This window comes from Chitinophaga sancti (assembly GCF_034087045.1).
Lineage (GTDB): Bacteria > Bacteroidota > Bacteroidia > Chitinophagales > Chitinophagaceae > Chitinophaga > Chitinophaga sancti_B.
This window is the reverse complement of record NZ_CP139247.1, coordinates 5,987,856-6,103,198: the sequence shown is the minus strand read 5'-3', so window position 1 is coordinate 6,103,198 and position 115,343 is coordinate 5,987,856. Positions and strand designations below refer to the sequence as shown.

The 115,343-nt window shown below is 44.3% G+C and carries 93 protein-coding genes (2 of these 93 cut by a window edge); 48 read left to right on the top strand and 45 right to left on the bottom strand.

Features of this window, described 5'->3' with window-relative positions:
• A protein-coding gene (locus tag SIO70_RS24700; RefSeq protein ID WP_320575266.1) for a TonB-dependent receptor crosses the window boundary here: on the bottom strand, positions 1-160 show its beginning. The gene continues 2,696 nt to the left of window position 1, outside the view; the window shows 160 of its 2,856 coding nt (coding positions 1-160); the start codon lies at positions 158-160; its stop codon lies beyond the left edge, outside the window.
• 286 nt (positions 161-446) lie between these two features.
• Between SIO70_RS24700 and SIO70_RS24695 the strand changes: the two genes are divergently transcribed.
• Both SIO70_RS24695 and SIO70_RS24690 read left to right on the top strand, forming a co-directional pair.
• The gene (locus SIO70_RS24695) at positions 447-1,598 is read left to right on the top strand and encodes a helix-turn-helix domain-containing protein (RefSeq protein WP_320575264.1); all 1,152 of its coding nucleotides are present in this window, start codon (positions 447-449) and stop codon (positions 1,596-1,598) included.
• Positions 1,599-1,607: 9 nt separating this feature from the next.
• Positions 1,608-2,189 (top strand): Crp/Fnr family transcriptional regulator, encoded by a 582-nt coding sequence (locus tag SIO70_RS24690; protein WP_320575262.1) that lies wholly within the window; start codon positions 1,608-1,610, stop codon positions 2,187-2,189.
• Between the two features lie 65 nt (positions 2,190-2,254).
• On the opposite strand, the gene SIO70_RS24685 is transcribed toward SIO70_RS24690, so the two are convergent.
• From SIO70_RS24685 to SIO70_RS24655, 7 genes are all read right to left on the bottom strand, one after another.
• Positions 2,255-2,875 carry an alpha/beta hydrolase gene (locus SIO70_RS24685; protein ID WP_320575260.1) on the bottom strand — a complete coding sequence of 207 codons (621 nt, stop codon included), beginning with the start codon at positions 2,873-2,875 and terminating at the stop codon, positions 2,255-2,257.
• A 50-nt stretch (positions 2,876-2,925) separates the two neighbouring features.
• On the bottom strand, positions 2,926-3,219 hold the full coding sequence (locus tag SIO70_RS24680; protein WP_320575258.1) for a GNAT family N-acetyltransferase: 294 nt from the start codon (positions 3,217-3,219) through the stop codon (positions 2,926-2,928).
• Between the two features lie 96 nt (positions 3,220-3,315).
• Positions 3,316-4,251 (bottom strand): ring-cleaving dioxygenase, encoded by a 936-nt coding sequence (locus SIO70_RS24675; RefSeq protein WP_320575256.1) that lies wholly within the window; start codon positions 4,249-4,251, stop codon positions 3,316-3,318.
• A gap of 56 nt (positions 4,252-4,307) precedes the next feature.
• Positions 4,308-5,156, bottom strand: coding sequence for a pirin family protein (locus SIO70_RS24670; RefSeq protein WP_320575254.1), 849 nt, complete (start codon positions 5,154-5,156; stop codon positions 4,308-4,310).
• A gap of 125 nt (positions 5,157-5,281) precedes the next feature.
• Complete coding sequence (locus tag SIO70_RS24665; RefSeq protein WP_320575252.1) at positions 5,282-5,593, bottom strand: hypothetical protein; 312 nt, start codon at positions 5,591-5,593, stop codon at positions 5,282-5,284.
• A gap of 11 nt (positions 5,594-5,604) precedes the next feature.
• Positions 5,605-6,183 carry a nitroreductase family protein gene (locus tag SIO70_RS24660; protein ID WP_320575250.1) on the bottom strand — a complete coding sequence of 193 codons (579 nt, stop codon included), beginning with the start codon at positions 6,181-6,183 and terminating at the stop codon, positions 5,605-5,607.
• A 63-nt stretch (positions 6,184-6,246) separates the two neighbouring features.
• Positions 6,247-6,963 (bottom strand): pirin family protein, encoded by a 717-nt coding sequence (locus tag SIO70_RS24655; protein WP_320575248.1) that lies wholly within the window; start codon positions 6,961-6,963, stop codon positions 6,247-6,249.
• 444 nt (positions 6,964-7,407) lie between these two features.
• Between SIO70_RS24655 and SIO70_RS24650 the strand changes: the two genes are divergently transcribed.
• Entirely contained in the window at positions 7,408-8,010 is a 603-nt protein-coding gene (locus tag SIO70_RS24650) for a hypothetical protein (protein ID WP_320575246.1), read from the top strand.
• A 44-nt stretch (positions 8,011-8,054) separates the two neighbouring features.
• Here SIO70_RS24650 and SIO70_RS24645 read toward each other — a convergent pair whose 3' ends face one another.
• A complete protein-coding gene (locus tag SIO70_RS24645; protein ID WP_116856480.1) occupies positions 8,055-8,219 on the bottom strand; it encodes a DUF1328 family protein in 165 nt (54 codons plus the stop codon).
• Positions 8,220-8,711: 492 nt separating this feature from the next.
• Here SIO70_RS24645 and SIO70_RS24640 point away from each other — a divergent pair, with 492 nt between their 5' ends.
• Both SIO70_RS24640 and SIO70_RS24635 read left to right on the top strand, forming a co-directional pair.
• Positions 8,712-9,857 carry a PAS domain-containing sensor histidine kinase gene (locus SIO70_RS24640; protein ID WP_320575240.1) on the top strand — a complete coding sequence of 382 codons (1,146 nt, stop codon included), beginning with the start codon at positions 8,712-8,714 and terminating at the stop codon, positions 9,855-9,857.
• 328 nt (positions 9,858-10,185) lie between these two features.
• Complete coding sequence (locus tag SIO70_RS24635; protein ID WP_320575238.1) at positions 10,186-10,545, top strand: hypothetical protein; 360 nt, start codon at positions 10,186-10,188, stop codon at positions 10,543-10,545.
• Between the two features lie 362 nt (positions 10,546-10,907).
• Here the strand turns inward: SIO70_RS24635 and SIO70_RS24630 are convergent, their stop codons facing one another.
• From SIO70_RS24630 to SIO70_RS24585, 10 genes are all read right to left on the bottom strand, one after another.
• Entirely contained in the window at positions 10,908-11,519 is a 612-nt protein-coding gene (locus tag SIO70_RS24630; protein WP_320575236.1) for a hypothetical protein, read from the bottom strand.
• Between the two features lie 254 nt (positions 11,520-11,773).
• Positions 11,774-12,874: a TlpA disulfide reductase family protein gene (locus SIO70_RS24625; RefSeq protein ID WP_320575233.1), complete on the bottom strand. Its 1,101-nt coding sequence runs from the start codon at positions 12,872-12,874 to the stop codon at positions 11,774-11,776.
• Positions 12,875-12,889: 15 nt separating this feature from the next.
• Entirely contained in the window at positions 12,890-14,245 is a 1,356-nt protein-coding gene (locus SIO70_RS24620) for a RagB/SusD family nutrient uptake outer membrane protein (RefSeq protein ID WP_320575231.1), read from the bottom strand.
• Positions 14,246-14,315: 70 nt separating this feature from the next.
• Positions 14,316-17,657: a SusC/RagA family TonB-linked outer membrane protein gene (locus SIO70_RS24615; protein ID WP_320575229.1), complete on the bottom strand. Its 3,342-nt coding sequence runs from the start codon at positions 17,655-17,657 to the stop codon at positions 14,316-14,318.
• Between the two features lie 407 nt (positions 17,658-18,064).
• Positions 18,065-19,201, bottom strand: a complete 1,137-nt coding sequence (locus tag SIO70_RS24610) for a FecR family protein (RefSeq protein WP_320575227.1) — start codon at positions 19,199-19,201, stop codon at positions 18,065-18,067.
• A gap of 80 nt (positions 19,202-19,281) precedes the next feature.
• A complete protein-coding gene (locus tag SIO70_RS24605; RefSeq protein ID WP_320575225.1) occupies positions 19,282-19,863 on the bottom strand; it encodes an RNA polymerase sigma factor in 582 nt (193 codons plus the stop codon).
• A gap of 19 nt (positions 19,864-19,882) precedes the next feature.
• Complete coding sequence (locus SIO70_RS24600) at positions 19,883-20,524, bottom strand: class I SAM-dependent methyltransferase (RefSeq protein WP_320575223.1); 642 nt, start codon at positions 20,522-20,524, stop codon at positions 19,883-19,885.
• 28 nt (positions 20,525-20,552) lie between these two features.
• On the bottom strand, positions 20,553-22,097 hold the full coding sequence (locus tag SIO70_RS24595; RefSeq protein WP_320575221.1) for a DHA2 family efflux MFS transporter permease subunit: 1,545 nt from the start codon (positions 22,095-22,097) through the stop codon (positions 20,553-20,555).
• Between the two features lie 28 nt (positions 22,098-22,125).
• Positions 22,126-22,869, bottom strand: coding sequence for an SDR family oxidoreductase (locus SIO70_RS24590; protein ID WP_320575220.1), 744 nt, complete (start codon positions 22,867-22,869; stop codon positions 22,126-22,128).
• 51 nt (positions 22,870-22,920) lie between these two features.
• Positions 22,921-23,505 (bottom strand): TetR/AcrR family transcriptional regulator, encoded by a 585-nt coding sequence (locus tag SIO70_RS24585; RefSeq protein ID WP_320575218.1) that lies wholly within the window; start codon positions 23,503-23,505, stop codon positions 22,921-22,923.
• 270 nt (positions 23,506-23,775) lie between these two features.
• Between SIO70_RS24585 and SIO70_RS24580 the strand changes: the two genes are divergently transcribed.
• The 6 genes from SIO70_RS24580 to SIO70_RS24555 all read left to right on the top strand — a co-directional run bounded on the left by SIO70_RS24580 (position 23,776) and on the right by SIO70_RS24555 (position 30,679).
• A complete protein-coding gene (locus SIO70_RS24580) occupies positions 23,776-24,543 on the top strand; it encodes a hypothetical protein (protein ID WP_320575216.1) in 768 nt (255 codons plus the stop codon).
• Between the two features lie 49 nt (positions 24,544-24,592).
• On the top strand, positions 24,593-26,500 hold the full coding sequence (locus SIO70_RS24575) for a heavy metal translocating P-type ATPase (protein ID WP_320575214.1): 1,908 nt from the start codon (positions 24,593-24,595) through the stop codon (positions 26,498-26,500).
• 173 nt (positions 26,501-26,673) lie between these two features.
• Complete coding sequence (locus SIO70_RS24570; RefSeq protein WP_320575212.1) at positions 26,674-27,120, top strand: hypothetical protein; 447 nt, start codon at positions 26,674-26,676, stop codon at positions 27,118-27,120.
• A 148-nt stretch (positions 27,121-27,268) separates the two neighbouring features.
• Entirely contained in the window at positions 27,269-27,754 is a 486-nt protein-coding gene (locus SIO70_RS24565; protein WP_320575210.1) for a hypothetical protein, read from the top strand.
• 85 nt (positions 27,755-27,839) lie between these two features.
• Complete coding sequence (locus tag SIO70_RS24560; RefSeq protein ID WP_320575208.1) at positions 27,840-30,065, top strand: hypothetical protein; 2,226 nt, start codon at positions 27,840-27,842, stop codon at positions 30,063-30,065.
• Positions 30,066-30,097: 32 nt separating this feature from the next.
• Positions 30,098-30,679 (top strand): hypothetical protein, encoded by a 582-nt coding sequence (locus SIO70_RS24555; protein ID WP_320575206.1) that lies wholly within the window; start codon positions 30,098-30,100, stop codon positions 30,677-30,679.
• A gap of 45 nt (positions 30,680-30,724) precedes the next feature.
• On the opposite strand, the gene SIO70_RS24550 is transcribed toward SIO70_RS24555, so the two are convergent.
• Complete coding sequence (locus SIO70_RS24550; RefSeq protein WP_320575204.1) at positions 30,725-31,762, bottom strand: winged helix DNA-binding domain-containing protein; 1,038 nt, start codon at positions 31,760-31,762, stop codon at positions 30,725-30,727.
• A gap of 172 nt (positions 31,763-31,934) precedes the next feature.
• Between SIO70_RS24550 and SIO70_RS24545 the strand changes: the two genes are divergently transcribed.
• The 3 genes from SIO70_RS24545 (at position 31,935) to SIO70_RS24535 (ending at position 34,017) form a co-directional block, all read left to right on the top strand.
• On the top strand, positions 31,935-32,192 hold the full coding sequence (locus tag SIO70_RS24545; RefSeq protein WP_320575202.1) for a hypothetical protein: 258 nt from the start codon (positions 31,935-31,937) through the stop codon (positions 32,190-32,192).
• A 142-nt stretch (positions 32,193-32,334) separates the two neighbouring features.
• Entirely contained in the window at positions 32,335-33,426 is a 1,092-nt protein-coding gene (locus SIO70_RS24540; protein ID WP_320575200.1) for a TlpA disulfide reductase family protein, read from the top strand.
• Positions 33,427-33,648: 222 nt separating this feature from the next.
• On the top strand, positions 33,649-34,017 hold the full coding sequence (locus SIO70_RS24535) for a winged helix-turn-helix transcriptional regulator (protein ID WP_083723920.1): 369 nt from the start codon (positions 33,649-33,651) through the stop codon (positions 34,015-34,017).
• Positions 34,018-34,300: 283 nt separating this feature from the next.
• On the opposite strand, the gene SIO70_RS24530 is transcribed toward SIO70_RS24535, so the two are convergent.
• From SIO70_RS24530 to SIO70_RS24500, 7 genes are all read right to left on the bottom strand, one after another.
• Positions 34,301-35,590: an acetyl-CoA hydrolase/transferase family protein gene (locus SIO70_RS24530; RefSeq protein WP_320575197.1), complete on the bottom strand. Its 1,290-nt coding sequence runs from the start codon at positions 35,588-35,590 to the stop codon at positions 34,301-34,303.
• A gap of 367 nt (positions 35,591-35,957) precedes the next feature.
• Positions 35,958-36,770 (bottom strand): MBL fold metallo-hydrolase, encoded by an 813-nt coding sequence (locus tag SIO70_RS24525; protein ID WP_320575195.1) that lies wholly within the window; start codon positions 36,768-36,770, stop codon positions 35,958-35,960.
• A gap of 213 nt (positions 36,771-36,983) precedes the next feature.
• Positions 36,984-39,107, bottom strand: a complete 2,124-nt coding sequence (locus tag SIO70_RS24520) for a hypothetical protein (protein ID WP_320575193.1) — start codon at positions 39,105-39,107, stop codon at positions 36,984-36,986.
• A gap of 211 nt (positions 39,108-39,318) precedes the next feature.
• Positions 39,319-40,062, bottom strand: coding sequence for a DUF3823 domain-containing protein (locus tag SIO70_RS24515; RefSeq protein WP_320575191.1), 744 nt, complete (start codon positions 40,060-40,062; stop codon positions 39,319-39,321).
• A 21-nt stretch (positions 40,063-40,083) separates the two neighbouring features.
• Entirely contained in the window at positions 40,084-42,024 is a 1,941-nt protein-coding gene (locus tag SIO70_RS24510) for a RagB/SusD family nutrient uptake outer membrane protein (RefSeq protein ID WP_320575189.1), read from the bottom strand.
• 11 nt (positions 42,025-42,035) lie between these two features.
• Positions 42,036-45,365, bottom strand: coding sequence for a TonB-dependent receptor (locus SIO70_RS24505; RefSeq protein WP_320575188.1), 3,330 nt, complete (start codon positions 45,363-45,365; stop codon positions 42,036-42,038).
• A gap of 187 nt (positions 45,366-45,552) precedes the next feature.
• A complete protein-coding gene (locus SIO70_RS24500; protein ID WP_320575187.1) occupies positions 45,553-46,689 on the bottom strand; it encodes a FecR family protein in 1,137 nt (378 codons plus the stop codon).
• Positions 46,690-46,849: 160 nt separating this feature from the next.
• Here SIO70_RS24500 and SIO70_RS24495 point away from each other — a divergent pair, with 160 nt between their 5' ends.
• On the top strand, positions 46,850-47,416 hold the full coding sequence (locus SIO70_RS24495; protein ID WP_320575185.1) for an RNA polymerase sigma factor: 567 nt from the start codon (positions 46,850-46,852) through the stop codon (positions 47,414-47,416).
• Positions 47,417-47,618: 202 nt separating this feature from the next.
• Here the strand turns inward: SIO70_RS24495 and SIO70_RS24490 are convergent, their stop codons facing one another.
• The gene (locus SIO70_RS24490) at positions 47,619-50,021 is read right to left on the bottom strand and encodes a glycoside hydrolase family 127 protein (RefSeq protein ID WP_320575183.1); all 2,403 of its coding nucleotides are present in this window, start codon (positions 50,019-50,021) and stop codon (positions 47,619-47,621) included.
• A 78-nt stretch (positions 50,022-50,099) separates the two neighbouring features.
• Between SIO70_RS24490 and SIO70_RS24485 the strand changes: the two genes are divergently transcribed.
• The 7 genes from SIO70_RS24485 to SIO70_RS24455 all read left to right on the top strand — a co-directional run bounded on the left by SIO70_RS24485 (position 50,100) and on the right by SIO70_RS24455 (position 55,408).
• Positions 50,100-50,699: a pseudouridine synthase gene (locus tag SIO70_RS24485; protein ID WP_320575181.1), complete on the top strand. Its 600-nt coding sequence runs from the start codon at positions 50,100-50,102 to the stop codon at positions 50,697-50,699.
• Between the two features lie 106 nt (positions 50,700-50,805).
• Positions 50,806-53,109, top strand: a complete 2,304-nt coding sequence (locus tag SIO70_RS24480; protein ID WP_320575180.1) for a family 20 glycosylhydrolase — start codon at positions 50,806-50,808, stop codon at positions 53,107-53,109.
• Between the two features lie 78 nt (positions 53,110-53,187).
• Positions 53,188-53,565, top strand: a complete 378-nt coding sequence (locus SIO70_RS24475) for an SRPBCC domain-containing protein (RefSeq protein ID WP_083723892.1) — start codon at positions 53,188-53,190, stop codon at positions 53,563-53,565.
• Positions 53,562-54,032, top strand: coding sequence for a hypothetical protein (locus tag SIO70_RS24470; RefSeq protein ID WP_320575179.1), 471 nt, complete (start codon positions 53,562-53,564; stop codon positions 54,030-54,032). The genes SIO70_RS24475 and SIO70_RS24470 overlap by 4 nt, the downstream gene beginning before the upstream one ends.
• Before the next feature lie 100 nt (positions 54,033-54,132).
• Positions 54,133-54,477 carry a hypothetical protein gene (locus SIO70_RS24465; protein WP_320575178.1) on the top strand — a complete coding sequence of 115 codons (345 nt, stop codon included), beginning with the start codon at positions 54,133-54,135 and terminating at the stop codon, positions 54,475-54,477.
• 11 nt (positions 54,478-54,488) lie between these two features.
• The gene (locus SIO70_RS24460; protein ID WP_320575176.1) at positions 54,489-54,854 is read left to right on the top strand and encodes a hypothetical protein; all 366 of its coding nucleotides are present in this window, start codon (positions 54,489-54,491) and stop codon (positions 54,852-54,854) included.
• 95 nt (positions 54,855-54,949) lie between these two features.
• Positions 54,950-55,408 (top strand): hypothetical protein, encoded by a 459-nt coding sequence (locus SIO70_RS24455; protein ID WP_320575175.1) that lies wholly within the window; start codon positions 54,950-54,952, stop codon positions 55,406-55,408.
• Positions 55,409-55,524: 116 nt separating this feature from the next.
• On the opposite strand, the gene SIO70_RS24450 is transcribed toward SIO70_RS24455, so the two are convergent.
• A complete protein-coding gene (locus tag SIO70_RS24450; RefSeq protein WP_320575174.1) occupies positions 55,525-56,481 on the bottom strand; it encodes a DUF4421 family protein in 957 nt (318 codons plus the stop codon).
• Between the two features lie 80 nt (positions 56,482-56,561).
• Between SIO70_RS24450 and SIO70_RS24445 the strand changes: the two genes are divergently transcribed.
• Entirely contained in the window at positions 56,562-57,119 is a 558-nt protein-coding gene (locus SIO70_RS24445) for a hypothetical protein (protein WP_320575173.1), read from the top strand.
• A gap of 209 nt (positions 57,120-57,328) precedes the next feature.
• On the opposite strand, the gene SIO70_RS24440 is transcribed toward SIO70_RS24445, so the two are convergent.
• Positions 57,329-58,543 (bottom strand): NAD(P)/FAD-dependent oxidoreductase, encoded by a 1,215-nt coding sequence (locus tag SIO70_RS24440; protein WP_320575172.1) that lies wholly within the window; start codon positions 58,541-58,543, stop codon positions 57,329-57,331.
• 193 nt (positions 58,544-58,736) lie between these two features.
• Complete coding sequence (locus SIO70_RS24435) at positions 58,737-58,982, bottom strand: hypothetical protein (RefSeq protein WP_320575170.1); 246 nt, start codon at positions 58,980-58,982, stop codon at positions 58,737-58,739.
• Positions 58,983-59,275: 293 nt separating this feature from the next.
• Between SIO70_RS24435 and SIO70_RS24430 the strand changes: the two genes are divergently transcribed.
• The gene (locus tag SIO70_RS24430; RefSeq protein ID WP_320575169.1) at positions 59,276-59,725 is read left to right on the top strand and encodes a hypothetical protein; all 450 of its coding nucleotides are present in this window, start codon (positions 59,276-59,278) and stop codon (positions 59,723-59,725) included.
• Here the strand turns inward: SIO70_RS24430 and SIO70_RS24425 are convergent.
• Complete coding sequence (locus SIO70_RS24425; RefSeq protein WP_320575167.1) at positions 59,711-60,184, bottom strand: macro domain-containing protein; 474 nt, start codon at positions 60,182-60,184, stop codon at positions 59,711-59,713. The two genes, SIO70_RS24430 and SIO70_RS24425, sit on opposite strands and share 15 nt — an antisense overlap.
• Before the next feature lie 156 nt (positions 60,185-60,340).
• Between SIO70_RS24425 and SIO70_RS24420 the strand changes: the two genes are divergently transcribed.
• Both SIO70_RS24420 and SIO70_RS24415 read left to right on the top strand, forming a co-directional pair.
• Entirely contained in the window at positions 60,341-60,940 is a 600-nt protein-coding gene (locus SIO70_RS24420; protein WP_320575166.1) for a hypothetical protein, read from the top strand.
• Between the two features lie 176 nt (positions 60,941-61,116).
• Positions 61,117-61,863, top strand: a complete 747-nt coding sequence (locus SIO70_RS24415) for an SGNH/GDSL hydrolase family protein (RefSeq protein WP_320575165.1) — start codon at positions 61,117-61,119, stop codon at positions 61,861-61,863.
• Positions 61,864-61,881: 18 nt separating this feature from the next.
• On the opposite strand, the gene SIO70_RS24410 is transcribed toward SIO70_RS24415, so the two are convergent.
• The gene (locus SIO70_RS24410; RefSeq protein WP_320575164.1) at positions 61,882-62,322 is read right to left on the bottom strand and encodes a YqgE/AlgH family protein; all 441 of its coding nucleotides are present in this window, start codon (positions 62,320-62,322) and stop codon (positions 61,882-61,884) included.
• Positions 62,323-62,416: 94 nt separating this feature from the next.
• Between SIO70_RS24410 and SIO70_RS24405 the strand changes: the two genes are divergently transcribed.
• From SIO70_RS24405 to SIO70_RS24385, 5 genes are all read left to right on the top strand, one after another.
• A complete protein-coding gene (locus tag SIO70_RS24405; protein WP_320575163.1) occupies positions 62,417-63,271 on the top strand; it encodes an NAD(P)H-binding protein in 855 nt (284 codons plus the stop codon).
• An 8-nt stretch (positions 63,272-63,279) separates the two neighbouring features.
• Positions 63,280-64,203, top strand: coding sequence for a helix-turn-helix transcriptional regulator (locus tag SIO70_RS24400; protein WP_320575162.1), 924 nt, complete (start codon positions 63,280-63,282; stop codon positions 64,201-64,203).
• A gap of 294 nt (positions 64,204-64,497) precedes the next feature.
• Complete coding sequence (locus SIO70_RS24395; protein WP_320575161.1) at positions 64,498-66,579, top strand: GxGYxYP domain-containing protein; 2,082 nt, start codon at positions 64,498-64,500, stop codon at positions 66,577-66,579.
• A 129-nt stretch (positions 66,580-66,708) separates the two neighbouring features.
• Positions 66,709-67,014 carry a hypothetical protein gene (locus SIO70_RS24390; RefSeq protein WP_320575160.1) on the top strand — a complete coding sequence of 102 codons (306 nt, stop codon included), beginning with the start codon at positions 66,709-66,711 and terminating at the stop codon, positions 67,012-67,014.
• 141 nt (positions 67,015-67,155) lie between these two features.
• Positions 67,156-67,596, top strand: a complete 441-nt coding sequence (locus SIO70_RS24385; protein WP_320575159.1) for a hypothetical protein — start codon at positions 67,156-67,158, stop codon at positions 67,594-67,596.
• Positions 67,597-67,750: 154 nt separating this feature from the next.
• Here SIO70_RS24385 and SIO70_RS24380 read toward each other — a convergent pair whose 3' ends face one another.
• Positions 67,751-68,449 (bottom strand): RibD family protein, encoded by a 699-nt coding sequence (locus SIO70_RS24380; RefSeq protein WP_320575158.1) that lies wholly within the window; start codon positions 68,447-68,449, stop codon positions 67,751-67,753.
• A 91-nt stretch (positions 68,450-68,540) separates the two neighbouring features.
• Between SIO70_RS24380 and SIO70_RS24375 the strand changes: the two genes are divergently transcribed.
• Positions 68,541-69,002 carry a sigma-70 family RNA polymerase sigma factor gene (locus SIO70_RS24375; RefSeq protein WP_320575157.1) on the top strand — a complete coding sequence of 154 codons (462 nt, stop codon included), beginning with the start codon at positions 68,541-68,543 and terminating at the stop codon, positions 69,000-69,002.
• 334 nt (positions 69,003-69,336) lie between these two features.
• Entirely contained in the window at positions 69,337-69,858 is a 522-nt protein-coding gene (locus SIO70_RS24370; RefSeq protein ID WP_320575155.1) for a hypothetical protein, read from the top strand.
• A gap of 148 nt (positions 69,859-70,006) precedes the next feature.
• On the opposite strand, the gene SIO70_RS24365 is transcribed toward SIO70_RS24370, so the two are convergent.
• Complete coding sequence (locus tag SIO70_RS24365) at positions 70,007-70,444, bottom strand: GNAT family N-acetyltransferase (protein WP_320575154.1); 438 nt, start codon at positions 70,442-70,444, stop codon at positions 70,007-70,009.
• A 304-nt stretch (positions 70,445-70,748) separates the two neighbouring features.
• On the opposite strand from SIO70_RS24365, the gene SIO70_RS24360 reads away from it, so the two are divergent.
• Positions 70,749-71,954: a hypothetical protein gene (locus tag SIO70_RS24360; protein ID WP_320575153.1), complete on the top strand. Its 1,206-nt coding sequence runs from the start codon at positions 70,749-70,751 to the stop codon at positions 71,952-71,954.
• Between the two features lie 78 nt (positions 71,955-72,032).
• Positions 72,033-72,707, top strand: coding sequence for an HAD family hydrolase (locus SIO70_RS24355; protein WP_320575151.1), 675 nt, complete (start codon positions 72,033-72,035; stop codon positions 72,705-72,707).
• A gap of 277 nt (positions 72,708-72,984) precedes the next feature.
• Here the strand turns inward: SIO70_RS24355 and SIO70_RS24350 are convergent, their stop codons facing one another.
• The 4 genes from SIO70_RS24350 to SIO70_RS24335 are packed head-to-tail and all read right to left on the bottom strand — an operon-like array spanning position 72,985 to position 80,804.
• Entirely contained in the window at positions 72,985-74,160 is a 1,176-nt protein-coding gene (locus SIO70_RS24350) for a DUF4998 domain-containing protein (protein WP_320575149.1), read from the bottom strand.
• 46 nt (positions 74,161-74,206) lie between these two features.
• Entirely contained in the window at positions 74,207-75,400 is a 1,194-nt protein-coding gene (locus tag SIO70_RS24345) for a DUF5000 domain-containing lipoprotein (RefSeq protein WP_320575148.1), read from the bottom strand.
• A gap of 13 nt (positions 75,401-75,413) precedes the next feature.
• Positions 75,414-77,324, bottom strand: a complete 1,911-nt coding sequence (locus tag SIO70_RS24340; RefSeq protein ID WP_320575146.1) for a RagB/SusD family nutrient uptake outer membrane protein — start codon at positions 77,322-77,324, stop codon at positions 75,414-75,416.
• A gap of 24 nt (positions 77,325-77,348) precedes the next feature.
• Positions 77,349-80,804 (bottom strand): TonB-dependent receptor, encoded by a 3,456-nt coding sequence (locus tag SIO70_RS24335; RefSeq protein WP_320575144.1) that lies wholly within the window; start codon positions 80,802-80,804, stop codon positions 77,349-77,351.
• Between the two features lie 192 nt (positions 80,805-80,996).
• Between SIO70_RS24335 and SIO70_RS24330 the strand changes: the two genes are divergently transcribed.
• The 8 genes from SIO70_RS24330 to SIO70_RS24295 all read left to right on the top strand — a co-directional run bounded on the left by SIO70_RS24330 (position 80,997) and on the right by SIO70_RS24295 (position 92,042).
• On the top strand, positions 80,997-81,557 hold the full coding sequence (locus SIO70_RS24330; RefSeq protein ID WP_320575143.1) for an RNA polymerase sigma factor: 561 nt from the start codon (positions 80,997-80,999) through the stop codon (positions 81,555-81,557).
• 17 nt (positions 81,558-81,574) lie between these two features.
• Positions 81,575-82,675, top strand: a complete 1,101-nt coding sequence (locus SIO70_RS24325) for a FecR family protein (protein WP_320575142.1) — start codon at positions 81,575-81,577, stop codon at positions 82,673-82,675.
• Between the two features lie 138 nt (positions 82,676-82,813).
• Positions 82,814-83,728, top strand: a complete 915-nt coding sequence (locus SIO70_RS24320; RefSeq protein ID WP_320575140.1) for a hypothetical protein — start codon at positions 82,814-82,816, stop codon at positions 83,726-83,728.
• Positions 83,729-83,738: 10 nt separating this feature from the next.
• A complete protein-coding gene (locus tag SIO70_RS24315) occupies positions 83,739-84,044 on the top strand; it encodes an SHOCT domain-containing protein (protein ID WP_320575138.1) in 306 nt (101 codons plus the stop codon).
• 90 nt (positions 84,045-84,134) lie between these two features.
• Positions 84,135-85,757, top strand: coding sequence for an NAD(P)-binding protein (locus tag SIO70_RS24310; RefSeq protein ID WP_320575137.1), 1,623 nt, complete (start codon positions 84,135-84,137; stop codon positions 85,755-85,757).
• Positions 85,758-85,769: 12 nt separating this feature from the next.
• Positions 85,770-89,351: a pyruvate:ferredoxin (flavodoxin) oxidoreductase gene (gene nifJ / locus SIO70_RS24305; RefSeq protein ID WP_320575136.1), complete on the top strand. Its 3,582-nt coding sequence runs from the start codon at positions 85,770-85,772 to the stop codon at positions 89,349-89,351.
• 256 nt (positions 89,352-89,607) lie between these two features.
• Positions 89,608-90,987 carry a hypothetical protein gene (locus SIO70_RS24300; protein WP_320575134.1) on the top strand — a complete coding sequence of 460 codons (1,380 nt, stop codon included), beginning with the start codon at positions 89,608-89,610 and terminating at the stop codon, positions 90,985-90,987.
• Positions 90,988-91,145: 158 nt separating this feature from the next.
• Entirely contained in the window at positions 91,146-92,042 is an 897-nt protein-coding gene (locus tag SIO70_RS24295) for a hypothetical protein (protein WP_320575132.1), read from the top strand.
• Positions 92,043-92,080: 38 nt separating this feature from the next.
• On the opposite strand, the gene SIO70_RS24290 is transcribed toward SIO70_RS24295, so the two are convergent.
• The 6 genes from SIO70_RS24290 to SIO70_RS24265 all read right to left on the bottom strand — a co-directional run bounded on the left by SIO70_RS24290 (position 92,081) and on the right by SIO70_RS24265 (position 101,098).
• On the bottom strand, positions 92,081-93,199 hold the full coding sequence (locus tag SIO70_RS24290; protein WP_320575131.1) for an AhpC/TSA family protein: 1,119 nt from the start codon (positions 93,197-93,199) through the stop codon (positions 92,081-92,083).
• 13 nt (positions 93,200-93,212) lie between these two features.
• The gene (locus tag SIO70_RS24285; RefSeq protein ID WP_320575130.1) at positions 93,213-94,136 is read right to left on the bottom strand and encodes a discoidin domain-containing protein; all 924 of its coding nucleotides are present in this window, start codon (positions 94,134-94,136) and stop codon (positions 93,213-93,215) included.
• A gap of 2 nt (positions 94,137-94,138) precedes the next feature.
• Positions 94,139-95,500 (bottom strand): RagB/SusD family nutrient uptake outer membrane protein, encoded by a 1,362-nt coding sequence (locus tag SIO70_RS24280; protein ID WP_320575129.1) that lies wholly within the window; start codon positions 95,498-95,500, stop codon positions 94,139-94,141.
• Positions 95,501-95,511: 11 nt separating this feature from the next.
• Complete coding sequence (locus SIO70_RS24275) at positions 95,512-99,147, bottom strand: SusC/RagA family TonB-linked outer membrane protein (RefSeq protein ID WP_320575127.1); 3,636 nt, start codon at positions 99,145-99,147, stop codon at positions 95,512-95,514.
• A gap of 152 nt (positions 99,148-99,299) precedes the next feature.
• Positions 99,300-100,445 (bottom strand): FecR family protein, encoded by a 1,146-nt coding sequence (locus SIO70_RS24270; RefSeq protein WP_320575125.1) that lies wholly within the window; start codon positions 100,443-100,445, stop codon positions 99,300-99,302.
• Positions 100,446-100,516: 71 nt separating this feature from the next.
• Positions 100,517-101,098, bottom strand: a complete 582-nt coding sequence (locus tag SIO70_RS24265) for an RNA polymerase sigma-70 factor (RefSeq protein ID WP_320575123.1) — start codon at positions 101,096-101,098, stop codon at positions 100,517-100,519.
• Between the two features lie 160 nt (positions 101,099-101,258).
• On the opposite strand from SIO70_RS24265, the gene SIO70_RS24260 reads away from it, so the two are divergent.
• From SIO70_RS24260 to SIO70_RS24240, 5 genes are all read left to right on the top strand, one after another.
• The gene (locus tag SIO70_RS24260) at positions 101,259-102,557 is read left to right on the top strand and encodes a hypothetical protein (protein ID WP_320575121.1); all 1,299 of its coding nucleotides are present in this window, start codon (positions 101,259-101,261) and stop codon (positions 102,555-102,557) included.
• A 459-nt stretch (positions 102,558-103,016) separates the two neighbouring features.
• Complete coding sequence (locus SIO70_RS24255) at positions 103,017-103,277, top strand: hypothetical protein (protein WP_320575119.1); 261 nt, start codon at positions 103,017-103,019, stop codon at positions 103,275-103,277.
• 7 nt (positions 103,278-103,284) lie between these two features.
• The gene (locus tag SIO70_RS24250) at positions 103,285-111,042 is read left to right on the top strand and encodes a DUF5977 domain-containing protein (protein WP_320575117.1); all 7,758 of its coding nucleotides are present in this window, start codon (positions 103,285-103,287) and stop codon (positions 111,040-111,042) included.
• 8 nt (positions 111,043-111,050) lie between these two features.
• On the top strand, positions 111,051-113,309 hold the full coding sequence (locus tag SIO70_RS24245) for a hypothetical protein (RefSeq protein WP_320575115.1): 2,259 nt from the start codon (positions 111,051-111,053) through the stop codon (positions 113,307-113,309).
• Positions 113,310-113,412: 103 nt separating this feature from the next.
• Positions 113,413-115,343, top strand: the 5' end (the start) of a protein-coding gene (locus SIO70_RS24240; protein ID WP_320575114.1) for a hypothetical protein. Its footprint extends 6,556 nt past the window's final position; the window shows 1,931 of its 8,487 coding nt (coding positions 1-1,931); its start codon is at positions 113,413-113,415; its stop codon lies off the right edge, out of view.

Genomic DNA, 115,343 nt, shown 5'->3' with positions numbered 1-115,343 from the left:
CAGTTCCCTGCTTTGTACCGGGTGCCTGTATGGAGGCGCCGGGGAGTTGGCCGTCCTTTCCTGTGACGGTGCCTTTGAGTGTTTGTGCATGAGAAAGGGCTGCCGGGAGAAGCATACCCGAAAAAATCAGTAGCCTGCACTGCTTGAAAAGGAAATGCATAAATCGGTAATTTTCCTCAAAGGTCTATGCTGGAAATTTCTCCCTCGACCGGCTCGAACTAATAGTACTGCGGGTCGTGTTTTTTAGTCTAAACGAACGTACAAATATTGAAATTCAAATGGTTAAGTTGGGTTAAGGAATTGTTACCAGTTGTATAACAGTTAGCTGATCAAAGTGAGCCCCCTGCCGGAGCAGGCATTTTTAATAGCAGGTGAAAGTTTGTTTTCGCTGGATGTAAGCATGCAATTAACATGACGGTAACATTGGATTTTTACATTTGTCCGGCATGATCTACGTTATCGCTATAGGCACTTTTCAGGCAATTACAGCCTCGTTGTTACTGCTCACGAATAAGTTGAGGAGTAAGGCGGATGGGCTATTGATACTGTTGTTGTTTTGTATTGCGGCGCATCTGGCGACGAAGTTTTATATTTTCAACTTTGTGAATGATGGGCATGTGCGGTACCAGATGAATACGTTTATCGGGTTTTGCTATGCGCCGTTGTTATATTTATATGCGATGAAGGTGAAGAATGAGGCGTTTATTCCGGCTACGAGGTGGTATGTGTTTTTGCCGTTTATATTGGGGGCTGTGGGGTACCTGACGGTGATTTGTGTATTGTCTTTTAGTCAGGAGGCGGGGTATGCTGCGTTGAATATATATAATAATGCGACCACGTGGACGACGGTAACGTTTTCAGCGTATTGTACTTTGCTGGCTTATAATATTGCGCGGAAGCATCTGCAAAACAGGCCGCAGGAGCGGAGGTTGATAGAGTGGGTGGCGTACCTTTTTTGGGCTATCTATCTGGTAGCCTTGGTGTTTTTATTTAAAAGGGCGCAGCCGGGTGATATGATCCTTTGCAGGGCGCTGGTGTATACTTGTTTGTTGATTGTTTCGGTTATTATTATAAGGTATAAGTATGCAGGGTTGCAAACGCAGATTCAGATTCCTGCAATAAAAATGGAAGGAGAACCGGTAGGCTCCGTTGAATCAGTCAATTTCCTGGCACTAACTGAACCAATTACTTCTTTGACCTCCGTTGTTCCCATTCCCCGCAAAACCTCTCTTTCTGCCGCCGATCACCAGGAGATCCTATCCAAACTAGACCAGTACCTCCGACAAACCCGCCTGTACACCGACGCCGATCTCAACCTCGACAAACTCGCTGCCAGCGTAGGCATCAGCAAATACCACATCTCCGAAGCACTCAATGCCTTTGCCGAAAAATCCTTCTATCAGTTTATAAATGAATGGCGCATCAGCCATGCTATTGAGAAACTACAGTTCATGACCAGCCGAAACCTCCCTGTTAATGTGCTGACCATCGCCTTCGACTGTGGCTTCAAAGCCAAATCCAGCTTCAACCAGTACTTTAAAAAGATTACCGGGCAAACTCCCACTGAATATATGCGAAATCTGGCCGGGGTGGTTTAAATTTGCCCCATGTTTGAAGCACTTGACCAGTTTGTCTCGAAATATATAAAACTCACTTCTGAGGAAACGGAAATCTTTCATTCCCTTTTAACATTCAAAAAGGTAAAGAAAAAACAATTCCTGCTTAGAGAAGGGGAGATCTGTCAGTTTGAAGCATTCATCCTGAAAGGATGTATCCGTACCTATTATGTAGATAAAAGCGGTACAGAGACGATATTGAACTTTGCTGTAGAAGGGTGGTGGGTCAGTGACCTCAGCTCTTTTTCGGAACAACAACCTTCCACACAGAATATAGAAACGCTGGAAGATAGTGAGCTGCTCATCATTAATTATGAAAATAAGAAGATCCTTTTTGATGTGATCCCTGCCTTCGAAAAGGTGTTTCGTATGTTGGTACAGCGCTCACTGGGCGTAATGCAACAACGATTTTATGCAACGCTTACCCAGACGGCTGAAGAGCGCTATCTGGCTTTTATTGACAAGTACCCTCAAATCGTACAGCGGGTACCTCAACACCAGATAGCGCGATATATTGGTGTATCACCAGAGTTTCTCAGTAAGGTAAGGAGCACGATGTTTAAAAAGCCATAAAGAGTTTGTGTATAGCTTGTACCTTACTTAATACCAGAAGATACCTATACAAGTGGCTCCCGGGCTTATTTAAATACCAATGCATTCGCGGTTTCCACCTCATCCTGGCTCACGGTGTGGCCCATACCCGGATATACTTTTACAGTTATATCCGCGCCCATTGTTTTCATGATCGTTTCACTTTCACGAACCCTTGTCACCGGTACATGCATATCCGGATCGCTGCTGCCGATGAACACAGGTGTGCCGGCAAAGTCTCCCTTATAATTAGACATCTCTAAAGAAGCGCCAATCAAACCCCCGGTGAACGCCACTACGCCACCATACTGCTGTGCATGACGGGTTACGTATTCCAACGTAAGACAGGCCCCTTGTGAAAAGCCCAGGAAGTAGATGTTGGATGCCGGAATGCCTGCGGCAATCACATCGGCTACAATAGATTCCAATATACTAATAGCACTGCTCAATCCCGGTTCATTCTGCGCTACCGGCGCCATAAATGAATAAGGATACCAGGTATGCCCACTTGCCTGTGGGGCAAGCAATGCATAATCACCTACATTCAGATAAGTAGCCAGAGAAATGATGTCCTGTGCACCCGCCCCACGTCCATGTATCATGATCAGGGCCTTCTTTGCCTGTGAGAGCGGCACTCCTGCCGTCACTATATTTTTCTGATGTGTCATTATTGTCTCCTTTTTTGCTGAAAAAGGTTGCCCTTTTTCATAACTGTTCTTTATTGCTGCAACCAGATATCTGCATATTCTTCCGGATGTCTTTTAAACTGTGCCAGTACATACATACACAAAGGTCTTACCTTCAGTTTATGCTCCCTGGCATAAGCTACCATCGCATCCAGCAGGTGTTTGGCCAGTCCTTTACCTTCCTGTGTATGATGTATTTCAGTGTGAAAGGCAGTAAGCACTTCTCCATCTATCCCAATCATCATTTCACCTACCTGTTCGTTATCCAGCATCAGGTAAAAAGCACCATGATTTTTCTGGTTAAGCCTGATTACAACTTCTTCCATAACAATTGTTTTAAAAGAGGGCGTGTTTGCTAACCAGGTAGTACCTTCCAATAGCAAAGTATTACCTGGTCAACAACTATTCCCTGCCCATATTATTTATTTCAAAACAGGTAATACTTTCTCAATTTCATCTCTCATGGCCCTGTACTGGGCAGGCAGCTTCAAATCCTGTCCCAGTTCTGCCAGCGGCTCATCCACAGTAAAACCTGGATTATCTGTCGCCAATTCAAACAACACACCACCTGGTTCTCTGAAGTAAAGAGAGAAGAAATAATCCCTGTCAATCTTCGGCGTAATGTTCAATCCCTTCTTCATTACTTTCTCACGGAATTTCATCAGGATCTCATCATTCTCCACACGGAAAGCCACGTGGTGATTGGTACCGGCTGCATTTCTACCTGCCGCTTCTTTTGGAGATTCAATAAGATCTACAATATTCGCATTACCAATTGCATCCGTTACAAAACGATGCCTGTTGCCTTCCACACCCTGTGGCTGATAACCTAAAATCTCAGTCAACACAGTTGCTGTGGGGCCAATGCTACGTAAATTTAAAGTTACATTGTGAAAACCTTTTGTTGCATGTGCCGCCTTTACATCCGCAGTTTCCCATGCTTTACGATCGTCCACATTCTTAGGTACGATCAGGTTCAGTTTCAGTCCATCCGGATCTTCCAGTGGAAGGTACAATTCTCCAAATCGTTCTGCTATTTCACCATGCTTCACACCTTTTTCTTTAAAGCGTGCCGCCCAGAATTCAAGACTGCCTTCAGGTACTGTATACCCGATTTCGGTAGCCATACCGGTGCCGGTAGTACCTTTGCCAATGCCTTCCCATGGGAAGAAAGTAAGAATAGTGCCGGGTGTACCTGTTTCATTACCAAAATAGAAATGGTAAGTACCCGGATCGTCGAAGTTCACGGTCTTCTTTACAAACCGAACTCCCAGTATATTGGTATAAAAGTCAAGATTCCGCTTAGCGTTGTCCGCGATTGCAGTAATGTGGTGCAATCCTAAGATTCTATCTTCCATAAATGTTGATTTTTTAAAAGTTGAATATGTTGTAACCTTCGGCCAATAAGGTAGGGCTAGTAGTTCAGGGTGCCGAATAAACCATTCTTATAATCTTCAATGGCCTGGTCTACATCTGCCATTGTGTTCATTACAAAGTTATCTTTTGCTGCTACCGGCTCGTCAATGACTTGACCGGAAAGGAAGAGCAGTTGCGTATCTTCCGTAGTGGTGATGGTAAATTCATCACCTGTTTTATCGAATACAATTAAATGATGTTCTGCTACTTCAGTCACCTCGTTCACTTTCACACTACCATGGGCGATATATACCAGCGTCCAGTAATTTGCGACTACATTAAATGTTAAAGTCTTTCCAGCTGGAACCTCACCCACAGCGGATATCACAGGTGTATAAGAAATGTTTACCGGACCGGTCTGACCATCAAAACTACCACTCACCAATCTCAGATAATCCAATACAACTGGCATTGCTGATTTAGGGGCAAACTGGTATTTAGGATCATCCCACTTATTTGCTGCAGGCACATTCACCCATAACTGCAAAATTTCCTCCACACCACCATTGCGGTGTTCCTGTTCTGAAGGGCCTTCGCTATGGAGAATCCCTTTCCCCGCAAACATCCACTGGGCATCTCCTGCATTCAGCAACTGATCATTGCCAAAATTATCTTTATGGTGGGCCTGTCCCTGTAGCTGAAAAGTAACAGGTGAAAAACCTCTGTGTGGATGCGGATGAATACGGCTGTCAGATCCTTTTGGAATCACATCAGGACCGCCATGGTGCAATACGATAAAGGGGCTTGCAAACCGGAAATCCGCATGTGGCAGGGGTTGTAACACCGTCTGCGTAGCAGTGATGTTTTTGCTCCTGCCAGCCAGGATATGGGTAATGTCCTTTTTCATAATTTATTATTTATCTAGCAGCAATTAAATTTCGTTCTTCAGCAAGTGCCTGTCATTATCCAATTGATCTCAGATCTAACAGCAATTAAATTTCGTTTCTTATCAACTGACAGTCACCATCCCATTTATCTCTGATCCAAAAGATATAAAATTTCGTTCCTCAGCAACCCGCTGCCACCACCATAATGTCTGGTGATGATGGCAGCAGGAGCAAGGGCTGACAACCGTTCCCTCAGCGCTGTCTCCTCTTCATGAGAAATTCCTGCACACAATAAAATGATGTCGTATGGTGTGTTTTGTAAGGCTTCGTACGCTGCTTCATCTGTTGTCACGGCCTGTCCGGACCAGTCTTCAGGAGCATTCAGCAATCGCTGCATCACTATCATGATCTCTTCATTGCGTCCGATTGCCAGTATGTTAGTATGCCCGGTTGTCATAGTGCAATGTTTTAAACCAGTTTGGTAAATTCAGACAGTGGCTTACGTGTTCTTGGTGCCAGCTCTCTTGATTTGTAAGGTTCTTCCAGTTTCTCCGCATCGTCTCTGCGACCCAGGCTGATGATCACCAGTGGTTCTTCAGTCGCCGGCAGTTCCAGTGATTCAGCAATTTGCTGTTTGTGGAAACCTGCCATCACGTGACCATTGATGCCCATGCTATCTGCCTGTAACAGCAGGAACGCGTTGCTCATACCTGTATCGTGTGCATAGTAGTGATTCTTCTGTTCCAGGTCAGGCAGTTCCTTGATACCTATACTCAGTACCAGTGCAGCTGCATTCTTTGCCCATGGCTGGTTGCCTGGCATCAGTGCAGAATACAGTTTGTCAAAACCCGGAGTACCTGCTAATGCGTATACGTAGCGCCATGGTTGTGAATTGTTCGCACTTGGCGCCCAGCTGGCACCTTCCAGGATCGTCAGTATTTCTTCTTCTGTCACTGGCGTACCAGAGTAGGAGCGGGGGCTCCAGCGTTCTTTGATTAAATCCAATACCTTGTGTGATGTCTGTGCGATCTTAACTGATGATGGCATAAAAGAGAATTTTGCAAAGTTATAGCCCACATTATTAGCGGGGCTGATTAGTATTTGTATAATTTACGGTTTTAAAGGTACATCCATCAGCAATATTTCCGCATCACTTTCTAAAGCTGTCAACGAAAAACTGTCTGTATCCCATATACCAAAGCCATCTCTCGCATCCAGTTCCTGTCCGTTTATGTTGAAGCGGCCTTTAATCACAAATGCATATACGCCATTGCCTGGTTGCTGAATATGATAGTTGGTAGAAAAGTCCTTATCGAAGCGACCTATGTTGAACCATGCAGCCTGGTAAATCCAGGTACCTGCATCGTCAGGATCAGGGCTCAGGATCTGGTGCAACTGGTTCTTTTGTGTCAGGTCGGGTGTGATCTGGTCATACCTTGGTGTCACATTCAGCTGGTTTGGAAATACCCAGATCTGAAGAAACTTGGCCGGCCGGTCGGCGTTAGCGTTGTATTCACTGTGGAATACCCCGGTGCCGGTGCTCATGACCTGTATGTCACCCTGTTTGATGATGATTTTGTTACCCAGGTTATCCTTGTGCTCCAGATCGCCTTCGAGGGGAATGCTGATGATTTCCATATTGTCGTGTGGGTGGGTGTCAAAACCACGCCCACCGGCTACGATATCGTCGTTCAATACCCTAAGGGCGCCGAACCGCATTCTGTCAGGATTGTAATAACCTGCAAAACTAAATGTATGATGACTATCGAGCCAGCCATGTGCGGCATGTCCTCTGGTAGTTGCTGTATGAAGAATTGTTTTTGCCATTGTTTATTTCATTTGTTGGAACAAATATCGAACTATTTACTTGAGTAAACCATTAATCTGGATTAAGAAAATTGATATCTTTAGGCCCGTTTTACCCTAACACCTATATATGAAAGCTACATTGCTATTATTTGCCTTAGGCAAATTGTTTATGCAACCCATTGTGGGCCAACAGTTTAAGTTTTGGGTAGACGTTTGTTTCGCGAATGAAAGTGAGCCCATCGGGTCTAACCGTTTTAATTTGGGGAGTTTCACCGGGCGTGCCATTTCACAGAGCCGTCCAAAATATTACATATCAAAGCACAGGTGTCGTCGTAAATGCAGGAGCCAGGTTTATAACGTGGAACTCCGGCCATATTATGCAAAGGCATGATCCATAAACAGCCGGATGTGCGCGGCGGGACAATTTCGTACTTATTATAAATCAATACTCTACACCCAAAAATGAAAAAAGTTTTACTGCTGGCTACCGTAGCCTTATCGTGCATGCAATCGTCTTTTGCCCAACATTTTAAGAATGGCTTTGGTGCGGGTATCTCAGTAGAAGATGCCCAGTACATGGATACCAAAGTCAATTTTACCTTTACCTATTCACCGGCTTTGTTTTTTGCTGAGCAGGAGAATACCTCTTTTTCTGTCGGTATTCCTATTAGCTTTGGCGTGAACGGGGGGTATTCGTCAGATGCCTATGATGGTTATTATTATAATAGTACGAGCAGCATTGGATTCATGCTGGATATTCCTGTGATCCTGAACTTCAACTATGGAGCGGGTGCCGTGAAAGGTGGCCATAAGAAATGGGGATTCTTTGCAGGTGCGGGTTATGGATACCACCTGTCTACCGATGAATACAGTAATTATTATGATGACAATGGAAATTACAAAACTTCAGATAACAGTACATTGGGTGTGACTGGTAATGCGGGTTTCCGAATAGGCATGGGGCATCGCCGCAGGCATAACCTGGAAATCAAGTTCACCTATATGAAGGGGCTAACCAGTTACAGGCCAAACGTATATGGCGTGAACTGTATATTCAATTTATAAAAGTAAAACGCTTCTACTGTTGAAGAGCAGAAGCGTTTTTACTTTTATATGCGGCTTCTTCTGCCCATAACCAGAGAAATAACCAGCAGGATCAGGAAGATGAAGAAGATGATCTTTGCAATGCCTGCTGCACTGGCTGCGATACCACCAAAACCAAACAAAGCAGCGACTAAAGCGATAATTAAGAATGTGACTGTCCAGCGTAACATAACTTTAAGATTTTATAATGAGGAAATGTATTGTCATGGTATATAAATCTAAAATAATGCCGGAGAGGAAAAGCAGGTCTGGAGGGTGATTTGGAAGAGAATGTGTGACCTAACTTCCACAAAGTATGTATCGGGACCCCATCAGTACGGTGAAACTACCCTTTTTTTAAAGAAAATATGGCTTATTCCTTATAGCAGGGGCTGCCTTATTCAACAATTTAGGGGGAAGTCTCCATGAATTGTATATTTTACAGCAGTCAGTGCTTATAAATTGTATGTTGCTGTCAGGGAGTTCAATACTCAGATGGCCCGGTAAGTGTGAATCGTAGATACCTGAACGATAGGTAGCATGGTCGATAAGCGGATATATTGGTTAGTGAAGGATTTCCTTTTATGCAGGTGCCTGATTCCAATATTAAGGGGATGTTTGGTATTGGCAACTAATTTTATCATTTTTTTAGTAAGTGTCTTTTATTAATTTTACTCCCAGCAATGATTAGTAAAATAGGCTTCGACGTATTATTCAATAATGCCACCATTGGTATTATTGTAACAGATGAAAAGGGTAGGATTATACTTGCAAATCCTTTCCTGCTCAACCAATTTGGCTATAAAGAAGATGAGGTGCTGGGCCAGCTCATAGAGCTTCTTGTGCCTACCCGTTTTCAGCACAAACATGTTCAGCACAGGGATGGTTTCAATAAGCATCCCCGGAATCGTCCGATGGGTGTTGGTCTGGAACTTTTTGCCCGCCGTAAGGATGGGAATGAGTTTCCAGTGGAAGTGAGTCTTGGTAACTATGTTACCGATGGCGGCCACTTTGTGGTCGCTTTTGTAAGTGATATTTCTGCCCGCAAGGCTTCAGAGCAGGCACTCATTAACCTCAATTCAGAGTTGGAGGCCAAGGTAGATGAACGTACCAAGGCGCTTAGTGAGATGTTGGAAAAGGAGAAGGGGCTGAATGAATTGAAGTCGCGGTTCGTAACAATGGCGTCGCATGAATTCAGAACACCGCTGAGTACGATCCTGTCATCGATCTTCCTGATAGCCAAGTATGAAACCACGGAGGAACAGCCCAAGCGGTATAAGCACATAGAGCGGATCAAATCGGCCGTGAATATGTTGACGGATATTCTGAACGATTTCCTCTCGGTTGGGAAGATAGAAGAAGGAGCGATTCAGGTACGGTATTCGGAATTTGATATCAGGGCGCACATAGAGAATATTATCAGCGAACTCTTTGGACTGCTTAGACCAGGGCAGGAAATAGAATATGATCATATAGGGAAGACGATACTGACGCTTGACCCGGTTTTAATTAAGCATATTATTATCAATTTATTGTCTAATGCTATAAAGTTCTCGCCAACCGGGAAGCCGGTGGAGTTGAGGACTACGTATGTGGGGGATGAATTGGAGCTGTCTGTGAAAGATCATGGGGTGGGGATTTCGAAGGAGGATCAGCAACATTTATTTGAAAGGTTTTTTAGAGGGGAGAATGTGTCGAATATACAGGGGACTGGGTTGGGATTACATATAGTGGCGAAGTATACAGAGTTGATGAATGGGAAGATTGAGTGTATTAGTGAGTTGGATCAAGGGACGGAGTTCCGGATTACGTTGAGGCCCCATAATTAATTGATATTTATTTAGATATAGCCGGTAAGCCACCTTTTCGCCAGCCGGTCGTTGGTTATATAAGTAGGGTTGTTAACTTATTTCGAATTATCCCTGTTTTACATGTACGCTGGTATATAGCCCGATTCCCTCCAATCGCCCCATTTCACCTGCTTACTGATTTTAAGCACCCCTTACGCTGATCACTGTCATTGCTGACCAATGACAGCCGTCCTAAATTTATCTCCTAAAGACGATTAACCAGCCCTTTACGACCGACGCTAATTACGAAAATTACGAACTCACTAAAGCGACTAATATGCTTTTATCACAGTTAAATACGTGCACCATGGAAATTTATATCAGCGAAGAAGACATGCTGCAAAATATCCAGGACAAGTTTCAGGAAGCATATCCTCATCTAAGACTGGAATTTTATAAGCACCCTCATGAAGCAGGGGAAGGATGCCCCCGCAATGAGAAGTGGCCATTGAATACCCCCATCGAAGATATTCGTATGATACACAGCTTCGGCTGGATCGATATTAGTGAAGATAGAACTGTAGCTGAAGTGGAAAAGGATTTTTACAGACAAATAGGCCTGTCTGTGCAGGTGCTGCGCAAGAGCGGTCTTAACTGGCTGCTCACCACACGTACCGATCACCTGACACTTAAAATACAGGATGAAATGGGAGCTGGGGTGCTATAAGGATCTTTTGGTCTGAAACCAGGTACCAGCATGCCTTTACCACAAAAATGTTAAAATCCTGAAATATAAGAACTTGAAAACTGAAGAATAGACTTCTATATTCAGAAAAAGATCAAATACCAATCAACTCATAAAATCGCTGTATCACAGAATGGGCAGCCCCCCTGCAGCCATGGTAAGGGCTGAACAGTAAGTACAAACCACTCAGCTCCTTTTCAGTAAAAAGAAAGGGGCTGATCTTTTTTAGAGATCAGCCCTGCATCGGGATTGCACCTTGTTACGATGGATTATGGGTTAACATTGCTCGTCGTCGTCGTTGTTAAGATTTAGTCATAGGTATAGTGTAATAGGTAATGTATGTGTTAGTTGTTGCAGACAAACAATGCCTGGCTGGACATCCGCTGAGATGGCAACTCATTGTTCACTACAATAAATGCCCTTTCCTTACATCCCAGGTATTCTCTCAACTCGGGCAGTGTATGATGTGTAAAGGTCACATCCCTGTAATGGCTGGTAAACCATTTTCCCAGTTCTTCCTCATGGTCAGTTAAGCACACTACGTTTACCGGCAGATCTTTCAGATCAGGGAACAGGTAAGTAAATTGTTTGATAGCGTTAATACTGGCAGCTTCACCGTCGTAGATGAATACCAGCTGGTCTAATCCTTCAAAATGTGAGGGCATTACCACAACAGGACATGCTGCACCATGCAGCGCTATACCATCGGGTTGTAGCAGCACCAGGTCTGCAAAACGGCTTTCTGCAACCACACCGGCACTTGTAATCACGGTATCAGGGTGCAGCACGCCTACTATACTCCTCGCATCACACGCCTTTTTAAAACCGCCGGCAGCACTGTTCTCCAGGAAAATACCTGTCAGTTTTGATTTAGATAACTGACAGATAAAACCGGCAAAATCCATTGCTTTGTTGCTTAGTTGCTGTGCGTCGGTTACAAAGAGAATCTTTTCCATAGTATAACTGGTTTTAACAAAGGTATTACCGACGTGAGCGTTTTTACATGATAGCGGTCAAGAGTGACGGTGATGTTCGTAAGGGGATTTTTCTACTTCAGAGGGCGATTTGTCTGATTCAGGGAATTTCGTTTGTAGGTTCAGTTAGGATTAGGCAATTTTATGCTGCTTTAAAAAGTGTAATAACAAGCGTATATAACAGTTGTAGGTTTACGAAGTAAGCCGGGATATTCTTATCCCGGCTATTTTCAATTTTATTTTAACAACTCCGCCAGCTTCTCTGCCAGTTTGGCTCCTCTCAACCCTCTCGCTATCACCTTTCCATGGCTATCCAGCAACAAATTATCCGGTACGGCATGAATATCATACAACACTGCTACTGGCTCTTCCCAGCCTTTCAAACTACTTACATGATACCATGGCATACCATCTTTTTCTATCGCGGCCTCCCACTTTTCATGGTTGCTATCCAGCGATACACTCAGGATATTAAACCCTTTTTCATGATATGCCTGATACGCCTTCACCACATTCGGATTCTCTGCTCTGCAAGGCCCACACCAACTCGCCCAGAAATCTACCAACGTCACCTTCCCCTGTTTTAACACGGTATACAGCGCCAGACTATCCCCTTTTAAATCCATAGAAGTAAACGCCGGTGCTTTGGCGCCAGGAGCCAGGTTACGGGCAATGGTGAGTCTTTCGCCGAAGGTAATACCTAAAGGTGTTTTACGCAACCACTCATCAATGCCTTCAAATAACGGATGGTATTTGTTGTAATCTACTGCGGGACCAGCCATGTCACTGATCGTTTGCAATGCAATAAATGAATGTGGATGTGCTTTTACAAAATTCAATAAATAATTTGCGATAGAATCCTGCGTAGCCACAAAATCACCCGTTACTGTTTTTGCAAATGAATCACGCTGTGGTCCTTTCGGATATTTTTCAATCGCTGCGCGTACCTCCATTAAATGCTTGTTCAAGGGAATGATCACATTAGACCGCTCTTCATACACCGTATTCACTGGTCCACCTTTTATCTTTGCATACTTTAATGAATCAGTACCAGTGATCCTGACCGTACCTTTCTCTGCATATATTTTGATAACATCCGGTGTTTGTTTTTCATTTGTGAAATCGAGTTTCCGGATGTACATCAATGCTGGCTGTTCCAGTTTGAATCTGAGGGAGAATTTACCATCGTGCACCACAATGGTATCCCGCTTGCTGTCAACAGAATAGGCGAGGGAATCAGTTCCTTTCCAGTTAGACATTTTACCTTCTACTTTGTAATCGCCTTTTTGCGCAAATACAAATGCAGGCAGGAGTAATAATGTGAATAATAATCGCATGGGAGTAGCTTTTGTTTAATTATAACCTTCGTTTTGAGTTAAATTCGGATCACGTTGTATGTCAGTCATTGGAAGAGGAAATAAAATATCAGTCGATGTCCAGCCTGATTTCACGGCACCGAATATGGCATCTGCTTTTCCGCTTCTTTTTACATCCAGCCATCTGTGGCCCAGTTCAGAGAATAATTCAATCCTTCTTTCGTGCAGAATAGTGTCTAATAATGCCTGTTGGGTAATGCTTTCCGTCATGAGCGGCAGGCCAGCCCTGTTCCTGATCGAATCCAAATCAGCCCTGGCAGATGCGATATCTCCTGCATTGGCATAAGCTTCGGCACGGATCAGGTATTGTTCACCTAATCTTAATAGCGTGGTATTCTCTGTTTTTGCAGTACCGGTACCAACAGATACTTTGTACTTATAAGGTGCGTAGTAGGTGGTATTACTAATCGTCACTTTCGTGAGCCAGCTTGTTTTCCTGTTATCACCTTCTTCGAAACTATTCAGGAGCAGGTTAGAGGCGAGATGTGCTTTCAGGTTCACAAATACATAAGCATCCCATGTATACAGGTTGGTACCCGGGGAGACGAGTTGTAAAATATTCTCCTTGCCAGCATTGAGAAATACATTGTTCAGTGGCTCTAATGCATAATACCCGGAGTTGATCACGGCAGTAGATTGTTCAATCGCTGCCTGCCATTGCTGGCGGTACAAATAAACTCTTGCCAGTAATGCAGTGGCCGCCCATTTATTCGGTCTTACTCTATTGCCAGGGGCAGTGTAGTTATTATCCAGATTACTTTGTGCTGTTTGTAAATCGGAAATGATTAAATTATAAACAGAATCTATAGAAGTGCGGGGCAGGTAAGTATTCGTGGTATAATCAGTGGTCAGTGGCATGGGCACAGGTCCATACAGATTCACTAAATAGAAATAATACAATGCACGGCAAAAGTGTGCTTCGCCGCCAATCCATAACTTCGCTGCAGGGGTTACATTGGGAGAATTCTCCAATCCCTGCAGAACGGCATTTGCCTGGTAAATGGTGGTGTATAAATTCCCCCACAGGCCGGAACCGCTTTTAGCATTGGAAGTGCTGATGGCATTATTCTGGAAGTCTGTAAAATCTACCAGGGTCGACGTGGTAATGAGTTCGTCAGAGGCAAGGCCCGCGCATACGCTCAGGCTCCCGCCAAATGGAGCATATAAGGCGGAAATCATTACACTGTATAAGCCTCTTACCGCAGCGGCAGCTTTGGTGTCGTCGTCAAATACGACATTGGATGGGATCTGGTCTATTGGCTCCGCTACTTCTACGAATTTGGTACAACCTGCGAGTGTAAGGGTGATTAAAAATATATATCGACGGAACATGTAATTTAGTTTTAAAGACTAGAAAATTGTCAATGGTGGCATGTAATTTATCTTATCAAATTTTCACAGATCAGAGATTCAATTGAATTCCTCCCACAATCGTTCTCAGTGGTGGCATATACAAATAATTCTGTGTTTCCGGATCGCCTCCCTGGTAACCAGTCATCGTCAGCAGATTCTGCGCCTGCACATATACCCTGCAGGAAACCATACGTAGCCTTTTGAGCACCTCCTGCGGAATGGTATATGCCAGCGACACATTCTTCAACCGGATATAAGAAGCGTCACTATACCTGTAATCAGAGAACATCATTGCATAATAGCCACTCGTTCCCGTAATTGATCCTGCTGATAAGGTATATTTCTGATTCGCACTCTGATCGCCGGGTTTCTGCCAGCGATCCAGCAATAACTTAGGCTGGTTGTACATCGTACCGGGAGGATTATACAATCCATTCGACCTGAAATTCATGCCTGTCTGTTTTACAAACTGAAACAGGAAATCCAGCTGAAATCCTTTGTACGAAACCGTATTAGACAAGCCACCATACAACCGTTGATCCGTTTTTCCATGTACTGCATAATCACTGGCATTTCCCAATCCATCTTTATTTACATCTTTGATGCTATACAAACCATTGGAATCAAGACCCTTATAAACACTGCCATAAATCAGATTCAATGACTCGCCCAGCTTATACTGATTTGCATAAGTAGAGGTAGCCAGATTCGGATATTTAACAAGCCGGTTCTGTGGAATCGTCACATTCAGATAACTACTCCAGCTAAATGTTTTTGTTTGAACATTCGTAGTATTGATAGAGATCTCAATGCCTCTGTTTTCAATCAATACTCCATTCAGGTTTGCCGTAATGGAGGAGAACCCTGTTGCATACGGTAAGGGATACCCCACCAGCGGATCGGAAGATATATTGCGGTACAGCGCCACTGTAGTGAGCAGCTTATCCTTCAGGAAACCCAGTTCCATCGCCACTTCTGTCTTGATATTCTTTTCCCAGTGGAGATTGGGATTATACAGGATAGTAGGGTAGAGGGATGCCGAATCAGTATAGTTATAGCTCGTTGCTTTCCAGCTATCCAGGTATTTATAATCACCAATTTTATCATTGCCCGTCAATCCATAACTAGCCCTGATCTTACCATAACTCAGCACTTCCTGTTTAGAAAGAAATTGTTCATTGGTAAATAACCACGCACCTGCCAATGATCCAAAATTCGAAAAGCGATATTGTGGACCAAAACGGCTGGAACCATCTCTTCTACCTGTAATGTTGACCAGGTACCTGTTGCCATAATTGTAATTGGCCCTGGCAAAGAAGGCCTGGTAGCGATAGTCGTTATTACTATTGGTAGTGGAAATGCTGTTGGTACCTGCTGCTGCCAGTGTGCCTAATAACTCATCGCTGGTATAGCCAGTCGCAATAATCATTAAACTATTATTCCTGATCGCATTGAAGGTGGCGCCGCCCAATAAAGTAAGTTTCCCTTTGGAGATATGCGTGTTGTATTCAATCTGTGGTTCTACAATCCAGCTCTTAAACTGATTATTGCCTAACTGTAATGAGCCGGTAGCCGAACCTTTGGATGGGTTCTGTGCAGCACGCGGCATTTTCTTTTGCTCATCGGCAATGGTGCTGTTATAACCCAGGCTGGTACGGAGTTCTAAGTTAGGCAGGATTCTATAGCCTAACAATAAATTCCCTTGCAGGTTGCTGGTCGTGATGCGGTAATTTTGGTTCAGGTACAAAGCCAGCGGATTATCTTTTGCAGTGATCCCTCCTTCATTCCATGCATAATTTCCCAGTGAATCATAGATCTGGAAGTTGGGCGGTAACTGCATTACAGAAGAGATATCAGTGGCAGGAATATTATTCTGGTCTACAGAGTAACCGCCACTAAAGTTCAGGTTGAACCGTTTATCATCAGATTTGCTGGTAATGCCAATGTGCATAGAACCTCTTTGTTCATGGCTGTCGCCGGGGTATACGGTCGTCTGGTAATGATACCCGGTGCCAAGTATGTATTGTGTATTGACGGTACCACCCGTTATAGAAGCCTGTGCATCTGTTGTAGTAGCGGTATTGCCAATGAAGAGTTTAGTCAGGTCAGTATATCGGGTGGTATCATAAGCGAGCAGGTCATAGGCATTGGCAGCCGTCATAGTGGTGTTGGAGTTGGTGAATGCCTCACGACGCATTTGCAGGTACTCCTGTGTATTCATCATGGGTACAGTGCGGGTTACTTTACTGATGCCATGACTCAGACTTACGTTCAGTCTGGTTTTGCCCGGTTTTCCTCTTTTGGTGGTGATCAATATTACGCCATTCGCACCACGACTACCATAAATAGCGGTCGCATCAGCATCTTTCAGTACTTCAATGCTGGCGATATCGTTCATATTGATACTGTTGAAAGGGCTGATACCAGAGTTCAGCAGTACACCTGCAGCAGAAGTGAGTTTATTGATCTTGCTATTATTGGCCGCCATGGGTACGCCATCCACAATAAAGAGGGGTTGGTCGTCAGAGAGGTTTTTGTCAAATGCCATGCGACCCCTGATTTCCACTTTGAAAGTAGAACCAGGTATACCGGAACTTTGTGTGACGATCATACCGGGTACCCTGCCTTCCAATGCTGCCAGCGGGTTTTCGACGGGCTGCAGCATGAGTTCTTCGGCGGAGACCTTGTCGATATTGCCCGTGTTGTAGCGTTTGGAAGTAGCGCCATATGCCTGCACGACCGTCTCATCCAGTTTGTTCAACGCGCGGGTGAGACTGATGGAGATAATACGTTTTCCTCTTACCGGAATTTCCTGCGTTGTGTAACCGATGAAGGTAAAAACAAGTAGTGCATTTTCATCCACATTTTCCAGGGAGTATACACCATGAGCATCTGTCACAGTGCCGTCTTTGCTGTTTTTAACTCTTACTGATACACCGGGGAGGGCCACGCCTTTATCATCTGTGATGATACCCGTGACCTTGATGGTGAGGGGTTGTGCATCCATGACAGGGAGGACGTAGGGAAGGGTGGTTTTCTTCCTGATGATGATCGTTTTGCTTTCAATCGTATATTCCAGTGGTTGGTCATGGAGCACCAGGTCCAGGAATACGGAAAGGTCGAGATGTGTAGCATCTACATTCACTGGTTTTGCGTGGGCGAGTACACTGCCGTTAGAGAAACAGACGTACCCGGTTTGCTTTTCGATAGCGTCCAGTACAGTTTTCATAGGCACATTGCGGCCGGAGAAGGTGATGGACTGAGAAACGCTTTTGGCGCTGACATGCAGGCAGCATACGAACATTAAGTAGGCGATGAATCGCATGGTGCGAAAGATTTTGGTCCAGGGCCCTGGTTCACACAGGGCTTCGTAATAAGCAACGAATTGCATAAATTTGAAGAGGTTTGGTTGATTAATGAAATGTTTCTTTTAGTCGGGATACATTCAGTTTTAAAAGGCCATACTGATTTATGCCGCTACGGATTGCAGTCTGTAGCGGTTTTTTGTGTGGCAGCGTGTATAAGTCTATGCTGATTTATTCGGCTACGAATTGCAGTTCGTAGTCGTTGGTCCAGGCATAGTATGCGTTTGGAAATAAAAGCCTTAATGATTTATTCGGTTAAGAATTGCAGTCCGTAGTCGTTGCTCCAGGCATAGTATGCGTTTGGAAATAAAAGCCTTAATGATTTATTCGGCTACGAATTGCAGTCCGTAACTTTTCTTCAGGCACAGGTATTCCACCCTGAAGCTTTCGTCAGCCGCTTCAGGCAAATAATGAAATGAAATTTCTGATAAAATTATGGCAGTACTACCAGGCGCTTATTCCCTTCCAGCCTACAGTTCAACTTCATGTAAGAAAAGATTTTGATAATTTGAGATAATTGTAAATGTCTATCCATCTTCCCATCAAACGTGATGGCTGGTATATTTCCTTCATATACGACGTCAATATCATACCACCTGGTCAATTGTCTCATTACCTCCGGCAGCGTGGCATTATGGAAATCAAAGAGTCCGTTTTTCCAGGCCAGTACCTGTGCTGTATCTATATTTTGAATCGTTTCAATAGTTGTGTGCCCCGTGCGCGCCTGTTGCCCGGGATGTAGCGTAACCTGAGTATTCCCGTGGTTCATACGAACAGCGCCGGTAAACAGTGTAGTGGCAATGCCACCTTCATTGGCATAGGCATTTATGTTAAAACTTGTTCCGAGTACGACAATCGTGGTTTGATCATTGACCTTTACCTTAAAAGGTTGTTGTGCGTTTTGTGCGATTTCAAAATAGGCTTCGCCCTGAACTTCTACGAGTCGTTCAGAGGAGCTTTTGAAAGAAGTAGGATAACGCAGCGAAGAAGCAGCATTGAGCCATACATTACTGCCATCTGGCAGGGTCACCCTGAAAGTACCTCCGCGGGGGGTAGTCAGGGTATTATAGCTTACCGCATTTTCAGAGGCAGCCCCTGAATAGGCCAGCAACCCACCAGATTGATGCACACTGGTATTGCCCTGCACCCATGAGCCTACGCCCGCACTATCCAGTGGCACCGTTTGCCCATTTGCCAATGTAAGCACTGCTTTTGTAGTACCCGGTGCCACATCAGCAACAGCCAGTTTAGCCGGTGCAGGCACAGGTTTACGCAACCACAAAGTGCCCACCCCCAACAGGAGCAGGAAGACCGCCGCAGCGGCCCACCAGCCGTACCTGTGCAAAGTTGATATAGGATATGGATAAACAGGTGATTTGGACATCATTTGCTGAAAGATGGCATCACGGTCAGCTACAGGCGCATCATCGTAACGTTGCTCTGCCAGGATCTTTTCAATGTACGCAGCCCACTCTTCACGCAGGTCTTCGCGGGCAAGTAAAGCCCGGAATTCCTCCTGCTCTTCTTTGGTCATGCTGTCGGACAAGAATTTTTCCAATAACTCCTTCATATGTATAAAGACGGAAAAAATGGACGGGGTAATCCGTCGGTGAGGAAAATTTTTTCAGAAAAGATGTAACTGGCTATATATTAGTGTCTTATCATTAAGAGTAAAAGCAGTCCCAGTTCAATTTGCTTGCCAGCAAGGTATTTTTTGATAGCCACCAGGGATCGTGCTATGTAATTCCGGGAGGTTACTTTGGATATATTCATCCTTTGTGCAATCTGGTCGTGTGTAAGGCCCTCAAACCTGCTCAGTTTAAAAGCAATCTGCATTTGCGCAGGTAATTGATCAATAGCTGCATGTAGTTGTTTTTCAATGTCTTTGGTCGTTGCAGGTTGGTGTGCATCCTGGTCGCCAGCCAGGAAATAGGCGTCTATAAACTCAGCATAATCCGGACTTTGTTGTAACCGGCGCAGCTCATCCAGGATCATATTTTTCGCTACCTTGTACAGCCAGGCATCGAATCGCTCAATTCCGGGGAGCTTATCCCGCATGATCCACACCTTCGTAAATATCTCCTGTGTAAGGTCCTGGGCTAATTCAGGCGATTTTGTAAAATGCAACGCATTGGCATACATGCCATCCCAATATTGGTCAAAAAGCATACGAAAAGCCTTTTGGTCACCATTGGCTACACGGAGTAAGAGAGAATTTTCAGCTGCGTACATCAGGGGACTAAAATAGTAATTATACCGGTTTTCTATAAGCAATTGACTGAATGAAGCCAAAATAGAAGAAACGCTTATGTATTACCTCGTATTTTCCCTGTTCAAAGCAGGTCGCCATGTTAAAGAGGGCGTTTGCTTCTATATTACAGAACAACCTGAAGAAGGAATACATAATTTTTAGCAGCAATTTTTGCCACCAACGGCTTTTTTCTTTGTCATAATAGAAATCTGCGAATAACCACAAACCGCCTTTTTTCAAAGAATAATGTAACTGCCAGAAGATAGGTTGCGCCCGCTCAGGGACGAAATTGTCAAATAAGAAAGGGGTGATGATGACATCGTAATCATGGTCGGGGATATAATCTTCGATAGGAAGGTTCACAAAATCAACTGTATTTTCTTTATAGTCGCGCTTTTGTGAAAGGGTGATCATATTCCCCGAGAGCTCCACATAGGTGATGCGTAAACCATCGTGGTGTAATTGCGCCAGTCTTTCTAAAATCCAGCCGGTACCCCCACCTACGATGAGGACCTGGCTACCGGCTGGTATATATTGCAATAAACTCACCTGTGCATTTTCAAGCGAGTGGTAAAATACCACCTTGCTCAGCCAGTCATATTGGGAGGCGAGATTGTCGTAATTGTTTTTAGTCTGTTGCATGGTGCAACCTAAATGTAACACATATTCATCAATGATCAGACAACACCACCTTCACCTGCATCCCCGCCTTCCTCTTCCTGGCCAGTAACAACAACGGCAATGCAAACAAAAACACCATCCCCACCATCAGGTATGCATCATCATAACTCATCAGATTCGACTGTTTCGTAATCACAACATCCACCACCTTTAGTGCTTTCTGCTTTGCCTCTAAAACCCCAAACCCATGCTGCATAAAATACCCCGTATAATCTGAAATTCTCTTTACAGCCTCCGGATTATCAGCGGTAAAATTGCTAACAAGATCCGTTCTATGTACTGCATTCCTATTCGTCAGGTATGTATTCACCATCGCTAACCCAAAGCTACCCCCCAGTTGCCGCATCATATTATTCAAAGCTGCTCCCTGGGGAATATCCTGCGGTGCCAACGATGACACTGCCAAGGTGGTCAATGGCACCGTTACTACTGCCAGTCCAACGGCACGCCAAATCAAACTGGTCGTGATCAGGTTTGCACTTGCATCCAGACTTAAATGCGACATCTGCCAGCTGAAGAGTACAAAGAGCAACATCCCGATCGTAATCATCACAATAGGAGAAACGCCTTTTTGTAATAGGGTAGCCGAGATCATCAATCCGCCGATGGCTAATAAGGCACCTGGTAACAACAACAGTCCTGTTTGCGTAGGCGTGAACCCTAATAGTCGTTGCGCAAAAACAGGTGTCAGAAATACGGAACTGAATAGTCCGACCCCTGAAATGAAAGTAAGCACAGCCGCTAAGGTAAGGTTCTTACTCCTCAATACTTTCAGGTTCACCACCGGGTTGTCGGTTTTGAGTTCCCACCAGATAAAAAGTAATAACCCAAAGAAGGCGGTCACACTCAACAGGATGATATAATTCGCTTCGAACCAATCGTCCGTTTCACCTCTTTCCAATACAGTCTGCAAAGATCCTACGCCAATTGCTAAGAAGAAGATTCCCAGCCAGTCTACTTTTCCGGCTTCCTGTTTAATAGGTGGTTCTTTTAATAGCATATAACATATAACCGAAACAGTTATACCGATCGGTACGTTGATGTAAAAGATCCATGGCCAGTCGTAGAACTCGGTGATATATCCTCCTAAAGTCGGTCCGATTGTAGGGCCTACAAACACGCCTATTCCAAAGAGCGCACTGGCCACATTCCGTTTTTCTTTTGGAAAGATCTCGAACACGATGGCTTGTGATACGGAGAGCAATGCCCCGCCACCTATACCCTGCAGGAAACGGAAAGCCACGAGTGTCCAGATATTGGATGCCTGTCCGCACATAAAAGAGAAGAAGGTAAAGGCAATGACAGAGCCGATATAATAATTCCTTCTGCCCAATCTTAAGACTAAAAAACTGGTAATTGGAATGATGATCACATTCGCAATAGCATACGCCGTAATGACCCACGAAGTATCTTCCAGCGTAGCGCCCAGGTTTCCGCTCATATGTGAGAGCGCGACATTGACGATGGAGGTATCGATTAGTTCCATCACAGCCGCAGCAATGACGGTAACCACCAGGATGGTTTCTTTCTTCATACCGATCGGTATATTTTAAAGCAAAGAATTAATTGCCGGCGTTGAGTGCCTGCAGTGCGTTTTCAGGAGAGGAGAGGTAGAGTTGGTAGATGCCGGCAGTATCCCCTACATGTATTTCATATAAGTCATTTTGAAGACCTTCTATTAATTCCGCAGCCACTCGAGCAGGTGGAATACCTTTTTCCCCGCCTATTTCTTTAGAAAATTCTGTATTAACTAATGGGGGCATAAGTTCGAAAACACGTACAGGCGTATCTTTCAAAGTAAGGCGTAAAACCCTGCTATAAGCATGCAAAGCAGCCTTGCTAACACTATAGCCAGGAATATTGATACTTGGCGCAAATGATACAATACTGGATACATTCACGATGGCAGAATAAGGTTGTTTACTTAACAAAGGCAGGAACTTATCATTCAAGCGAAGTACGGAGAGATAATTGGTTTGCATTTCGGCGCTGGCCTTTTCAAATGCATTGGCCCCCGGGAGAAATCTGTAAGGAGAGGACGCGGCCCCGGCGTTATTGATCACGATATTTAAAAAAGGAAATTGTTCATTCAGCTGGGCCACGAGGTGGTTCACATCGTCTTCGCTGGTGACATCAGACACTATCGCAGTCGTATTTTTTAATTGCGCGGCTGCTGCTTTCAATCTTTCAGGGTTACGACCTGTGATGATAACCTGGTTACCCTGTGCACTTAATTGCTGTGCGATTTCGAAACCGATACCGGCACTTCCGCCGGTGATAAGTACGGTATTGTTACTTGTGTTCATCTTGTTTGTTTTTAAATATACCGATCGGTATATTTTTGTGCAAATAAATATTTAGAGTGCGTTAATCATGTTTTCGATGGAGTTCAGGATAGCAGAGCGGTAATTGAGTTTACCAGTTGCTTTAGTGATCATGATAGCTCCTTCTATGGTAGCGATGAGTGTGAGTGCGGTTTGCTCTATATTCAGTCCGGGCTTGAATTCTCCCACTGCAATGCCTTTATTGATAATGTCAGAGAGTTTGTCTTTCCAGTTCCCGATGGCAGCGGCAGATTTCGCCCTCAGTTCCGGGTGAGTATCATCTGATTCCACGGCGGTGTTCAGCACAGGGCATCCGCCGGTTGGAAAAGGTAAGTTTAGAAAATTGTCATAGATCTTAGTATAGACCAGGAGTTTGCCCCTGTAGGTCTTTTCTTTTTCTATGGCGCTGTCGATGATGCCGACTACTTTTTTGAAATTGAAGTCAAAGCAGGCGAGGGCTACTTCATCTTTGTTGGCAAAGTTGCCATAGATGGAGCCCTTGGTCAGTCCGGTCGCCTCGGTCATATCAGTGAGAGAGGTGCCGGCAAAACCCTTGGTATTAAAGATAGGAGCGGTTTTCTCCACTATATACTGCCTGGTTTTTTCTGCTTTGCTCATATCAAAACGATTAAGACGATGTAAAAATATACCGATTGGTATAATTCTCCAAATTTATTTTACTGCGGACTCATGTACAGGGAATATCAATACCTTTATGATAATAGAGGTAACCCGCCCATAAGCCGCCTATATCCCGCCTATAACCTGCCCATAAGCCGCATCTATATAGATACGGGATATCTACGGGTTATATACCTGTTACATACGGCATAGGTACATTATAGGGTTATCGGTTTCCATTAATTGTTAACAGCAGAACCATATCTTATGGCTATTATTAAATCAATTTTAAAGTTTGAAGGGAAACTGGAAGGAATGAATGCTTACCTGCCTAAAAACAGGGATGAATCCGAAGGATACATCCTCCGAACGAATGGAGGTCCTACCAGCAAACAAATTGAAAAACTACCTTCCTGCGAGTTGGTACGGCAAAACAATCATGAATTTGGAACCAGTTCTGCAGCTGCGAAGGCTGTCCGGATGGCGATCAGACCTGTCAGCCATTTGGCTGATATAAATCTGGCCTCCCGGTTTACATCTTTGTGCAGGCATATGCTAAAGCAGGATAAGAAGAATAAGCGGGGTGAACGAATGGTGTTTTTTTCAGAATTTGGGTACCTGATGAGTGGGGTCAACCTGAATAAAAATCATTTGTTTGATAGCGTGGTCCGGAACCCGGTATCCGCCACTCTGGATCATGCTACAGCAACTGCGGTGATATGCTTTCCTGCATTACAGCCTGGTGTGAACCTGGTACTTCCCTGGCAGCGACCCTTGTTTCGGTTTATCATTAGTTTTGGGGTAGCCGGAAATTATCGTTCTCAACAGCCACCGGTTTTTTTAAATACTGAGTGGTATTCCTCTCAGCAGGCCGTGGAGGCACAGACGGTTACTTTGCAATTAAGTAATTATAAATTCAGCGAGTATCAGTGTATGGTTGTAGCTGTAGGAGTGGAGATGGGTATGGTGGTGAGTGATGCCTTGGTGGAAAGTGTGAAGCATATAGGGTGTGGGAAGGTATTGATAGCTGGATAGGAAGTAGAATGCAGGTGTAATTTCCCATTGGTTTCGTATCTTCAAACACATGAACGAGCATGAACACCATCACGAACATGATCATGATCACGGACATGGTTGGATGAAATATATAGAGATCATCTGCAGCCTTACCTGTGGCACAGCACTGGCGATTGGCTTTGGTTTATCTTTTGTCAAAGGTATTCCTCCCGTACTTCCTTTATCGTTATATATTCTGGCATATATTGCAGGTGGGTTTTTTACCGTAAAAGAAGCCATCGAAAATATCAGAGCTGGTTCTTTCGATATCGATTCTCTCATGATCGTTGCTGCTGCCGGTGCCGCTATTTTAGGCGACTGGGCCGAAGGCGCACTATTGCTTTTCCTCTTTAGTCTGGGTCATTCATTAGAGCATTATGCTATGAACAAAGCGAAGAACTCTATTAGTGCGCTGGCTAAGCTTGCGCCTAAAACAGCGTGGCTGAAAAAAGATAATGACCTGCAGGAAGTAAATATCGAAACCTTACAAATAAACGATATTGTCGTAGTAAAACCTGATGCCACTATTCCGGCTGATGGTGTAATCATAAAAGGGAACAGTGCAGTTAACCAAGCAGCTGTTACCGGCGAAAGTATGCCGGTTGATAAGCTGGTTGACAGCAATGTATATGCGGGTACTTTGAATGGCAGTGGTGCATTGGAAGTAAAAGTGACCAAACCATCCAAAGACTCTACTTTATCAAAACTGATTCAACTCGTGAACGAGGCGCAGTCACAGCAATCACCTACACAGCGTTTTACTGACAGGTTGCAGAAGTTTTACGTACCCGCTGTTATCATCTTTGTAGGGTTGCTATGTCTTGCATTTCTGGTGATTGACGAACCGTTCAGCGCCAGCTTTTATCGTGCTATGGGGGTGTTGGTGGCAGCTAGTCCATGTGCGTTGGCGATCGCTATTCCCAGTGCCGTGTTGAGTGGGGTAGCCCGTGCTGCGCGAGCGGGTATCCTTATCAAAGGCGGGCGGCCACTGGAAGACCTTGGTACACTCAAAGCGATTGCTTTTGATAAGACAGGCACTCTCACTGCCGGCAAGCCAACACTTACCGACATAATTCCTGCTGCTGGTATCACTAAAGAGGAGCTACTTGAAATGGTCGTAGCTGTGGAATCACTCAGCGATCATCCATTGGCAAAAGCCATTGTGGCCGATGCGCAGCTAAAAAATATCACCCCTGCAGAGAACCTTTCATCTGTTACCGGTAAAGGTATTAAAGCGCAATGGCAGGGGCACGACATTATTATTGGTAATAAGGCTTTGGTCACCGGTGCTTCGGAAGAGGTGCTGGCGCTGTTGGATGAAAAATCTGCCGCCGGGCATACGGCTATGCTAGTGCTAAAAGACAACCAGTATGCGGGCATGATCACCGTTATGGATACACCCCGGCCCGAAGCAAAACAGGCACTGGATGCGCTCAAAGCAGCGGGGATTAAAAAGATGGTCATGCTCTCCGGCGATAACCAGTTGGTAGCGGATGCGATTGCAAAGGCGATTGGTCTCACTGATGCATGGGGGAACCTGTTGCCTGAACGAAAAGTCGAAGCGATCAATCAACTTAAGGCTACGGAACATAAAGTGGCGATGGTGGGTGATGGTGTCAACGATGCACCTGCTATGGCCAATAGTACGGTTGGTATCGCGATGGGTGCTGCGGGGTCTGATGTAGCGCTGGAAACGGCTGATATTGCGCTGATGGGAGATCAGTTGATGCACCTGCCGTTTGCGATTGCGTTAAGTCAGCAGGCGAATCGTATTATCAAACAAAACCTGGTGATCAGTTTGGGTATGGTGGCGGTGCTGATTCCCTTAACTTTATTGGGTATTGCGAGTATGGGGCCGGCGGTGATTGGTCATGAAGGTTCTACATTAGTAGTGGTGTTGAATGCGTTGCGGTTATTGGTGTATAAAAAGAAGTAGGGGACGATTACCTGATACCTTGTTATTACAATTGTTTTTCAACACAGATAGGGGGATGGTTCTTTATTTTCCCGGCTGTGGTGAAATTAGCAGTATCTTTGGTATGTATATTATTTCAAACTGTGAGAACCACATTCGTATTCCTATAATGCTACTCAATAAAAATCAATAACATGTGGCGGTATTTGTTTGTTTTAACGGGACTCGCCAGTTGTACGACGATCAGGTATTCAGAGACAGCTGTTTTAAAAAGTGAGAAGAGGGGATACCAGGTAGTGTACAATGGACACCCTGTAGCTTTTAAAAATATCATTTTAAATAAGGACAGTATCACACGGGTGAAAAAGAATTATGTGAAGAAGAGGATCACTATTTATCCTACATCTGTAAATGCGAAATTTAAGACGGGGGAAGAGCTGGTGAATGAGATTCGGGTAGCGACAGGGAAAGAGTTTGATATCATTGTCATTAATGGGGTACCTTATTTTAAAGCGGAGGAGCTGAAGGTACTGCAAGTCCAGCAGTCGCCGGGGGTTGAATATATTATTTTAGACCCTGACAAATTTCCAATTAGTTGTAATAGAATGGATAATCCATTATTGCTGATTGTAGCTAGATAGAACTTACATTTGAATAGGATGATTCCCTTACTGAAGAAAATAATATCCCCTGGTTTCCTTTTTTTTACGCCTATATTTTGGGCAGTAGGCAATGCTTATGCCCCTGGCAATTCCTGCAAACTACAATTTCATTATTAGAACCATAGATATGATCCCGATTACCAACGGTACAAAGGAAGCAAGGTATTTTACCTTTATTTTATATTGCTGGCCCTTATTATTTGTACTGGTAAATATTTGTTCCAGGCACTTTGGTGTAACATCCATCCTTGTGGATGTCATCGTTTTTTCTTTAACAATTTGGATCGCATATGCGGTATCTTTTAATGATTATGAGATCTGGTTGTCTCAGGAAAATAACAGCATAATAATAAAGAGAAGAGAACTGGAAGTCAAATATGAGGTAGATGAGTTTTTGAAATTCCGGTTGGGATATTATCCATTTCGAATGTCTTCTGCAGGTAGGTATTACGAACTGAAAATTAATCGACAGTCTTATCGGATCAGGATCCTGATCACAAAAAGTAATAGGGCGGAATTTTCTGAAAGCCTTGACCCTGAGAGGTATTTGAGGAAATTAGAAGAAGAAATGAAAGATAAGATCAGGATGAACATGAGTGGATGGAAGAGGTAATTTTGATGTGTGGAATTGTCCAGAATCCCGGAAATTTGTATATTACTATATAATTCCGCCACCCCATTTCAATTCCCTCAATATCATGCTTCAGCACAATAAAAATATTTCTGTCATTCAACCTTCCAGCCGCGCTGCTGCAAACCGTACCGCATATACAGGTATTTCTCAGCCAGCGGTAGTGCAGAAAACAGGTGTCATACAGCGACAAGCATTGACAAAAATTGTAGGAGAATGGAATAGCGATAACTACGACATATACGATGTGATCATTGGCGGCCGCACCCTCTCCCCATTTAGCAATACGATGGGTGCCCATTCTACTGCCTGGGTAGCACATATCGACGCCATCAGAAGGCACCTGGTAGGTACTACTTTGAGTGTTGGGATCGACTGGTTTTTAGACACCATCAATGAGGATCTGGACTCCCCATTGCGCAAGCTGGATGGCTATATCGGCAAAGAGCAATGGGCAAAACTCGACTTTGCGACCTATCAGCTAAAAGTATCCCGCGATAATCTCGGGAGCGTAGCAACAAAAATCACTGCGCAAAATTATCATAACGTGCTACAGTTGTTACGCATTGCCATCAACGCGTACCTGACCTACATCAACCTCCTCCCAACCTCTACAGTAGCCGGTGGAGACCCTTCCGGCCATGGAGAAGGCGTAGCAAGGGGAGAAATTAACTATTTCGAATTCGCCGCTTCGCAGAAATTTAAGAAAGAGGAGCAAACGCCTTCTAATACCGGCCTTCTGGAAACCTATACCCCGCTGGATGAAAAAGACCTGAATACTACAGCCTTCACCGGCATGGATACCGAATTGCGAAAGCTATTAAAAGGAGACTTAAAAGAGGGGGAGCTGGCATTGTATAAAAAGTCCATCCGGGCTACACTCTGGACAATGTTCGCCGCAGAAACGCCGGAGGTATTTGCACTAGGTCACGAAAACACACAAAGGAAGGAAGTAAAAGAAGAAATATGGGCCCTGACACTACAGAATTTCCTGCGTACCATCAGGGTCGCTTATCCTTTTGCATACGATTTCTGTAAAATGAATGATACGGCATTACTGACCTCCGATATAACGGCCAAAATACCCACGTTGAATGTAGCGCATATCGTGAAACTGGTGAATGGGGAAGAGACATTTATCAATATTGCGGGGAGCTATAATTTTAAAGATGAGGATGACAGGGATAAAGTAAAGTCTAAGCTCAGTGGATCGCATCAATTGAATGAATCAGAGGTACGGGGATCTGCTTATGGTTATTCAGATATTGTAGGTGGCGGATCAGGTTTCCAGGTAACAGTATTATTGAATGACCTGGACAATATTGGTGATATTATTACGACTGGTCGTACCAAAAGTCCTTTTAGCGGCACGATGGGTGCTCATACCACTGCCTGGGCCGTTCACCAGGATGCTGTAATTAATACCCTCACAGGACTGCCGCTTTCAAGTGCCATCCTCCAACTGTCATTAATGACACAGGAGGCGATGAAAAGCCCACAGCTGGAATTTGCCGGAGTGATAGATGAAAAGCACCAGATCTTCCTGGTAGCGGCCTTTAATGAGGCCAGGAAGTTTGTAGGCAAGGTGGGAGAGAATTTTAAGCAGAATGTAGGCGTAAAAACTGCTTTCCTGGAAAACTTCATTGCCACTTATCTCAATTTGCTGAATGTGACCCCTCTTGCCACTATTGCTAAAGGAGGTGTGCCGGGAGGTCGCAGCGAAGGACAGCACCGGCAGTTCCTGAAAAGGTACGAGACGGATGGAGATGCGGTTTTCAGTACAGACGAACTGGGTAATAAAACAAAAATTATCACAGATCACCTGTTAGGGATGTTTGATACAAGCGGACTCAATTACTTCCCTCCATCGTTGGTGAGGAGGGAGGCTACAAATATCAGTGAGTATGTCACGGATGGTTTTGATAATACGCATGCGTTATGGGATTTTGTACAGGATAAGGGAACGGAAAAGGCGAATCAGAAAAAGAAAAAGTATGCGTTGGATCAATTTCTGCATACAGTGGCAGAGGCCTACCCCCGATCACTTAGGAATAGCAACCTGGTAGCGACGCTGGCAGAAAAACACTCTATTGATCTGGCGCCACCGAAAAGTCCATCGAATGTGATGGGGCACAATGTAGTGGTAGTGGGTAATAAGCAGGATCCAAATGCGCAATTGAATAAAGGTTACAGAGGTGAGATAAGAGGTATTAACCTATATGGGATCACAGTATTGCTGCATGCTACTTTTAAAACAGTTGTATTGCAGCCTGATTCTATAAAATTCATTTGAAATTGAATTACATTCGGCTAAAATCGATCGATATGGCTATGCAGGCAGATTTAAAGACGTATAAGGATAAAATTTACCCGAGAGTTTTTTTGATAGATGAATTAAAGTTGGTTTTGGAGGATGAGGCAGATTTTCCTATTCACCGGTTATGGCTCAAGGACCTTGCTTTGGGATATGTGATTGATAGAGGTGATAAATTTACGTTTATTAGTAAATGCCATTTGGGCGATGAAATGACAGCAGAGGAGATGATGGAGTTGGCTATGAATAATTTCGTAAGAGATTTTGAGTTTAAAATAGTGCAGACCATTTTTGGTTGTTATGAATTGGAAGGGGAGCCGGATCATTGTGCAACGGCTATATTTGTAGCGCCGATATGGGAGAAGGTGGCGGCGCATTTTGGGAAGGACCTGGTGGTGGCGTTTCCAAGTTATGACCTGGTGTTTATGACGGCGGCGGATGATGCAGAGGGGATTAGTAATTTGAAGATGGAGTTATATAAGATACAGGGGATGGGCATAGAGAAGCGGTTGAGGGAATATTTGTTTTTGTTTAAGAGTGAGGAGAAGGCGTGGAGTTTTTTGGAGGATATGGAGGAGGAAGAGTTATTCTAAAACCACCCCCTTTTTCACGAGCTCATTTAGTTAGTATTCTTTTTTCTATTTCGGACATGTGAAATTGATATATTCTTTTTCTGCTTTTTTTAATTTTGTTTCCTGCGCGGTGGTTAACTTTTCAAATGGCTGTAAGCTAACTTTTACATCATCTTTTTTTATTTCCCGTTTCCATGTACCTGCTACCTGGCCGTCAATGATGATGGTATTGTCAAAGAACGGTGCAGAGCGCTGCATTTTGTGTGCGTGTTTTTCATGTGCAAGTGCTGTTCTGTCTGCATAGGAAACAAGGTATTCATCGTAGTTAGGCAGGAGATAAATTTTATTGGTAGCCTTTCCTGTAAATGATTTAAAGTAATAATCGCCTTCGTTGTCGAGTTCTTTTTTTACCGCTTCCAAACCTTGTTTTGCTATTGTAACGGGTAATCCTGACCACCATGAAAAATCTTTCAGCGTAGCTGGTCCATGGCTGGTGAAATACCGTAATGCCAGTGCTGCGAGGGCTTCTTCTTTGGAGAGTGATGTCGTTTTTGGAATGCGTTCATCTAATAGTGCATACGTTGTTTGCTTCCCTTTTCTTGCACCACTACAAATCAAACCATCCAGCTCGGGACGGATCATAATATGTACCAAACGGTGAGAATCACTTTCGATGCCTGCTTTATCCAGTACCGCTTTCAGCTCTGTCCGGGTCAGGTGTTTTCCTTCCAGTGCTTTACAAATAAGCTTGTTGCTTTTTTTGAAAAAGGCATCATCCAGCTCTAATTTTTTATCATAATGTGCGATTCCTTTTTTTACATGGGGAGCAGTGAGTTCCTGCATCCAGCGGAGGTCAGCAGGATTGACCAGATGCCAGGTAGGGCGAAGTACATGTGTGCGGATAATATGACCATCATTGATAGCAGCTTCCACTTCGGATGAATGACATGTGGTAACACGCTGCCCCACTGCCCATTTGGCCATGTCATAATCCTGTGCCTGTATAGCACCCATATGTTTTACTACAGCTGAGGGCGTATTAAATTGTGGTGCCGCCAGTTGTTGTAAAAATAATCTTTGCTGTAGCAGAAATTTTGTGGTCATTTTATAAAGTTATGATATTGAGGCGAGCCGGCAACTTCCAAAGTAGCATTTGTAGTGAGTGCGTGGATCGTAAAAAAATAAGCGATTAAATGAGAAGATTGTAGCATTGCCGGGTGCAGGAAATGAGTGGTATGAGTTGTTTGATGTGAAGTATGCTTCCATAAATTTTGACATGATTTTGCTGAATGTAATGACTGGTTCAAAAGAGTCTACATTGATCTATACAGGTTACCTGGAAAATTATTACTTTCAGACTAAGTCGACAGAGCAGGATTACATTGTCTTAACGCAGGTGACCCGCAGGAATTTGAGGAAACAGGCGCTCACGGAGCAGCCTTTGGGAGAGGGAGGGACGACGAGTGCTTATTCGAATGAGCCTGGGATTCCGGTTTATTTGCCAGAAGATGTGATCGTGATACCGGCCAGGTAGATTCTGAATATTAATATTACTTATTTGCAATTGGAAGTCGATAATGAAATGAGAGAGGAGTTGGAAGCATAGTTTGGCCTTTAACCCTAAAAAAATTACATTTACCCAATAGTTTAACCCAACATTCCTTTAAAACCCCGTTATGCCAACGCGTTATTTACCCCTCGCTATCCTCGCCGCAGGCTTGTTTTTCGCACCCGGCTGTAAGCAGGATACCCCACATGCCAGCATCACTGGTACCATCGATGGATTGTACGATCCCGCTATTTTCCTGAACATCCCTACGGGCGATACTTATAATACAGAACCAATTCCTGTAAAAGACGGTGCATTCAGCTGGTCAGGAGATATCCCGGAAGTTCAGCGACTGATGTTGCGGATAGGCGACAAAACCATTCCATTGTATATGGATAATTCAGCGGTGGAGATTCATGGTCATATTGATTCACTCGATCAGTTACGGATTACAGGATCTGCGCCACAGGCGGACTTTGATGAATATCAACGATCACTGGCGGATATTAGAAAAGAAGGACAGGCATTAACTGACCAGTGGGTAAAGGCGAAGGAGAATGATAGTATGAAGGAGTTGATCAGGACGAAATTTGATTCTTTGAATGAGGTCAAAGATGAAAGAACGAATAAATTCATCGCTACCCATCCCGGGAGTGTGGTGAGCGTATCCCTGCTGAGTGATATGGCGCTGGTGGGAGATCCGACCTTACTGGATAGCCTGTTCCGGAAATTATCTCCGGCCATGGTAGGCACGACTCCCGGGAAGGCATTGCAGGAAAGAATAGCAGTTTTGAAGAAGAGTGCTGTCGGACAGACATTGATGGACTTTAAACAGACGGATGTGAAGGGGGATACGTTTAAATTGGCGGATCTGAAGGGGAAGTATGTATTGATAGATTTCTGGGCGAGTTGGTGTAAGCCCTGCCGGGCGGAGAATCCAAATTTGTTGAAAGCGTATAATCAGTTTAAGCATAAGAATTTTACAGTGTTAGGGGTATCGCTGGATGAAAAGAAAGAGAGTTGGCAACAGGCGATTGCGGAGGATAAAATGCCATGGGTGCAGGTGTCTGATTTACAGGGGTTTCAGGGGAAGTTGGCGCAGGAGTATGGGATTAAGGCGATTCCTTGTAACTTTTTGATTGATCCTAAAGGGGTTATTATTGCAAGGTACCTGAGAGGGGAGGCGTTGGAAGAGAAGTTGGTGGAGGTGCTGCGTTAGGGAGGAATTATTCTGACCTTTTGATAGTTTCTGAAGGAAAATTACCATGCCTGAAAACAGGCGTTTGGAGGAGAAGTTGTTAGTGGAACTGGTGCTGCGTTAGGTCACTCGGGGTACCTGGAAGCAAAAATGATGGGAAAAGCTGTCGGAAACACGCCCCCAGGGTGGTTTTTTTGAAATTATTCCTACATCCTGTACTTTTGACAGTACTGTAAAGCTGTTATGAGTAAGAAAATTCATTCGCAGGAAAGGTCGGAAGAATGTCAGGGACATTTACGGGCCATACATGATACCCTGGATGTGTTGAATGGGAAATGGAAGATTTCCATTATTGGTTCGCTGAGTTTTGGAAAGCGACGATTTATGGAATTGCAAAGAGAAGTGGAAGGAATAGGGTCTAAGATGCTGTCAAAAGAGTTGCGAGAGTTGGAAATGAATGAACTGGTGAAGCGCACTGTGCATGATACAAAGCCGGTAACGGTGGAGTATGAGCTGACTGACTATGGCGGAACATTGCAGAGTATTATTTCGGAAATGGCGAAGTGGGGAGTGCAACATAGGAAGCGGATCATGCAGCAGGTGATTGTGTAAGAAGGTTGCCAGCGGCGGAAATCTGGAAAATAAACTAATTGAAGGCAATGCCTATTGAATTTGTATTCCCATTAAAGCCACCTAACCTTTATAAATCAAAAAAGCAAAACCTTGCCTCACAGCCAGGTTCTGCTATTATTTGAATGAAAGCAACCAAAATAAAAACTTACCAGCAAAATAAAAAGAAAGGAAGGTCAGAAGAAGGGCATTCCGGGATGTCAGAATGCCCGTTGCAAATCGCGCACAATGGACCTTCCTTGTAACCAGTGTTATCTTTAATATCTTATATTACCGCTGATTTTTTAGCATATCTTTCGAAGAAAGCTCTCTCTAATGCTTCCCTATGATCAGGGTGGGCAATCTCGATCAGCGCTTTACCTCTTTGTTTCAGGCCCTTACCGAACAGGTTCGTAATACCATATTCAGTCACCACCCAATGTATATGTCCTCTTGTAGTCACCACACCAGCACCTTGTTTCAGGTAAGGGGTGATGCGGGAGATACCTTTGTTTGTCACGGAAGGCAGCGCAATGATTGGCTTACCACCGTCTGACAATGAAGCACCTCTCATAAAATCCATCTGACCACCGATACCGGAGTACTGGTAAGTACCGATACTATCTGCACACACCTGACCAGTGAGGTCCACTTCGATGGCACTGTTGATAGCGGTAGCTTTTGGATTCTGACGGATCACAGCTGTATCATTTACATAGTCGATAGCCAGTACCCTTACGGTTGGGTTATCGTTTACAAAATCATACAGTTTGCGGGTACCTGCCATGAAAGCAGTCACATTTCTGCCTACATTCACTTTCTTCAGGCTATTGTTGATCACACCACTTTCGATCAATGGAATGACGCCGTCAGACATCATTTCTGTGTGCAGGCCCAGGTTTTTGTGGTTGGTCAGGTTTTTTAACACATAATCAGGGATGCTGCCGATGCCTAACTGCAGGGTGGCGCCGTCTTCTACCAGGGTAGCGATATTGCGGCCAATCTGAGCAGTGACTGGGGTAGCATCTGAAGAGTAGTCCAGTACCGGCAGATCTTCTTCGTGCCATACGGCAGCGTGGAAGCGGGATACGTGGATAAAACCTTCCCCATGGGTACGTGGCATTTTAGGATTTACCTGTGCCACGATATATTTTGCTACTTCCGTTGCAGCGCGGGCAATGTCTACTGAGGTACCCAGAGAGCAATAGCCGTGTTGGTCCGGAGGTGATACTGAAATAAATGCAACGTCCGGAGGCAGAATGTTCTTTTTGAACAGTTGAGGTATCTGGCTCAGGAAAATGGGAACGTAGTCACCATCCTCACTATTCACTACTTTACGGTTGGCAGCGGATGTGAAAAGGCAATTAATAAAAAAGCTTTTTCTGTATGCAGGATTGTCGAAGTCTACCTTACCTAAGGTTGTAATGCTTGTTAATTCAACATTCTCCAATTCTGCGTGCCTATCTTGAAGGGCTTTTAAAAGGTGCATTGGCGTTGCGGCGGATCCATGGATAAAAACACGGTTACCTGAAGTCACACACTTTACAGCTTCTGATGCCGGGATATACTTAAACATATCGTTTCATTGACTTTGATGCCTCAAAATTACCAGCAGATGGGTTGTTAAATGCTGATGAAAGTCAGGGAAGAAAGTATTTGTTGTCAGGAGAATGGGGGATTTTGGGAGGGAATGGGCTGCAGGGGGAAGAACAGGGGGATGTTGAAAGTGGAATAGGGGGGATTTTTTTGAAGGAGAAATGCGGATGATAGGTGTGAAATTGGCCTGCGGCAGCAAGGAAAAGGCTTACAATTGGGTTAGCGCCCGGACGGGGGGAATAATTGCCGGGAGATAGAAAACGGGCTGTAGGGGAGAAGAACAGGGCTGTGGCGGGAAAATCAGGGTCTTTTTGGGTTGAAGTTCCTTAAATGAACTTCCCTCATAACTAAAACATACTCAACTGCGTATACCTAACCGGTGCCGTCTTGCCATTATCAGATATATTATAAACCGGCGTCTCCTGGTACCTGGATGCCACCGCTATATGCGTATCCCCGGCATGCTGCTGAAATAACTCCAATACCACATCCGGATCATTATTATCCTTCGATAAGTGAGCAAGAAACAAATGCGTCATAAATGGTGGCCTATGCTGCTTAAATATCTCTAACGCCTGCTTATTGGACAAATGCCCATGCCCACCCCGTATCCTCTTCTTTAAATGATAAGGATACCGGCCATTCTCCAGCATTACCTCATCATAATTCGCCTCCAGAAAAGCCGCATGACAAAGCTGGAAGTGTTTAATTAAGTGCTCGCAGGGGGCACCAATGTCAGTGAAGACACCTATATTAATATCATTACCGGATACTATAAAAGAATGTGGCTCTACCGCATCGTGGAATTTCGGAAAAGCTGTGATGCGCAGTCCGCCTATCTGAACCGGCGTGTAAGGGAGAAAAGAAATAGCTTGCTCTTCCTGTAACAGGAGATTGCCGCTACGTTGGGTAGCAGGGGTAATATAAACAGGGAGGTTGTACTTTTTAGAAAGAATAGTGATTCCTTTTATATGATCTGTGTGCTCGTGTGAGATAAAGAGCGCCTTTACCTTCGTCATACTTAATCCCAGGCGGTGCATGCGGCGCTCGGTTTCCTTGCAGGAAAGCCCGGCGTCTACCATGATGGCTTCGTGGTCGTTGCCTACGTAATAGCAATTACCATTGCTACCGGAATTAAGTGATGTGATGTAAAGTGACATGCAGCTGCAAAGTAAATAATAAATTGCTAAGAAAGTTAGTTTTTGTTGAGAGGGTGATACATCCTTTATGGTAAAAGGAAGATTTGAGCTGGAGCATTCCACCAAAAATAAAGGGTGCCTCAAAAAGAGACACCCTTCGTGGAGCGGGTATTTGGCCGCCTGCTCATCTATCATTTTGCTGGCAGCCTGGATACAATCTGGCCGCCTGCTCATCTACCATTTAATATTCACCTTCACCCCATCCGGACTATTATCAAATCCAAGATAAAGGGTATGGGAGCTTTCATCCCATGACTTCACCACCTCCTTATTACCTGTCACTACCTCTTTCGGCTCCGCAGGCAATAACACGCGCATTGCATTAATTGTGTTCACAGGACTCTTTGCTGTGAAACTATAGCTGTTCGCTGTCACCACCTCATCATATATTCTTGCCGCGGTAGCTAATACCTTTGGCTTAGACTTATCGGCCACTCTATTAATATTATAGAGGAAAGCCTGGGTGCCAGGTTCTACTGTTTTCTCAGCCAATACAGGCAATTTAGGATCAAACAGGTCCACCACAGGGCCTTTTATCACATAAGGGGTTTTATCCGCCACCTCATCCATCACTGCTACGATATCATAAGGCCCCCTTTCTAAATAAAGATTGTTTTTGGTCTGTAAATTCCCACCATAGGCTTCTTTTATCGTAGCCACGTAATTATCTGCCCCATTCACCTGCATCACAAAGTTCTTCGGATCTTCTTTTATGATATACACCTTTCCTTTTCCAACATTATACTTCCCTCCATCCGGAGCAATCCCTAACAAACCGAACAAATGTGCGGAAGGCGTTTTATAATGATTTCCCTTCGTATTCCACCACTCCATCACTGACTGGTATGGATCGTCGTCTTTTGAACAATACACCAGTATACCCCCTTTCTTTACCCATTCAGCTATATATTTATGTACATCCGCACTCATTGGCTTCATATTGGAATAACTCATCACCAACACCCTGATATCTTTCAGACTGGCAGCAAAAGACAGGTTTTCCATATGCACCGTCTGAACAGGGATTCCTAATTTCAACAGCGGCAATGTCTGGCCATAAAAGTTAGAGAACTGGGGATCTTCAAAACCATTATGCGTTGGGAAACGCTGGAACATCAGGGAATTTCCCATCAACACACCAATCCCGTTTACCCCCGTCACCCGATTCGCAGAGCGCGGCATATCATTCAGCGCATTTACCATCACCTGCATTTGTGTAGAATAGTATTTAGGTATCAATACCATGCTATCACTATTCGCCACCTTGTAAGGCCTGGTATATATACGCTCCGGCCATGGCATAACTTCGTAATCAGCTACCATCGGGTAAAGGATCTTGGCGGTGAATGTCGCCTGGTAATTACGTTTGTAATCACTCCAGTCACGCGGCCAGTCTTCGATAGGATCGGTCAGTAAAAATACCTTCCTGTTCGTAGGTGCGGTCATTGAAATAACAGCGCCATATTCTAAGAACGCATTTTCAAACACACGTTCTTTCTCTAACCCATTGAAGAATGTAGGTTCACGGCTAGTGCCTGTCCATACCTGTGCAATGTACCCGTCAATACTGGGTAATGATGCCAGGCTTGCTTCGGGACTCACGATCTTCCAGGAAGAGTAGTTGACCAGTGAGTGCGTAGGTATGTACACCTTTACATCCAGTCCTTTGGTTTTCCCATAGGCCTTCGCATAAGTGGAGACTTCCTTAATCGCATTATAATATAAATGGTACTTGAGTTTGCTTGACAAATAAGTATTTTCCGGCGACTCATGCTGTGGGCGCCATGGGAACCCGTAATAGCGTTGCCATTCGTTTTTGAAGGTCTGGCCATAACCCGCACGTGCCCAGAATTCAGGTTCTTCGAGGTAAATGGCGGTGATGCCTGCATCGATCACTTTTTTGACGACCCCTTTTTTCATGTATTCGATAAAGGTGCTTTCCGGAACGACATAAGGAATGTTGTGACCATGCCAGATGGTATCGCCATTTTGCATGACCTGCCCAATACCAAGATGGTTTTTTCCATCCCATTTACCAAGGAAATAATCATCATAAGAGCCCCAGGCAATGCCTGTCATGAATTGAACGGTATAGCCATGGTCGCGCCATGATTTTACTCTTTGTTCGAAGGTCATGTTATGACGATCACCTGCGCCATATACGATGGCAATGTCCGATCTTACGTCTATTTCAGGCCGCCACGGACTGCTGGTCTGAAAGGCTGTTTTTTCTCCTTTCTGCGCAGTTGCCAATAAGGACAGGCAAAAGCAGGAGAGTAGAAGCAATGGTTTCTTCATAATAGAAAGTTGAGACCTGTAATTAAAACTTTGCAATAACTCACTCCTACATAAGAGAAGTGAGTTATATTGATAGAAACTAAACACAATTTACTGAGTAAATTTGTAACAAGCCCTTCCGCCGAAGGCGGAAGGAACTTGTCAGGATGGCCTGTGGCCTTGTAGACAGCAAACACAGATGCCATAAAAAGTGGAATTCGCACAAAGGGCCTTACGGAACTTTCACCGCTATCGGTTCATTATAATTATACCTGTTCACACCTTCTACACTATAATTGATTCGCCCACCAGCACGCAGGTAATAAGTCGCATTTGTATATGGTAATACAGGAGTCGTTACCGTAATCGTCTGTCCCAACTGTGTAGTCGGATTGCTCACCGCCACTGTGTAACGTGAATCATAATTATTATCACCCACATTATAGCTGCTTGAGTTCACGAACAGATAAATATTCCCCAGGTCCTGCTGATACGCTGGCAATGTTGTACCTCTGGATACCCTGAACTGCACTGTAATCGTATTATCCGCATTCACCACCGGATCCCCAATCCACTCCACTTCAAGGAAAGGCACTACTGTAAAATTCTGTGTCACCGTTCCATTGATATCAATCGTCACACTCGCATTTTTCGTCGTATCTCCATTGGCATCCAGTTGTACAAGCGGCACGAATGGCCCAAGTGGTGTCACATTATACTTCCCCGCAGGAATAACGGAACACTCAAATGTACCATCCTGATTGGTTGTAAAATAAAATGGGGTAGGACTCGCTGAATAATTCAGGTCCAGCAATTTGAACCTTACACCATTATCACCCACCTGCGTCTGCAATCCCTGACCAGTGATCGAGTCTGTGATCAAACCTTTCAATACCATGGAAGGCTTATCCTTATTATCATATTTCGTGCAGGAACAAAATAGCCCCAGCGCCAAAACTATATATTGAATTTTCATCGTCTTCAAAGTTTTAATAGATTAATAGCCTGAATTCTGCACCACCTTAGTACTGGTTGTAATCGCTGTACCCGGCAGTTCCTGGTAGTACCAGCGGGTATCAAATGTGAACGTACTCCCTCTTTCATCATAGCGCGCATCGAAAAACCATTTGCCGGCATTATCAGCATAGAACGGCATCAGCACACGCCAGCGTGTATTGGACTGTTCTGCTGCAATCACTCTCCAACGTTTTAAATCCCACCATACTTTGTTTTCGAAGGCCAGTTCTTTACGGCGTTCTTTGCGTACTGCACTGATGAATGCATCTGGAGATGCTTTTTCTATACCTGATAACAGTTCTGCACCCGCACGGGTTCTGATCTTGTCTATGCTGGTATAGGCATCATTCAGGTAATCGGCTGTACCCAGCGTAGCCAGTTCTGCTGCAGCTTCTGCACGGATCAGTAATACCTCTGCATAGCGCATTTCAATCCATGGTTGTACGGATCTGTTTTCCAGTACTTCTTCCTGGGCCATACTTTCATTCAGCCATTTACGGATCGTGAAGCCGGACATAGCGCAGGTGTTATCTCCATAAAACACACCCGCTGCTCCTGCAGGATTCATTTTCGTACCATCGTGCAATGTATAGGCCGTTTGACTACCACTGGAAGATGTGACTAACTGGGAAGCGCTGGATGAATTTTCATATTTAGTTGTGCTGCCTTCAGGAATTAAGCGGGCAATAGATGAAGTGGACGCACCGGTATAAATACCTCTCCATATCTGACAGGCAGTGCCTTTGAACTGATCGTTCGGTAAGATAACGGTCGCTCTAAGACGAGGCTCTGCATCCGCAAAAAACTGCATGGTGCTGTCATAGAGTTTGTAAGTACCATTGCTGTTGTATACATCTACATGCCCGTTTGCATCTTTAGGAATGCCATCGAACATTTCTACGAAATTCAGGGTTGGATTGGTCTCGGAAGAATAACCGTTTGCACCTTTATATTGAGCTGGTACATTGTACGCATCATACCCATGTACACTTTCAGGATAGCTATATTGTTTTACAAAGATAGCTTCTGAACTGCTGGCTTTGGAGAAGATATTTTTATAGTTGGTGTACTGCGCGGTTTTATCGCCTGAAGCCCATTCATTCATATACAGGGAGTAACCACCTGCATCTACCGCCAGTGCTGCATTGTAAGCCTGTGTATAGAAATCTTTCGCCAGGTCTGCACTCAAACCACAAAGGCGGATACCACCTACAATGTATGAGTTCGTATTGTATTTTGCTATAGAACCCGCATGTACCATGGCTCTTGCCTTCATCGCATACGCCGCATATTTGTTAGCCCGACCTACCTGGTTGGTAGCAGGCAATAAAGCAATCGCACTATCATAATCAGCACCCACCAGTTTCCAGGTATCTTCTTCTGAAGAGCGTGCGATGTCTACATCTGAGATGGATTCTGATGGATAATTCAGTACACGTGTTACCAAGGGAACTCCACCATAGCGTTTTACCAGTGCATAATAAGTGAAGGCACGAATAAAGTAAGCTTCCCCTTTGAACTGGGCCACCTTGGCAGCTGAATAACTGCTTTGGTAGTTTTTGATGTTTTCCAGGAAGTAATTACATTCCCTGATCACGGTGTAAAGATCGCTCCATGTATCGCCATAATCTGTAGATGTAGACTCGTTCTTAGCACCACCTACTTCGCGGCACAACGCTTCGCCTGACATTGTACCGGGTACCTGCAATACCCAGAAGTGATTGAACAGGTAGTTCGGACTATAACGGAAATCTTCTATTGGCATTTCGCTGTAGATCCTTGCCATGTAGGAGTTGATACCTGCTTCAGAACCGAAGATATCACCGTCCTGGATGATATTGGTCGGAGAGATATCCAGTTTGGTACAGGAAAAGAGCGAAAAACCCAGTATGAATGGTAGTATATATTTAAACTTTTTCATAATCACAAGAATTAAAGATTGATGGTGAAGCCCATGTTGTAGGTACGGTTCAGCGGATATACGTTACCATAGCTGTCAGCAGGATGTTCCGGATCAATGAATTTCATGCTTGACCAGGTATGGGCATTGTAGATGTTGCAATACACTCTCGCACCTTTGATACCTGCACGTTTCAGCAGGGATACGGGTAAGGTGTAGCCTAACTCAATCGTTTTCAGGCGGAGGTAGCTGGCATTGAAATAAGAGAATGTAGAGTTACCTCTTGCCACGGTGCCTGTGTAAGCATATTTCCCCTTCACCCATTTAGTATTAGGATCGTAAGGGTTGGCAGTTGGATCCTGAGGGTGCCATCTGTCCATAAACATTTCCAGAGCGTTGGAATAATTGGATCCCCAGATAGGCTCGGCTAAAATCTCCACATAGTTTACATATACTTTGGCAGCACCCTGGAACAACATCGCCAGATCAAATCCTTTCCAGCTCGCATCCAGTGTCAGACCGTAGGTGAACATCGGTCTGCCGCTATAGCTGATTGGCTGTAAGTCCAGGTCAGAGATGATGCCGTCACCATTGGTGTCTTCGTACTTGTAGTCGCCGGGCAGTGTACCCTGGTCGTATTTCACTTTGCTATTGGCTATTTCTTCGTAGCTCTGGAACTGGCCGATGCCTTTGAAACCCCATACCATATCAGAATAGCGGTTGTTGTTATTACTTCTCCATTCGTTGTAATTGTTACCATATTTACCTACTTCCTGGTAAGTATATTGTGTGCGGGTGAAACCGAAAGTACCTCTTACATTGTAGCTCACTTCACCAATTTTGTAGTGGTGTGTGACTTCGATATCGATACCGCGGGTCATATCGCCATTCAGGTTTTCCTGTGGCAGTGCAGCGCCTACTACTGAAGGCAGACTTACACTGCGGGTGGCCAGCAAGCCACTACGCTTACGTTGGAAGTAGTCTACGATCAAACCGAACATACCGTTTTTGGTATTGAGGTCCAGGCCTACGTCAAATGTTTTCGCAGTATACCATGTAATATTTTTATTCGCGATACCTGTGCTTACAGAGCTGTTCACATAAGTACCATCGAATACAGAACCACCTGGCAGGTTGTTGTTGTCACCACCGGCAGGATAGGTGTAGCCATTCAGGTATTGATAGGTAGAAGCGTTGTCATCACCCAGCACACCATATGATGCACGGAACTTGGCATTGTCAATGAATTTTACATCCAGGTTTTTCCAGAAGTTTTCATCTGTAAAGCGCCAACCCACGGAACCAGAAGGGAAGAAGCCCCAGCGGTGTGCGGCATCAAACCGGGAGGAACCATCATAACGGAAACCGAACTCTGCGAGGTACTTACCTTTGTAGTTATAGTTGGCCTTACCTACATAACCAATGTTTGCATAGTCATACAGGTCAGCGCTGTTGGTAGACATGCTACCCTGCTGGTTATCACTGTTACCTGCGGAGAGCTGATCCAGTGCCAGGGAAAGATCACGGGCTGCAAATATGTTATCTCCCTGACGGTGCTGACCTTCGACCAAAGCCAGGACGCTCACATTATGTACTTCGTTGAAGGTACGCATGTAGTTCAGTGAGAACTGTGTAAGGATGGATTGCTTGGTATAGAATTCCCTGCGGATGTTGCTGGGACTCTGGTTGGTAGTTGCGTTATAAGATTCGGTTGCGTCGTCGTAGTTGTAGAGGTTGTATTGTTTTTTGTAGATCTTGTTGTCGAGCAACTGGTAGTCGTAACCGAACATACCTTTTGCACGCAGACCTGTGATGCCGGGTACATCGTATTCCAGGCTCACGTTGGACTGGAACCATTTGTTGCCATATTTTCTGTAACCAGACTGGTTAGCGTCTGCCATGGCTACGGGGTTGGAACCGTCTACGGAACCTACCTGCAGGTAGTCGGGATTATTATTGGAATAAATGGGCTGAATAGCAGCGGATCTTTCCATAGAGCGGATGATCCAGTCGGTGGATTCGTAGTTCTTGTTGGACTCGTCGAAGATACCGTTCAGCTGGAAGTCAGCTTTCAACCGATCCGTGATTCGGCCGGTTACGTTAGAGCGTAAGTTGTAACGTTTGTAGCTGTTGCTGTTACTACGCAGAAAAGATTCCTGGGAAAGGTAACCGAGGGATGCATAGTATTGTACCCTATCAGAACCGCCACTGGTGCTCAGGTTGTGCTGAGACATAGGTGCAGAGGGTCTGATCACGGCTTTGTACCAGTCAGTACCTTGTTTGGTACCGTTTCTGTAGGCTTCCACTTCGTCGAGAGAGTAGCGGAGCGTACCACCGTTCTGGTTATGCATAGATTTCTCGTTCGCGAGGGTCATCCAGTCAGCAGCGCTGGTGCTTTTCGGAGAACCGATCGGGGTTTGAATTCCGAAGTTAGCGTTGTAGTTAATCACGTTGGTACCAGCCTTTCCTTTTTTAGTGGTGATGAGTACCACCCCGTTTGCTGCACGTACCCCGTATACCGCTGCAGACGCGTCTTTCAGCACAGAAATGCTTTCCACATCGTCAGGGTTCAGGCGGGACATGTTATCGCGTGGGATACCATCGATAATGATCAACGCATCGCCCATGCCACGAATGTCGAAGGTATTGTTGAAGGTACCGGGTTCGGAAGATTTCTGTACGATACGTACGCCGGCCAGTTTACCTGTCAGCATGTTGGTTACGTTTTCGTTTTTGGTGCGGACGATGTCAGCGCTTTTAATGGCAGCTACCGCACCTGTTACGGTTGCTTTTGTTTGCTGACCGTAACCTACCACTACCACTTCCCCCAGGGATTTGTTTTCAGCAGATAATTTAATGTCGATACGGGTACGGTTGCCTACCACGACTTCCCTGGCAGCGAAGCCGATGAAAGTAAATACCAGTGTATCGTTTTCACTACGTACATGGAGAACGAAGTTCCCATTGGCATCGGAGGTGGTACCTCTGGAAGTGCCTTTGATACCAATACTTACGCCGGGCAATGCTTCGTTGGCATCGTTGGTCACTCTACCGCTGATGGTGATATCGGCAGGAGGAGCCGGAGGCGTAGCGGGTTTATCTTTCTGCCTGATGATGATGGTTTTCTGTTTGATCACATAATCAAGTGGCTGGTCTTTGAAGCAAAGGCGCAGCACCTCATCGATCGGAGAGTTGGTCACTGAAATGCTTACCGGGCGGGCGCTGGCGAGCATGGGTGCGTTATAGAGAAAATTGTAACCGCTTTGTTCTTTCAGGTCCATGAGGAGTTTTTCCAGCGGCACATTGCGCTCCGATATGGTCACATTTTGTGCCTTACCATGTACCTGGAGGGCGGTGAACATAACTAATAGGAATGTTTTTAGTAGCAGTTTTAATGGCACGTGGAATTGCCAAGGTTTTTTAAATTGTAGATAGCATCGCATAGATGTACGTTTTGTTGGAATTTATGAATGAGTGTTTTTTAGCAATAGGAATCCCTTTCCGGTGCAGGGTCTGCGCCGGTTGTGTTAAAAAATTAAGTGGATGATGTTAAGGTAATACCGTCAGCTCCCTTCCCTGAATTCTGAAGTGGATGGTGCCGGTGAGTTCGATCATGCTGAGTACTTCCGAAATATTATCAAAACGTGAAACAGTGCCGGAAAAGATCTTTCCGTTCATATCGCCTTGGTAATTTACCCTTACGTCATACCAGCGTGCAAGTTTTCGCATAATGCTTTGTATGTTTTCATGGTCAAAAGTAAAGTAGCCGTTTTTCCAGGCTATGACTTCTTCTAAGTTTGCTTTGCAGGTGGTGATCCGGGTGTTGGAGTCAGTCATTTGTGCCTGCATACCCGGTTTCAGTAATTGTTCACCTGAGTGGTTGTTCACTTTGACAGCGCCCTGCAGCAGGGTCACTTTACTTTTCGCCTCGTCTTTATAAGCCATGACGTTGAAGTGAGTGCCCAGTACTGTAATGGTGTTGCCGTTGAAGTTTACCTTAAATGGTTTGGATTCGTTTGTGGCAATTTCAAAATATACTTCCCCGCTTATTTCCACTGTCCTTTCATTGTTCCTGAAGGTGGTTGGGAATCGTAGGGAGGATGTAGCGTTGAGCCATGCTTTGGTACCGTCTTCGAGTACGATCTGGTATTGTCCACCTGTAGGGGTGGAGATCGTGCTCCAGGAGGAGGCGCTACTGCCTGTTTTGTCGTTATATTCTATGAGTCCATTTTGAACCTGTTTAATTATTACGCCGTTTTTTGTGGTCAGGGAACCTGCCCCTGCGCTGTCCAGCGTGATGGATGAACCGTCAGCGAGGGTCAGGATAGCCTTATTGCAGCCAGGCGTAACCTTGTTGGATGCAAGGTTTTTGGGCGCTGATGGCGGCAGGGTTGGGTTGTTTTTATAGATGGATGAAAGGAGGATGAAGAGGCCGGTTAATGCAGCAGCTGCTGTGAGAATAGTGGTCAGTACCCTGATCCTGTTTTGTTTTTTAGGTTTGATCTCCTGTTCCAGCAGGGCGTGTAATTCGTTTTCTATTTCGGTTTTGTCACCCATTTCAGGTTGCCAGGGGTGTTCTTCCGCTTCCATTTGGTCGGTGTATTCCTGTAGTCGTAGTTTTTCTTCGGCTGTGATCGTACCTGATAACAGTTTTTCGTATAGCAAAAAGAATTCCCGTGGACTCATTTGTTTGATTTATAGGTATCTGATAAACTAGAGACCCTTTTGGGGCCTCACACACATAAATTTGAAAAATATTTTTTGATTGCGGGCGGGGCCGGAAAAAAAAAGAATAATCTCTGGCAAATTGTTACCTTTAATCCACACTACGTTATGTCCATTTATCATGTGCTTAGGCCATTTATCAGACCATGAACTTTGGGAGTCCATATTAAAGGGGGATCAGGCTGCTTTTTCTTTATTCTTTAAGAAGCATTGGCAGTCAGTATACACAACTGTATTTTTCCATTTAAAGGACAGGGAAGTCAGTAAAGAAATCACCCACGACATTTTCCTGAATATCTGGTTAAAGAGAGAACAATTAGATATACTTTCTTTCTCGGCGTATTTAAAGGCGGCGGGTCGGTATCATGTGTACAGGTATCTGAAGAAGGAGAAGGTGAAACCCCTCTCGTTTAATGAGGATATCGGGCAGTTGGACCATTATGCGGTTCAGAATGAAGGGGATCAGCAGTTGTCGCGGCAGGAGCTGGAGGATAGTGTGGAAGAGTTTGTGAGGGGATTACCAAAAAGGTGCAGGGAGGTGTTTATACTAAGCAGGCAGGAACATTTGTCGAATGACCAGATAGCAGGGAAGTTAGGAATTTCGAAGCGGACGGTTGAGAACCAGATCACTTATGCGCTGCATCATTTGAGGACGATGCTGAAGGTGATATCTATATTTTTGTTTTAGTAGTTTTGTTCGTAAATATTCCAGATATATCTTCTTTTTCAGAATGAGCATTAAAAATGCTTTGCTGCATTTTTGTTGTTTTTAAATCCATCATTTACTGGTTCGGGTTTTGATCCTGCATGCACCCTTTCCGGAGAAAGGGTGCTGGTAAACTGATCGCTTTGTGCAACTAAGCAAATTATAAATAGTGCAAAGGTTCTTATCACTGTACACTCCATTCGTGAATACCTGATGAATTGTCTTTTGGCAACTGTACTTCCAGCCTTAAAGCAGTGGTGTTAACAGGTTCAAATGTTACGCTATTGTATTTGTCTTTTGCTATTTCGTAAGGTGTTTTATTTACGACAGGTATCCATTCATCCCCCTTTTTATAATAGAGTTTCCAGGATGCAGGAATACGACATCCACCGAAAGGTCCGTCATCATACCAGTAAACTTTAGAACCGGAAATTGTATACGCCTGATCAAAATCGTACTGCACCCATTCCAGCGTATCCTGTTTTGGCCACCAATGCAGGTAGAGTGAACTGTTGTCATGAGAATCCAAAGGATCGTACTGATCATTCAGCGCCATGAACATCCGTTTGTTTTTTATGCTGGCGCTTACTTTTGCTTTGGAGGCAATGGTCGGAGCTGGCTTGGGCCTGGCCGCAGAGGCTTCGTATGGAATCCATACAGCCATTTCGCCGGGGCCACGATTTGCCCATGCGTAGTAGGGAATAGCTGTTACTGTTTGGGTATCAGTAATAAGTTTATCACTGTTTAACTGCCGGCTGGAAGAACTACCATTCATCTGCAATACGGTTACACCATTCAGCATGTCAGGTTTATAAACAGCATTCACAGCAGCATTTTTATCAACTACAATATTTTGTACAGTAGCATCTTTATTATCCGGACCTTCCAGGCAATACATGATAGGACCACGTTCCAGTGCAAAACGTTTTTTATCGGCAACTACCTGATCGTTGGCCATAATCTTTTGTACGCTCATGGGGAAGTCAAGTCTTATTTTATCACCGGCCTTCCAGTTACGCGCAATGACAGCATAACCTTTTTCCATTTTGTAACTGGCAGGTTTACCATTCAGCAGTATGGCCAGTTTGGGCAGACTTGCACTATCTGCGTCGTAGTATAAGTTGCCCGGTACAGGGGTACCTTTTGCCCATTCAGGAATACGGATATGCAGTGCGAAGTTAGCTGCTTTGGCAGGTGCCACTGCAATATCGACCTGTCCATCCCATGGGTAATTGGTGGTTTGTGTGATCTGCACTGCACCAACAGGTAATTTGATAGAAGCTGTATTACCAGCAAAGAGATTTATGTAGAGATTGTTTTGGTTCTGGGCGTAAATATATCCGGGCATAGAGGGCAGGAACCTCGTCATATTTGAAATACAACAGGCACAACCGAACCACGCACTTCTTTGATGCTGTCCCATAGACGCTAATGGATTCGGATAAAAGAACCGATCTCCTGAGAGTGATACGCCGGATAATAATCCATTGTATAAAGTACGTTCCAGTACATCAATGTATTTCGCATCGCCATGCAGCAGGAACATCCTGCTATTCCAGTATACGTTCGCGATAGCAGCGCAGGTCTCTGCATAGGCACTCATATTCGGAAGTTCGTATGCCTGTCCAAATGCTTCGCCATTGCCGGTAGCACCAATGCCTCCGGTAATGTAGAGTTTTTTATTTACCACATCATTCCATATATCATCGATGGCATGCAGGTATTGCTGATCACCTGTGAGTGCAGCTACATCTGCCATGCCGGTGTACATATAAGTCGCTCTTACAGCATGACCTTTTGCTTCGTGCTGGTCTACTACTTTTGTAAAAGATTGATTGTATTCACCACTATATGGAGAACCGGGACCTCGTACATCGAGGAAGAACTTTGCCAGATGCAGGTAAGCAGTATCGCCGGTGACACGGTATAATTTCGTCAGCCCTGTTTCTACGATCTGGTGGCCGGGCCATTTTTCTTCTTTGCCATAGCCGAGAGTTTTAACCAGCAGGTCCGCGTTTTTGATAGCAATATTCAATAAGGTCTTTTTGCCTGTAGCCTGGTAATGTGCTACAGCGGCCTCGTACAGATGACCGGCATTGTACAGTTCATGACTCAGGTCTTCCTCCATTTCCCATCTCTTCGTACCTATCCATGGATGAGGGTGTGCGGCGTGTACGGTGCGGAAAGTATATAAATAACCATCTTTTTCCTGTGCAGCGCCGATAATAGTAATCAGTGAATCGAGGTACTTTTCCAGTTCGGGGTTCTTTTTCACCTGCAAACCATACGAAGCTCCTTCAATCACTTTGTACAGATCCGTATCGTCAAATGTATATTCCGTCATAGAATCGCCGGGAATGGTATGGGCAGCACGTCTGAAATTGTCGATGCGGCCTGTCTTACGACATTGTTCCAGGGTATAGGGAATCGTTACTTCCGCATTCACCCTGATCTTGGGCGCCCAGAAATTGTCGGATACCTGTACCTGTGTGAAGGCCACAGGCTGTATGGGATAATCTTTTTTCACCTGTGCCTGGAGGGTGCTACAAAATCCAGTCGTTGCGATGATGAGCGTTTTTATCTTCATAGGGATGAAATTATGGTTTCCCCCGGGAATGGGTTAAATAGATATTAATCAGATTTGCCTGTATATTAGCAGAATTTTATGGATCGGTATTTCATTATTAACAAGCCTTACGACATGGTGTCGCAGTTCGTGAGCCCTGACAAAGTACATCTTTTGGGCGAACTGGATTATGATTTTCCCGAAGGCATTCATGCCGTGGGCAGACTCGACAACCATTCCGAAGGATTGCTTATTCTTACTACCAATAAAAAAGTCACCCGTTTACTATTCGAAAGCGACACACCACACAAGCGTACATACCTTGTGATGGTCAATAAGATCATGAGTCCGGAGTCGGTAGAGAAATTGCGAACCGGTGTGACCATTCGTATAAAAGGGGGCGTGGATTACGTCACACCGCCCTGTGAGGTGCAGGTAGTAGAAAAACCGGCGAACGTAGGGCCAAGGGCACATGACCTGAAGGAGTACCTGCCAAGGACGTGGATTACGATCACGCTGACGGAGGGAAAGTTTCACCAGGTGAGGAAGATGACGGCAGCTGTGGGGCATCAGACGAAAAGGCTGATACGGATCTCAATAGAAGAGCTGTTGTTGGGCGATTTGCAGCCGGGGGAAGTACAGGAAATGGAGGAGGAGCAGTTCTTTAGGTTGTTGAATATTGTGAATGTAGCCGTATAGGAGCTGTCAGCGCTAATATTACTGTATAATTTAGCAATATCGCATCAGTTTGGTGCCATTATTCTTGGTACTTTGCTGACTTCCTTATCATGCTTAAAAGTAAATTATGTTGAAAAAAAGTGCACTGGCACTGGGTGTATTGTTACTCTTTCAGATAGCACGCGCCCAGGATGCAGCACCCTCCCGTTACGGAATCATTCCTTATCCGCAACAGTTGGTGCCACAGGCTGGAGAATTTGTCATTACTGCAAAAACGAAATTGGTTGTTCCGGCCGGAAAAGCTTTCAGCAATGAGGCGGCACAGTTACAGGCACTCATCAAACAGGGCTTAGGTCAGGCATTGCCTGCAGGTACCAAAGCCGGTGCGGGTTCCATCGTATTGACACAGAATGATCAGCTGGAAGGCGAAGAAGATTACACTTTGCAGATCAGCACGCAGGAAATTCAGATAGGAGCAAAAACGCCTACCGGTATGTTCCGCGCGATCCAGACCCTGCGTCAGCTGATGCCGGTATCAGTAGAAGGTACAGCTACCAAACTGGCGAAGATCGCCATCCCTGCTGCGAACATCACCGACCACCCTGTATATGGCTGGCGTGGTATGCACCTGGATGTATCCCGTCACTTTTTTTCAATCGACTACCTGAAAAAATTCATCAACGTACTCGCCTTGTACAAGATGAATAAATTACACTTGCACCTGACCGATGATCAGGGTTGGCGTATTGAAATCAAGAAATATCCTTTGCTGACAGAAAAGGGTGCGTGGCGTGAATGGAACAACCAGGATTCTGCCTGTATGGAGAAAGCCAAAACCAATCCGGATATGGCGATCGACGCTTCCCACATCATTCACAAAGATGGCAAAACACTGTATGGCGGCTTCTATACGCAGGCGCAGATGAAGGACCTGATTGCTTATGCAGCAGCACGTCATATCGAAATTATCCCTGAAATCGATATGCCGGGTCATATGATGGCGGCTATCAGGGAGTATCCTTTCCTGAGTTGTCAGGGTGGTGTGAAATGGGGTAAATTGTTTACCACGCCTATCTGTCCTTGCAAAGAAACGACCTTCGAATTTGCAGAGAATGTATTTACTGAAATTGCGGCATTGTTCCCTTCTCAATATATTCACCTGGGTGCAGATGAAGTGGACAAGTCTACCTGGGAACACTTTGATGGTGTAAAGGATTTCATGAAAGAACACAATATCAAAGACGTTGATGAACTGCAGAGCTACTTTGTAAAGAGAATGGAAAAGTTCTTCAATTCCAAAGGGAAGAAGCTGATTGGCTGGGATGAGATTTTGGAAGGGGGTGTGAGTCCTACGGCAGTTGTGATGTATTGGAGAAGCTGGGTACCTTCAGCACCCGTGCATGCGGCTAAGAATGGGAACTATGTGATCATGACGCCGGGCAATCCTTTGTATTTTGATGGTATTCCTGACAGGAACTCTATTGCAAACGTGTATCATTTTGAGCCGGTTCCAAAGGGCCTGACTGCCGAAGAAGGCCGTAACATCATTGGTGCGCAGGCGAATATCTGGACAGAGATGATCCCTTCTGAAAATCGTGCAGACTTTATGTATATGCCACGAATGACAGCGCTGGCAGAAGTATTGTGGACACACAAATCCGATTTTGAAGGGTATTCTCAGCGTTTGATGACGCAGTATAAACGCCTGGACAAGATGAGGGTACACTACCGTATGCCAGATCTGGATGGGTTTACAGAAGAAAACGTATTTGTAGGAAAGACGAAACTGGTAATTGCGAAACCTTCTCCTGAGATGACGATCCGTTATACAACGGATGGTACGGCGCCGACAGTAAAATCTCCTGAACTGCCAGCTGATTATATTATTCCGGGTAAGATTTCCCTGCGTATTGCGGCATTTAAGCCGGATGGTGTGCATGGAGAGATCTATACGTTGAACTATAAGCCACAATCATTCTTCAAACCGACAGAAGTGAGTGGTTTGCAGCAGGGGTTGAAACTGGATTATTTCAACGGATCATTTAAGAGTGTGACGACACTGAAAGATACACCGGATAGCAGCGGGTATGTAAACAATGTGATCATGCCGGATAGTATGGGGCATGGTGGTAAGCCATTTGCCGCTACGCTGAAAGGCTTTATCAATGTTCCGGAGACGGCTATATATAGTTTCTTCCTGACGGCAGATGATGGTGCGAACCTGTACATAGATGGAGAGAAGGTGGTGGATAATGATGGCTGGCATGCACCTTTACAGAAGAGCGGACAGATTGCGCTGCAGAAAGGGTTGCATCCGATCGAGGTGAAGTTTGTAGAAGGCGGTGGTGGGTATACGCTGAAGCTGGAATACAGGGTGAATGGAGGTAAGATAGGAAGGCTGCCGGACGAGTGGTTGCAGGTGGTAAAGTAAAAGTTTTTTAATCGGGCGGCTTATTAGCCGCCCGATTTTTTTATGTTATTGCAACAGATAAAGTAGTTTTGCAGGATTATGAAGGATTATAAAAAGCACTTTTTGGTGCCAGCAGCTCCTGAGGAGTTGTACAAGGCATTGACCAATCAATACACCATTCAGTTATGGTCCGGTGAACCTGCGGAAATGAAAGCCGAGGCGGGAACGGAGTTTTCCTTATGGGGAGACAGTATTGCAGGTATGAACCTCGAGTTTGAAGAGGATAAGAAGATTGTGCAGGAGTGGTATTTCGGGGATCAGCCGGAAGATTCAATTGTGACGATTATACTGCATCCGCACAAAAAAGGAACGGATGTGGAGCTGAGGCATACGAATATTCCTGACGAGGCATTTGACGACATTGTGGATGGATGGAATGAGGCTTATTTTGGAGCACTTGTTGATTTCTATTCATGAAGCCAGCGAGTATCAGTGAAATAAAGAAGGAATTGCAGGCATTGCCCCCGGCAAGGCTCATGGAGGTGTGTTTGCGGTTGGCGAAGTTTAAGAATGACAATAAGGAGTTGTTATCTTATTTGTTATTCGAGGAAGGGGACCTGCAGGGATATATAGCCGCCGTGAAACTGGAAATGGATGAGGCATTTACTACGCAGCCGAAGACGAACATTTACTATGTGAAGAAGCATTTGAGAAAGATATTGAGGGGAGTGAGTAAGCAGATAAAATATACGGGATCGAAGGTGGCGGAGATAGAGTTGCTGTTGTACTTTTTAATGAAGATTAAGAAAGCGGGGATAAAGGTAGGAGAGAGTCCGGCATTGACAACGATATATATGGGGCAGATGAAGAAGATCCGGAAGGCTATAGAGGGGCAGCATGAGGATTTGCAATATGAATATTTAAAAGAATTAGAAAGATTATAAGTTGATTAGCAGGCAATTGCCTGCTTTTTTCTTATGCGGTAAGTACTAAACTTTCAGAATATTTTGAAAATACAATAAACTGTACTAGGTTTGTACTGTTATGAATATCCTTGCATATATCATTTACCTGTTCATCACTTACCTGGTCACCGTCAGGGTGGGTTTACTCTTCTTCCGGAACGGCCGGTTATACATCCTGGGGTTATTACAGGGGGATGTATCGCTGACGGATTTTATCAATAAGATCCTGCTGGTGGGGTATTACCTCGTGAACTTAGGGTATGCGGCGATCATGATCAGTTGTTGGAGTACGGTGCATACCTGGCTGGAACTCCTCACCAGTATCACGACTATGACGGGCAGGATCTTATTAACCCTGGCAGTAATGCATTATTGCAACATGGCGGTCATCTTATTGATCAAAAATAGAATTTCATCACATTAAAACTATACAATATGAACTTCATTGCTTACCTCATTTATCTTCCTGTAGTCATTTTTGTAACCTGGTATGTAGCGCATACGCTTTTCAAAAATGGCAAAGTATTTATGCTGGATATTTTTCATGGTAAGGAAGACATTGCACAGGCCACAAATAAGTTGTTCGAGACGGGGTTTTATTTATTGAATTTAGGCTTCGCTTTTTTTATCATGGAGATCACGCAGGAAGTGTTGAGTAACCGTACACTGATGGAAGTGCTGAGTATGAAGATTGGTGGATTTTGCATTTACCTTGGAGTGATGTTGTTCTTTAATTTGTATTTATTTTTCAGGGGAAGAAAGCTTGCAAAACGTACGCCGTTGCCTCTTATAATAAAGTAAATGTCAATATGTTAATGCCTTGCTAAAATCTTCTGATCATTAAATCTTTCCTTTAAACGACAGTCTAAATACTATAAAAAAGAAAAGGAGGAGTCATGAAAAAGATAATAATTGCGTTAACGATGACCGTAATGGCAACAGGTGCTTTTGCAATGGGTCCCGGACATGGTGGCGGTGGCTTCCATGGGGGAGGTCGGACAACCGTCATTGTAAGCGGTGGTTTTGGTTACTACAGCCCATTCTATTCACCATTTGGCTGGGGATTTGGGTATGGATACCCTTATTATGCGGCTCCTTATCGACCTACTAAACTCGATATGCAGGTGATGGACATTAAAAATGACTATGCCGACAGGATCGCTTCTGTGAAAATGGATAGAGATCTGAGTGGTAGAGAGAGAAGGCAGGAGGTGAGACAGTTGAAAAGAGAACGTGACAATGCTGTGTATGATGCCAAGAGGAATTATTACAAACAGCAGATGGAACGTAGACAACAGTCACAACCGCAACAGCAGCCACAGGAACAAACTCAGCCACAAACGCAACAGCAATAATGGATTTGAAACAGGCCGTATCTTTCTTAAGATACGGCCTGTTTTTATTTGGCTACTTAATGGAGATAGGTTGTCCTTTAAGCATTGCTGAGGAGGTCTATTTATTTTTGATACACTTACAATATCCCTAAAATCTTTTTGGGCAGATGTGCAAACCGATATCCCAGTGTAAAGCCAAGGTTCCAATCTGTCCGGTGCATATCTTTCACTAATAAATTCGTATTCAGATTTTCCCACGAGGCATTGAGGTATGCATAATACTTATCGCCATTATACCCCCCATTGATCCATCCCTGCATATCAGTCACCGCCTGCAGCCTGTAATTATTTGTATTTAATTCATGCAAAGCCCCTGCACCAAACATCACCGCAGGTGCGATGATCCACTTATGCTGTCCCAGTACAATATTGTGGGTGTATCCTCCTTTAAATACCAGCGACAACCACGAGGGGTTAGAAGATAATAAATTATAAGTAGATGAGTCTGAAATCAGATGTGGGGTCGGTTTTCTCCAACTGATCTGGTGCCAGAGCGGGGTTGCTGCCAGGAATACAGCACCCGCAGATTGAAGCTGTTGTTCGGAAAAGGAAGTGGCTGCTTTGTAAGAGTATTTCTTATGATTGATATAGTAAAAGAGGTCGAGTCCAGCATTCGTAAAATCAATCCCCTGGAAGGCCTCATATCCCCTGTGGTCATGATTGGGTATCAGTAACCCATTATAGGCGTTATAAAACGGCTCTACGCTCACCGCATGACTACCAAACTGCATCCTGATCAGCCGATAGTGATACTTTGCCTTATTGTCCAGTTCTGTGCCGGGTATGTTGACAGAATATTGCAGGTATAGCCATTTATAACTCACATCGCCTCCCAGGTATCCACTGCTGTTCACAGCCAGTTTATAATTATGCTGTCTGTTTCGGTGGGTCCTGAATTTAAACGTCGTGCTATACGTTCCCGAATATAGCTCAAACGTATTTTTCCTTTGAAATGGCTGAATATAAGCCGAGTCTGTTTTTTGAGCAAACACTGAAGCCGGAAAAATTACTGACAGAAAAAGGTAACGCCACATGATTTTACAACAACAGGAATCAGTAAAAGGTTTTTTCGCAAAAAATGTTTAAGTTTCTACCCGATATTAACAACTACACTATGAAATTAAAACTCAGACATTGTCTGCTGGCCTTTATAGCGCTGCCAGCCTTTGGACAAAAATCAAATTTTCACTTCGTGAGCACAAAGAACCAGCAGATCAATATTAATAAAGGGACCATATTTGTGAATGGTAACCGTACGTATCTGCTGAGCAATGGCGCGGAGTTTTTAGATAGCAGGCGCAATAAGCTCATTGAAAATGGAGGCAATGTATTTTTATTTCTGGAAGTAAGTCGCGGTGCGGACGTTAAAGATCTGATAATTTTCAGTGTAAATAATAGCAAGGCGGATTCTATCGGGAATGTAGTATCTTCTGATATCAGGGATTATGACCATGATCAGAACCTGGAAGTAGGCGGTGCATATACAGTGGCGCCATATCCTGCTGCGGATTCAGTGTATTATGTGCCTTATATCTATTATGAAATTGTGAAGGGCAGGGTGGTGCTGGATGAGGAGTACAATGAGAAAATTAATAAGAAAAAGTATGGGGTATGGTTAAAGGATCTGATAGTGGATGGGAAGTACAAAGTGATACCTAAGCCTAAGCATTAAATGATAACAAAAGAGGGTGTATCACAAAATAGATACACCCTCTTTTCAGAAAATGGTTTTCATCCCCGTTGGTGAATAACCTCTTTCATGAAGGTTTTTTCAGAAAATGGTTTTCATCCCCGTTGGTGAATAACCTCTTTCATGAAGGTTTTAATTCGGATACCCGATGGAGCCAGATCCATATACGGTTTCTCAGGCGCTTCATTTATTTATACGCCTTCTTTTATTTTGATCGCCATCTCTTTTCCGCTTTGTAGTGCGGCTTCTACGGTACCGGGACTATCGCCTGTGTATAGCGCTTCTCCAGCAAAATAAATAGTATCTGCAACGGGTGTGGTCAATACTGCCTTTGCTTTTTCAGAATCAGGCATGCCATAGGAGTAGCCGCCATGTATGGCTTGTTCCGTTGACCAGTTATGGATAAAACTTTGATCCAACAGGTCCGCAATGTTTGTTGCATTAAATATTTTAGAAAGCGAGTTGAGTGCTTTTGCCAATAGATCAGGTTGAGGTCCTGCTGCATTCGGGCCTCCCAGCCACCCTGTAAGAATTAAGCTATCTTCAGATTGCGTCCACCATACCGGCACATCTTCATCACTTAACACAAACCCGATATCTCTTTTCCAGAAAGCCTGTTTGAAGAGCAGGTTGAACTTAATAACGGTTCCCCATCCGATCTGCTGTGCTGCTGCTGTGTATGCAGGAAGAGCAGGAGAAAACTGTATGCTTTCGTTTTGTAAGATGTTGATAGGAACGGTGACGAGTACTTTGTGTGCGGTGTAAGTCTGGTTCTGTGAAGTGACCGTTACCTTACCCGGCTGCCATGAGATGTTTTGCACGGTTTGGTTCGTGATAATATTACATCCTTTGCCAAGGTAATTGATCAGGGCTGTGTAGCCGTTTTCAATTCTGAAGTTGGTGCCTTGTTCCAGTGTCCATTCATCGTACAGATATTTTACGCTTACCTTGTTCAGGTCAGCGAGGTCGTATCCTTCCACATATCCCTGTACATGATTACGAAGTGCTGCAAATTGACTGGCAGGGTAATATTGATCCAGCAATTGCTGCATGGTGGTTGTTTCAGCAGCTTTACCCATATGTCCGATCAGGTTATCCCAGTCTTCCATCCAGCTTTCTTCCTGTTTGAGCTCTCCATTTTCTGCGAGGGCCATTTCACCATTGATGGGGTGATAAGGAATGCCAGCTTCCTGTAACAAAGACAGGGTGATGGGCAGTTCGCCATGTATGAATTCAGCACCGGTTTCAATATGAATACCGGGCGCAGGGTAGCGGGTAGTCGTTCTGCCACCCGCTTGTGGCCGCGCTTCGAGTATGGTGACGTTGTATTGAGTGGAGAGTTCTTTAGCTGCCATAAGACCAGCAGCGCCGGCCCCAATGATGATGATTTCCTTTTGTGCTGACATATTGTAAATGTAAGATTTTCCATCTGGTTTGAAACTGGTAAACAGGATGAAGTGGTAGCGTATGCATCGCTGTATATGTATTTGCCATTGGTGCTGTTGCGTATGCAGGTAAACCGACCTGGAAGGGGGGTAAATTGAACGTTTTGGTGTATGGGGTGTTATTAATTTTATGCCTGTACTGGCGGTTGTTCCTTTAACATTGATTGGGTAGGGGGATATTATTGACGTCGATAAGGGTATCAAGTCTTAATACAACGCCGTTTTCAAGACGCATATATTCCACTTTTTCAAGGACGAAGAGATCGGCGATGCGCGAGGAGACTTCCTGCACCTGCCCTTCTTCGGATGTAAACCGGATGAGGCAGATGGTGCGCATAGTGGCCCAGGCCTCCAAACGATCGTAGTAGTCGCAATTAATGGGTTGATAGGTGGTACTCATGAAATGAAGATAAAAAATACTTGATGGATTTTAAAGACTAAAAATAATATACCAGGTTTATTGTCGAACGGCATCCTGCCAAAGGTACTGGCCCCCATTGCGTTTGCTGGAGTTGATGATCAATAACTGACTACATTAAAAGCGGCATTTTGTAATGCCGGTTTTTTTTATTACGGCTACTGCATAGGTCAGGAACAAAGACAATTGCATTGACAAATTATAACATTTTATAAAGAAATGCTATGGCAGGAGCGTAGTATCTTTGCATCACTTTACCCTAATTAACTGTATATATGTGTCGATATGGATTTTCCGTATACAAGCCACACTATGCTTGTTTTAAATGCCGTAAGACCTTTAAGAGGCGAATTTCTGATGACTGTTCCTGTTCCGGAACGGGTGGACATGCACATGCCAAGCTGGCCAAGTGTCCCGATTGTGGGGAGCTGATGGCTGATATGGGCATGGATTTCGAAGCTCCTGGAAAAGGAAAAATTAAGGCATGGGAACACCTGCGTGTATTATATTCAGTGGGCATCGCATTTCACTCTTGCGGTTGCTCCGGACCCGGGTATATCCCAAATACGAAGGAAGGATTGAAGACGCATCTGAACGGTTTGATTACCATTTACAATGGTGAATTGCAACAGTTGCGACAGGAAACCAACAAAGAAAAAGAAGAAGCAAAGGGTTATTGGACAGGTAAGATCAAATTATTAGAACAACGGTTATCGTTGCTGTAAACGGACTACTGTGACCTGACAGTTTGTTAATTCTGCCGCAATTATTTTACTGATTTCATCCCAATCTCCGCCCGCAAGACCAGCACCGATCAAAGGCATGCCAATATGTGCGCCTTTGAACCGGCTGTTTATTGCCTGCATGCAATGCCGGAATGCGAGAGGGTCGAAAGGTTTTTCGCCCCTGTAGTCGTATTGAGTATAGGCGTTGATGATAGTGAGCGGCTGTTGGCTGGGAAGGGTTATTGTTTGGTAATCTATTTTGCCGGGTTTAGTTCGGTCGCCCTTGTAATGCTTTGCTTCAAGGGGGAATTTGTCTGAACCGAAAGCTTTGGCGATAAGGGCAGCTATGCCCTTTTTTTGGGTGCAGAAGCAGTTACAGCCGTGTACAATGGCATCGAATTTTCCAGCTTTTGCGGCTACCAGCAGATCGCCTTCGACATAGGTGATTGGGGTGTTCATTGTTTGTTGAATTTTGAGAGGCGAAGATACTGGTTTTGTAAATGAGGTTGATGAGTCGACGGCTGGTGATTTTAATGATTAAAGCCCGATAATCTGATTGCTGGCCTTTATCTAAAAAAGAAGGTACATTACACCGGTTTAATAAAGTAGTTGTACATGGCATGGAATAAATATTATGTGTTTGTAAAAGGCGCTTACGACAAAGATCTTTTGTTAAAAGATTTCGAACCTGAGCAGGAAGTAAATTTATTTGAGACAAATAAACCGGAAACGTTGTTTGCGGGTGAATATAATGGTTGTTTGATTTTAGTGGACAGGGAGTTGCCTTTTGAGTTTTTATCTGCAGGATTGGGCGTACAGGCAAAGGCAATAATAGATATATTTCCGGAGACGGAGATAGGTGTATTGCTTGAGAATTCGACGGTGGGGGTGTATGGATATGCAGTGTTTAAAGAAGGTACCCGGATTCGTACTAAATATGGCTCAGAGGAGGAGGTGTATTTTGAATTTGGCAATCCGTTGTTGGAGGAGCAGGAGGCGCCGGATGAGCCGTTATTTGAAGAGGAGGAATTGGAAGAAATGGAAGAAGATGGATTGTCGCCACAAGAGATCAGGGAAATGGTAAGGTTTGCGAAAGATTTGAGGGTGCCGGGGAAATTGGTAGAGCGATTTTTGGGTGTCGGTTTTCATGAATTGAACCCGGCAGAGGTGAAGGTGACACGATATAAGCGGAAAACCAGTACAAATAAAATTTGAAGCGTACTGGATGAGGGGTAGAAGAGTTGTAGAGACTGGTTAGCAGGCTTTTAATCACTGCTAATGATTCAAAATCAGTAATGCATATAAGTTGATAATAAATTAATTATATATACCATGCAGCATAGCATGAAGGTGTGAACAGTGATTTATCATCGAATCATAACTTTACCGCCGTGAAACGTTACCTATATTGTTGCTTTACGCTGGCAACCTTGTTCATTGCATGTGGTAAAAATGAGAATGCTGACATAAAAGAACCCGGGACAACTCCAACAACACCGATTAACCCGGCTCCTGCAAAGGCAGATTCCGCCACCATTGTTATTATTGGTTCTTCCACTGCCGCAGGCATGGGAGCCAATCCAACCGATTCTTCCTGGGTAAACAGGTTAAAGCTGTCTACAAAGGATAATAAGCGGGTCCTAACTTATTTCAACCTTGGCATAGTCGGGCTCACCACTTACCAGGGTATTCCCAAGAGCTTTACTAAACCTGGTCGCCCTGCGACTGATACCCTTCACAACATTACAGCTGCATTATCTTTCCGGCCTGCGCTGGTGATCATGTCATATCCAACCAATGATGTGGCATATGATTATACAGATGATGAGATCATGGACAACTTCAATGAGATGATCCGTTTGCTGGATTCAGCGAAGGTGAAGTATATTATTTTCGGTACACAACCGCGCAACTTCCCGGATGTGGCTTACAGAACACGGTTGAAAAACCTGAATGTAAAGATGCAGGTAGCCTTTGGCGAGCATTTTAGCAATGTGTATGATACCCTGGCTGCTGAAGATGGAACGATCAGGGCAGCGGTGGCTTATAGCGATGGTGTGCATGTGAATAATACAGGGCATAACATATTGTATCATAAGATAGCGGATCATGCTATATTTCAGGGGGTGATTCAGTAAACGGAATCTGAAGCGGTACTAAAAAATGTCGCCTGTCTCTGCCACCGTCCAGCTACCTTCTTCAATTTCAGCTTCCAGTTCGGTATTATCCCATCCACAATAACCGATAAATATTTTAATATCCCGGGTCGTAAGGGTACCCTTATTAATATGTGCTACGGCGGTTTTAAAATCACCGCCATAGTACACTTTATCAATTATATGTGTACCATCCGGAATCAGGTCAGGTCGTTGGTGTACAAAGAAAAGATGTTCCTGGTCCACCGGCCCTCCTTCATACAAAGGGAATGATTGCCCGTTTTTAAACTCCTCCAGCTCAGTCAGTCCACGGGAAAATTGTTTATTCACCACAAATCCCATCGCTCCTTTTTCATTCTGTTCGGTAATGAAGATGATGACATCTTCAAATATGCTGGCATCCAGTAGCGAACTGGCGTGTATAAATTGACCTGCTTTCATCTGGTAAAGTTACAAGGATTTGGCTACAACCAGACCGTATTCGGCTACGAGAAGATTTTCAGGCAGGTCTACATTTGTCTAAAATCATAATCATATGAAAATCATAGTAACCGGATCATTAGGCAATATCAGTAAGCCACTGGCCATTTTATTAGTTGAAAAAGGACATGAGGTGACAGTCATCAGCAGTGATGAGGCAAAAGCCGAAACGATTATTGCTTTGGGCGCAAAGCCGGCCATCGGCAGTCTGGAGGACCCTGATTTCTTACAGGAAGCATTCAAAGGAGCAGATGCCGTGTATTGCATGACCCCTTTCAATATGGCAGAACAGGACCAACTGGGATACTTTACACGTATTGCCAATAATTACGTACAGGCCATTCAGACAAATAATATAAAAAGAGTGATCCACCTCAGTGGGTGGGCAGCGGAAGCGATCAAAGACCATAACGCGGAAGGCTTTTTCAATCACTTAAAAGATGTAAACGTGACCCATTTAAGACCGGGATCGTTTTATTCTAATTTTTACGGCCTTATTGGTATGATCAAAACTTATGGCATGATTATGTCCAACTATGGCGGTGATGATATGATAGCCTTTGTAGCACCGGAAGATATTGCAGATGTAGTAGTGGAAGAACTGGAAACACCTTCACAGGGAATTAAGATCCGCTACGTAGCCAGTGATGAACTTACCTGTAACGAAGCGGCAAAAATACTGGGTACAGCCATCGGCAAACCCGATCTGCAATGGCCGGCATTGCCTGCAGAACAGGTACTACAGGGTATGGAAATGATGGGTATGCCTAAAGAGCTGGCAGCTATGCTGGTAGCCATGCAGGAAGCGCTGCACAGCGGCAGGGTTCAGGAAAAATACTTTCAGCAACGGCCTGTACCGGGAAAACGGAAACTGAAGGATTTTGCACCTTTATTTGCAGCAGCTTATTAAATTTGAATATGCAACCATATAGAGTAAAATCCATTGGCGAATTTCACCAGTTAAGGGGTTTGCCCATGACAGGTCACCCATTGATCAGTGTGGTGCAATTCAATACGATCAAAGAGTTGCCCGTATTCGAGCCGAAGACATTGGTGCCAGACTTCTATCTTATTGCCCTGAAGCAGGGTTTTGCAAAAGGAGTAAAGATAAAATATGGTCAGCAGGATTATGATTTTGATGCAGGGGTTTTGTCGTTTATGGCCCCGGGACAGGTATTTGGTATGGAGATGGACGAACAGACCATGAGGGAAATGATGGCAATGAAGGACGCAAATGGATGGATGCTGATGGTACATCCTGATTTTCTATGGAATACGCCATTAGCAAAGAAGATGCGACAGTATGCTTTTTTTGATTATGCAGTAAATGAAGCGTTGTTTTTATCCGATAAAGAAGAAAATACGCTGGTGCATATAATGGATAATATAGAGCAGGAGATCTTTGCGAACATAGATACCTTTAGTCATAATATAACTATCTCATTGTTGGAATCATTATTGAATTATTCAGAGCGTTTTTATCAGCGACAGTTTTTGACGAGGCGAAGAAGCAGTCATCAGTTATTAACGCAATTGGATAATTTGCTGGAAGTATATTTTAAAGAACAACGGGGTTTGCCTACGGTGAGTTATGTAGCAACAGAACTACATGTTTCCGCAGATTATCTGAGTGGGTTATTGAAGGCGTTAACTGGGTTAAGTACGCAGCAGCATATACATGAAAAACTGATTGAGCAGGCGAAGGTACAGTTGTCTACGACCACATTGTCAGTGAGTGAAATTGCTTACCAGCTTGGGTTTGAGCATCCGCAATCATTTAGTAAATTATTTAAGACGAAGACGAATGTATCGCCGTTAGCATTCAGGCAATCCTTTAATTAGATATTAAAATGATGCCGGCCGCAGGCCATTAATCGCATAACAAAAAAACGCTTTTGTGTTCGACAAAAGCGTTTTTTTGTTATTTCATTGTTATGAATTGAATTTACAATTCCTTTGATTCTCAGTCTATTAAATCCTTTTAGCGTCCAACCATCCTCAATCATATTTTGCAATTCACTTTTAATACGTACTTTTAATTCGTTCACGTTGAAAATGACTCAGAGCGTACTTAGCGTCCATTAAAGACCCTTCACCTGGAAGGGACACGTTACATTCATATTTAATAGTTTACCTATGATCAAATCCGGTAACCCGTCTGTAAAGATTGCAGTAGCCATGTCGTTGCTACTGATGCCGTTTTGCGCCATGCCCTCAATGGCTCAAACCACCTGGCCCCAGGGTCAGTTATTGCCATCATTTCCTGCTACCGCACAAACGCAGGACCTGATTATCCTTCGCGAGACTTCCACGAAATGGGAAGCAGAAGGTTCTTCACTAAGTCATAAAACAGGCCGTTTAGAAACCGATGGCTGGCTTTGCCAGGTGGGTATCGACGCAGCCAACGACCATATGATATATGGTCCTTATGACAACACTATTCCCGCAGGTGCGAATGTAGCGGAGTTCCGTATGAAGACGGACAACAATACCGCCAACAATGATCCTGTTGTGGATATTGATGTGCGAGACGCGACAACGGGTGCTACCCTGGCGTCGCAAACCATTACCCGTACTATGTTTACCATAGCGGGTGATTATGTCACTTTCACATTGCCGTTTACCATGCCGGCAGATAACCATTCGATAGAACTGCGTATATATTGGCGGGGTTCGGCTTATACGAAAGTGGATTATGTAGCTGTACAGCAGAATAATTCTTCTGCAGAAATGTACTTATTTGCTTCACTGAAAGGTATTGTCAACAAGACACAACCACGTATCTTCTCTTACGAAGGAGATGCATTTGCCGAAGGTCAGTATACCTGGTTGAATTCTCTCGGGTTGAGCTATAACGATGTATCGGATAAGTATAGCCTGATCACCAAGTACCGTAGCGAAATCGGTGGTTTGATCGTGTATGATCCATCTCAGATCCATACCGTGAACCTGGCCACCATGCTGGCAAAGAATCAGAATGCGTTGATCTGTTCACCAACATTGCTATCCAAATTGCAGGCAGCGCCTTACAACCTGCCGATCTTAACAGATCTGCGTGGTGTGTATAGCAGCAAGATGGCGGTGTACGAGGCTATGTATAATACTTACTGGCCGAATGCAGACAAGCGTTTATTGATCGGGTTAGATCCTTCTACGCACAAAGCTGCATTGCGTGAATATGCCACGGCTATTGGTGCTGCGACCATCTGGCTGGATCCTGACGTTGCAGAGGAAAGTACGTTGTTGAATAGTTTTCTCGCATCAATGCCTGCAGGTGCTAACTTCATGGGTTGGTGGCAGAACGAAGGATCGGGTGTGCAAAGGACATCAACTTATGGTATCACCACTATTGCGAGTGACTGGTCTTCCAACCTCACCGTACATAGCGGTATGCCTAGAACAGTGAACCTGAAAGCAATGCCACAGAAACCAGCATTGCAGAATAAAATTTATGTGGCATTTATATTGAGTGATGGCGACAACCTGCAATATGTAGAACACCTGATGCGTAAACTGTGGAATGACCCGGGACGCGGACAGGTGCCGATGGGATGGACATTATCACCAGCCATGCTGGATGCGATGCCGGGTGCATTGAACTACTACTGGCAGTCATCAACAGATAATGATAACCTGATCAGTGGTCCTTCCGGCTATGGCTATACCTATCCTAACAGCTGGGATCAGGCGAAGCTGAACCAGTTTGTGGCGAAGACAGAAGATTATAATCAGCGTGCAGGATTTAGAGTGGTGACAATATGGAATACCATCACCGGTGGTATTAATCAGAATGTAGGTCAGACGTATGCAACGTATGCGCCATCACTGCTGGGGATGACTGCGCAGAATACCAATGGTGGTTTAACGATTTATAACAATACACTACCGGGTATGGCACTGAATTGTAACTATTGTACAACAGAGCAGACCATCAAAGATAATATTGCTTCTGCAGCTGCAGGCTGGAATGGTACATCGCCTAGATTTATCATTATACAGGCGCAGCCATGGCAGGGTGTAACGCCTACCAGCTTTAAGAATGCGGCGACAGCACTGAATTCCGATTATGTGGTAGTAAGACCGGATCATATCTTCCAGTTGATTCGTGAAGCCAATGGATTGCCGGTAGATTCGCCAAGCAGTAATTTGTTTAAGTTGTCAAAGGCAATGGGATCATCTGTACCTGCGCAGCAGCAGTCGGTGATTAGTTGTAAGTAATTGTTTTCGCGCTTCTGTTATAAACAGAAGCGCGAAAAACTTAAGCTGATTTTAATATTTTTAATTCACATCTTTTGTATCTTTAAAAGGAAATAACCCTCTATTTGTTAATCATTAAAGACAACCCACATGAGAAACATGAAAACCCTCTTGTCCCTTTCTCTGTTCACGCTGGTTTTATTGTTCTGCTCTTTTACTCCCATTAAGGAAGTAAAACAACCTGCTACAAAGTCAGCTGCTAAGATCGTGAACTATGCATGGTACACACCAGACGGTACGTTCATAGCATGGAGCACCCTGGCAAATGCATTGGTAGTAAGCGATGCAGACCTGGATCCTACTAACGGAACCGTGGTAGCTTATGGCTGGACTGGCGGTGGTTATGGCTTACCTCCATCCGGCACACTGGTGTATACGATCTATACACATCCGTGATGTAAATGATTGATGTAATCATTAAAACCGCTTTTCTTCTATTTGAAGAAAAGCGGTCTTTTCGTATAGAAGGCTGATGAAAATCTTATCCGGATACGCGTTTTAGTTAACCCTGATTGTTTTATTTTTTTAACCCTCACTATGAGTACATTGTCAACTTTTGAAGTCCCCTTCATTAATTTGTCTTACGAGTATTTTGCGCTGCCAGCTACTTATCCTGTACAGCCATATACATTAGAACAGTTACAACCTGCTTCTTATACTCAGACGAAGGACCAGTCAGGTTTCGTTACAACTATTCTGGCGCTGCCGGGGAATCTTGGTGTAGTATTGCCTGATACATTGCAGGTGAGTGTGGATGGTGATGATGTAGTGTATACGCTCAGCATTGGTCTGAATAATGAGGAGAACCTGGATACAAATGGCAGACTGGCCATGCTTTCATTTGCCATTGAATTTCCGGATGATGTAAGTGCGGAAGGGAAGTGGCGGATTGAGGTGGAGGGAGTCGCTTTAGCTAATGCCAGGGGCGGTAAGCTTGTGGGCAAGGTGGTGATGGATTCGAATATCCTGCCTTCCTGATGCAATGAAGATAAAATTGAAAAGGCGTATCCTTTTTGGGATACGCCCTTTTTGATACCTGTAATCTATTCGCAGATGAATACCAAGAAGTAAAATAGTCACCGCCTCATTTCTCATGGCCTTCCTGTTACTTATGATAGATCCCTTTAGCGCTTTATGACTTATATTTTAGCCAGAGCACATCATCTTCAATCCGTTTTACTTCTTCGAGTTTAAACAGCGCGGCGTCAAACCGTTTAGCTTTTGAATCTATTTCAAACATCGCCGGATTGTCGTGATTGCCATCTACAATAGGCAGTAGCAGGTGATGGTATTCATCAATGAGTCCTTCATTCAGGAAGCTGCCATTGAGGTGGCGGCCGCCTTCAACCATGAGGATGTCAATTTTAAACAGGTTGTATAGTTTTTCGAGTACAATATTCAGATCGATCTCTGCAGCGCCTCCAAAAATGTAAGATACCCCGATATCCTGCAGATGTGCCAGGTAAGCATCAGACACGCTTTCTGTAAGTACGGTCACAACATGATCGCCATGCATCTCTGATTTTTCCCATCCTAATTTCGCCTGCGCATCGATGGCAATCGCATAGGTGGCTGCATCCGGATTAGCGTTGACGTCCGTGCGGGGAATGGAGGGAGTACCGGGTTTATAGATGGGCTTTGCAAATTTTGTAAAGTCCTTTTCCATGGTGGTACGGCCTACGATCCATGAATAACTGCCTATGAGGTTGTGTACTTCTTCAAATTTGCCGCCCAGTTTTTTAATCTGAGGACTGTCGCCCCATTTGTCGCCAAGGATCTTACCGTCCAGGGTACTCATCATCAAACAGATGGTATATGGTCGTTGTTTCATATTATTAAGTTACTTGTAAGTTTTTTTTTGATTCTTTGTAAGTTTTGGAAAGGTTTTGCAACTAACAGAGAAATGGCAAATATAAAAAGTTATGAATGAAACGCAATTTTTACAACTGATCGGGCAGCATCAGGGAATCATTCATAAGATATGCAGGTTGTACCGCAATTCGAAGGAGGACAGGGAGGATTTGTTCCAGGAGATCGTATTTCAGTTGTGGAAGTCGATAGGAACGTATGGAGGTACGGCGGCATTCAGTACATGGATGTATAAAGTAGCGCTGAGTACGGCGATCGCAGCCTATCGAAAGCGGGTGCCGACGATTGTGTATTCGGATGTATTGCCGGATAGGGCGGAGGTATTGGATGAGCGGGGGGCAGAGTTGTTTGAGGTGCTGCGGAAATTGAAGGATGATGAGAAGGCGATCATTACTTTGTATTTGGAGGGGTTGAGTTATAAGGAAATGGGGGAGATTATTGGGGTGACGGAGAATTGTGTGGGCGTGAAATTGAATAGGATTAAGGCGAAGGTGCAGTTACTATTTAAAAAATGAGAGGAGATTGCTCCTGGTAATTATTGAGAATTAGAACGAAGATTTAGTGACTATTAAACATGAGTGAGGATTGTTTCTGATGATTAAAGAGAAGTGAAATGAAGGGTAAGTAACTATTTAAAAAATGAGTGGAGATTGCTCCTGGTAATGAGAGAGAATTGGGAGGAGGATTTAGCGACTATTTAAATAATGAGTGAAGGGGAGGGGAGTACCCTGATAACTATAGAGAATAGAAATGAGGGTTAGTAACTATTTAAAAGATGAGTGAAGGGAATTACCCTGATCTTAAAAGAGAATTGAGACGAGGATTTATCAACTAATTAAAACATGAGTTATGGAAGATCTTTTTGCTGCGTGGAATGATGTAAACACAACTTCTGCACTACATATCGGGTTATTGCGTGAACGCCAGCATCCGGTATTGAAACAAATTCGGAGACAGATGGTGATAGAGCTGGTGGGGTTTGTGTTGTTTTTGACTGTGTATTATGATTTTTTCGATGGGGATCGCAAGCCAGTATATGCCAATGTGTTATTGGTGGTGGCGATGTTAGGAGTGATAGCAGGAAATATAGTGGGATATGTATTTGCAAAGCAGGGCGTGATTGGGATGAATTTACGGGAATCGTTGAGAATGCATTTGGAGAAGATGAAGGTGTATGCGGTAGTAGCGGTGATGGCTAGGAGCTTGATGATGGCGAGTGTTATGGTGTTTTTTAATGCAGGATGGGTAGTTGTAATTATTTTTATCGTGATGTGGATGGTATTGGTGGGAATATGGGTGTGGAGGATTAGGAAGTTAGACAGGGTTTATAGTGACTTATCGGACCCGCTTGATTTCGGGAGACCGCTGTGATCGAGGTAGGATTGAACTAAAGAGGTGTTGGGGATCTTGTAATTGGAGTGAACAGCCGTGATGAAGATAGAATCGGATAAGTTCGCAGTGGTATCTGGTTTCCTGTTAATTCCGCCAACAACCATGATATCTATATACTCCATTCAATTTACAGCACCTTTCTAAACCCGGTTGATTTCGGCTCGAAATCCTGATTCTGATAGAATCTATGCGCAGCCGTCCTTTCGGCCCGGTTGCCACTGTTAACTAAAAGATAGGTAGCGCCCTGTGCTTTTGCAAAAGCTTCCGTATGTTGGATAAGGGCGGCACCTACACCTTCTTTTCTATATTCCTGTTTCACCACCAGCGCCTGAATTTTAAAATAAGTACCATCCTGTTCCCAGGCAAGTTGCTTGTTGATACCAATATACCCAATGACTTTATGATCGGCGACAGCTACAAAAGTGTGGTAGCCTGATGCCGCCTGAATAGCCTTCATTCTTTGGGTAATTTGAGCTTCAGTAGAGGGGTAGCCAAGTTCAATAGTGAGAACGGTGGTGTCAGGGATGTCAGTATCAATATTGAATGGTCTGATGATAAAGCTCATTGATAAATGGTTATTATACAAATATACTAATCAAAGGGCAATCTGTAGGATAACAGCGTTCGCGCAGGTTTGATATCACATACATAGGCATAAGCTACTTGAATAATCATTGCATAGCTTAAAATTATAAGGTTTTACCTGGAAAGCAGCATCAAAAAATATCAGTAACTCATCAGAAAACAAATCAATGGCGCATAATTATAGAAAATAATTTCATGAGTACTTCTAAAAATACCTAATTTGCACCCCATATTTTAATCGCCCTATACAGCATTATAACCCATAGCAAAACAGCATTGTTTTTATGAAATATTTATTAGCATTCTTATCCCTATTCTTTGTCATTTCTGGAAAAGCGCAGTATTACAATGATGTATTATCATATAATAACAACGCTTATGCTACCAACGGTTACAAAATAAAAACAAACATCCCTTTTTCAAACCGCTTCGCCATGCCGACTATCTGGATAGAAGGGTACGATTTTACAATCCCAGGCTATACCTTGAACTTAACAATTTCATCGTATGTTTTGGGAGATACCTTAACCCGTACTACTGTGTCTTCTTCTGGTGGTTCAGCCCCTCCAATAAAGATTGGTAATGAAAATGGCAAGATGTCTATTTTCCTTGATTACAAGAATGGTTATTATGTACGCTTTCATGTTCGCGCCTTTGCACAGGGTATGAGTGAGACAGCAGCCATGTTTACCGGTTGGTCTGTAGTCGATTCTGCATTGATTCCCGAGGCAACGGCCGTCAGAGATATACCTTATCGAAATGCATTCGCTGGCACCGTGAACCTGCCTGATAGCGTCATTTCCACAGCAGATGGTAAATTCGGTATCGGTACACTCGCGCCCAAGGCATCACTGGACGTCGGCACGATGGTGGATGATACTACTACAGCCATCCTAAGCCGATTATATATAGGTAGCACTACCAAAGATGGTACCTATCTGGGCGTACATGCTTATAACACGGATGGAAGTGCACCAATGTTTGGTCTCATTCATAAATATTTCGGCAATTTAAATTCAGGGCTCATCTTCAACATGGGGCCAGCATCAACCCGGTTCGGAGGTTATCTTACTTTCCTGGTAAATGATGGTACAGAAAAAATGCGCTTGGATGCCGATGGGAATCTTGGAATAGGTACTACGCCTACAGGCACATTCAAACTCGCTGTAGCAGGTACGATTGGTGCAAAAAAAATTCAGGTGACCCAGTCCGGCTGGCCTGATTATGTCTTTGATAGCCATTATCAGCTACCCTCATTAATGGAAATTGAGAATTATGTACTACAACATAAACATCTGCCCGAAGTGCCTACAGAGAAAGAAGTGACGGTGAATGGACTGGACCTCGGAGAGATGAATAAGATCCTTGTGAAAAAAGTCGAGGAACTAACCTTATACCTGATTGAGGAGCATAAGCAAAACCTCGAAAATCAGGAGCGGATGAAGAAGATGGAGCAGGAACTGGCAGAGATTAAGAAAGCAATTCAATAATATGATCATTCTCCAACGCCGGCAGATAAATCTCTCAAAACTCCTTTCTATCCATTACTTTTACATCGCAAATTAAGGATGATGAACCACTACAATTACTACCTCTTCGACTACGACGGCACCATTTGCAATACTTTTCCCACCATTCACTCCGCCATGAGCCAGACCTTTGAAAAAAGCGGACTGAACACCATCGACGAAATAACCATGCTCACCGCCGTCAGCAAAGGTGGTGCCTTACACGATACGATAAGACACCTGCATCCCGAACCATCGAAACTCAACTTCGAAGATGTTGAAGCAATCGCTAAAATATACCGGGAACTATATAAAGAATGTGACGAAAAGCTCACCGTACTATTCGAAGGAGCCGCCGCTGTTTTTGAAAAATTAAAAGCGCAGGATAAAACCATCATTGTCCTCAGCAATAAAGGCATTGCCGCAGTAGAACGCTCCTTAAAAGCACTGAATCTTTTCGACCTGACAGACCTCCTCATCGCCGAAGGCGCCTTCCCGGATTTAGCTTTAAAATTGAAACCCGATCCGATGGTTTACGAAACCATCATCACACAAAAATTCAATATTAAAAACAAGGAAGAAGTACTAATGACCGGCGATACCCATGCCGACATTCTCTTCGCCAACAACTGTGGCATCGCCTCCTGCTGGGCCGCCTACGGATATGGCCAAAAGGATGCCTGCAAAGTATTGAACCCAACCTACACCATCCAGGAAATTACAGAAATTATATAAAAAAACCGCAAACATTTCGTTTGCGGTTTTCAATTTCCACTTCTTTATTTCTTCAATATCCAATCTTACCACTTCAAAGTCTAATCTTATCACCTCAAAGCCCATTTCTTTATCGCCTCAAAGTCCACTTCTTTATTTCTTCAATATCCAATCTTATCACTTCAAAGTCTAATCTTATCACCTCAAAGCCCATTTCTTTATCGCCTCAAAGTCCACTTCTTTATTTCTTCAATATCCAATCTTATCACCTCAACCCCATTTCTTCATCCCCCCACATCTAATTCTTTATCAACTTAACACTCCCTACCCTCCAATATTGATTACCCGAAGTCATTGTCGCTAAAAATCCTAATGTCACCTCCTCTTCCTGCTCCAACGTAAACTTAACTGATACCGTCGCACTCACATACGTACTGCTGGGAAATGATCCATACCCCAAAGCCCCCGAAAGCCCACTAATATCAGGAAGTGCGCTGCCCGCCGCTGCCACTATATACACCGGATCCAACGCCTCTGTATAACACGCTACCTGGAATATATAATTCCCCGCAGGCAATGTCGTCGTCTGTGAAATCTTTCCATTCACAATATTCGCCGTTCCACTCCATCCTGATTCCATCACCAGGAACCCGCCTGCATTCAACCACGTCTCTGATGCATATCCGCCATAACCTGAGTGATTGATCACATTCGCACTCGTCACCCATGGCGCTGCCAGCGTACCCCAGCGTCCACCATCATAAGTAGCGCGATCAAAAGGACCTGTATTCTTCAGGTACAACGCTGTCACATCCGCTTTCACAGAAAATACCTCAAATGCTGTATAAAAGGTATCTATTGCCGTAGCATTGGGCAAATAAGCCGTTTGATAACTAATACTCGTTCCGGATTTGAACGCAGGCAATGTCGTAGTCATGTCTGTAAGAACAGACAATACCAGCGTATCATGCGCACCCCCCGTATTATCTGTATACTTAATCCGCATGCTCACCGTACCTGCATCACTGCTGGCATCTGCCCACTTTATCAACGCGGATCCATCGTCCAGCATCTCTGCATTTGCAATACCCCTATTGATCAGTGCACTCTGATAGAGGTCCCCATATACATTCGCAGATGTATTTACGGGGATAGATATATTGTCATGCGCATCATAGGTCCTGATCTCAAAACTCATCAGTCCTTCCGGAAGATCAGGTATGATCACTTTTGCTGTGTCCACACCAGATGTCCTTGTCACAGGCACCTCTATTGAATCCTGTCTGCTATTCCAGAACACCTTGTACTTCGTGATCTTAGGATCGGAAGTAAACAACCCCCTGATCTCCGCCCTGTTCTTACCCGAAAAGGCTTCTACAGAATCCATTTTGCCCGGATAAACTATGGATCCATTACCCATATATTTATCCCTGTATTCATCCATTTTGGTACATGCAAACAATAATGTCAACATGCCTGATATTATAAATGCTCTTTGCATCCTAAAAGATTATAAGTGATTAATTACCCCATAGCGTGAACTCTGCTATGTTTATAAAGTATGAACCCTGCCAGTTGGAAAGACTTCTGATCCTTACATACCGATAGGCCGTTTGTAACGCTGGAAAATCAAACTGCCAGCCATTATATGCAAGCGTTTGATCCGCTGTTGTCTCTGTACCTGAAGCAGAGCCTGAAGGTTTCGTAACATGGCAGGTAACCAGCCTGGTCCAGCTTTCATCCAAAGCGCCACTTAAATTCGGTGAATTGGATGCCCATATTTCAAAGTCCTTTACATTCCCTCTTACATAATACAAACTGCCCACTTCCTTATAAGGATTTACCTGCATACGGCTGAAGATATGTGGTTTGCCAAGGTCCAGTGTCACCATCTGTGAAGAGCTGGCCTGTTCTACTGTAAATAAACACTGTGGCCAGCCGGGATGAAAATTACCGTCATAGATATAAGACACATCTGTACGACCACCATTGTTCAATATCTCCGCGTCACCAGGCAACACATAATTGCTCCAATCTGATTTAGGGAGTAACTGTTCGAATATAGGTGTTAACGTTTCATATAGCGTATCTGAATAATTCAGCCATCTATCCCTTACCACAAATGCATAGTGTCGCTCTATAGCTGGTTGTTCCCTGACTGAACTGGTGATGACTGGACTATTACTATAAATATTATCCATACCAGTCGTCTGTACCCATACACCATTCCCTGTGGTATCTACCAGTGGAATGATCGCTAGGTTTTCTTCTGTAGGATTGTCACAGGTGAGATTGAAACCACCAAATGTAGCCACTACTTTCAGTGATCTTAAGGCCAGGTCAATAGGCGGTGTCAGTGGCTGTACGGTAACGGTGACAGCCTCACTTGCTACTTCACTGGAATTTACCGCGTAGAGTTTAATGGTATGTGGCAAGGTATCTCCAAAGCCATCTACTGTGAGTGTGTTCACATAGTAAGATGCTTTTATCTCTCTTGGATGACCTGCAGATGTTTCATATTCCGCTTTTACATAAGATAGGTCCTCATCAGCCGGAAGTGTATACGTTAAGGCTGATTTCCCATTCAGGTTCACCACCTTTACATTGGTTACTGCACCAGGAGCCGAACTGTTCTTTGAAACGGGGCTGCGCAAATCATCCCTGGTACAGGATGCCGCTAATAAAATTAAAGCGATGATATATGTTAACTTCATGTGTTGTCGGTTTTTACCAGTTAGGATTTTGAACCAGGTTCGGATTTTCCAGTATGTCATCTTCATCTATCGGCCACAGGTAATCACGTGGCGCCACGAAATGCCTTGCCAGGAAAGAAATTTCACGATAGTACAACTCCGGTGTTTGTCCGCTCACTACCCAGCCGGTAATATTGCCACTCAGTTCCTGTGCCGCCGTTTTCCAACGCAACAGATCCCAGAAACGATGTCCTTCAAAACAAAGTTCTATCGCACGTTCCCGCTGGATGATAGTACGCATCCCTTCTTTGGTGGTATATTTCGTAGGGTTCCTGCTATAAGTGGCCCAGGCGTTCTGCACCGTTGTCAAACCTGCTCTTGCCCTTACGCGGTTGATGTATTCATAAACATCATTCTGTGGACCCTGTGCTTCATTCAATGCTTCGGCATACAACAAATACAGGTCTGCCAGCCGCATTTCAGGATATGGATAAGAAGGGTAGGTGAGGGTATTCCAATCCATATGCCAGTTCACCGTTTTCTTCATATAAAACCCGCAGACAGGCACTGGTGATGACTGGCTCGTTTCACTACCCCTTGCCTTCAGCCAGAAGGTGTTTTCATCGCTTTTTGATGGGCTGTTCGCCATATACCAGATGCCCCTGTCAAAACCAAGATCTGCGTAATATCGAGGCTCTCTGTCAAAGTTTAACCGCGCGGTCGTTTCTCCTTCTTTGATATTAAATCTTTCATCATGACTGGCTACCCGCAGGGTAGAAATATTAGAGAAGTCAAGCGTTTTGTCTTCATCAATAGGCACTCCATTCTTTGTATAAAATAACTTTGCCATTTTGATGGTAGGCCCCATTAATGGATGTCCGGCTGTCTTTGACGCCACTGCATTATCAAAATCAAACTGGCCAATTCCACAACGTTGTAAGAAGGTACACGCCCATGTAATACTGGTGGTGTTCCCCCATATCAGCTCACTATTCCATGGCTCGCTCATGGAGTTACGGATGCTCATTTGGGTCATGGTAGTAGCATTCAGCGGAATGGTCTGTGCAGGGAATTCGTACAACTTTACTCCCTGTGCTGTAGCAAGGTCAATGGCCGCTTTGCACGCATCTGCTGCATGCTGCCATTTCTCTGCGCTGTAAGCAGGATTAAAGAGCGCAGCCCCATCTTTATTTCTAAAAGCAGCATAGTCTGAATTACCATTGTACAAAGGACTCGCAGCTGTGACGAGCAATTTTGCCTTGAGCCCCAATGCCGCCGGTTTGGTAATGCGACCCAGTTCTGATGAAATATTATTGATACTGTTTGGCAAATGCAGGGCCGCTTCGTCCAGCAGATTGGCAATATAATTCACCACACTATCCACCGGCTGGCGTTTTACATACGTTTCTTCAATGGCCACACTGATAGGCAGGTTCTTATCAATAACAGGAATTGGACCATATGCCCTGAACATGAGGAAATGATAGTAGGCTTTCAGAAACGTTACTTCAGATATCCAACGCTCACGGGTATCGATGTCCAGATCCGGTACTTTACTAAGATTACTGATGTTTTCCAGGAAAATGTTACAATCCCTGATCGCTTTATAACTTGCGGTTCCGTCTCTGTCGCCAGTCATGAAATTGGCGATAGGACTTGAAATATTCTGATCTCCATAAGGCAGGCGAAGCACGTTAGTAGACCTGATTGCACTGGTAGGGTCAAGTACAAAGACCTCATCGCTGGCAGATAAACCTACATTGTAAGTAGGGTCGAAACTGATGGGGAGATACGAATAACAGGTAAATAAATATTTCTCAGCTTCTGTTTTGGAAGTAAAGGCATTATCAATGGTTGCCACATTATCAGGTACCACATCCAGGAAATTCTTTTTGCAGGATGTAGTCAGCAATGCCGCAATTATGAACAAACGAATAATTTTCATAAAATTCTGTTCTTTAATTAACACTTAAAACCCGATAGACAATCCTGTATTAAATACCCGCTGAATAGGGTATCCCAGACCTGAATCACCCATCTCCGGATCCCATATTTTGAAGGCACTGATTGTAGCCAGGTTCATACCATTTACATAAATACGACCTGTACTGAGCCGGAATTTTTTTAACACCCGATCAGAAAAGTTATACCCGATCTCAGCTGATTTCAGTCGCAGGAATGAACCGCTCCGCAGCCACCAGGTAGATGTCTGTTTGTTATTCTCTGAAATGGTATTACTTAATCTTGGCCAGAATGCGTAGGAGTTCCGGTTATCTTCTGACCAGTGATCGTCTGCAATGGACTGTAGCAAACCATTCTGGTTACCTCCATTGATATAAAAAGGTGTCGTGTTCGCTGAATTAATAATAAAGGAAGACCTGCCTGAACCCTGAAAGGCAGCGCTGATATCAAAGTTCTTATAGCCCACAGAAAAGAGCATTCCATAGATCAACTCTGGCGTGGTCGGAAAACCGATAGGTACCATGTCTGCATTAGAGATCGTACCGTCTCCGTTGATGTCCCTGTATTTGATATCACCAGCCATGATACGTCCATATTGTATAGGGGAGTTGCTCACTTCTGCATCATCGACAAACAACTTCTCTGCTACCAGTCCGTATATCTGTCCTAATGAGTTACCCACTTTTGATAAGTGTTGATTGTTGGCAGCGTATTGCGGCTCTTCATTCACCAGCAGTTTACTTTTTGCATAGGTTAGTGTACCACGGGTTTGCAGCCATAAGCTGTGCTCAAATGTTTTGGAATAATTCAGCATGAGGTCCATACCCTGACTGCTGGCTTTGCCGGAGTTGGCAGAGATGTCGGCCTGCAAGCCCATGGAAGAAGGGATCGTACTTCTTACCATGAGTATATTGCTACGTACCTGTTTGTATGCATCGATTGTAAGTGTGAGATCTTTGAAGACGGTGAGGTCCATCCCGATGTTCGTCTGGCGGGACAACTCCCAGGTTATATCCTTGTTCTCATAACGATTGATTGCCACAGTGGGTCGGCTATAATTAAATTGCGTACCGAAATACCCGGCGGCGCCGCCATTCAGATTTACATCAGATAGATAAAAGAACCGGTCAGTTGAATTGCCGATCTGATCATTACCCACCAAACCATAAGTGAACCTGAACTTCAGCTGCTGCACTTTATCCGCCAATGAGGAGAAGAACTTTTCATTAGATACAATCCAGCCGCCACCAATAGACGGGAAGTAACCAAACCGGTGGTTCGTAGCAAAACGTTCGGAACCATTGTAGCCAAAGTTATATTCGAACAGGTAGCGGTTGTCATAACCGTAAGTGAATCTGCCGGATACCCCCAGGTTCCTGCTGGGCAATGATAATTGCAGGGTGGAAGCATTACCCGTAATATAATTTCGGATCGTACCAATCAGCATACCACCCACACTGTGCTTATCTTTGAATATCCTCGAATAATTCAGGGCTGTTTCGGCATATGTCGTGGTGTTCACAACTTTATCACCCGGTGAATAGGTGAGGTATTCTGTAGGCGTAGCACCTACACTACCTGTACTACCATCATTGATCAGTGTCAGCCCGGAAAACTTCCCTTCATTGGTATTCGCCTGGTAGTAATAAGGACTATACTGGCGGGAAACGGCAAAGTACGCATACCGTGTAGTATAAGCCATCACTCTCGCAGATAGACCGGGTGTCACTGCATCCAGGTTTTGTTTTAGGCTCAGCTGTGCAGTAAGTGTACTGGTGTTGGTCGCCTGAAAACCAGAGATGGACTGTGCATAAGGATTGACATACAATGCACCACCACCGGGAATGAGGGCATTACCAAATAGCGGGTGTTTTACATACGGCATCAGGCTGGATGGATACACCGCCGGAAATGCCACCGGGTTGCTCCAGATCGCATTATAAAACACCGCTGCACCACCGCCTACAGGACCATTATAATCATCAAACTGCCCCTTTAAACTCACGAGTGCCTCTGTCGTTTTTGTCAGATTGATCGTGGTGTTTGACAGGATAGAATAAGACCTGAGTTTGATGTTATTGCTGAAATTATTCAGCTCATTTTCTTTCAGAATACCATTGTCAATATTATAGGTCATAGCCAGGTAGTATTTGGCTTTGTCCGAACCGCCACTGGCATTGATATTATAACGTTGGTTATTGGTATGATTTTTAATTAATTGTTTTATCCAGTTATTATTGGGATATAATAATGGATCGTCGCCAGCTTCGGTATGATCGATTTTATTTTGAGAGTAGGGGAGCGCGCTGAGTGGATTCCTGGTGAGCGTGGCTTCGTTCGCCAGTTTCATATAAGTAATATTGTCTGCCAGTGCAAAGTTGCGGGTGTTGGAAGAAGTGGCGTTTTCGAGACGGGCATTGAACTTCATCTTTCCGATGTTTCCGGTTTTGGTGGTAACGAGGATCACCCCATTCGCACCCCTGGCGCCATAGAGTGCGGAAGCAGTCGCATCTTTGAGCACAGAGAAACCGGCGATATCATCAGGTTGCAACCTGGCAAGGTCTCTTGAAGATGATTCAATGTTGTCGATCAGAATGAGTGGGTCTACCTTTCCTGCCCCAAAAGTACCGACACCTCTGATAAAGAACTGCGCATTATCAGCACCGGGTTCACCACTTCGCTGGTAGGATATCACCCCTGCTATCTTTCCTGCCAGCATAGTGGTGAGGTTAGAGGTAGGGCCTTTCAGTTCTTTTGGGTTGATGGAGGTGATGGAGCTGACCATACTTGTTTTCTTCTGGGTACCATATGCTACCACCACCACATCTTTGATGGTATTATCTTTTGGGGAGAGCATTATTTCTAAATTGTTCTTCCCGGTCAGGTTCATTTCCCGGGTTTCATAGCCTACATATTGCACCACCAGGACTTTGCTGGTGCCATTCAGCCTGAGTTTGAAGAACCCGTTCTGATCGGCAGTCGCACCGATATTTGTACCTTTTAGCATGACCGTGGCCATGGGTAAGGGCGTTTTGGTATCCTCTGCCAGGATTTGTCCGGTGAGAATGGACTCCTGGCTGGCGGCAGCAGGTTTTTCGACCGGGAGGGGCTTTTCCTCCCTTCGAATGAGGATCACATTTTTTTTAATTTCATACGCGAGGTTGCGTCCTTTCAATAAATCATCCAGTACGGTGGTCACTTTAGCTCCGGAGTAGTTGACCTGGCCAATGATGTCATTTTTAGGGATGTTGCCACTGTAAAAAAAAGTAATGTCAGTTTGTTGCTCTATCGATTTAAAGATCGATTCCAGGGTCATATTATTCCCTTTGATCGTTACAATCGGGGGACTGATCGTCTGCCCACGTAATTGATAATTCAGAAAGAGCAACAGAAAGGCAATAGTGGTTCGCTGCCAGGCAAAATGCTTGCTGGCCGTTTTCATTAACGGGGAATGTCTGTTCATTTTCCTTACTTAATTGTAGAATCTATTTGATGCTTCACGATATAAAGACGACGACAATTGTGAATGGGTGAATGCCCTCCCTCCAAAAAAAAATATTTTTATAAATGTCAAAATAACATTTATATTTATTCCAGACAATATCCCTTTAGAATTTTTATCCGCGTTATACAATCAACCACTTAACTATTTTTTATGCCTGAATATCCAGGAGACGATATTGTACTTCTATTATTAAAGAATGGGGACGCCGGTGATGCATTTGAACTAATCTTTAAGAAATACTACAGACTAATGTGGACGAAGGCGTATCTGGGAACAGGAGATCCTACTGACGCCGATGACCTGGTTCAGTCTGTACTGTGCAGTATCTGGGAAAAACAATTGTATTACAAAATTAATGGTAACCTCCGTACCTACCTGCTGATTGCGGTTCGCAATCAGGTAAATGATTACCATAAGATAAAGTCGAGAAGACTTAAACGCATCGAAAAGTATGCTGAAACAGTCGTGGACGAATCTTATGGAGAGGAACACAATGTAATATCAAGCGAAAAGTTTCAGCAGCAACTGCATGAACTGTTACGGGAATTTCCCACGCAGCGTCAGCGTGCATTTAACCTGGTATACCTGGAGCATAAGAAGTATCATGAGGTGGCAGATAATATGGGTATTAGTGTAAACTCATTAAAGACACACCTGAAGATCGCAGTGAAAACGTTGCGGAATAAGCTGGACCTGCCATATTCAGAATAAATTTAAGATCAGAACAAATGATACCAAATATAGAACAATTAATGTTGGAGAAGCTGTCAGGATGTATTTCTGAGGAAGATGATGCGCAACTGAGGCAATTATTGGAGACCGTTCCGGAATTAAGTGAAATATATAAAGGAATGCAGGAACAGTTGAGCCAGCCAATTGCCCAGGCATATTTGTCCAAACTGGATGAAGGGGTTTTGTGGGAACAGAACAAACACCGGTTTATACAACGGAAATTCAGGTGGTGGTATGCAGCGGCAAGTATACTGGTAATATTAGGAGGTAGTATGTTTTATTATAAGCAACCGTCGAAAAAACAACTTGCAAACAACCCGACCGGCATTGTCCTGCAACTAGCCAACGGCCAGCAAATAGACCTCTCCGATACGACACAGTCCATGATGAAGGTAGGGAGTGCGCAATTACACGTTTCATCAAAAAGCTTACAATACAATGCCGCCAACGCAACTGCCGATATGCCAATGAATGTATTGCGCGTATCTGCCGGCAAAGATTATAAACTCGTGCTGGCAGATGGAACAGAAGTATGGATGAATGCAAAATCAGAAATTCGTTTTCCAATGGCATTTAATGGAAAAACGCGGGAAGTAACCGTGAGCGGAGAAGCCTATTTTTCAGTAAAACAAGATCCTGCCCGGCCTTTTATCGTTCATGCCGGAGATGTGTCTGTAGATGTACTGGGAACAGCCTTCAATATCAACACCTACAGCAGTGTGAACCCGCGTATAGCATTGGCTTCCGGGAAGGTAGTATTAAAAAGCAAAAACAGTGTACAGGTGGTGCAGTTATCACCTGGCTATGAAGCAGTATATAACCAGCAGTTCTTTAGTATCGATGCCTTTGATAAGCGAAATACCTTAGGATGGATGGAAGGAAAATATTATTTCAGAAACGCAACTTTGAAAGACTTAGGTGATGTGATTAACAGATGGTTTGATATCGATGTTGTATTTGAAAACTCTGCTGCTTCCCGTATAGATCTTACCGGCATCCTGACTAAGCAGGATGGATTAAATGATTTTTTGGACAACCTGGGAAAAACAACCGGCATTAAACATGAATTGAAAAATGGTGTGTTAACGTTCCGGTAATAGGAGCCATAAAAATTTTTTGTTTAATTATAATATCCTAACTTGGATTAAAGACACAAAGCAACTTTAATCTCAAAATACCCTATGAGTCATTAACCCATTAACTCCCATTATTAATTAACTTATTCAAAATTTGTTATGAAAACTCATTGTCTGTACCTGTGTGCAGTAGTGCTCCTATTTGCATCATGCGCAAAAGAGAACGTTCAACCCGCAACAAAATCAACAACTACAGCCCCTTCTAAATTATCTTACCTGTCTGTAGACCAGATCCCTAATGAAATAGTACCCTTACTGTATCAGGATCTGATAAAAGACAAACTCTATGACCAGGCAAGCCAGCTGAGTGAGGAGTACTATGCTACCTTCTCAGCCAGGAAAGATGGTAAAGCAGATCTTTTAAAAGAAATTCGTTCTGCAAGAGCTGCGGAGATTGCGGCTGCTAATCTTCCTACACATAGCGTGACTGGTGTAGGCGTAGTCATCACTGGTAACTGGTACCAGACGCTTGGCACTGCCTCTGCTAATTTACAGAACCTTGGCTGGACGGATTATAACTTTAATATCATGAACAGTACAGCGCCCGATGCGTTTAGTACAACTACTCCTGGCGCTAACCAGATCATAGGCACCACTGGTCAGTCCAGGAGAATGGAGGCCATCAAGCTGCCATACATCCAGTTTGGAGCAGCAGATGAAACAGGAACCACTTACTTTACCGGCAGCTTTGGTTTTACTTACAAAGCACACGTGCAGGACATTGACTGGCAGAATTACGTAACTTCTCCATATGGCGTTGCCGGTACGGTAGGTCAGTCCAGGAGAATGGAAGCCATCCGGATCTATGGTCCCCGTTATGAAAATCCTAATTATACTGTTACATTTAATGATGCTGCGCCTTCAACAACAGCAAGGCCTTACATATATTACAGAGTGCACCAGGATTCATATGGCTGGGAAAGTTGGGTGAGTGAAAATGACATAGCCGGAGTGACCGGTGCATCCAAGAGACTGGAAGCTATTCAAATCAGGGCTTATCTGATTAAGATCTGATAAACATATTTTGAGATTAAAGTTTTTGCAGGTAGTCCTGTTAAAAAGGGACTACCTGTTTTTGTTATCACCAGGAAATTCGACCACTTTGTTTCCGTCCCAGGCATTGCCAGTGGAGAAACTGCTGGATAGGCTATTTTTGATTATTCAGTCAGAATGGATCAGGGCAAAACAGCCGGCAGCAGCACCGGCGGTGGCACCAGCAGCTCCTACCGTATTGGATCAGATTGAGCAGTTGAATGACCTGAAGAACAAAGGAATTTTGACCGAGGAGGAATTTCAGAATAAGAAGAAGGAGCTACTAGCTAAGTTGTGATGACTGAAGGAGTGCTTGTTGATCATTATCACCCCTTGTCATGATTACAAGCACATTTTATCCCTCCCGGGGATAATACCTTCACATATTATGAAAACAAATCAGGATATTACCTTATCGCCTGATCTGCAAAGCCACAGTGCTGGCACCGGCCCTACAAGGACACAACATCCTGTATACGCCAACCTGCTGCCACCCTGCAACAACACCTGTCCGGCAGGTGAAAACATTCAAGGGTGGCTGTCGCTGGCCCAGGCCGGCAATTATGAAGCCGCCTGGCGCACGATCATGGAAGACAACCCATTTCCTGCCGTCATGGGCAGGGTTTGCTATCACACCTGTGAGGTGCAATGCAATCGAACGCATATTGACAGTGCTGTCAATATCCACGCTGTAGAAAGATTTCTTGGAGACGAAGCCCTGCATAAAGGATGGACCATCGCTACCCCGCCGACTACCGGCAAACGGGTATTGATTGTCGGCGCCGGCCCTGCAGGCCTCTCTGCCGCCTATCACCTGAGGCGTAAGGGACATGAAGTGGAAATTCATGAAGCCGGCCCTATTGCCGGTGGAATGATGCACTTTGGCATCCCCGCTTACCGCCTGCCACGTCATGAACTGGATCAGGAAGTAGCACGCATCTGTAAAATGGGCGTTTCTGTCGAGTATAATCATAAAGTAGAAGACCTGTTGCACGAAAAAGAACAGGGCAAATTTGACGCTGTATTCCTCGCTATTGGCTCCCACCTTTCTAAAAAAATAGACCTTCCTGCCAAAGATGCTTTCAAAATGATGGACGCGATCTCTTTCCTGAAACAGGTGGAAGAGGGCGATGCACCACAACTGGGACGTCGTGTAGCTATTTATGGTGGTGGTAACACTGCAATGGATGCCGCCCGTACTGCAAAACGACTGGGTGTGGAAGATACCATGATCATCTATCGTCGGGACCGCGCCAATATGCCTGCCCACGATTTTGAAGCCCAGGAAGCCCTCGAAGAAGGTGTCAACATTCACTGGTTGCGCGCTATCAAATCAGTAGATGGCATGACGATGACGGTAGAAGTGATGGAACTGGTAGACGGCAAACCTGTGCCTACAGGTCGCTTTGAAACCCTGGAAGCAGACTCCCTCATCATGGCACTGGGCCAGGAAACAGATACCGGTTTCCTGAAAAATATACCCGGCATTACATTCACTCCAGATGATAATGTGTGCGTAGACAGCAGTATGATGACCGGCTATCCCGGCATATTTGCAGGTGGTGATATGGTGCCCGGAGAAAGAAATGTAACGATCGCTATTGGTCACGGTAAAAAAACAGCCCGTTATATAGACGCTTACCTGAATAACAAAACCTATACACCATCAGCCAAATCTCCTCTCATTGGATACGAAAAACTGCATCGCTGGTACCGCACCTATGCCCCTCAGGGCACCCAGGTGGTAAGACCAGCGGAAGACCGTATCGCTGGTTTTGACGAAGTAACCTACGGCCTCAGGGAAAAAGAAGTACTGTTTGAAGCCCGCCGGTGTTTGTCCTGTGGCAATTGCTTTGAATGCGATGGCTGCTTTGGCGCCTGTCCGCAAAAGGCAATCACAAAACTGGGACCGGGCAATGGCTATTCCTTCAATTATGATATTTGCACCGGCTGCGCAGTGTGTAGCGAGCAGTGTTCCTGCCATGCAATCGAAATGGTACCCGGAGCGTAAATCAACCTCACTATGACACAAGAGACTACACCAGTTATTGCTACGCTGGACGGCAATGAAGCCGTGGCATATATCGCGTATCGCGTTAATGAAGTATGTGCAATCTATCCGATCACGCCTTCTTCTACCATGTCAGAACTGGCAGATGAATGGGCGGCGAAAGGTTTAAAAAATATCTGGGGCCAGGTGCCGGATGTAATAGAAATGCAAAGCGAAGGTGGTGCCGCAGGTGTGGTACACGGCGCTTTGCAGGCTGGCGCATTGACCACCACTTTTACAGCATCACAGGGGCTGATGCTCATGTTACCTAACATGTACAAAATAGCCGGAGAACTTACCTGTGCTGTATTTCATGTGGCTGCAAGGTCACTGGCTGCACAGGCATTGTCTATCTTCGGCGATCATAGCGATGTAATGGCGGCACGTACTACCGGTTTTGCTATGTTATCGTCTGCTTCTGTACAGGAAGCGCATGATATGGCGCTGATTAGCCAGGCAGCCACACTGCGCGCACGTATTCCATTCATACATTTTTTTGATGGATTCCGTACTTCGCATGAAATAAATAAGATACAACTAATACCCGATGACCAGATCAAAAGTATGATCAGTGATACACTCGTGAGCGAACATCGTGCACGTAGCCTGAATCCTGATCAGCCTTTTATAAGAGGTACTGCACAGAACCCGGATGTATATTTCCAGGGTCGTGAAACAGTGAATCCTTTTTATTCGGCGGCGCCTGTCATTGTGCAGGATGCCATGGATCAGTTGGGAGAATTGACAGGGCGGCAGTATCAGCTGTTTGAATATTATGGTCATCCGCAGGCAGAGAGAGTGGCAGTGGTCATGGGCTCCGGCGGAGAAGTATTGAAAGAAACCGTATGTATACTGCAGCACAATGGTGAAAAAGTAGGAGTAATATTGGTACGTTTATTCCGCCCCTTCTCCGGCGAACACCTGTTGTCTGCATTACCTGATACGGTTGAAAAGATCGTAGTACTGGATCGTACCAAAGAACCCGGCGCTGCGGGAGAACCGTTGTACCAGGATATCGTTACGCATATCTGCCAGGCATATACAGCCGGTCGTTTGTCAAAACTACCACGTATTACCGGCGGTCGTTATGGCTTATCTTCAAAAGAGTTCACCCCGGCAATGGCGAAAGCCGTACTGGATGAACTCAATAATCCGGTACCCAAACATGGATTCACGATCGGCATCAATGATGATGTCACCCATACAAGTATTGATTACGACAACCATTTCCATATCGAACCGTCAGACAGGGTCTGTGCGCTGTTTTATGGATTAGGTGCAGATGGTACGGTAGGTGCGAATAAGAATAGTATCAAGATCATCGGTGAGGAAACCGACCTGTATGCACAGGGATATTTTGTATATGACTCACGTAAATCAGGTACGCAAACGGTGTCTCACCTGCGATTTGGGAAAGATCCTATCCGTGCGCCATGGTTGGTTGACAAAGCTGATTTTATTGCCTGTCATAAATACAATTTTATCAGTAAGACTGATATGTTGCAGAGTGCCCGGCCGGGTGCTACTTTCCTGTTGAATAGCCCATATTCTGCGGATGAAGTGTGGGACCATCTGCCACGTATGGTGCAGGAACAATTGATAGATAAGCAAATGAAGCTGTTTGTGATCGATGCCTCCAAAGTAGCTGCTGCAGCTGGTATGGGCCAGCGTATCAACACGATCATGCAAACCTGCTTTTTCGCGTTATCTAATGTTTTGCCAGCCGATGAAGCGATTGAACAGATAAAGAAATTCATCCGCAAATCTTATCTGGCAAAAGGCGAAGCGATTGTACAGAAGAATTTCAAGGCAGTGGATGATACACTGGCGCACCTGGTACGTGTAAACATACCAGCAAGTGCTACAGGTTCATTGCCCATGGATGATGGTATTCCTGCAGAGGCACCTGCTTTTGTACAGGAAGTAACTGCGATGTTGCTGGAAGGGAAAGGCGATCTGTTGCCGGTGAGTAAGATGCCAATAGATGGTACTTATCCAACTGGTACCACGAAGTGGGAGAAAAGAAATATTGCAGATGATGTACCGGTATGGGAACCTGATAGCTGTATACAATGTGGTAATTGTAGCTTTGTGTGTCCGCATAGTGTGATCCGTTCTAAGTTCTATCATGAATCTTATCTCGAAAAAGCACCTGAAGGTTTCCCATCTGCTGCCATCAATGCACGTGGTTTCCCTGAAACAAGATATACCTTACAGGTATATTTAGAAGATTGTACCGGCTGTAAACTCTGTGTACAGGCCTGTCCTGTAGTCGATATCAAAGATGCTTCCAGGAAGGCGATCAATATGACGCCAAAGCCTTCACTGGCTACTGGCCGTGAGCATATCCGCTTCTTTGAAAGTGTGCCGGTGAACAACCGTTCAGAACTGGATTTCTCTACCGTGAGAGGCGCGCAATTCCTGGAGCCATTGTTTGAATTCTCCGGTGCATGTGCTGGTTGTGGTGAAACACCTTATGTGAAATTGCTGACGCAGTTGTATGGTGATAGATTACTGGTGGCAAATGCAACAGGATGTTCTTCTATTTATGGTGGTAATTTACCGACCACACCATGGTCTGTGAACAAAGATAAACGTGGTCCGGCATGGTCCAATTCCCTCTTTGAAGACAATGCAGAGTTTGGACTGGGGATGCGTGTGGCGGCAGATAAACAATGGGAAATAGCACAGACATTGCTACTGTCATTGCAACCTGTGTTAGAGAATGATGAATTAGTAAATGCTATCCTGCATGCACCGCAACAATTGGAATCACACATTGCCGAACAACGCGATAGGGTAGGTGTGCTGAAACAAAAACTGCATGCACTCCGTGGCAATGCACTGGCGGCACAATTACTGGCAGTTGCCGATCACCTGGTAAAGAGAAGTGTATGGTTGATAGGAGGTGATGGATGGGCGTATGATATTGGTTCTTCAGGATTAGATCATGTACTGTCTACCGGACGTAATGTAAATGTTCTGGTGTTAGATACTGAAGTCTATTCCAATACAGGTGGCCAGATGTCAAAAGCGACACCTACAGCTGCGATCGCAAAGTTTGCCGCAGCAGGAAAGAAAGTAGGTAAAAAAGATCTGGCCATGCAGGCTATCTCTTATGGCAATGTATATGTAGCGCAGATTGCGATGGGTGCAAATCCACAGCAAACACTACTGGCATTGCGTGAGGCAGAAGCTTATAAAGGCCCATCCCTGATTTTGGCATATAGTCATTGTATTGCGCATGGTATAGATATGGAGAAAGGATTGACGCAGCAACAGCTGGCAGTGTCCAGTGGATACTGGCCATTGATCAGGTATAATCCGGCTTTGCGTGAGGCAGGTAAGAATCCTTTTGTATTGGATTCACCAAGACCAGCTGTGTCATTTACAGATTATGCTTACAATGAGACGAGGTACAAAGCACTGGCTTCAGCAAATCCCGCAGAGGCGAAAAGATTGATGGGATTGGCGCAGGAGTTGGTGACACTGAGGTATAAGACTTATGAGAATATGGCCACGTGGAAGGCGGAAGAGTTTGCGCCGGTGGCATAATTATGAGGTTTTACGCGGGTGGTAAAATGTACTTTTATATACGCAGCCATCAGCACAAACACAACGGACTTTCAGATCGATCGGTTTGAAAGTCCGCTGTGTTTTGAATGGTGTGTAATGATTAATACCTAATTATCCTCTTTAGTTATTCCTTCTTACCTTTACATCAGTAATTCGTTAACCCTCATTATCATTATTTGTTCACCCTATTTTTCAGTAATTTTTTATGAAGAGAATCCTTTTAATTTTATTATGTATGTGCGCATACATAATTCCAAAATCCTATGCACAAACTGCATCCATTGTTTACTCGACAGGTGGGCTTCCCACCACAACCTGTAATGTTTTTAACACGGCCGTCTATACTATAGGCGGCAGCCAACATTATCCAGTAGCTGGTGGTGTGGCCTACAATGGCTCCGGTGGCATTGTACTGACCACATTATGGAGTACGAGTAGCACCAGTCGTTTAGGTACTGCTTATGCTATACAATATCCATTTGTAGCAGGGCATTCCTACAATATTTCCATCACTGCATCATCCACTGCTGCTGCCGGTGACCTTGGTGTACCGATGTACGCGACCTTTTTCAACACGTTGCCTGCTGCCAGTCAGACAAACCCTACAGCTTGTGGCGGTGTGCCTGAAGCAAATTATGGTACATTGCAAACAGGGAACATGCTTTATGTACCACCTGGTACAGCCGCAGCTGATTACGGTTTTCAGGCGTTCAATCCGGGTTCAAATTATAATGGTATCATTCTCCTGGCTGCACCTACGCAGGGCACACAGGGCGTAGCGAAAGTAACCATCACAAGGGTTACGATCAGTGAGTCCATGAATTTTACAATGAAGCCTACCACTATTAATAAGGTATGCGGTACCGCATTGTATCAGCCTGTTGGTGTAAATGAAGCCGTGACTGGTGCTGTTTACAATTTTATTCTTGGAGCCAATAACGGATATACCTATGGCGGCGCGCCTGCACCAGCGGTGATCTCAACACCATCACAGGCCATCGCGCTGACTGCAGATCCATGTAGTCCGGCTTTGACGCCTGTAACAGCAACGGTGAATGTAGGCGGAAACATCTACCCGGTATCGGGTACTGTGCCTGTAAATAATACAATGCCTTCATTGACGATATCAGGATCTACCACCAGTATTTGTACCAATGCTACTTTCACTGTGAATAACCCCTGTGGTACAGTTGCCTGGTCCGCATCGCCTGCAGGCATTGTTTCTCTGGCACCAAATGGTTCTTCCGTAGTGGTGACTAAGATCGGGAATGGTTCATTCCAGCTTACCGCCACTGTTTCAGGTAGTTGTTTCACTACACCCAAAGCAACAGGCATAGCGCTTACAGCAGGCTTACCCACTAACCCGGTTATTTCAAATGTGCAATTGGTGCCATATCCTTATTATGGTATTTCTGCGAGTGTAAATAATTATTCGGCAGGTACATTTAACTGGTATGTAGATGGTGTGTTGAAGAAAACCACCAGCTCAGGTTATGTTGATGTGATCCCGGTTGGTAATTGTGGCGTACAGCACCGCTTGCAGGTGCAGGCTACTACCAGCTGTGGTGAAGCATGGTCTGATCCTGTGTACTGGACGAATCCATGTAACCAGTAAAAAAGTAGAGGAGGGGATACGATTTAAACAAAACAGCCTGCGATTTGTGTCGCAGGCTGTTTTTTGCCTTCTTGTTGATCATCCTCCATTTATGTATTTATTTTTCGATGTTAAGAAAATTCTCCATTTTTGTGAGAGTATTCAATTGACCCTATAATATGCGGTATAACCTAAGTAGCATCATTTTACCCTTGTTAACGATTATCGGCTGTCAGAGTTTTGCCCAGCGAATAGCGCAAAACTTTGCTCCTCCTAAGAATGAACAGCGTAGTACCAGTAAATATTTTGAACACTTCCCCCGGCATTATCATATTCTTGGATTCACCTTTGGCGGTGTATCACCCATCAGCCCGGGACAGGTAACCCAAACCACTTTTCAGTATTCAAGTTACTCCCTTAGTACAGGTGAGCAGGAAACAAAGACTTTTAACGGAACAGCCAAGAATGGTTTTGCCAACCAGATACGTACTATAGGAGCGGTGTATGAATCCGTCTTCAGGGAAAACCATGATATCGTGCTGGGTATCGGAGGATTTCATAATATAGGTGGTGATGGTGGTTTGTATTATCACCTGGGATACCGTTATGTAGTAAATCTTGGCGCAATTGCTATAAAACCGGGGTTAGACTTTTATCATTTCAGAGGTTCTAACCACGTAGGCGATATTGACAATTACCAGAAAGAACTTTGGATAAATGGTTTCAAAGTGTATTCTAACTTCACGCTTTCTCATGAGGAATCTTACACGGATGATGATGGCAATACTTACACAGAGACTATAACCCACACCTACGATGCAGACAGGGTAGAAGTGAAATATGTAAGAAAAGCTTCGGCATTACAACCTGTATTAGCTGCCAGCAGCCATTGGCGTAGACTATCATTCGGTCTTGAGGCGGGATATATGGTGCAGGTAAAGCAAAAGAGTATACTGACCTTCGATCAGATAAATGATTATTTCAAAGAGAGAAATGAGGCAGGAACGATGCAAATGAGGAGAAATGGTGTGCTAAGCGGGCCGAAAGTATCATTGATGGTAGGACTTTTATTGTAAAAAGAAGAGTGCCTCCTGTTTTGGAGGCACTCTTCCTTTTACAATGATAATTCTTCCAGTTTCTTCTCCAGCGCCTCACCACGCAGGTTCTTCGCTATAATCTTCCCAGTAGGATCGATCAGGAAATTAGAAGGAATAGCCGTAATCCCATATAATTTAGCCGCATTTCCCTCAAACCCCTTCAGTTCTGATACCTGCGTCCATGGTAACCCATCCTTCTGCACCGCAGCTGTCCACGCTCTTTGTGTCTTCTCATCATCCAGCGATACCCCAAGGATCGTGAAGTTTTTATCCTTAAATTTATTATATGCCTTCACCAGGTTCGGATTTTCTGCACGACATGGCTTACACCAGGATGCCCAGAAATCAACCAATACATACTTGCCACGGAAGTCAGATAATTTTATAATTTTCCCCGTCGTATCACTTTGAGAAAAGTCCTGTGCCATTACCCCTGTATTGGTCTTTTTACCTGTCGTAATCATGGCTACATACTTTTGACCCAATGACGATTCACGAAGGCTGGCTGAGAATTTTGCTAACTTTGCCTCCGCTGTATCCGGATTAAAGTTATAACCCAACTCAAAACTACGGAACGCTACCAGCGCCGCATAAGAATCCGGATGACTGACAATGAATGCACGACTCACTGCATTATAACCATTTTCATTTGCTTCCATGACTGGCCTGATCGTACTCAACCATATGCTGTCTTTACGCTCCTGTACACTACGTTTCCAATAAACAGCCATGATGGAGTCCCCTACCTTTCTGTAAGGTTTTTGCAACGCAAAGAGAGCTTTGTTATCATCTTCCGTGGCCGAACCTTTTACGATCGCATGGTAAACAGAGTCCCTGGCTGTGATGGTAATCGTTGAATTCTCCAGGAAGAAACTTAAATACTCCTTAGCTGCAGCCGTGTCATGTCGGAGGGCTATTTCAGCATGTACAGGCGAATGGAGTTTTCCCTTAAAAGTAAAACTTCCTTTTTTCAGGGTGGCGGAATCTTCGAATTTGATGTCGCCATCCATATAACTCAAATAAGCTTTTGCCGGCGCATCAAGTGTTCCGATCCTACCATGTATGGTATAGCCTTTTTGCGCCATCAGGCCCAATGGCAGGCAGCATGCAGCTACCAGTAGAGATTTCATTTTCATGTATGATTGATTTTTATGGCAGTAATTTGATGCCACTGATAGATACAATTTTATAAGTTGAACTATAGATCACGGCAGACAGTACTGTAAAACGTAGATACCTTGCTGTTGTAATACCTGTGCTCAGCGTCTGCATATTGTTTTCAATATTCCCTGCGAATATGCCTTTCACCTCCCAGTTATTACCATCCATACTGGTTTCGATTTCTATGGACGTAGGATAACCGCCCAGAGTGGGGTACTTCAACGCAGTCGGTAAATAATAGTTGACCGCTGTAAAGGTAATATCACTGCCAAAGTTGATAATCACCCATTGAGGCATGGCTTGTGTAGTGTTGGTGGTCCAAAAGGTACTTAGCTCGTTATCGTCAATTAACTTAGCTGGCAGATTGGATCCGCTGGCAGAGGAATAGGAGGTAATACTCCATCCTTCTTTACTGATAGACCCTGCAGCACCTGTTTTAAAAACATAATAGCAAACCTTGTCTGCACCTGCTCCTTCCGTATTACCATCTACCGATTGGATGCGTATGGGCAATACATAGGTGGTATATGGCTTTAACCTGGTTTGTTGGGTAATATTGAGTGCTGCAGAATCAGATATTGTGGAACCGGAAGATATGCTGGTTAAGGATTTATAAAAGAAATAACAATCGGAAGGCAATAGTTTTGCATTCCCGTATTGCTCCTGGTAGTTGGAAATAGCAGGAGTATCTATCGCAAAATTGATCCAATGTGCTTCGCTGGAAGTTGTACCTGACAAGGTGGCCCTTATGCCAAATACAATAATGGAATCCTTTAATATAGAAACAGGTATCTCCATCGTATCAGCATGATCATTCAGCTGAAATGTAACACTGCCATCCGGCAATGCAATAGTCGTATCGCTGCTCTTGGTACAAGCAGCAAAGGCGATTAATAATAATAGGTAACGCATGATTAATATGGATTTTGTGGCATGTCCGGATTAAAACTTAACACCTGTGCCGGTATCTGTAATGTATAGTGCGGGCTGTGGGGTGGTAGTTCGGCAATCACATTTCCCTGCGCATCATACCGGTACACTGTTTCCATTTTGTTTTCTTTGTCAAGCCTGCGCATATCAAACCAGCGTAAACCAGCAAATGGCAGCTCATGGCGTCTTTCCCTAAGTACAGCTTCCAGCACAGTAGGCTGATCGTTTGATTCCACTGCCTGATAATTGGCCGGTGTAAACCTGTTCTTACGAATATCATTCACCTGCTGCAATGCCGTCGTCAGGTCATTGCTACGTGCCGCACACTCTGCAATAATGAGTTTCATTTCCTGTACTGAGGTGCCGATATTGGTATATTGTAAGGAGGGCGTTACAAAAGCAGGCACATAGTTTGTCGCCCCTCTTGTGATATATGTGTAACCATCGGTGCTAAAGTAGAGCAATTTCACCCTGAGGTCATTGGATTCATAAGTTCGCATAAACTCTAATGTAGCAGGAATATATCCTACAGCCTGTCTGCCATAAATAACATCCTGCTGTATGGATAACAATGCCGAAGCTGGCAGTGTACCATTAAAATCCATCATCACCGCCCTCGTATTTTCCAGTGCAAGCGCAGCATTTTTTTGCGCATCAGGATAATTCCTTGCATAGAAATACAACCTTGCCAGTACACTGTAAGCAGCCGCTTTTGATCCACGAAACCGGTTAGCACTGTTATCTGCAGGCAGGTCAGGCAGCGCTGTTGTAAGATCGTCTATAATGTGCTGGTAAATGTCTGCAATCGTACTTCTACCAGGTACCTGCTGACTTACATCATTAGAAGTAACATATGGTACAGCCAGGTCTGTATGCGCTGTGCCTGAATCATATTCAGTACCATATTCATTCACGAGATAGAAGTATTCATAGGCACGTCCCAATAGTGTCTCTGCTTTCAAACTTCTTCGCTGACTGTTCGTACCGCCGGTAGCCTGGTCAATACCTGCAAGTACCGTATTGAATTGATTGATGTTGGCATAATGAAAACCCCAGAATTCCGGGGACACATTCAGTGCCAGGGAATATTGTTCTGCCCATAAATAGATCAGGTGCGATGTGGAAGTAGCCGGGTTGGGAATACTTGGTATATCTATATTATCTCCCATAAAATTCAAGCCGCAATAGGGAGATGATACCGCTGTAGCCAGATCCGGATCATTCAACCACTGATCATAATCCGTCGTAGTAGTCAATAAGGTAGATCCCTTTGGTGTTATATCCAGGTACTGATCACACCCCGTCAGTGCAAGGCATACCAGTATGCTATAATAATATCTTCTCACTTGTATACGATTTAGAAGTTGGTAAAAATGCCGATGGTATATGTCGGCGTGATATAGGATTTCTCATAGGAGCCGGTCGCTGCGCTATAGTTATAATCATTAAATCCTTTTGTCCAAAGATTGGATGCCTGTAGCTTTATTTCAAAATGACTAAAACCTGCATTTTTGATCAACCTGTAATTATCTAAGCTGTAAGAAAGCGTTAAGTCGGCCAGCGTGATATACGCACCATTTACCACATAAGCATCGGCATAATTATACGCGTTCAATGCATTGTAACTGCTATAGCCGGCCAGTGCCATTACATCCGTATTATTTTCATCGCCCGGTTGCTTCCAGTAACTACCTGCGCCTTCCTGGGGCCTTAGTGAGGCCGGGTTAGGACGGGGCACTCTTACCTTAAACCCACCATAATAGCTGATCATACAGTAGAGGTAAAAGTTGCCGATATCCACACGATTGCTCAATCCCGCGTTGATGGTGGGAATAGATGACCCCATATAACGGGTTACCTCCGAGGTATCGCTGGCCATTAGTACAGTGGTAGCAGAACCTGCCCTGCTGTCATTGGTATGAAATAATGTCCCTTTGTTGTTTTTAATAAGTGGTATACCCGCACTGTCAAGTCCTGCATAGCGATAGGCAAAAATAGCGCCTACAGGATAGCCCTTCACGTAACCCAGTGAATTGAGCCTTTGTGGTGAATATTCCCCGGTTTGGTATACATCTGTTACTTCGCTTGTGTTCTTAGATAATATCAACCCAGTATTCCAGTTCACCTTTTTGGTAGCTATCCAGTCCGCATGCAAACTCACTTCTATCCCTTTGTTCCTGATGGATGCGGTATTGATCAATGTCGGACTTTCACCGATGGTCGGATCTATCTGTGCGTTGCCCAGCAGGTCGGTACTTGTTTTTCTGTAATAATCGATGCTGCCTGAAATATTTTTGATCAGCATATAATCCAGCCCTACATTGAAGTTGTGTGTTTGCTCCCAACGCAGACTACTGTTGGCATAGGATAGTTTTGTAAGCGCCGCACTGGTAGGAGACGTGTACGGGTTTAAGACAGTGGTGGCAATGGCTTGTGGTAAAGACATTTTGGCCACATTACCATTAAAGCCATCCGCAATACGCAGTTTTAATTGTTTGATCCATGTAATTTCCTGCATGAAATTTTCATTGTGAATATTCCATGCTGCGCCTAGTGACCACAGCGGTTTATATTTATATTTTGGATTGGTACCAAACAGGTTAGACTGGTCAATGCGTATACTTCCTGTGAGGGAATACGTGTTTTTAAAAGCATACACAACGTTGGCATACCCTGACAGGTACCTGTTTTCCGAGTATCCCTGGCTAAAGAAATAATCGTAGTTATCACGGATCGATTTCGTATTGATATATGTACCCGTAATCGTTCCATTTACCATATCAGCCAGGTTCACGGGTTGTTGTAACAGCGTTTCATCATTATACCCAAAATAGGAGGCAACGTTACTTTTATCAAGCACACTTCTGATCTCTGTACCAAGTATCCCGTTAATAGTATGTCGCTCCCCCAGTTTTTTATTATAATTCAATTGCAGTCGTGCGGTATAACTGGATGTATTGTCCGTTTCCTGTCGCAGAAATCCCCCGTTCGGTATATTGAATTTTAAGGTGCCATCTGTATTCAGGGTGATGTAACTATTTACATATTGTTTTGCTTCAGACGACTTTTCTGAAGCATAATGCCGCAGATCGGACCTGGAGGTTTCGTATATACCGCCGAAAGAGAGATCAAATCCCCAGCCGATGGCGTAGTTAAACTTTGCTGAGATACGATTATTGACAGTACGTGTTTTATCATTGACCTCATTTACATCGATGAGTGGATAGTAGAGATTATCCTGCAATCCCCACGATAGCAGTTTGGCATTGTAATAAGGGTTGCCGCCTGATCCACTGGCAATGGCGGCAGGATTTCCATTTTCATCTTTAAAATGTTCAAATGGATACACTGAATAGATGTCAGGTATAGGAGCGCTCTTATACCGTTGCTCCTGGTAATCGGTGGTGAGTTCCAGTGAGAGCTTTTGAGAAAGTTTGATCGTACTACGCCCGGATAGTGACAACCTGTTGTTGTTGTTTTGGATTTCATTCAGCCGGTTGCCGGTATAGTTAGCCGTGATATAATAGAGTGCGCCCGGGTTACCTCCTGACATGTCCAGGCTGTAAGTTTGTGTCAGTGCAGATCTGTTAAACAGTTTACTGTAATCATTGGTATTATCATAATTTATCAGCTCCTGAAAACTTTTCTCTGCCTGATTTGGGGTAATGATATTAGCGGCCTGCTGTGCCATAATATAATATACCGGGGAGTAGGCAGTGCCGGAATAAGAGCTTTTGTTGATCAGCTGGTCCCAGGTACTGGCATTGATACTGGTTTTATACAGATCTCTTTCATAGCTGGTAACAATGGCCGATGGATTGTCTTCCCACCTGAATTTGTTATAGTCCGGTTTGGGCGTGATGCCGGCTGTGGCGCGAAAAGAGAACCTTGGTTGGCCTGCCCTGGCCTGTTTTCGTTCTATCACAATTACCCCATTGGACGCTCTTACCCCATAAATGGTAGCGGCAGCAGCATCTTTCAGAATGGTAACAGATTTGATCTCATTGGGATCGATCATATCCATCGTCAGTTCTGTTGGATAACCGTCAATAACGATCAGGGGATTTTGATTGGCAGACATGGTAGATATGCCACGTATATTGAACAAACTTCTGGAACTTGTATTACCATTGCCGTCGGTACTGGTAAAGCTGACATTGTTATTGATCATGAGTCCGGGCATCCTGTTCACCAGTCCATCAATGAAGTTGGTACTGATCCTGGATTCATATTCTTTAGTACTGATTTGTGAAACGGCGCCAGTACTTTGTTCCGGACGGATGCGCTGATAGCCGGTATTCACCACCACTTCCACACTTCCCAGTTTGGTGGTGGAAGGTTGTAACAGGGCGGCAATAGTACCATTTTTCAGGATGGTTTTGGTGACTTTGATGATCCGGTTTTCCTGACCAATGAAGGTAATAATGATCTCATCGTCCTCGTCTGCTTTAATTTTACAGATGCCCAATACATCGGTAATAGCGAATTCCTTTTTGTTTTTGATAGAAACATTGGCGCCTTGTAATGGAATACCACCTTCATCCATCACCAGTACAGTGATAGGGGTAGACAGGATGGGGAGTATTTCCCATACAGGTTTTTCCGGCTTTGGGGCCGCCACAAGGATGATGGTTTTGTCCCTGATCCGGAAGTCCAGTTGCTGGGACGATAGTATGCTGTTGAGAAATTCCTTCAGTGGCATATTGCTCACCTGGGGACTCACTGGTTTTGTATTGGCCAGCTGGTCCTGCCGGTAGAAAACGACATAGCCTATTTGTTCCTCAATGGCAGTAAATACCTGTTTCAGGCCCATGTTGCGACCCGATAAAGTAATAGATTGTGCTGTACCATGGCCATACGCTGAGAACGTAGCGGCCAGCAGGAAGATTACGAACATTTTCATGATGCTGGCAATGGAAGGTATAGGGATAAATGTGACAAAGGGAAATGCATGGCAAACCCTACTCCAACTACATGTTGCAGTTTTTTTCATACTTTGTGAATGATTTTGGTTGTTTAATACGGAGCTTAAGACCTTGGTATTGATCAGCCGGATTGTTTGCCTGAAGTGCTTCGAACCACTTCAGGCATTTTTCTGATCCTGGTTGGTTGATTAAATTTTCATGTTTTTAAATATGATTTTGGTTATCTGCTTATGATTAGTTTTTTGTTTCCTTCCATGTAAAATGTAAAATCTGCCCCTTCAAATCCTTTTAAGATGTCCAGTACGTCATTCAGCGGAATGCCCCTGGTCATTTTTCCCCCAAATTTTATATCGGGTATGGGGCCTTCAAATACAACATCTATATCATACCACCTTTCCAGTTGACGCATCACTTCCTGCAAAGTGGCTCCTTCAAAATCGAACAGCCCGTTTTTCCAGGCCATTACCTTATTCATATCCGCTGCTTGTAGCAGGCGTAGATCGTTATCTTTATCTAAAATGGCCTGTTGTCCCGGTTTCAGAATCATTTTATTGACCTGGATGGCGCCTTGCAGCAGGGTAGTGGTAATTTCCTGTTCATTGCCATAGGCATTCACGTTAAAATGGGTGCCTAAAACCTTCACGGTCGTCTTATTGGATACAACTACCAGAAATGGTTTTTCAGGGTCAGGAGCGACCTCAAAATAGGCTTCTCCGGTTATCTCTACCTTTCTTTCCTTGCCGGTAAATGCTATCGGGTATCTTACGGAACTGGCGCTGTTCAGCCAGATCGCTGTACCATCCGGAAGCGTGAGCTGAAATACTCTTCCTTTGGGAGTAGCCATTTTATTGTACAGTGTACCGGTTGGCTGTCCTTCATAATGTAAAGTGCCGTTGACGATTTTGGCTGTCACTCCTCCCTGCAGCGCGATAACGCCGTTTTGAATGGTATCCAGTTGTACCTGGCCTCCATTGGCCAATGTAAGAATTGCACCCTGGTGTCCGGGGGCGATGATCGTCTGACTAACCTGGGGCAAGCGGGTCTCTTGTTTATAATATAGATAGCCGCCTGCGCTGAGCAACAGCGCTATAGCTGCTGCAGCTGCCCACCACTTGTACATTGGAATGGTCCGGCGCCCTGGGAACAGGTGAGCGAGTGCCTCCTGCCTGGCAGTTTCCTGATCATGATTTGCGTACAATCGCAGTTTCTCTGTTAGTTTGGAAGGATCTGTTAACTGATCATAAAAATCCTGGTTACCCGGTTTTTGAGCTTTCCATAGTTCCAGGTAAGCAGCTTCTTCAGGAGATAGTGTTCCTTGTAACTTCTTGAATAACAATTCTTCTATGTCAAATAATGTTTGCCCCATTCCAGATAGATATAAGCTAATACAATAACAGTGGCCGAATCTTAAAAAATTGGAAAAGTTTTTTCTAAAAATTATTTCCCTATAATATGGATGTATAAATAAAAAAGCGCCAGTGGTGTTTCAGTGAGGGCGAGCCGAAGGAGGGACAGTGCCCTGTGTCGTTGTGCCGACACGTTGGATGGAGATATCTGAAGGAGTGTGGCAATTTCCTGCACTGATTTATTTTCCAGGTAGGTAAGCCTAAATACCTCCCTGCATTTTTTGGGTAACCCGTCAATGGCTTTAAATACTTTTTTCAGCACTTCGGCTTCGGTAGCGAGGTGGTCATTGTCCGTAGTTTGCAGCTCTTCCGTTAATAGAAAATCCTGGATACGGTTGGCAGTGTGTTGTTCTTTTTTTATGAAATTTAGCCCGGCATTGCGTACTACCAGGTAAAGAAAAGATTTAATGTGTTGGTATTGGAGGAACTGTGCTCTTCGTTCCCAGCCTTTATACAATGCTGTCAGTACAATATCTTTCGCTTCTTCCTTGTCCTGTACCAGGTTGTAGGCATAATAAAAAAGAGGGGCATAAAACTCCTCAAAAAGCTGGTTGAAAGCTTTTATATCTCCTCTGGCCACGGCTTTTACCAAATCATCTTTTTCTGTGTGCATAGATCATCCAGCTGCTTTTGGTACGGTCAGGGATAAACTTACTCAAAAAAAAGTGATAATTATACCTTGTTTATCCTGAAAGTCAGTACAATTAAAGGATTTATTTAAAAGTATTACTTTTGCACCTAAACCTATCTTTTTGGTACGTAAACAAGAACCCATGCTAACAACCTTGAAATCGGCATTTCTATTACTATTGCCATTGGCCGTCTTTAGTCAGAAAACTGTTTTACCCGGTAACCCGGACGTGAATACTTCCTACTTAAAATCCGGCAGATCTCTGTACACGATATATTATGTAAAAGGGGATATCTGGACAAAGAAAGGAACCTATACAAATGATATCACCATACTGGGGAATGAGATAAAATTTGTAGCTGACTACAAAGATGAAAATGATAAATGGTATAGAAAGAGAACTTCAGTAGCCGATGCAAAAACATTGAGCCCGCTTACCTTCAGGTCCGAGGGGCTCAAGAACTCAATAAACCTGGATTTCGGGAATACCATTACTGGTAAATATCACTACGTGAATGGTGATAAGGATAAGCAGATAGCGATCAAACCTGCCAGTAAATTTGTAGATTTTAACCTGGCTGATCTGTTCTTCACTACATTACCACTGGATGTAGGTTATAAGGCGGTGATCCCGGAATTCTATTATACAGAAAACCCTGACAGCGTATTGTCCAACTACATTATTAAAGATGTAAAAAGCTATATACAACGCTCTCCTAAAACCGGCAATCACGAAAGCTGGCTGGTGAATATACTGGAAGAATCCACCGGTGCGGTATACACTTATATTATTGATAAAAAAAGTCACAGAATATGGCAAAGAGAAATGCCTGCCGGAGGCGGTATCACCGAAATATGCATAGATGAAGAACTGGATTACCAGCCGATCGCCAATAAATTTAACAAAGAAGAAGCTTTGCAGCAATTAGATAAAGGAAACAGTGTGATCGTAGGTACTGCTTTTGCGAGAGATCATAGTAGTGTAAAAAGAATTGCAGCCGTAAATATTAACAAAGCACAATATGCACCTAAAGGAACGGTGGTATCTATTCTGCCTAATTCTGCCTATCTCGAAGAATGGAAAGCAGTGAATAAAAAGATAGCGAAAGGTAAAAAGCTGCCACCGGTACCTATCGATCCTAATGTGGAGGCATGTATGAAAAAGACCACCGTATATGATGACAAAGGTCATTTTGAATTTACAAACCTGATGCCCGGGGAGTATATCCTAATTACCAGTTTTGGATATACTCACACTTATTCATACAGTTATTATGCCGGAACAAGCTATTTAATGCACCCAAGTGGAGCTGTATTATCGTCAAGTGATGTCTACAAATCAGCCAGTGCTACTACCGGCGCAACGGCCGAAATAGAGATGAAAGTGACCGTCAGAAAAGATGGAGACAAGGTCGATGTGAATCTGAAGGATGTGAGATAATTAAAAAATGGCTGTACCAAAGATTGAGGTACAGCCATTTTTCTATCATTGAGAAAATATTTTGTACTTACATTTGGAAATCACGTTTTATTATATACTTTTGTCCACATAAGTACGTTGTTGACTATACCGACCCACCGTACTGTACCCATACCATTTAACCAACTGTATATGTTGCCGGATAAGGACAATAATTTTTAAAACAAAACCAAGCAACAAATTAACCCTTATTGTAGTATTTAAAGGATATCTACAGAAGTACGATTTTACCCGATTGTTAGAAAAATAAGTGATGTTATTCTCCTTAACAGGAGGTGCTGTGTCATGTATAATTGTTTAAGGGACAAAACATACCAATAAATATCCCTATCCACAAAATAGATATTCTTCTATAACCCATTCACGAAGCAATACCTATCACATGGAATGAGATGCTATACCTATACCAAAAAATTCTAAATGAGATGGTTATCCCAGGTAGCACTAATATTGCTATCTCTTAGTTCTGTTGCACAGGTAAGCATGACGGTTCAATTGCCGCCTACAGGAGTATTGCAGAAAGCCCTGCTCTGGAACATGCTGCTGGTAAGTACATCATCTTCACCTATCCTCGTAAAGATCGTACTGAAAGGCCTTACCAATGACCAACATTATCTATTCCGCCTGCAAAACAGCAGGAAGGAATACTGGAATGCAAAATTTATCTACAACAATAAATAAAGCGTAAATGATATTAAAACATGTCGCAGGAAGCAAGCGGTTGATTGCTTCTCTGATGCTTGTTGTGATGTATCTCGAAACGGTACTGCCGGATTATGCATTCGGCGCTCCTGTGATGATTCCTGTAAGCGTAACAACAACAAGAACCCCATTGCCGGTATGGGACCATGCAGCAGTACTACCCGCTGAGAAAAGCACCCCAGCTGCCCTTACCACCACATCCAAAGCGTTTATCGGTGGCCCTACACAACCCGAAAGCCAGGACTTCCACTCTGTGAACAGTGATAACATGGTCGACCTGTTCTCCGGGGATTTCTCTTATTCTATTCCATTGCTGGATGTAGGCGGTTATCCGCTGGCACTGGGTTATAACAGTGGAGTAGGCATGGATCAGGATGCAAGCTGGGTAGGTCTTGGCTGGAACCTGAACCCGGGTTCTATCACAAGAAACCTGAGAGGCTTACCCGATGATTTCAATGGTACAGATACAATTCAGCAGGTTTCTGCTATGAAACCCAATGTTAGTGCAGGTGTTTCTGTCGCGTTGTCTGAAGAGCTGCTGGGTCTTCCGTTGAATAAGCTCACCGGTAGCGATTCTGCGAGTCTCTCTTTATCCCTTACTGCGAGTGTCGGCATTAATTATAATAACTACAAAGGCTGGGGTATGGAAACCGGCCTTAGTCCTAGTATCAATGTAGGCTCTGCCTCTATGGGTAAATTAACCGCAGGGTTATCTCTCACAAATAGCTCAACAGATGGATTCACCGTCGGTACCAGCCTTGATTATAGAAAGAACTGGGAAAGGACGAAGGAAACCGGAACCTTGGGTGGCAGTGTTGGTCTTAGCACAGGATTTAATTCCAGGAGTGGCATGAAAGCACTGACGTTGGGATTGGGTACGAGCATGACCCGTAGTACAACAAAAAATCAAACCGGAAGTGACGGTAAGACAGTGACCACTACCACCAACCAATGGGGCCGCTCCCCAGGTGCAAGTCGTACAATCATGTCTTTTGCATATCCTTCTTATTCCCCTGCAGTCACCCTCCCATATACAAATACCAACCTGACATTTACCTTGAAAGTAGGGACCGATGCTTCGGTAAGCTCTTCTACACTGGCGTTTGAAGGTTACTATGCAAAACAGGAAATTAAGGAAGCCGATCAGCGTAGATCACTGCCGGCTTATGGTTACCTGAACTTCCAGGGCGCCGGTAATAATACGAGTGTATTGATGGATTATAACCGTGAAAAAGATATTCCTTACCGTGAGAAACCCGCCGTTCCTAATATCGGTATTCCATCCTATACCTACGATGTGTTCGCGATGTCAGGTGAAGGCACAGGTGGCAGTTTCAGGGCTTACCGCAGCGATATCGGTCATGTATTTGATCACTACAACAAAACTAAATTTGTATCAGGTACCGCGGGTGCTGACCTTTCTGCCGGTGGGCTGGTGCATGCCGGTGCTACAATAGGTCTTACCTATGCTTATACTGAAAATGGTGCCTGGCTGAAGGATAATATATTTTATACCCAAACTCCATTTACCAGCTCTCTGGGCACCTACGAAGGCTCCTACTTCAGGAACCCGGGTGAGATGACAGTGAATGATAAGGAATATTATACAAAACTGGGTGGTGATGATGTCGTGACCGTTAAATTAAATCAATCCAGTACCAGTAGCTCTACCCTGCAGGCGACCAAATACCTGAGCAGGTACCAAAATAAAAAATGGGTAGCTGATGAGGCAATGGATACCCTTAGTTCCATGAGAACAAGGCGTGAGAAAAGAAACCAGGTCATCTCTTACCTCACAGCTGAAGAAGCCGGTGTGGCAGGTTTCCCCCGATTTATTGAGAACTATTCAGAAAATTATTATAGCCTTACCCCTTGTCCGGCTGTTATTTCAGATGATGTAGATGGAGATGGAGTCGGATTGCTGGGACAATATTATATACATAGAAATTTTGAAAAGAAACTTTACGAAAAAGTAGACACTGTAATATATATGCCCAACCAGGCGGTCTTTAACTATGACCGTCCAGCTACCGTTACCCCATTAAATACCAAATGGTCAGCGAGATGGACTGGCCGTATCAAAGCGCCTGTTACCGGCGATTACACTTTTTATTTAGACCATGACGATGGCGTCCGTTTATTCCTGAATGATACCAGCCTTATTGACCGCTTTGGAATAGTCGCTACTACTGACTCTGCCAAAGTAAACCTGGTAGCAGGTCAGTACTATAAGATAAGAATGGATTACAATAATAATAAAGGTGGTATGCGCGCTACGCTGGAATGGAAATACCCTTCCCAGGATCGTATCCGTGTCCCGACAGAAAACCTTTATCTGACATCAACAAAAGATACATTGATGGTGGATAGTATTTCCATAGAGAAACGCGTAAATTCCTTCCGCCAGAAGAATCACATTTCTGAAATTGATGTTACCAATGCAGATGGTAAACGATACATCTATGGGCTGCCTGTCTATAACCTGCAACAAAAAGAAGCCACCTTCTCTGTAGATGCTTCTAAAGGGAATGCAGACAGTGGTCTTGTAAAATATACACCTGGTTCTGAGAACTCAACAGGTAATAGCAGTGGTAATGACCATTATTATTCCAGTGAACTTATGCCAGCCTATGCGCATACCTTCCTGTTGACGGCCCTGTTGTCTCCCGACTACCAGGATTTAACAGGCAATGGTATTACAGCAGATGATAAAGGTGATGCAATCAAATTTAACTACACCAAGATAGCGGGTATCAATAACCCATACAATTGGCGTTCACCGGCACCGGCTATCCCGAATCAGGCATCCCTGCACCAGGGCCAGCGTACAGATAACCGCGATGACAAGGGGAGCTATGTGTATGGTCAAAAGGAACTGTGGTACCTGCATTCTATTGAGTCAAAGAACATGGTGGCCATCTTTAAACTGGCCAGTCGTGATGACCTGCCTGCCATCGATGAGAATGGTGTAAGACAGAAAGGTAATTATGGCCGTAAGCTGGAAGAGATCAATTTGTATACAAAATCGGAACTGATGAAGGCAAATCCAAAGCCAATTAAAACGGTTCACTTTGAATACAGCTATGATCTGTGTAAAGGAGCCAACGGTAGGATCAATGCCGAAGGTAAACTAACCCTGAAGAAAATCTGGTTCACTTATAATAATAACCAGAAGGGGAAGCGTCATCCTTATGTATTTTATTATAATGGCGTGAATCCGGATTATAACAGTAAGGATGTAGATCGCTGGGGTAGCTACAAATCATCCAGTCAGAATCCATCTCAGGTCAACAACAATGATTATCCGTATTCATTGCAGGATAGTACACTGGCTGCACAAAACGCCGCTGCATGGACACTGGATTCTATCCAGCTGCCTGCAGGAGGGCGTATAAAAGTGGATTATGAAAGTGATGATTATGCCTATGTACAGAATAAGAGAGCCGCACAGATGTATACCATTGCTGGTTTCTCTTTAGGTGCGCCAAACTCAACGGAAGACCTGCAAAGTAATCTCTACAATGGCCTGTATGATAATCAATATGTATCGATAAACGTTCCCAAAGCGGTAAGCAGCAATGCAGAAGTGTATACCCGTTACCTGGAAGGAATGGAAAAAGTCTATTTCCGCCTGTATGTGAAAATGCCTGCTGATAAATACGGCAGTGGCAGCGAGTATGTACCTGTCTATGCTACGCTGGATCAAAGCAAGTATGGTTTCTTTAACGGAGGTAATACCATCTATATCCGTGTGAAGGCGATCAGCACAAATGGTGAAATAGACATGGCGACCAGTCTCTATAGCCCGTTGACAAAGGCCGCCTTCTCTTACCTGAGAATGAACCTTCCGTCCAAGGCATATCCGGGTTCTGAAACTGGGGATAATGTATCGGCAGTGGATGTAATTAAGATACTGGCGAGTCAGGCAAGTAATATCGTGCAGATGTTAGCTACGTTCGACAACGCTGCCAGGATCAAAAACTGGGCGAGGGCAGTGGACCTGGGCCGCAGTTTTGTTCGCCTGAATAACCCTTATTATAAAAAGTATGGTGGTGGTATTCGTGTAAAACGCATCAGGATATTTGACAACTGGAATGAGATGACCAAACAGAAAGAATCTGTATACGGTCAGGAATACATTTATACCACTACAAAAGAGGTCAATGGTAAAACAGATACCATCAGCAGTGGAGTGGCTACTTATGAGCCAATGATCGGTGCGGACGAAAACCCATGGAGAACACCATTGGAGTATAACCAGCAGGTAGCTGCACTGGCACCTATTGTAAATGGGTATACAGAGCTGCCATTGGGAGAATCTTTCTTCCCATCGCCAAGTGTAGGTTATAGTAAAGTGCGTGTGAGAACCATCCATGCAAATAAAACACGTTCTGCGAATGGGTATGGAGAAAACTGCTATTATACCAGTTATGATTTCCCAACATTAACGGATATGACCTTGCTGGCAGATAACAAGAAACGTTACAAACCGGCACTGAGCAACCTGCTGCGCATCAATGCAAAACATTATATCGCAGTAAGCCAGGGGTTCAAAGTGGAGCTGAATGATATGAATGGTCGTTTGAAATCACAGGCTTCTTATAGTGAAACAAATACGACTACTCCCGTTACCTCTACCACGAATTACTATCGGGTAGATGATCAGCAGGCGACGACTAAGCATCTTAATAATACAGTGATGGCCATGACCCCTAAAGGGATGATTGATACTACTGCGGTAATTGGTAAGGACATGGAGCTGATGACGGATATGCGCGAAGAACGCTCTGTATCTACCGCCGTGACCGTACAGGTGAATGGAGATATGTTCACCTTCCCATGGCCTCCGATTATGTTTATACCTGTAGCGTTGAGTGTATATAATAAAGAAGAGACCATGTATCATTCAGCGGCAGTAGCCAAAGTGATCTACCGTCATGGTATACTGGATAGTGTGGTGGTAACGGATAAGGATAGTAAGATCAGTACCCGCAACCTGCTGTACGACAGCGAAACTGGTAACGTACTCCTGACCAGCACGCAAAATGAGTTCAACGATCCTATATATAATTTCACCATGCCGGCCGGCTGGGCCTACGATGGAATGAGTGGGGCCTATAAGAATACCGGCGTGATCCTGAAAAATATCTATATCAGGCAGGGCCGTATTACTAGCGGACTGTCTGCAACAGCTAAAGTAACAGATTACTTTGCGGGGGGGGATAAGGTATTGATCTACAGTAAACCTAAAACAGGTGGAGAAGATTGTGCGCCTCACGTGGCCACCTTCCCTGCTACAGGGTTGATGTATACAGTGGATGCAAATGAGCAGCATGGCGGGAGTCCTGATATCTATTTTGTAGATGAGAATGGACAACCTTTTTCAGGGAATGATATTACCCTGAAGGTGGTGAAATCAGGGAGAAAGAATATAGGTGCAGCCATCAGTAATGTATCATTATTGAAAAACCCGCTCGTACAAACCAGTACTGGTTACAAGCTGGTAATAGATAGTACATCAAAGGTAATTGCCGCATCAGCAGTACAATATAAATCTGCCTGGAAAGTGCCTGATAGCAGGAAGTCCGGTACAGTGACCACTTGCGTACCTGAATCATATGCAAAGTATGCAGGGGGGGATGCTGCGAATTGTGGGGTGACACAGACCTCTTATGGAAATCACCTGCTGAGCAGGTCTTACATTGTTAATAATTGCTCCAGCGGATATATAGGCAAGTATGCCGTTTCTTATGTGGTGCCTGCCAATAAATTCTATTCAACTGTGAGCCAGGCCGCTGCGGACTCCATGGCGCAAAAACTAATGAGTGATAGCGGACAGTTGTACGCCAATGCACATGGCGTATGTATCGCTTATTATACAAGCACAGCACAAACAGCTACAGCAAGTAAGAATAATTGTGCTGCGGGGTCAAAGGGTGGTACTGCTTCTTATACAGTAGGAGCAGGGTTCTCTCATTCTTATGTAAGCCAGGCTGCAGCTGATTCAACCGCTTATGCATGGGCATATTCCCAGGCACAAGCGCAGGCAAATAATTCCACCTGTTATTATTATAGCGTTGCACAGAGTGGTAGCTATACAAAGAACAACTGTGCTTCAGGTGGTACAGGAGGGTCAGTGAGTTATTCCCTTGCAGCAGGTACAGATTCTTCATCAGTCAGTCAGGCAGCTGCCGATTCACTGGCGAAGATCAGTCTGGCGTCGCTGGGACAGGCTTATGCGAATGCAAATGGTACCTGCACATTTTATAATACGGCTGTAAGCGTTACCAAGACACGAAATAACTGTGGAACTGGTGGTACTGGTTCTTCCGTTACTTACACCGTAGCGGCAGGTAAATGGAGCAGTACAGTAAGTCAGGCAAAGGCCGATAGTCTGGCGAATGTAGACCTGTCAAACAATGCCCAGACCTATGCAAATACAAATGGTACCTGTACCTTTTATAATACAGCGGTAAGTGTTACCAAGACACGAAACAACTGTTCAACAGGTGGCACCGGTTCTTCAGTGACCTACACTGTAGCAGCTGGTAAATACAGCAGTACAGTAAGTCAGGCGGGTGCAGATAGTTTGGCAAGTGCGGATCTGACAGCGAATGCACAAACTTATGCGAATACAAACGGTTACTGTACCTTCTATAATACTGCGGTAAGCCTTACGAAAACCCGTAACAACTGTGCTACAGGTGGCACCGGCTCATCAGTGACCTACACGGTAGCTGCTAATAAATATAGCAGTACAGTAAGTCAGTCACAGGCAGATAGTCTGGCGAATTTAGATTTGAACAACAACGCCCAGACCTATGCAAATACGAATGGGACATGTACCTTCTACAATACAGCGGTAAGTGCTACCATGACACGAAACAACTGTTCAACGGGTGGCACGGGTTCATCAGTGACCTACACCGTGGCTGCGAATAAATATAGCAGTACAGTAAGTCAGTCACAGGCAGATAGCCTGGCGAATGTAGATTTGAACAACAACGCTCAGACCTATGCCAATACAAATGGTACCTGTACCTTCTATAATACAGCCGTATCATCTACCAAGACCCGTAACAACTGTGGTACTAATGGAACCGGATCATCAGTGACCTACACGGTAGCCGCTAATAAGTATAGCAGTACAGTCAGCCAGGTGAGTGCAGATAGTTTGGCGAATGTGGATCTGACCAACAACGCCCAGACCTATGCAAATACGAATGGCAGCTGTACCTATACGAACGATGCGATGAGTCGCACCTATACGAGGAACAATTGTGGAACGGGATATACAGGCAGCTCAGTTACTTACAGCGTAGCTGCCGGTAAATATACTTCTACCGTGAGCTACGCCGATGCAAATTCAAAAGCAGCTGCCGATACATTAGCAAATGGTCAGACCTATGCCAATACGAATGGGACATGCACGCTGCAGGCTGTTACAATAACTATCAATACATCTCCATCCGGGTATACAGCAAATACAGCGCATGGTAATATTAGTGTGAAGACGTCTTCTGGTACTTCTATTGTCACAGGTACTTTCGATGGAACAGATCTATTCAGCCCTCTTAGTACTTCTAAAACGTATACAACTACGGCAACGACATTTACTATTACCATCGCTGCAATGACAGCAGCTTACGCGTCAGTTAATGGATCCGCAAAGAATGTGTATTCATCATCACAGACGTGGACGGTCACAGGTAGTACGATCACCATCTTACTGTATTATAAATGATTTTATATATGAGGAAATATATTTTTCTAACACTCATAATAATAGTGACAGGATTAAAGGTCTCCGGACAGGGGTCGACAGCCACCTGTGCCTGTACCTGCCTGAAGCCGTTGTTCGATTACCTGATAGCATCCAACCGGCTTTACATTAAGGAGTCAGATCATATCCTGCTATCCACGCTGATAAAAGATGCAAATGCTGCCGGATATTCAGTGTCCTATTCAGGTTGTTCGATCCTGACGAATAATATCAATAACTATTTCTATGCCCTTACTACAGCTACTTCCGGCAGTCAGTACAAGGCGAGAATAGGGGATTGTTCTGTCGTGCTGAATGCGGTCAACAATGGCACCGTGAATTTCACAAAACTGGCCAGTACAGATTGTGATAACTCTGGTAAAGTATCTTTCAGTTACGGAAAGCCGGTACATAAAAAGTACATGGTGACCCGTTCCGTGAATGGCTATATAGTATCTGCAACCAGTGATATCTTCCCAACGGTGACAAGCTTTGCAAAGTATGGAATGGATACAGCAGCAACTAACATGCGGGTTGGATTTTCATCAAACAGTACGGGTACTTATCAGCTGACGTCCGTGATGGCGATTGACAGTGCTGTAAATATTCCGGATGATGCGATTATTCTTTCAGCTACCTTCAACCTTTTTGCTGATACCCAGGGTTTTTATCCTCCTACATATAAAAATGCTCATGTGATCAGGTCAGAAACAGATTACCAGTCCATTGGTACCCTGTGGTTTGTTGTCGATGCCTGGACGTACAAGACGGATCCAGTAATAATTCAGATGCCAGGAGGATCAACATATGGTGATGTAATAGCAGCGGATGATCATTTCCAGGATTTCTCTTTTGATCTTACAACTGCATTAACTAATTCAAAACGCATATTGGACAAAGGCATTTCACTGAAGAACGATAAGACACTTCCGACCCAGTTTACAGATCCTTATTCCCTGTATGCTACGTTTTGTTCACAAAGAAATGCTGATACAACAAAACGCCCTTACCTGGATATCACCTGGACATTTGCAACAGATACGGGGGTAGTTGCCCAGCTATATATTGACAGCTGCTATACCTGTGAAGATGTGGCATCCGGTATTTGTTACAGTGCCGTCACCGATACCAGCGTGAACCCATATACCTATGGTCTGACCGGCAACTGGCAACCATACAGGTCTTTTGCCTACTATGGGCCCAGAAAAGAATCAGACCCGACAGACAGTACCCATATTCGTACAGATGGTACATTCCTGAATTATGCTGGTTTTTGGAAGATGACGACAGATAGTACCTGGCAAGCACAGGATACCGCCGTATCCAGGTGGGTATGGAATAGTGAGAGCACCTTATTTAACCGAAAAGGCGCAGAGATGGAGAACAAAGATCCCTTAGGCAGGTATAATGCCGCTATATATGGTTACCAGGATGCATTGGCAACAGCCGTGGTACAGAATGCCCGTTTCCGTGAGATCGGTTACGAAGGGTTTGAAGATTATGACTATATAGGCAGTACCTGCGACAGTGTGTGTGCCGTACCCAGAAACTTTGATTTCTCTGCTTACAAGAGTGCGTTTGATACGACCGAAGCACATACAGGTCGTTACAGTCTCCGTGTGAATGCAGGAAGTAGTGCGGGCATTACAGCTACAGTCGCTGCGGCTGATGATAATACATTCGAATTAGGTTATACCACAACGGCGAATACCTGTAGTACCGCTGGTAGTACCGTACTGAAGAGAATCGTAGCTGGATCGGATGCGTTACTCCCTTCATTCTCTCCGATAGCAGGCAAACGAATGGTGGTAAGTGTATGGGTAAAAGAATCCGGGCAATGTAATGGTACATCCTACACTGGTAACCAGGTAAGCATTGTAGTAGCTCGTGCAGCAGGTAATATTAGTACGGTGGCAACACCTTCCGGCAATATCATCGAAGGCTGGGAACGCTATGAAGTGGTGGTAGAGGTGGCAACAGATGCAACTGCACTGACAGTGAACATGCAGAATACGGGTAGTAATACCGTCTACTTCGATGACCTGCGCATTCATCCTTACAATGCGAATATGAAGTCTTATGTATACGATGCAGAAACGCTTCGACTGATGGCGGAACTGGATGAGAATAATTATGCGGCGTTTTATGAGTATGATGATGATGGTAGTTTGATCCGTTTGAAGAAGGAGACGGAGAGAGGGGTGATGACTATCACAGAGTCAAGAAGTGCGCTGTTGAATGATTATTAAAAGATATTAAATAGATGAAACGTCTCTTATTAATATTCACACTCGCTATGTTGGTTGCAGGAGATTACAAAATATTATTGGGTACCCCTAACCTGAAATGATTATGAAAGAATTTTATAAATGGCTGATTGCATCCCTATGCCTTTTTGTGGCGGTGAGTAGTCATGCCCAAAGGATCACCGTCCTGAAAAAAAGCCTGGATGGTAGTAAGGGCGAATTGGTCGCCAATGCGAGTATTGTTGTGAAAGACTCGGTGTTTTTCTCAGGCAATACAAAACTGGATACACCTTATGCTGCTAAGAATATTATCGTTTTCCATATCAATGAATATTCAGGCAGGCTATTGCCTGATACGTTCAATGCAGTAGCTACAGTGCGTGTTATTTATAAACGTCCGGACAGTGTGATTGATTCAGTAGACCAATCACTCCAGATCAATTATTCTAAGAATGTTGCTTATACAAGCCGCAGTAGTTTTGTATTTAACAATACGCATCAGGTAACCTTGAAGTTACTGGGTCTGAATATTTCCAATGATAATGATAAAGTGATGAATTCATTGCTGTTGGACAATGAGATGGATGTACAGGTGACGTATCATTTAGATTGTACGAATGATGCTGTACAGTCGATTTCAGCTACTGCCACTGCAAATACTGATTCTACCGATGAACTGACTGTTACCTGGCCAGCTCTAACCGGTGCAGATGAATATGACCTGGAATGGACCTATGTTGATTCCAGTGCACTGGCAGCTAATAAATATGGTAATCCAATAAACCCTGTATTACTATTCAGGAACAATGCTTCCCGTGTAACAATCACTGGTACTTCATACAATATTCCATTATTGTATGATGGCAAAGGTACTTTGTTTTTCAGGGCCCGTGCCGTGCAGGATAAAGGTAGTTACGCCAGGATAGAAACGCCCTGGAGCTCTGCATTTAGCGGTGGACTGGGTAGTTTTGAGTTTGTAGGACACCAGCGTGCATTGAACTGGAATTCAAAAGTGAGTTTTGCAGAAGATGGTAAGCGAAATGTGGTTGTAGCTTATTATGATGGTTCCCTAAGGAACCGGCAGACTGTTACAAAAGATAATACAACAAATACGACTATTGTTGGAGAGAAACTATATGACTATCAGGGTCGTGAAACGATCCAGGTCATGCCTTCTCCTACATTGAGTTCAGTAATAAAATATTCCCGCAATTTCAACAGAGGTCTGAATGGAGAATACGATAAGAGCAATTATGATACCTTGCCTACTCCGGAGGCTTTCCTGACAGCGAGTGCTGCAAAGATGTCCACAGAGAGCGGTGCCAACCAGTATTATTCTTCTAATAATCCACAGAAGGATGAAGGCATGAACCGCTATATACCAGATGCAGGCGGGTATGCTTTTACAGAAACAGTGTATACGCAGGATAATACTAACAGGATCAGCAGGCAGGGTGGCCTAGGTGAGACCTTTAGGTTGGGAGGCAACCATGAGACCAAATATTATTATGATGCACCTAATGATAATGACCTGGATGTATTGTTTGGAACAGAAGCGGGTGACAAGTCTCATTATTTTAAGAACACTGTGCAGGATGCCAATGGGCAGATGGCCGTCTCTTATGTAGATATGCATGGTCGTACAGTGGCGACTGCGCTGGCTGGCGTGGCAGACAGTGCTGACCTGGAGAATCTTTCTTCCAATATAGCATTTACAGTAACTGATACTTTATCCAGGGCTGGTAGTAACACGATCAAAGATCTAACCCTTGAAAGTACACATAGCCAACTGGTGACCCAGAAAGGGGATTACCATTTTCACTATACTTTAACGCCTCCGGTACTTCGTAAACCAGATTGTAATGGAGATACGGTATGTTATAATGGCTTATATGATCTTGAGATCACCATCACAGACGACGTTTACAACCAACACCTTGGTGGCAACCCCTACCAGGTAACCTACCATAATTTCAAAGCAGATTCCATCATTGCCAATTGTGGAACGCCCGAATCATTCGTGGCCGATTTCACCCT

Coding starts and splice junctions, on each gene's coding strand:
- SIO70_RS24435 (WP_320575170.1), bottom strand. CDS start 58,982: ATGAGTACCACCTATCAACCCATTAATTGCGACTACTACGATCGTTTG.
- SIO70_RS24480 (WP_320575180.1), top strand. CDS start 50,806: ATGTTGAAAAAAAGTGCACTGGCACTGGGTGTATTGTTACTCTTTCAG.
- SIO70_RS24345 (WP_320575148.1), bottom strand. CDS start 75,400: ATGAAGTTAACATATATCATCGCTTTAATTTTATTAGCGGCATCCTGT.
- SIO70_RS24360 (WP_320575153.1), top strand. CDS start 70,749: ATGAAATATTTATTAGCATTCTTATCCCTATTCTTTGTCATTTCTGGA.
- SIO70_RS24665 (WP_320575252.1), bottom strand. CDS start 5,593: ATGACAACCGGGCATACTAACATACTGGCAATCGGACGCAATGAAGAG.
- SIO70_RS24465 (WP_320575178.1), top strand. CDS start 54,133: ATGAATATCCTTGCATATATCATTTACCTGTTCATCACTTACCTGGTC.
- SIO70_RS24625 (WP_320575233.1), bottom strand. CDS start 12,874: ATGCGATTATTATTCACATTATTACTCCTGCCTGCATTTGTATTTGCG.
- SIO70_RS24320 (WP_320575140.1), top strand. CDS start 82,814: ATGAAAACTCATTGTCTGTACCTGTGTGCAGTAGTGCTCCTATTTGCA.
- SIO70_RS24640 (WP_320575240.1), top strand. CDS start 8,712: ATGATTAGTAAAATAGGCTTCGACGTATTATTCAATAATGCCACCATT.
- SIO70_RS24540 (WP_320575200.1), top strand. CDS start 32,335: ATGCCAACGCGTTATTTACCCCTCGCTATCCTCGCCGCAGGCTTGTTT.
- SIO70_RS24450 (WP_320575174.1), bottom strand. CDS start 56,481: ATGTGGCGTTACCTTTTTCTGTCAGTAATTTTTCCGGCTTCAGTGTTT.
- SIO70_RS24485 (WP_320575181.1), top strand. CDS start 50,100: ATGGATCGGTATTTCATTATTAACAAGCCTTACGACATGGTGTCGCAG.
- SIO70_RS24425 (WP_320575167.1), bottom strand. CDS start 60,184: ATGAACACCCCAATCACCTATGTCGAAGGCGATCTGCTGGTAGCCGCA.
- SIO70_RS24560 (WP_320575208.1), top strand. CDS start 27,840: ATGCTTCAGCACAATAAAAATATTTCTGTCATTCAACCTTCCAGCCGC.
- SIO70_RS24370 (WP_320575155.1), top strand. CDS start 69,337: ATGGAAGATCTTTTTGCTGCGTGGAATGATGTAAACACAACTTCTGCA.
- SIO70_RS24335 (WP_320575144.1), bottom strand. CDS start 80,804: ATGAACAGACATTCCCCGTTAATGAAAACGGCCAGCAAGCATTTTGCC.
- SIO70_RS24535 (WP_083723920.1), top strand. CDS start 33,649: ATGAGTAAGAAAATTCATTCGCAGGAAAGGTCGGAAGAATGTCAGGGA.
- SIO70_RS24255 (WP_320575119.1), top strand. CDS start 103,017: ATGAGATGGTTATCCCAGGTAGCACTAATATTGCTATCTCTTAGTTCT.
- SIO70_RS24375 (WP_320575157.1), top strand. CDS start 68,541: ATGAATGAAACGCAATTTTTACAACTGATCGGGCAGCATCAGGGAATC.
- SIO70_RS24555 (WP_320575206.1), top strand. CDS start 30,098: ATGGCTATGCAGGCAGATTTAAAGACGTATAAGGATAAAATTTACCCG.
- SIO70_RS24570 (WP_320575212.1), top strand. CDS start 26,674: ATGTGGCGGTATTTGTTTGTTTTAACGGGACTCGCCAGTTGTACGACG.
- SIO70_RS24385 (WP_320575159.1), top strand. CDS start 67,156: ATGAGTACATTGTCAACTTTTGAAGTCCCCTTCATTAATTTGTCTTAC.
- SIO70_RS24390 (WP_320575160.1), top strand. CDS start 66,709: ATGAGAAACATGAAAACCCTCTTGTCCCTTTCTCTGTTCACGCTGGTT.
- SIO70_RS24395 (WP_320575161.1), top strand. CDS start 64,498: ATGATCAAATCCGGTAACCCGTCTGTAAAGATTGCAGTAGCCATGTCG.
- SIO70_RS24470 (WP_320575179.1), top strand. CDS start 53,562: ATGAAGCCAGCGAGTATCAGTGAAATAAAGAAGGAATTGCAGGCATTG.
- SIO70_RS24510 (WP_320575189.1), bottom strand. CDS start 42,024: ATGAAAAAGTTTAAATATATACTACCATTCATACTGGGTTTTTCGCTC.
- SIO70_RS24330 (WP_320575143.1), top strand. CDS start 80,997: ATGCCTGAATATCCAGGAGACGATATTGTACTTCTATTATTAAAGAAT.
- SIO70_RS24675 (WP_320575256.1), bottom strand. CDS start 4,251: ATGGAAGATAGAATCTTAGGATTGCACCACATTACTGCAATCGCGGAC.
- SIO70_RS24655 (WP_320575248.1), bottom strand. CDS start 6,963: ATGGCAAAAACAATTCTTCATACAGCAACTACCAGAGGACATGCCGCA.
- SIO70_RS24430 (WP_320575169.1), top strand. CDS start 59,276: ATGTGTCGATATGGATTTTCCGTATACAAGCCACACTATGCTTGTTTT.
- SIO70_RS24605 (WP_320575225.1), bottom strand. CDS start 19,863: ATGTACGCAGCTGAAAATTCTCTCTTACTCCGTGTAGCCAATGGTGAC.
- SIO70_RS24590 (WP_320575220.1), bottom strand. CDS start 22,869: ATGAACACAAGTAACAATACCGTACTTATCACCGGCGGAAGTGCCGGT.
- SIO70_RS24420 (WP_320575166.1), top strand. CDS start 60,341: ATGGCATGGAATAAATATTATGTGTTTGTAAAAGGCGCTTACGACAAA.
- SIO70_RS24410 (WP_320575164.1), bottom strand. CDS start 62,322: ATGAAAGCAGGTCAATTTATACACGCCAGTTCGCTACTGGATGCCAGC.
- SIO70_RS24600 (WP_320575223.1), bottom strand. CDS start 20,524: ATGCAACAGACTAAAAACAATTACGACAATCTCGCCTCCCAATATGAC.
- SIO70_RS24355 (WP_320575151.1), top strand. CDS start 72,033: ATGATGAACCACTACAATTACTACCTCTTCGACTACGACGGCACCATT.
- SIO70_RS24245 (WP_320575115.1), top strand. CDS start 111,051: ATGAGGAAATATATTTTTCTAACACTCATAATAATAGTGACAGGATTA.
- SIO70_RS24405 (WP_320575163.1), top strand. CDS start 62,417: ATGAAAATCATAGTAACCGGATCATTAGGCAATATCAGTAAGCCACTG.
- SIO70_RS24265 (WP_320575123.1), bottom strand. CDS start 101,098: ATGCACACAGAAAAAGATGATTTGGTAAAAGCCGTGGCCAGAGGAGAT.
- SIO70_RS24645 (WP_116856480.1), bottom strand. CDS start 8,219: ATGTTACGCTGGACAGTCACATTCTTAATTATCGCTTTAGTCGCTGCT.
- SIO70_RS24310 (WP_320575137.1), top strand. CDS start 84,135: ATGAAAACAAATCAGGATATTACCTTATCGCCTGATCTGCAAAGCCAC.
- SIO70_RS24580 (WP_320575216.1), top strand. CDS start 23,776: ATGGCTATTATTAAATCAATTTTAAAGTTTGAAGGGAAACTGGAAGGA.
- SIO70_RS24515 (WP_320575191.1), bottom strand. CDS start 40,062: ATGAAAATTCAATATATAGTTTTGGCGCTGGGGCTATTTTGTTCCTGC.
- SIO70_RS24565 (WP_320575210.1), top strand. CDS start 27,269: ATGATCCCGATTACCAACGGTACAAAGGAAGCAAGGTATTTTACCTTT.
- SIO70_RS24475 (WP_083723892.1), top strand. CDS start 53,188: ATGAAGGATTATAAAAAGCACTTTTTGGTGCCAGCAGCTCCTGAGGAG.
- SIO70_RS24295 (WP_320575132.1), top strand. CDS start 91,146: ATGCGGTATAACCTAAGTAGCATCATTTTACCCTTGTTAACGATTATC.
- SIO70_RS24585 (WP_320575218.1), bottom strand. CDS start 23,505: ATGAGCAAAGCAGAAAAAACCAGGCAGTATATAGTGGAGAAAACCGCT.
- SIO70_RS24440 (WP_320575172.1), bottom strand. CDS start 58,543: ATGTCAGCACAAAAGGAAATCATCATCATTGGGGCCGGCGCTGCTGGT.
- SIO70_RS24455 (WP_320575175.1), top strand. CDS start 54,950: ATGAAAAAGATAATAATTGCGTTAACGATGACCGTAATGGCAACAGGT.
- SIO70_RS24690 (WP_320575262.1), top strand. CDS start 1,608: ATGTTTGAAGCACTTGACCAGTTTGTCTCGAAATATATAAAACTCACT.
- SIO70_RS24650 (WP_320575246.1), top strand. CDS start 7,408: ATGAAAAAAGTTTTACTGCTGGCTACCGTAGCCTTATCGTGCATGCAA.
- SIO70_RS24660 (WP_320575250.1), bottom strand. CDS start 6,183: ATGCCATCATCAGTTAAGATCGCACAGACATCACACAAGGTATTGGAT.
- SIO70_RS24500 (WP_320575187.1), bottom strand. CDS start 46,689: ATGAGTCCACGGGAATTCTTTTTGCTATACGAAAAACTGTTATCAGGT.
- SIO70_RS24325 (WP_320575142.1), top strand. CDS start 81,575: ATGATACCAAATATAGAACAATTAATGTTGGAGAAGCTGTCAGGATGT.
- SIO70_RS24260 (WP_320575121.1), top strand. CDS start 101,259: ATGCTAACAACCTTGAAATCGGCATTTCTATTACTATTGCCATTGGCC.
- SIO70_RS24285 (WP_320575130.1), bottom strand. CDS start 94,136: ATGCGTTACCTATTATTATTAATCGCCTTTGCTGCTTGTACCAAGAGC.
- SIO70_RS24610 (WP_320575227.1), bottom strand. CDS start 19,201: ATGAAGGAGTTATTGGAAAAATTCTTGTCCGACAGCATGACCAAAGAA.
- SIO70_RS24550 (WP_320575204.1), bottom strand. CDS start 31,762: ATGACCACAAAATTTCTGCTACAGCAAAGATTATTTTTACAACAACTG.
- SIO70_RS24525 (WP_320575195.1), bottom strand. CDS start 36,770: ATGTCACTTTACATCACATCACTTAATTCCGGTAGCAATGGTAATTGC.
- SIO70_RS24685 (WP_320575260.1), bottom strand. CDS start 2,875: ATGACACATCAGAAAAATATAGTGACGGCAGGAGTGCCGCTCTCACAG.
- SIO70_RS24445 (WP_320575173.1), top strand. CDS start 56,562: ATGAAATTAAAACTCAGACATTGTCTGCTGGCCTTTATAGCGCTGCCA.
- SIO70_RS24275 (WP_320575127.1), bottom strand. CDS start 99,147: ATGAAAAAAACTGCAACATGTAGTTGGAGTAGGGTTTGCCATGCATTT.
- SIO70_RS24300 (WP_320575134.1), top strand. CDS start 89,608: ATGTGCGCATACATAATTCCAAAATCCTATGCACAAACTGCATCCATT.
- SIO70_RS24670 (WP_320575254.1), bottom strand. CDS start 5,156: ATGAAAAAGGACATTACCCATATCCTGGCTGGCAGGAGCAAAAACATC.
- nifJ (WP_320575136.1), top strand. CDS start 85,770: ATGACACAAGAGACTACACCAGTTATTGCTACGCTGGACGGCAATGAA.
- SIO70_RS24530 (WP_320575197.1), bottom strand. CDS start 35,590: ATGTTTAAGTATATCCCGGCATCAGAAGCTGTAAAGTGTGTGACTTCA.
- SIO70_RS24365 (WP_320575154.1), bottom strand. CDS start 70,444: ATGAGCTTTATCATCAGACCATTCAATATTGATACTGACATCCCTGAC.
- SIO70_RS24695 (WP_320575264.1), top strand. CDS start 447: ATGATCTACGTTATCGCTATAGGCACTTTTCAGGCAATTACAGCCTCG.
- SIO70_RS24615 (WP_320575229.1), bottom strand. CDS start 17,657: ATGCAATTCGTTGCTTATTACGAAGCCCTGTGTGAACCAGGGCCCTGG.
- SIO70_RS24680 (WP_320575258.1), bottom strand. CDS start 3,219: ATGGAAGAAGTTGTAATCAGGCTTAACCAGAAAAATCATGGTGCTTTT.
- SIO70_RS24495 (WP_320575185.1), top strand. CDS start 46,850: ATGTGCTTAGGCCATTTATCAGACCATGAACTTTGGGAGTCCATATTA.
- SIO70_RS24270 (WP_320575125.1), bottom strand. CDS start 100,445: ATGGGGCAAACATTATTTGACATAGAAGAATTGTTATTCAAGAAGTTA.
- SIO70_RS24620 (WP_320575231.1), bottom strand. CDS start 14,245: ATGTTCCGTCGATATATATTTTTAATCACCCTTACACTCGCAGGTTGT.
- SIO70_RS24340 (WP_320575146.1), bottom strand. CDS start 77,324: ATGAAAATTATTCGTTTGTTCATAATTGCGGCATTGCTGACTACATCC.
- SIO70_RS24635 (WP_320575238.1), top strand. CDS start 10,186: ATGGAAATTTATATCAGCGAAGAAGACATGCTGCAAAATATCCAGGAC.
- SIO70_RS24380 (WP_320575158.1), bottom strand. CDS start 68,449: ATGAAACAACGACCATATACCATCTGTTTGATGATGAGTACCCTGGAC.
- SIO70_RS24545 (WP_320575202.1), top strand. CDS start 31,935: ATGATTTTGCTGAATGTAATGACTGGTTCAAAAGAGTCTACATTGATC.
- SIO70_RS24575 (WP_320575214.1), top strand. CDS start 24,593: ATGAACGAGCATGAACACCATCACGAACATGATCATGATCACGGACAT.
- SIO70_RS24520 (WP_320575193.1), bottom strand. CDS start 39,107: ATGAAGAAACCATTGCTTCTACTCTCCTGCTTTTGCCTGTCCTTATTG.
- SIO70_RS24250 (WP_320575117.1), top strand. CDS start 103,285: ATGATATTAAAACATGTCGCAGGAAGCAAGCGGTTGATTGCTTCTCTG.
- SIO70_RS24400 (WP_320575162.1), top strand. CDS start 63,280: ATGCAACCATATAGAGTAAAATCCATTGGCGAATTTCACCAGTTAAGG.
- SIO70_RS24460 (WP_320575176.1), top strand. CDS start 54,489: ATGAACTTCATTGCTTACCTCATTTATCTTCCTGTAGTCATTTTTGTA.
- SIO70_RS24350 (WP_320575149.1), bottom strand. CDS start 74,160: ATGTTGACATTATTGTTTGCATGTACCAAAATGGATGAATACAGGGAT.
- SIO70_RS24595 (WP_320575221.1), bottom strand. CDS start 22,097: ATGAAGAAAGAAACCATCCTGGTGGTTACCGTCATTGCTGCGGCTGTG.
- SIO70_RS24490 (WP_320575183.1), bottom strand. CDS start 50,021: ATGAAGATAAAAACGCTCATCATCGCAACGACTGGATTTTGTAGCACC.
- SIO70_RS24505 (WP_320575188.1), bottom strand. CDS start 45,365: ATGTTCACCGCCCTCCAGGTACATGGTAAGGCACAAAATGTGACCATA.
- SIO70_RS24630 (WP_320575236.1), bottom strand. CDS start 11,519: ATGGAAAAGATTCTCTTTGTAACCGACGCACAGCAACTAAGCAACAAA.
- SIO70_RS24290 (WP_320575131.1), bottom strand. CDS start 93,199: ATGAAAATGAAATCTCTACTGGTAGCTGCATGCTGCCTGCCATTGGGC.